Below are 115343 nucleotides of genomic sequence, written 5' to 3'. Positions count from 1 at the left end.
ATCGCCGGGACAGCCGGATCTGCACCTTCCGTTCGCCGTTCATATCGGCGACGAGAAGCCGACGACAGGCTTCGGCATCCAAGACGTTCAACTGTCCGAACGCATCATCACGCCTGACGGCGACGGCAACCGCGATACGACGGACGTATCGTTCACCTTGTCGACCGACGACGTCAATTATATCCAGATCGCCGTATACGGCATCGACGACGAGTATATCGGTCTGGTCGGTCAGATCGTCGATCAAGACGCGCAGGGCAATCTGCGGTTGATCGAACCCGGCCGTTACACGTTCGAAGGATTGGACGACTATTACCTCGACGAAAATACGGGCAAAGTCGGCAAGCTTGAACCGGGCACGTATCAGCTCGAACTTCTCGCGGCTCAACTGACGCCTAGCGGTCAGATCGCCAAAGATCCTGCGGGCAACCCGATTCGTTATCTGGCGTATACCAGCTACCGCATCGCGGATCGCCGGGCACTGCTGGTAGACGAAGCGATCGCGGCGTTCGACAAAGCGGCGGCGGTCGTCAACACGACCCGCATCGGCCCGAACGTGCTCAAGCTGACTTCGACCAACGAAGTGAAGTTCCAAGTGACCGGCAGCGACCGTCCGGATCTGATCAACAGCAAAGGCGCGCTTCGCGCTCTGCCGTCGACGCCGACCGTGGTCAATCTGGAAGTCACCGCTTATTACAAAAAGAACTCCAAAATCAGCGAATCGTTTACCGTACCGGTGACGCTGCTGCCGCCTACGAAAAAGTAAGGCCGGCGTTAGCGGATTGAACTTAGGAAGCCCGAAACCGCCTTTGCGATCTTCACGGATCGCAAAGGCGGTTTTATTTGCGGAAAAAAGAGGCAAGGCAGCGAAAGTAGGCACAAAAAAAAGGCTGTTCGCGGTATTCGACAGCCTTTCGAAGAAACGTAGGTGAGCGGCGGTGCTTGAAGCGCTTTGAACCGCCGCCGTCGTTCACACGGTCCGAATCACCACTTTGCCCCGCGTCCGGCCGGATTCGGCCAGCTCGTAAGCTTGACGCGTCTCCTCCAGCGGAAAAACGGCTTCGATCGTCGGTTTCAATCGGCCTTCTTCGCACCACTGCCGCATCAGGCTCAGATCGCGGTCGTTTGAATTCGCGCCGACGAAACGGGCTTTGCGTTTGGCTGCGGCCGTCAGCGCGACCGCGGGCATCACCGTAGGACCGGGCACGGTCGTGACGTAAACGCCGGAAGCGGTCAGCAGGCTGCGGCAGCTCCAGAAGCCGTATTTGCCGGCCGCGTCGAAGATCACGTCGAACGGCGGCTTGCCGGCTCGGCGGAAATCTTCGCGGTCGTAAGCAATCACGTCCTCGCAGCCCAGTTCGCGCGCCAGCGCTTCGCCGGAAGATCGGCAGACGCCCGTCACGTGCGCGCCGGCGATCACGGCCAACTGCACGGCGAAATGGCCGACGCCGCCCGTCGCGCCGATCACGAGCGCCCGCATGCCGGGTTTCAACCCGCCGACCTTCGTCAGCGCCTGATAAGCGGTCGACGCGGCGAGCGGGATGGAGGCGGCTTCTTCGAAACTCGACGCGGCGGGTTTGCGCGAAGCGATCGAAGCTTTGCAGCATAGGGCTTCCGCCAATCCGCCGCCTTGCATCGCTCCGTTGGTGAACCCGTAGACTTCGTCGCCGGGAGAGAAATCGGTCACGCCGGTTCCGCAGGCTTCGACGATTCCCGAGAAGTCGGAACACAGAATCTTGGGGAACCGAAATCCCGACAAGAAAAACAGATAGCCTTTGCGCGTCTTGAAGTCGATCGGGTTAATGGAGGTGGCGCGCATGCGGACTTTGATCTCGCCGGCGGCAGGCGCAGGTTCGTCGACTTCTTCGATGCGGAACACGTCGGGCCCGCCGTATTTGCGAATGACTGCGGCTTTCATGGTAAGCTTCGCCTCGTTTCTTCTATTAGAATGAACGGCATGCCGAACAAAAAAGACTTCGCCCGCAGCAGGAAAACCGTAGGCAGGATTTCCTTCGTCGAGGCGAAGTCTTTGCTTTTTTAACCGAAACTTTTACAGACCGCTCGTTACCGGCGATTCCGCCGTATCGAACAAGAAGTCTTCGTCGCGCAGCGGCTCCACGTGAACCGTGCGGACGTACCCGTTGCCTTTTTTCGAGAAGAAGTCATGCTGTTTGGTCTGCGTCTTCAGGCCGTTCAGCACGATCGGGTTGATGCTCTCGTCGTCTTCTTCGAACTGCGGTTCCAGACCGAGGTTCATCATCGCTTTGTTGGCGTTGTAACGCACGAACTTGTTCACTTCTTCGGTCAGGCCGATCTTGGTGTAGAGCTGTTCGGTATATTTCTCTTCGTTGGCTTGCAGCGTGTGCAGCAGCTCGTAGAGCTCTTGGGTCGCCGCTTCGGCTTCCGATGCCGGAAGGTCGCGCAGCACTTCTTGAGCGAGCACGCCCACGTACAGGCCGTGAATGCTCTCGTCGCGCAGGATCAAGTCGATGATCTCGCCGCTGCTCGTCATCTTGCCTTGTCCGGCCAGATACAGCGGGTAGAAGAAGCCGCTGTAGAACAGGTAGCTCTCGAGCATAACCGAAGCGCCCATCGCCAGATACAGATCTTTCGGCGTCTGGATGTTCTGATAGTATTTCGAGATGATCTCCGCTTTTTTCTGCAGCAGCGGATTTTCTTCGACCCAGCGGAACACCTTGTCGATCTCTTCGGTGGAAGCGAGCGTCGTGAAGATGCTGCTGTACGATTTGGCGTGGATCTGCTCCATCATGCCCATGAACGCGAGCACCGCTTTGCGCTGAAGGTTCTCGACATGCTCCATGATCTGCGGCATGCCGACTCCGCCTTGCACGGTATCGAGCAGCGTCAGGCCGCCAAGGACCTGCATGTAGGCTTCCTGCTCGTCTTCGTTCAAGGTGATCCAAGACATTTTGTCGTCGGACAGCGGAATCTCGTCGTCCGTCCAGAATTGCATGATATTTTGATTCCAGAACATCAGGGTGAAGTCGTCTGCGGGACGGTTCCAGTTGACGGCCTTGATCATGTTCAGTCATCCCTTTCATCGTGGAGTATATATTAAAATGGAAAATGTGGGTAATGTTGGGCGGCTCAAGCCGCAAATAACGACCGCTTCGCAAGCGGCGGCGCACAAGTTACCTATTATGGACCATAAATTTGCAAAAGTAAAGCGGGGCGTAAAGGTCAGACCGGAAAACCGGATCTTGAAGCAGTCGCCCCGCAGGTTTCATCGTTCGTGGTCAAACAAAATCGGTGGAAAAATCAGATCGCGCAGCTGATGCATTCTTCCACGCTCAAGTGGTTGGTGCGCGTGTAGTACAGAGCTTTCAGCCCTTTGCGCGCGGCATACAGGTAATAACGGGACAATTCGCGCGTCGTCACGTTGCTGTTGACGTGCAGGATCGCCGAGATGCCTTGGTCGATATGTTCTTGAATCGCCGAGATCAAGTCGATGACTTTGAACTGGTTCATCTGGTAAGCCGATTTGTAGTAGAAGAAGTTCTCCTGCGACAGATACGGCATCGGATAGTAAGTCGTCGAGTTCGCGTAAGTGCGCGTCTCGATGGCATCGACGATCGGCATGACGCTCGACGTCGAGTTCTGGATATAGGAGATGCTTTGCGTCGGCGCGATCGCCAGACGGTAAGCGTGGTACAGGCCGTTCGCTTGAACCAGCGTGCGCAGGCGAGCCCAGTCTGCCGTCGTCGGAATGTGCATGCCTTCGAACAGCGCTTTGACTTTGGCCGTGCTCGGGCTGTAGTCGGTCTGTACGTACTTGTCGAAGTATGTACCTTTCGCGTATTCGGACTGCTCGAAACCGGCGAACGTTTCGCTGCGGTCGCGGGCGATCTCCATGCTTTTTTCGATCGAGTAGTAGTTCATCATCATGAAGAACGTGCGCGCGAAGTCGATCGCTTCGTCGCTTTCGTAAGCGATTTTGTTTTTCGCGAGGTAACCGTGCAGGTTCATCGCGCCCAGACCGACGGAGTGCATCTCGCGGTTCGCTTTGGCGACGCCCGGCGCGTTCTGCACGTCGGTCATGTCGCTGACGGCGGTCAAGCCGACCATCGCTTCGTGTACCGATTCGCGAATCTTGCCGAGATCCATCACGTTGGCGATGTTCAGCGAAGCCAAGTTGCAGCTGATGTCGCGGCGAATATCGTTTTGTTGACCGTAATCGCCGATCGTCGACGTTTCTTGAAGCTGATAGATTTCCGTGCACAGGTTGGACATTTTGACCATGCCCAAGTCTTTCAGCGCGTGGTTCTTGTTGGCGTTCGACTTGTTCATGATGTACGGATAACCGGATTCCAACTGCACCATCGCGATTTTTACCAGCATGTCGCGTGCGCTCATCACGGTCTTTTTCTTGATCTTATCGTTGGCGAGCAGCTCGTCGTACATTTCGTCCAGATCGAGGTCGTCCAAGTGTTTGCCGTATTCTTTGTACACGGAGTAAGGACCGAATACCACCAGCGGTTGGTTGTCTTCCGCCAGTTTGTAGAAACGGTTCGGAACGATCAAGCCGATCGACAGCGTTTTGAGACGGGATTTCTCGTCGGCGTTGATCTTTTTGCTGTCCAGGAATTCAAGCACGTCCCAGCCGAAAATGTTGTAGTAAGCCGCGCCGGAACCTTTGCGTTGACCCATTTGGTCGGCGTAGGAGAACGCGTCTTCCATCAGCTTGAGGACCGGCATTACGCCTTTGGCCGCGCCTTCGACGCCTTTGATCGGTTCGCCGCGTCCGCGCAGCTTCGACAAGTTGACGGCTACGCCGCCGCCGATCTTCGACAGCTGCATGCAGGTCGAGAGCACGTAGTTGATCGAGTTGAGCGCGTCGTCCATCTCGAGCAGGAAGCAGGAGACCAGTTCGCCGCGGCGGCTTTTGCCCGCGTTCAGGAACGTCGGGGTCGCCGGCTGCACGCGCTGTTCCATGATCGCCGTCACGAGCGCTTTGGCCGTATCCGCGTTGCCGCCGCCCAGATGCAGGGCCACGATCGCGGCGCGGTCGGCGTAAGACTCGAGGTAGACCGATTTATCGTTGCTGCGCATCGCGTAGTCCGTGTAGAACTTCGATGCGGCCATGTAGGAAGCGAATTCGAACGGCACGTTGTGGGAAGTCTCGAACACCGATACGACTTCTTCGCGGCTGTACTTTTCGTACACGTTCTCGTAGTAGTCGTTTTCGATCATGTAGTCGACCTGAGCGCCGAAGTCGTCGAAAGTCAGGCTGCGTTTGGCCACGTCCTCCATAAACGCGCTAACCGCTTCTTTATCTTTCTCCAACCGGAAAAATCCGTCGGCGTTTCTCAGCATCAGTTGGTTGTTCAGTTCAATATGCCGCAAGGGTGTTCAGCTCCTCTTTGAAATGTAGAATGTCTTTGTTGGTTCCGGACAGTTCGAATTTGCACAATACGGGCACGCCGTAAGTCTGGGAGATCGTGTCCGCGCTTTTCGCGAAACATTGCCCCCAGTTGCGGTTGCCGCTGGCGGATACGCCGCGAAGCTGTCCGCCGTTTTGCTGCAAGAACATTTGGACTTTGTCCGGCACTTGGCCGAAGCCCGTAGTATAGGTAACGAGGATGAAAGGCTCGTCCAGCTTCATCTTCTCGTCGATTTGTACGGCGGGAAGTTCCAGTTTTTCGATGAATCTCCGCACATTCCCTGTCTTGGAATCGTAAGCGATCACCATGTTCTTTCACGCTCCTTAGTACCCGGCAATAACTAGATATAGATTTAACCGGGTCAGTGTTACTCATTCTATAACCAGATATGGGGTTTGTCAAAGCACAAATTTTAGAAAATAAAACTGCCGAAATTGGAGGAAAACGCGAAAAAGCGAGCAATCGAAGGGAAAGTTGCGGTTTTTCGCCTAGGGCAGCTCTAAACGGGGATTGACGCGAATCGGAACAGGGGGTTTTTCGGAGGAATGGCGCTGTGACGGGCAATTCGCCGCGACTCGCAAACGAAAAGCGGAAGCCGTATGTCAAGAAGTGCAAATTCGAGCCGGATTCAAAGGTGAAAAAAAGTTAGATGTGCGTAAAAAGGATGTGGAGAAGCCGGGGATAGGCTGAGGACAGCCTGAGGATAACGGCGGGAAACGCAAGACGAAATCTGTGGACGGCGGGGATAACGTCAAACGCGCCGTTGTGGGCGGCGGGGATAATGGGGACAACCGGAAAGTCAAGGACAAGCATGGGAAAAAGGCGGCCGGAAGGCCGCCTCTTGATGGATTCTTATCCTTTGTTCGAAGGTCGACTTCGGCCACTAAGCCCGCCCCGACTTGATCATCCGGTCGTACGCGTGCCCGCTCAGTTCGATCGTGCCGTCTTCGCGGTAACCCAGACGCTCGTATAACGCCCGGGCTTTGAGATTGGCCTGTTCCACGAGCAGCATGGCCTGTTCGAAGCCCAGCGCGGCCGCGCGCCGCTCGAACGCTTCGATCAAACGGGTCCCGATGCCGGCCCCGCGGTAAGCCCCGCTCACCGCGAGCGAATCCAGATAGTATTCGCCGGGACGGGCTTCCGGGACCAGCCCGTCCGTCGGCAGGCCGCGCTCGCGCAGGCGCCGCAGCAGCGGCTCGTCCAGCGACTCCGCTTCGTCGCCCGGATAGCTCAGCACGAAGCCGGCCGCCCGGCCGTTCCCGTCTTCGCAGATCAACGTGTTCTTGTAGCTCAGCCGGCCTTCGTCCAGCCGGAACAGCTCCTCCAGCGCGTCGAACGTCGCCGGGAGGTCGGTCGTGCCCGCGATCGTATGCGCGATGTCTTCGATCGCGTCGTACATGAGCGGCGACACGTCCGCCGCGTCTTCCGGCTTGGCCGCCCGGATCTTGAAAGCCGTCGTGTCTGTGGTCATCGAGCTTGCTCCTCTCTATTTATGATGCGAGGAATAGTCGGGATCGTGATCCGGATCGGCCGCCTGCCTTTTCTTCTCTTCGACATGCGTCGGATGCCCCAGATAGAAACGGCGGATCGACTTCAGATCGTCGTCCAGCTCGTAGACGAGCGGAACCCCGGTCGGAATATTCAGCTCGAGCAGCTCTTGTTCGTCCAGATCTTCGATGAACTTGATCAGCGCCCGGATCGTATTGCCGTGGGCGGCGATCAGGATGCGCTCGTTGCGTTTGATCAACGGAACGATGCGGTCGTCCCAATATTCGCCGACTCGGTCGATCGTATTTTGCAAGCTCTCGCCGGCCGGCAGCGCTTCGGGCGGAAGCTTCGCGTACCGGGCATCGCTGCCCGGCAGGCGTTTGTCGCCCGGTTCCAACAGGGGAGGGCGGACGTCGAGACCGCGCCGCCAGAGACGGACCTGTTCTTCGCCGTACTTTTCGGCCGTCTCGGGTTTGCTCAATCCTTGCAGCGCGCCGTAATGCCGTTCGTTCAGCTTCCACGATTTCTCTACCGGAATCCATAACAATCCCAACTCGTCCAGCGCGTGATACAGCGTCTTGATCGAACGTTGGAGCACCGAAGCGAAAGCCGCGTCGAACGCATACTCCGATTCCCGGAGGATGCGCCCCGCGTCTTTGGCTTCTTCGATTCCGTGTTCCGTCAGATCCACGTCCGTCCAACCGGTGAACAAATTCTGTTTGTTCCATTCGCTTTGCCCGTGCCTGATCATCACTACCCGATACATCCCGACATCTCCTTTTGGAAAAACTCCGTCTGATTCTAACAAAAATCCCTCTCGCCCGGACGAACCGGGCGGAGGGAATAACGTTGTGCGGTTACTTGGCTTCTTTGATCTCGGTAATCGTCATGACCGTCGTGGTATCGTCGATCTTGTCTTCGGTGTACTTGAAAGTAACCTTGGCGTCGTTCGGAATTTGGTTGATCTGCTGCTGCGCTTCTTCGGACAACTGGTAGGTCATCGCTTTGCCGTCGACGTCGATCTCGGCGCTGTGGCTGTCGGCCAGGCCCGAATACGAACCTTCGCCCGTTTGTTCGGCTGCCGCCGCGGCAGGGGTGGAAGCAGGCGTTTCTTCTTTGCCGGTGTTCGCGGAATCGGCCGGTTTAGTCGTCTCCGTCGTTTCGGTCTTGCCGGTGTCGGCGGAAGAAGTTTCGCCCGATCCCTGGGTTCCCGTGTCGGAAGACTCGGTGCCGCTCGTTCCGCTGTCGGCCGGCGCCGATTCGGTCGGATCCGCCGGCGCGGCGGAATCCGTTTCGCCCGAAGATTCTTCCGCCATGTCGATATCGGTCTCGTCCGTCGGATGCGCGTCGTTGTCCGCGGCTGCAGGGATATTCTCGATCGCCTCTTCGGCGTTTTCCGTCGCTGCCGGGGAAGCCGCTTTGTCGCTGCCGCATGCGGCCAGCACGCCGGCCAACATCAAAGTCACGGCCAGAGCGGATAAAGATTTCATTTTAGTCATTGAGTCAAACACCTCCAGATGGTTATACGCTTCATCGCTCCGAAAGTTACATCGGCTGCGCGGAGCGCGCGAGCGCTGCTCGAAATCGATATACTTCATACTTTGTATTGTTACCCAAAAAGCATCTCGGATGCAAACCGGGCCTCCGAGTCGAGGCGCAGCCTGTCGAATTTGCCGAATATTTCTGCATTTTTCTTCTTTTCAAAAATAAATAAGCAAAAAACCACAAATAAATGTGACTTTTATTGCTGAGTGAAAAGAATCACGAGAAGTAGGATAAGCGTGTAAGCGCTGAAGCATCTTAAACCGGAGAGGAAGAAAAAGGTGACGACACATGTTTATTATGTACCTCCCGTCAATCTGATGGGCAGAGGCTGTCTGACGGAAGCCGGCCCGCATATCCGCCAATTGGGCGGCAGCAAGGCCTTAGTCGTGACGGACGGATTCTTGCGGCAAAGCGGCATCGCCGACCGCGTGCTGGACGTCTTGAAAAAGGAAGGCCTCGACTATGCCGTCTATGACGACGTCCGTCCGAATCCGACCTGCAAGAACGTGCATGACGGCGTCGAATTGCTGCAGAAGGAAGGCTGCGACATCATCGTATCGGTCGGCGGCGGTTCGCCGCAGGACGCGGCGAAAGCGATCGGCATCATCGCGGCGAACGGCGGTCATATTACGGAATATGAAGGCGTTCACAAATCGGGATCGAAGTCCATGCCGATCGTAGCCGTCAATACCACGGCCGGCACGTCGAGCGAAGTTACGATCAATTACGTGATCACCGACGAACGGCGCAAAGTCAAGATGGTCATGGTCGACAAAAACTCGCTCGCTTCGATCTCGATCAACGATCCGGAGCTGATGACCGCCAAGCCGGCCGATCTGACCGCGGCCACGGGCATGGATGCTTTGACGCATGCCATCGAAGCGTTAGTTACGCCGGGCGCTTACCCGGTCACGGACGCGACGGCGCTGGCGACCGTCCGCCTGATCTTCGATTATCTGCCGCGCGCCGTAAAAGACGGCAGCGATATCGAAGCTCGCGAGCAGATGGTCTACGCGATCTTCCTCGGCGGTCTCGCATTCAATAATGCCGGACTGGGTTATGTGCACGCGATGGCGCATCAGCTCGGCGGCGTCTACGACCTCCCGCACGGCGTATGCAACGCCATGCTGCTGCCGTTCGTCGAAGAAGAGAACGCCAAGCACGTGCCGGAGAAATTTCGGGCGATCGCCCGCGCGATCGGCATGGACGATCAAGGCAAAGACGACGCCGAATGCGCGCGTTTCGTAATCAACAAGATTTCCGAGCTGTCGCACGAAGTCGGCATCCCGGCCAAGCTGTCCGAACTGGGCGTCGACGATCCCGATCTGAACCTGCTGGCGGATAACGCGATGAAAGACGCTTGCGCGCCGGGCAATCCGTTTCAACCGACCAAAGAAGAAGTCATCCGCTTGTTCGAACGGATCTTGTAGGTCCGGATACCCGGGGAATCGGAGACGTTTCGGAGCTCGTTCCGTTATTCGTTAACCATTATTAATAGAAGAAAAATATTGAAATTATTTATGCCCAAGCCGCCTGCCGACGGGGATATTCCGACGCAGGCGGTTTTTGTCGCCTCGCCCCCATGACCAAAGCCCCGAGAAATTCCGCTGCCCGCGCTTCGTAATCTTCGCATTCCTGCCCGCAATCCGGTACACTGGTAGGGAGTGTCTATAGATCACCGAGATCGAACGCCGCTGCAGCTCGTATGCGTTCGGCGACAGAGAGGAGCATTCCCCATGACCCAAGAACAAGACAGAGAACAGCAGGTGCGCGCTGCCGCCGACCTCGCCGCGCATTTCGACGTGACGGTGGAACAAGCGAAAGAGATGCCGTTCGCGGAAGGCCAGACGTTGATCTGGGCGGAAGCGTTCAAGTTGGACAGTTGGCTCATTCTGATGAAACCGAGCGACAATCCGCAGCAGCCGGAACCTTTTTTCGGCAACGTGGACGGTCACGGTTGGGCATTTCTGTTCACCGACCCGATGCATGCCCAAGTCTTCGCGCGCGATAACCAACTGATTACGGCCGGCGGCCAAGTGCTGATCGCCAAGATGAAGGTGGACCCGATGATCGACTGGCTGGAAGAGATCGGCAAGTCGGGATTGTACGGCGTGCGCTTCAACGAAGGCGAGAACGGTTGGTTTACCCCGGTCGACAGCCTTCGCGCCATGCAGGATTACATCGAGATTCAAGAAGAACGCCGCCGGGAAGAAGAATAGGCCCGCTGCCGCGGTATGCGGCGAACGGACCTGATCGGATTTCATGGCGAATGCTGAGGGGCACGCACGCCCGCAACCGGAACGCAGAGACGAAGGAGTCGCCTCTGCGTTTTTCGGCGTGGTTCATGCGGCCTGCCGCGAACCGCTTTTATCGGACGGGCGCAAAAGAAAGAGTCTCTCCGTCGGCCGGAATGTCGATCCGTTTGTCCAAACCCTGCGTCCGCACGGTCTGCGCCAGATCGGCTCGCAGCGTCAAACAATGATTGATCGCTTCCATATGAACCGCGACGATCCGCGTATACGGCGCATGTTCGGTCGTGCGGATCACGTCGGCGTCGTCCATGATGATCGCGTCGCCTTCCCGGAATCTTGCGCCGCCGGCATGGACGACGGTCACGTCCGGACGATGCCGGTCCAGCGCTTCGGCGACGTCGTCGCACCAGATGGTGTCTCCGGCGAGATACAGTTTCGGTTCGCCTTCGGCTTCGAACACGAACCCGGATACCCGGCCCATCGCTTGCCCGATCTCGCCCGTGCCGTGCTGACCGGAAGTCCGGGAGATCTTAACGCCTTGATAGATGCAGGAATCTTCGATTTCGCGAATATTCGCGAAGCCCGACTCGGCGATGCGCTCTTGGTCGCCCGGTTGGCAGAAGACCGGAAGCTCCGCTCCCCGCGCGGCCAGCAGGGCCGAAGCGGCGGGAGCGTCCCAATGGTCGGGATGAAGATGCGTCAGAATCAGGACGTCCGGCGTCGACAGGCTTTCCGCGGAGACCGGAAGAGGAACCAACGGATTGCGTTTGTCGTTCGGACTGTTCGAGATCGGAGGATTCGCGCCTTGTTCGGCGAACATGGGATCGATCAGCCAGATCAGGCCGCCGTATTCGATTCTCAGCGTGGCGTTGCGGATCAAAGTCAGTTTCATGGATGTTGCCTCCTCGGGAAGGTAAGGTTACAAACGAACCGTGCTATACTGCTTATTATAGAGACGCGGAAGAAGCCGAGACATAACCCGGTGAAACGATCGGGGCCGATCGGCTTTCAGCGTGAAAATTCGGATTCGCGAAAAAGGAGGGACGATCATGGAACCGAACTCGAATATCGGAAGACGGCCGGAGCGCAGTATTCGAAGAGAAGCCGCGATGCGGGAAAGCGAAGCGCTGATCGCCGCAAGCCGTCCGTCCCCGGCCGGAACGGCCGCTTTCGACGAGACGGATCTGCGGATTCTGAGCCTGCTGCTCGAAGATTCGCGGCGCACGAACAAAGAGATCGGCCAAGACGTGCACCTGACCGGTCAGGCCGTCGGCGCGCGCATCCGGCGCATGCAGGAGAGCGGCGTCATCGAAAGCTATACGCTGCGTTGGAATCCCGGCAAGATCGGTCTCGGCATCGAAGCGTTCGTGACCGTTTTTCTGGATGCGGGAACGATCCATGCCGCTTTTCAAGCCTTCGCGCAGGCCGACGACCGGGTGATCCGGATCGACCGCACGAACGGCGAAGGCTGCTACCTGCTGCTGGTGCGCACGCCGGGGCTGGAGGAACTGAACGGCTTTTTGCAGGATGTGCTCAAGTACGGGAACTACCGGGTGAATTTGTCGATGGGGCGGTTAAAAGGGTAGTCGTGGACCTTATCGATCTATCCGATCAACCTAAAAAGACGCATGCGCCGAGGCTTAAGCCTGCGGACGGCATGCGTCTTTCGTTTTGCGGAAATTATTCGGTCACGAGTCCCGGCGTTCCGGTCTGCGGAATCTCGAACGACCAATTCCCGTCGCGGTACGTATGGTCGACGATGATTCGTTTGAGCGTTAATTTCGCGGGAGTTTCGCTTAGTCCTTTCACTACGAATTCGCCGTCGATCTGCGCGTCCGGGTAGGTCCCTAAACCGCCGTTGAAGTAAACTTCGTAGCTTTTTCCTTTGTCGTCGAGTGCGATCCATTTGTCGAAAAGGTAAATGCCGTTGTTTACTCCGCTCACTTTAATGACGCCTTCTTTGGGATAAGGAGCTTTTTCCGCCTCCGCTTTCGGTACGCTGCGGTCTTTATCGATCCGGAACTGCGTAAATTTCAGATCGTCGCCCGAATCTTTAAAAGTCGCCGGCCGCTCGTCCGACAGGCTCGACGGATCGAAGGAAACGGAAGCGTCGCTCTTCTCCCGGATCGTATAGCTGTCCAATACGAAACGGAGCGGCTGTTTATTATAAGGGAAGACTTCCAGTACGTCGTACCAGTGCGCGCGTCGGGACCAACGGTCCAGATCGAAAACGAGGTTCCCCTTGTCTGTAGTCGAACTGTTCGCAATCATGTTGCCTTTCGCGTCTTCCAAGTGATAATCGATCCTATGATAGGCACCTGCTCCGCCGGCGGTCGTAGCGACTTTTTCCGGAGTCAACGAAGTTTCGTATTCCAAGGAACCCCCGCTAGGCGTACGCGTAGCTCCGAGCATATCGATGGTTAAGCCTTGAGGCGTCGTATAGGTTTCCTTGATCGGTGTCTGGATGGTCAAGGTCGCAGCCTTGCTCAGATCTGCGTTTAAGGAGAAGCCCCAGCTTCCATATATAGTACCTGTAGTTTTTCCGGAGGCGTCAGTCGTCTCCAAGCGATCGATCTTCACTTCAATAATCAAAGTGTCGGTCAGCACGGGGCGAGCGAAGTATATATTGTATTTGCCCATGCTGCCGGGAATATACTCGCCTCCCGAAGTCGGGACTAAGTTATAGTTGCCGTCGGAGATCCGGAATTCGGGATGAAGTTCGCCTAGGTAAGGACTGCCGTCTGGATTAATCGCGGAAATTCCGATGACGATCCGGTTGGAATCCGCGATTACTTCTTCCGCCGAAACTTTGTACCCTTGCATTTCGGCGCCGACTTCAGGATGTTCAAGCAGGCCTGCGTCTCTGGCGTCCTTCATGCCTTTGTCGGGATATAGCATAAGTTCCGGCGCGAACAGCGACATCACTCGTTCCGCGATCGAAGGCTGCGTATAGAGAAGCGCTCCGCCGGCCAGCAGAAGTGCCAGAGCGGTTGCGGTCCAGATTTTCGCGCGTTTGCGGCGAAGATGTTTTCGTCGGGCTCGCCGACGATGGCTCTGCGCTCCCCTTTGAGTCTCTGCCGTTTCCGGCTTGTTTGATTTTGCTTCGGATTCTGTCGCTTCCGCCGCTTCGATCTCCACGCCTTCCAATTCCGCCATCAGCCGAGCCGTAAAATCGTCCGGCAGCGTCTCGCCCGACATCAACTCCGTCCAACGGGCTTCTTCGGCGGCGTTCCGAGATCCGTTACGTTCCGGTTTTCTGCCGTCTCCGCCGCCCGCATCCCGCGGGCTATACGCGGTTCTTCCCGCTCCGATAGCCGAGTATCCATTCATGAGACGTTTCCCCCTTTGCTTCGATCTTTTTGCGCAGGCTTTGTTTGGCCCGGTGCAGGATATTGCTCACCTGCTGCGGCGTCGTTTCGGTCATCTCCGCGATCTCTTCGTAGCTGAGCTGACCGACGTAGCGCAGCGCCATCGTCAGCCGGTAATGTTCCGGCAGCGTGTCCAGCAGACGGTCCAGCTCGCCGCGCAGCTCGCGCCGCAGCAGGCTGTTTTCCGGCGTCTCGGCGTCGGGCGCGGGCCTGTCCGGCGCGTCTTCCTGCGGAATCGGGATTTTCTTCCGTCCGCGATCCCGATACAGATTGACCGCGATCGTATGCAGCCAGCCGGAGAAGCTTTGCCGAGGATTCTGCGAAGCCAGTTTGCGGTAAGCGCGGATCAGCGTTTCCTGCGTCAGATCCTGCGCGTCCGCTTCCGGCAGCCCCATTTTGCGGAACAAGCCGTACAGTTTGTTTTTGTAACGATCGACGATGCCGGCATAGGCTTGTTTGTCGCCGCCCAGTACCGCTTCGATCAAGATCCGGTCTTCCGGTATTTCCACCGACGGTTCACCTCTTTTCTTTTTCGCTTCCAAGACGCATACGCGGACGAAAACTTCTCGCTTTGCGCACGAATTTTTTTGCGGACGAATTTGGGTTATCATATAGAGGACAATTTACCGGCTGCATCGAACCCGAGTCAAAGAAGCGAGAGCCGGAGAGGAGCAAACGTATGGGAAGCGCCTTGGAAGAAATCCGCGCCTACATGGCGGGGGAGAACGAAGAGATCGGCAGCGCCGGGCTTCCGGCTTGGCTGCATATTCTCGCGTCGGCGGAAGAATATATCGTCAACTACGAGCGGATCGGTTCGATCGGCGAATTGGAACGTCTGAATCCGGTTCTGGCTTACGTCGAGCGCAGCTTGGACATTCTGAGTACGCTGCCGCTGTCGTTCTGGATGCGCGAGCTGCTCGAAGACGTGCTGGCTTGGAGCGAAACGGCCAAAGGCGGCACGCGGCTCGACCGGATCGGCTGGCAGCGGCAGGGCATCAACGTATTCGTACATAACGAAGGTTCGGCGGATCTGTATCTGGCCCGCGCGCAGGTTGCCATCGGCGATCGCGAACGTCTGACCGCGCTGCTGATCCGCACGCACGGGCTGCTCGGCCAATATCTGCGCGGCGAGGTGCCGTTCGCGGCGAATCTGCCGCTGCACGGCCCGGTCGAACAAGGCCTGCTGACCGAGACGGAGTTGGCGCGGCTGCTGATGGCATTGAACCGATGCGTGATCGGAGCGGTGTCGGAAGAGTTGTGGCAGTCGGTCGAAGCCGAACTGGAGACATGCGTGCTGCACGTCTCGCTCGGCACGACGCCGGAAGACGACGGGCTGGAGCGGCGGCTGAGACGGCTGCGGACAGGCGCAAGGACTCGCGGCGAAGATTTCGAAGGCGAGCTCGCGCGGATCGACGGCGAACTTCGAGCAGCGGGCGTCGAAGGCGGCCTGCAAGAAGCGTTCGCTAGGTTGGACGACAAGACGCTGTGGTACGTGGAAGCGGCGCTCGGCGATTTTTCGCTGGAAGAGTTCGTCAAGATGATGATGCTGGCGCTGCTCGGAGCGGAAGAAGCGCCGAGAGCGCGGCATATCAGCTTCGAACGTCTGATGCACGGCCTGTATTACGATTACAAAGGCGTCAAGAAAATCAATCTGTACAAAAAGCGCATCGTCGAAAAATATTTGCGCGAGCTGGACTGGGCGGCGATCCTCGGCGGAGGACAGCACGCGGACAGCCCGCATCTGCATCATCGCATCGCGCGGGAGAAAAGCGGCGGCGATACGTGTTTCTTCGGCTTCGCTTTTTCCCCGGCGGCGGAGAAGCTGATCGAGTTCTGCGTGGAAGCCGAAAAGTCGCCGCTCTACGAACGGGCCGTGCTCATGCTGATGGACCTGTTCGGACTGCGGCGCGACGCTTACGACCGTTTCCATAACGAAGACGAATATCTGGAGACGATGAACAGTTCCGCCGACGACAAAAAGATTCTGCTGGACTACATCGCCGGTTCGCGCGTGCTGGATATCGGGCCGGGCGGAGGCGTGCTGCTGGATCTGATCGAGCAGGAGCTGCCGGACAAACAGGCGATCGGCGTGGACATCAGCGAGAACGTCGTCGAAGCGCTGGAACGCCGCAGACGGCTGGAAGGCCGGAGCTGGCAGGTTCGCAAAGGCGACGCGTTGAATTTGACCGAAACGATCGCGCCGGGCAGCATCGATACGGTCGTCTTTTCTTCTATTTTACACGAGCTGTATTCGTATATTCCGTTCGACGGCCGCAAATTCAATCTCGATACGGTGCGGGCGGCGCTGCGAAGCGCGTTCGAACTGATCCCCGTCGGCGGCCGCATCCTGATCCGGGACGGCATCATGACGGAGCCGAAAGAGCAGCTGCGCCGTCTGACGTTCGCGGACCCGGATGCGCTTCGGCGGTTGGAGCAGTACGCGGCAGACTTCGAAGGACGGCAGATCGCTTACGCGCAGACCGGGCCGAGCGAAGTCGAGATGCCGGTCAACGACGCGATGGAGTTCCTCTATACCTATACATGGGGCGAGGAAGCGTACGTGCACGAGGTGCAGGAGCAGTTCGGATACATGACGCCTTCGGAATACGAAGCGTGCATCGGCGAGCTGTTCGGCGACCGGGCGACGATTCTGCTGCGCCGATCCTTTTTGCAGGAAGGGTATACGCTGGCGCTGCGGGACAAGGTGCGGGTCGGCGATCAGGCCGGGAACGAAGTGCCGCTTCCGGACAGCACCTGCGTGATCGTCATCGAGAAAACGCGCGAGTCGTGATCGGAGTTGGAGTGTTCCGCCGCCGCGTTTTTTCGGAGCGCAAAAGCTTGCCGGCGGAACCTTATCGCTCCCGCGGCGTACGTAACGCATGAAGCAGACCGAAAGTGTTAGTGTTAGCGTCGGCTCCGGTTAAGCAAAGCAGGGCCGACGATTCGTTCAAGGAGGTTCTTCGATGCCAAAATGGGCAAAAACGGTGCTGTACCTGCTGGTGGCGGCGGTACTGACCCGACTGATTCCTTTTTCCTCGCTGTTCCGCAATCTCGACACGATGATCCACGAGTTCGGCCATGCCGTCGTGGCGCTCGCGACGTCGGGCCGGGTCCTGCAGATCGATCTGAACGCGGACCACAGCGGCGTCACCTACACGATGACCAACTCGACGTGGAGCGCCGTTCTCGTCTCGCTGGCCGGCTATCTGTCCGCTTCGCTGTTCGCGGTATTGATGTTCTACGGCTATTACAAAAAGCAGCAGAAGCAGGGCTTGATCCTGATGACGGCCGTGGCGCTGATCATGCTGATCCTGTACGTGCATCAAGGGTACGGCGTCGTCTGGCTGATCGGATTTATCGCGGTGAACGCGCTGATGTATTTCGTCTGGGAGCCGGCGCGCAATTTCTATTATCTGCTGCTCTGCTTCCTGACGCTCGAAGAATCGGTGATCAGCCCGCTGTATCTGGCTTGGGCGTCGATCACGTCTCCGAGATTCGCGGGAGACGCGACGAATCTCGCGCGCGAGACGTACGTTCCGGCGATCGGCTGGTCCATTCTGTTCGTTGCTTTTGCTCTGTTGTGCGCGAACTGGTCGATCCGGCTGTTCGTCAAAGCCAACGAAAACCGTTCGGCGGGCCGCAGCAATTCGGGCAGCGGATCGCGGCGGTCCAAGATGCGCGCTTGACGCAGCCGAAATATCACAGCATGATGCATTCAATTAAGGGAGGTCGGAAAAAATGACGAATTCGAAAAATTGGCGGGACCGCGTAGCGGATTACGGACGCAGCAAACTCGGAATCGGCGTGAACAACAAAACGCCCGAGGAGACGTTCGACGCATCCGCCGCAGGCGAACCGTTAGACGAGAAAGAGCTGAACGCCCGCATCAAAGGCTACGGCAAAGAATATTCGGAAGAATCGTTCTGGGCGAAGATCAAGAAGTTCGGCAAAAATGCCGGGGTCAAAGTGGTCTATGCGGCGTTGCTGCTGTTCTACACGCTCAAAGACGCGGACGTGCCGCCTTGGGCGAAATCGGTCATCATCGGCGCGCTGGCGTACTTTATCGCGCCGATCGACTTGATCCCGGATTTCATTCCGGTCGCCGGATATACCGACGATTTCGGCACGTTGATCGCGGCGGTCGCCGTGGTCGCCAAGCATATCGACGACGCGTCGCGCGGCAAAGCGCGCGCGAAACTGGTCGCTTGGTTCGGCGAGAGCGCGACGCTCGATCTGGGCGAAGTGGAAGCGAAATTGGTCGAAGAAGATCCGAAGAAGAAAATCGATTAAGGCATGCCGGGGAGTCAACGCAGCCGGAGGAAGCAAGCCGACTTCGAGAAGAACTCGTTCGCGTGGGCTTATGAAAATGAAGCTGCCGCGCTAACGGATCGTAGATTCCTTAGACGCGTAAAATAACCCGTTTCGAGATTCTAACGGATCGTAGATTCCTTAGCGGCGCTGTGGGCCTCTTTTTAAGCGGAAAACGGGCGTTTTTTCACTCTAAGCGTCACCTGGTTCCGTTAGAATTTTAAAACCGTTCGAAATGCCCGCTAAGCGTCGCCTCGATCCGTTAGAAATCAAATGCTAAAGCCTTTCGGAGAAAGGCACTTCGGAAGCCTAAGCTAAAGCCTTTCGGAGAAAGGCACTTCGGAAGCCTAATACCTTGTCAACACTAAAGGTAGGAATACGCTCTCCTGAATCGCACCAGAAGCGCGTGCGTTTCAGGAAATCGTAAACCTGTGATTAAGAGTTGAAAGGGTACTAAACTAAAGCCTTTCGGAGAAAGGCACAGATTGTCGAGAACGGACTTTTTGTCCGTTCTTTTTTATTGGTTTGAATAGATGACTTTTCTTGGGAAAAGCACGTTTAATGGATAACGAAACGAACCGTCGAATCATTCGGATCGTGATTTTTCATTAAAGAGCAAGAAAGGGAGATTTGATATGAACAAGCTCTTATTCGCTTTCGCCATCGGCGCTTTGGCGTTCGCGCCGTCGTATTCGCTGGTCGCCGCGCCGACTCCGGACGCTTCTTCGGTTTCTTCGCAGCCCAAGCTACCGCCGGATGTTCGAAACAAAACGGATCTGTTGAGCGATGCGGAAGCCGATCAAATCGCGGCCGACTTGAAGAACCGTATCGTAGAAGAGTACGGCCCGAAATATAATTTTGAAAACTTTACCGTCGAATTCAACAATGAACAAGACAAAGGCGAGGTCGTCGGAATCGACGTAGACGTCAATACGGATATGATCCTGACGCAGGATCCCGCGCACAGCGCTTACGGAACGGGTATACGGCAGGACTTGGCCGAACTGACCGACCCGGCAGAGAAAGCGGAGCTGCAAAAAGAGATCGACCGGTTCTTGAACGAAGCCGGCGAGCATTATAACGCGCCTTCGAACTCTTGGTTCCTCTACCATATCGAAGTTCCCGAACAAGGATCTGTCGATGGCGCCGCCTCGTCTTCTCGGCAGCCGGAGTATACATTATTCGGAAGAGAAGATATTACAGCGGACGAAACGATCTTGACGCCTTTGAAACGGTAAGGGTTGAGCGACGCAACGAACGCGAACGGCAACTCCAGCGTTCGCTAACGGCGGCAAAGAAGCCCGATTCTCCCAAACGGAGAATCGGGCTTCTTTTTAACGATAACCGGCCGGGACGACTTATCCCTGCTTCAACGCTTCGATTCCCAGCGCCAGCGATCCGGCCAGACCGGCATTGTCGCCGAGACCCGGCGGCACGATATACGTGTCCAGATCGTCCAGTACGGACGAAGCGACATACCCGTTCAGGTTCCGCGATACTTTCTCGCGGATCAGCGGGAACAACTGCCGCTGGTGCATGACGCCGCCGCCGAGAATGACTTTCTTGGGCGACAGCAGCAGGATCGCGCCGGTCACGGCTTCGGCCAAGTAATGCGCTTCGATCTCCCACGCCGGATGATCTTCCGGCAGCGTGTCGCCGCCTTGTCCCCAGCGTTTGCCGAGCGCGGGACCCGCGGCCATGCCTTCCAAGCAGTCTCCGTGATACGGACAAGTCCCCGCGAAGTCGTCGTCCGGATGACGCCGAACCGGCACATGGCCGCCTTCGGGATGCACCAGTCCGTGCACGCGCTGTCCGCCGGCATAGACGCCGACGCCGATTCCGGTCCCGACGGTATAATACACGCAGCTGTCCAGCCCCTGCGCCGCGCCCCATCTGGATTCGCCGAAAGCGGCCGCATTGACGTCCGTATCGAAGCCGGCCGGCACGTTCAGTTCTCTGCGCAGATGACCGAGCAGATCGTAATTCGCCCAGCCCGGTTTGGGCGTCGTGGTCACATGGCCGTACGTCGGGCTGTTCGTGTCCAGATCCAGCGGGCCGAACGAACCGACGCCGAGCGCTTCGATGCCTTTGTCTTTGAAATAATCGGCGGCCCGCTGCGTGGTCCGCTGCGGTTCTTCGGTCGGAAAACTGATCCGGTCCAGAATCTCCCCGCGTTCGTTGCCGATCCCGCAGACGAATTTGGTGCCGCCCGCTTCGATTGCTCCGATGATCATAGTCTTGCTCCTCTCCGTGTCGAGTTGTTTCGATTGCAGCTTGCCATGACTCTGATTATAGCATGGATACCCGGCCGATACCGATGAAGGCGCGATTACGAATTGTATCGCCTCGCCGATTTGTGCTATTTTTATCTAAATGGCTGGAAGCGTTATCTTGAAGGGGGCAACGGAAATGGGCAGAGAAATCGTCGAACTGAACGGGAACTGGAGAATCAAAGATTTCGCGCCGGGCGCGGTCGCATCGCAGGAGAACGCGGCGCCGGGCTTGGACGATCGGTATTGGATGACGGGCCGCGTGCCCGGGGACGTACATAGCGCGCTGACGGAACGGCGGATCGTCGACTCCCCGTATTACGGACACAACGATCTGAAAAGCCGCTGGATCGAAGAACGGGAATGGTGGTACCGCCGAGGATTCGAATACGACGGAGAACGGACCGGCGAGAAAGCCGAGCGGTTCGAGCTGACGTTCGAAGGACTGGACACGTTCGCTACGGTATTCGTCAACGGGCACGAGGTCGGCACGGCGAGCAATATGCTGATGCCGCATACGTTCGACGTGACGAGAGTGATCCGCCGAGGCTGGAATATGGTCGCCGTCCGTTTCGATCCGCTGCTTCCGCATCAGCGAGACAAAGAGCGTTTCGATTGGTCTTCGTATACCAAAGAACGCCCGTGGCTGCGCAAAGCGGCGATGAATTTCGGTTGGGACTGGGGGCCTCGGCTGGTGACGGTCGGCATCTGGGGCGGCGTGCAGCTTAAGCGGCATCGGCTGGCCAAGATCGAAAGCGTATTCGTTGAGACCGTATCGATCGACGACGGGGAAGCGATGTTGGAACTGTCGGCTTCCGTTCTGAGCTACCGGGGCATGCCGGATCTGCCTTTGCTCCTGCGCGTGAAGCTGGAAGACGCCGACGGAAACACGGCTTACGATGCGCTGTTGGTGGACGAAGAGGTCAAGCGTTCGGAGAACGGCAAACGGACGGTCGGCGAATCGCCGCATAAACCAAACGAACCGCAGCGGCCGGAAGCCGGTTCGATGGACATGCAGCCCGCTCCGGGACTGGGCGATTCGCCGAGCGCGCGCAGCGCGATGCCGGAGAGCTATCGTTCGGCCCGGCGTCGTCAGGCGGCTTTCCGCGCGCCGGCGGCGATCCGTCAGCCCAAGCTCTGGTGGACGCACGATCTGGGCGAGCCGCATCTATATAGGCTGACGGCCGAACTGTATGCGGGAGACGAGCGAATCGATACGGTGACACAGGCAGTCGGCGTGCGCACGCTCGAACTGCGGACCGAAGACGAAGAGGGCCGCGCGGCGTTCCGCTTTTTCCTGAACGGTCAGCCGGTCTACGCTCGGGGCGCCAACTGGATTCCCGCGGACAACATGATCGGCGCGATCCCGGATTCCCGCTACGGCGAACTGATCGAACTCTCGACGGAAGCCGGCATGAACATGCTGCGCGTCTGGGCGGGCGGGATCTACGAGAAAGACGTGTTCTACGACGAGTGCGATCGGCGCGGCGTGCTGGTCTGGCAGGATTTCGCTTTTGCCAACGCGCTGTTCCCGGACTTCAATCAGGACTTTATGGACAATGTGCGCGCCGAGGTCGAAGCCAATGTGCGGAGACTGCGCGGACGAGCTTCGCTGGCGCTCTGGTGCGGCAACAACGAGATCGACTGGCTGTACGACATGAAAACGGCGAGCGGCGATATCCGAAGCGATTTCTACGGCGAGCTGATCTATCACGATCTGATTCCCGAAGTACTCGAACTGCTCGATCCGAATCGGCCGTACTGGCCTTCTTCGCCTTACGGCAGAGCCGGAGATCAAGACGACAACGATCCGGCGGTCGGCGACCGGCATAATTGGCAGGTCTGGCACGGGTCCGTCTATCCGCGAGCGTTCGGCGAAGCGCCGGTGCTGGATTACAGCATCGAAGGCGTGACTTTCAAAAAGTATAAGCAGGACATGGCGCTGTTCAGCAGCGAATTCGGCATGCACGCGTCCGCGAACCGGTACACGCTCGAGAAAAACATGCCGCAAGGCGAACTGGTGTGGGGCAGCGAAGAAATGGCATACCGCAACAAAGACACCAACCATCGCAAAGGCATTCTGCTGATGGAAGGATATACGGGCGTTCCGCGGGATATCGAGGAATACATGAATTTCTCGATGCTGACCCAAGCGGAAGGACTGCGTTACGGCGTCGAGCATTACCGGCGGAATCCGCGCAGCGGCGGCAGTCTGATCTGGCAGCTCAACGACAGTTGGCCGGGCACGAGCTGGTCGATGATCGACTACGAGCTGCTGCCGAAAGCCTCGTACTATTACGCGAAAAAGTTCTATGCGCCGCTGCTGCTCAGCCTCGAACACGAACCGGGCGAGCCGCTGCGGATCTGGGCGGTAAACGACGGAGCGGAAGCGGTCGAGGTCGAAGCGCTGCTGGAAGTCCGGCGGTTCGACGGCGGCAAAATCGGGGAGTACCGCTTCCACTCGGACGGCGGCGTGCTCGGTCCGGTGCTGCTCGGGGAGATCGGAGAAACGGAGGCGCTGGACGGCACGGATGCGGCAGAGGCGATAGTGAGGCTGCGGCAGATCGGCGGCGGGAGCGGCTTGGCCTCGTTCGAGCAGACGTATATGCTGCGGGATCATCGGGAGCTGAAGCTGGGGCGGTCGGAGCTGGTATGGAGCCTATGGCAAGAGGGAGTACAAGAAGCGGATGCAGCGGAACGCGAAGCCGAGTCTGTAAACTCGCGGGAGTCAAGATTGGGGCAGACCGATGCAGCGCAGGAAGCGCGCGATATTCGCGCCGCTTGGCTGATGGACGAAGCGCTTGCGGCATCGGTCGAAGCGGCGGATCGCCGGAACGCCCGGCATGGCGAAGCGCCTTCGGGCGCGGCGTCCGACCGAAACGAGGCAAAAGGCGGCGATATGCCGAACCGTTGTCTTGTAGAGATTCGCGCTTCCGTTTCGCTGGCACGGATGGTCAAGCTGGAACTGCCGCTGGGACGGGTACGGTTCAGCGATAACTATTTCGACCTGCTGCCGGGCGAGAGCCGAACGGTGGAAGTGTCGATGTTGGACGGTTCGGAATTGGCGACGGAGTTCGTGCGGGAGAATATGCAAGTGAGCGCGGTTAATGCGTCGAGTGGTCGCCGCGAAGATGCCGAGAGCGAAAATTCTTGATTTTTTCCGGAGCACGGTTTAGAGTAAGAAAGTAAGCATTATAGTCATAACGACGCGAAGCACGCGGACGTATTCCCTTTTCGAGAAGAAGGGAGACGTCCGCTTTTTTGCGTTCGGACGGAAGATTGGTAAATGTAACTAAAATATAAAAAATGGGTCTTTTCCAAATGCTGCAACCAAGCGACAATAGAGATTGGGGATATGCGTACATAAGCGTTTGATCTTAGAGGGGAGAGAGGAACTTGAAAAGAATCGGAAAGGAAAAGGCAAGTTGGGGGAAAAAGGCCGGATGGATGTTGGCGGCTGCCGTGCTGGCGACGGGAACCGTGTGGGGAGCCGCAGGCGGCGCGCCGCAGGTACACGCGGCCGCGGCCGCCGATTTCACGGACGTGAAGTCGACCCATTGGGCGAAAAGCAGCATCGAAGCCGGAGTAGCCAAAGGATACGTGGACGGGTATACCAACGGCACGTTCAAACCGGATGCCTCGGTGAGCCGCGCGGAATTCGTCAAGATGGTCGTAGCGGCGATGAAACTCGAGGTGAAAGAAACTTCGGGCAAATGGTATGTCCCGTACGTCGATGCGGCGTCCGCGAAAGGATGGTATGCCGCAGGCGACTTCGCGAATAACGAAGCCGCATGGAACAAGACGATGACCCGCGAAGAAATGGCCCGCGTCGCGGCCCGCGCGATCGGCGAAACATCGAAAGAAGACGACAAATGGATGTACCTCGCCACCAAAGCCGGCCTGATCCAAGGCGTCGGCAAAGGACAGCTCGCTCCGCAAGGACTGACCACGCGCGCGCAGTCCGTAGTCATCATCGAGCGCATTCTGACCGCCAACGCCGGCGGCAAGCTGGATTCCGATCGGTACGCGACGGGCGCGGCGGAGATTCTGTGGCACGGGACGAATATTTTTACGGTGATGCCGGAGAAGTTCGTTACGCCAGAATCGGATTGGAAAAGTAAAGGGAAGTCGTCGGTTGAGGAAATGTGGAACGAGAAAAATATGACGATCACCTCGAAAGATGGACTGTATCAAGGGAAGCTGGAAGCGCTCATTGCGATCGATCTGGATGACAAGAATGATCCGAATCGTTCGCTGCTGCCGCTCGATAAACTGAAATGGTTTAACGGCTACGAAAACATGAACAAAAACCTTCTGATCAGCAAGGAAAAAGGTAACTACCTACTGTATTTCAAAGGAAAACAAGTGTTCAACAAAGACACCAAGAAATACATCAACCGAGGCTATGTACCTTTCCGTGTGCGGGGCTTTGATAGTCCAAACGAAGACCTCATGTACAGCAAAAACAAATTGAACGGAATTGCGCCCGTCTATGTTAACGATGACATCGATACCCCGGCCGTTATCATTCCGAAAACCGGAACGGTTCAGCAAGACCGAATCGCGATTCAACTGGTCACTCCCGGCGGAGGCCAACTCAAAACTGACATCGATGTGCTGTCGCTTCGAGGTGTACAATGAAAAAAACCTACCGGCAACGCTTTACGATTGTCGGACTCACGATGCTGCTCTTAATAGGCAGTATCGTGGGTGTTTTTTTTCCAGCGCCGGGTCATATTGAAGCCGCACCTGCCAAAAAAGAAATTGAATACGAAAGTTTATCCGGAGCTAAAGCCCATCCCGATAAAGCTGCGTTAAAATTCGGACCAAAGCCCACGGCAAAAACAAAAACCATCAATGAAGATGCGGGCACAGGCAAGAAAATTCAAAAAATCGTATTCTACCGAGGAATCGAAGCTGTCAAAACCATTGAAGTAAATGCGCAAACATATACAGGCTCCGAAACATTTGGCGGTGAAGCATTCGAAGTGAAATCCGTTGAGAATGGTTCGGCCGGTTCTTGGTTTGCCTGGCAACGAGGCGAAACGACAAACCCTCAGTGGTTCGCTGGCAATGAAGGCTTGACATGGGAACGCCGAGGAAGCCCTCTTCCTGAAAGTCAAGTAGGTACCGAACCTATAAATGGGAAAAACTATCGAGAGTTTCCGGGTCAAGAAGTTCTTATGACCGTAAAGTACGGACGAACAAAACCCTTTATAAGCCGAGTCGATGGTATAGACCTTCAATTTCGTAATGACATGATCGACACTCGATCAGAAACAATTGATCGATTAAATCAGGAAATCCCAGATGGTGTAAACGTCAAAACCCTTCGGAATGAAGACGTCGAAATCGAATCGCTAGGTATTGTCGGAAAATCAGACCCAAACGCCGATGCCGAACGAATATGGGCCGGACGAGAACCCCGACAAACAAGTGGGACAACTCGAAGTTTAGATTTCGCATATATTACCTTTTCGCAAACACACAATAGTAACGGTAAAAAATACTATGTTCGAGAACATGATAATGATCCTATGGTGACCTACGGATCAAATGGACCGCGAGCCCAAGCTATGATGTTTTATTTTGCCGCTTACAACTACACATTCAAATCGCAAACCTTTCAATACCCCGACCATTATTGGGTCTACACCGAAGATAGCGGCGGGAGCGAAACGGAAGAACCGATTGAAGGCTGCACGATCCGGAACGGTCGCACTATGGAAGGTCAGAAAATGACCCCCGAATCTTCGGCTGTGATTAAAGCGGATCAACGAGGCAGCGAAATGTTCGATGTGCTGCTGGGTATTCCAACGTCAGAGAGCCTATACGGTAATGTGCTAGCTAACAGCTATCTGCACCAGTACAAATACCAAGAAAAGCTCACGACCTGTGTCTACGAGTTTACGGTGACCAAGACGTACAATCTGACTTGGTTCAAAGAAGTTCCTACAAAGCTGCCGGACGGTAAACCTGGACCGCCAGATCGAGTAGAGCAGCATGATACCAAAGTCGTGCCGTATCCTATTCATATCGAGCGCTACGGTTCGCACTGGGTCGTAGACAAACTAGGCGTGTACTCAGTTAATCAAGCCGTCTTGCAAAACTATGCGTTCAGCGGAGATCAGATCACAATCACCCCGAGCGGGTACACTCCGCCCAATGTAAGTTTAACGAGAAAAGGAAAATCAGTCGGTGCAAAAGGTCCCGGCAACTGGGAAGAGTCGGAAGACCTGACTGGGAATTTGTCTCCGCCCGCCATTCCTAACGAACTCGACCGATACGCGGCCGAAGGGGAAAGCAAAATCGGACAAGTCAAAGTCAATAACGACAAATTGACATTCAACGGCCAAGTTCTGATGGACGATGCTGTGATCGAAAAGAAAACCCAAGAACCGAAAGCCGTACCCGATCCGCAAAAAATCAGTCAAGACGTGTTGTATAGTCCAAACCATACGATTCCGATCATCAAAACGAATCGACAAAGCGCAGCAAGCATGGGTACGATCACGTATACGCCGCTCAGCGCCAATTATAATGCGGTTCCTGGCGACACCTATCCGATCGGCGGGATCAACTCCGTGACCGTACATACGCCAGTCGTCAATTATTCGTCGGCCACCGACGATCAAGCCCATAACCAGAAAACGACACCGAACGCAAGCCGAGCAGCCTTCATCTTGGATCGACCGTTTACGATTCGCATTCCGACAAGCGGCCAACATGCGAATTATCCGGGGTATGGAGATCGAGATTATCAGAAATATTTCCGCGCCAAGCAGGTTCGGTTCCCGTTCGATACGTATACAGCCGATCGTTCAACCTTCTATCCGTCACAGACGTGGATCGATATTCCAGTGAGCCGACTCGACACGACGTTCTTCCTGCCGGTGTGGGTGGACGAAGGCGACTATACCGTCGAGTTTCGCAACATCGCGGAAAATGCGCCCGACGTGCAGCCCGGTCAGCCGGATGCCAACTTGGATCTGACGTATCACGTCGCGTCGGATACCGTGGGCGTCGAAGTCATCGGAAGGCTGTACGACTTCCATCTGACGGATATCGTCGATTACAACTGGGAACTGGTTTTCCGCGAGCAGAAAGGCAGTCCGGTGCATACCGGAAATACCTACTGGACGGGACTGTCGGACTTGGACGGCGCGCCGCGCGGAAACGCCTCGCCGTTTACGCTTCCGATCCTGCCCGGCAGTAATCCGCTGCAAGGGATGAAGAACGTTTCGGTGAAGACGGGGTACCATGTGAAGTTCGATCTCAAGACCAAAGGCAACATGTTCGGTAAAACCGACGGAATACGTATCACGCCGAGTTTTACGTTCGTCAGCAAAGACGGCAAAACGAAAACCCCGGTCGATCTGTATTACCATGACGATCACCGGTCGTTTATCCAAGTCGGATCGGAAGAGGACACGGTCGAACGTTACGTGATCTTGAACGAGCGTCTGCGCAACGTACCGGAAGAAGAGCTGACCGATACGGCGCGGTACAAATACGATCACGACTACACCTTTGCCGAAGTCGGCGGCGTGAGCCGGGAGATGTTCGTGCAGGATTACATTCGACGCTTTACCAAGTTGAAAACGCCGGTCGGCGGGTATGATCTTCTTCTGCTGCCGGAGCAGGTGCGGACCTTGATCGGCCCGAAGACCGACCTGCCGGCTTCGGTCGATTACAGCCGGGCGAATGCGGCGGTGCAGAAATGGTACGGCGAATACAATCTTCCGGTCGATCCGTATGTCGTCGCGCAGGGCACGAATCTGGCGGAATACGGCCGTACGCACCGAGGCCTCACCAAACGCGATCCGATCTTCCTGCGGGACGGCTACATCATCTTGAACTTCAATATCGAGAGCATCCGAGGTGGGGATCTGAAACGTCCGCATTTGCAGTATATGAATGCGCCGCTCATGAACCAATGGACCCTGGAAGGGTACAAGCGCAGCGTGAAAGACTCGTGGGGGAATTCGTTTAACCTGCGGGACGGGGATATCGTGTTCTACAACGGCGATAAGTCGTACAAAGACGATTTTCAAGCGCAGGTTCCGCATTAAGAGAAGCAAGCGGCCGCGTTCGGAGGGAAGAGGAACAGAGTAGAAGAAAGAAGATACAGAGAAAAACAAGTCTAGGCCAACCGAAAAGGCGAGCAGCTCCGCGCGGAGCCGTTCGCCTTTTGCTCTATTTCTTTTCTTTATGGGACAATGCGAGATTCGACTTGCGCGAAGTTCGGCTTACCGCCGCCAATGATCTCCCCGTTCTTCCGGAGACTGTTCGATCGAAACGCCTTCCATATGTCGGCGCTCCATCTTGTGGCGCTTTTTGCGATTTTCTTTGGAATCGAACACGATGCTCAGATCGTAGTCTTCCGGGTACAGCGATTCGCGCGCAATATGCGGCTGCAAGCGCTTTTTGGCGATCCGGAATTTCTTGCCCTGAATCTGGATGCCGATCGTGCCCATTCCGTCTTCTTCGGCATAGACGATGCCGGTCTGGCCGAGATACGGAACCTTGACGCTGTCGCCTACGCGGAAGGCGGCAGACGTAGCTTGACCTTGATCGGCGGATTCGTCGCCGCTCAAGGTCGCCTCCGGAGCCGGCTGCGCAGGCTCCGGCTCCGCCCGGCGCAGCGCCGCGCCGGGCAGCAGCGCCGGATCGTCGGCCGGGTATTCCGGCCGACCGCTCAAGCCGGCGGCTTGCGAGGCGGCGCGTGCCTCGCCGCTCGGCGTCTGCTCCGCAGCGCCGCCCACGCCGACTTCGGTCGGCTCGGGCGGCAGCCCTCCCCCCGCGGCTGTATCCGCCGCCGGAGTCTGACCCGCGCGCGCCCCGCTCGCGCGGCTGAACGGGTTAGCTGCCGGCTCGCCCGGCTGCTCCGCAGCCCGACCCCGGCGCGTCAATTCTTCCGCTCGCCGCGTCACGGCGTCCGGAATGCCCAGCTTCTTGGCGATGGCGAACGCGTAGCTGCGACCGGCTTCGCCGATCGTCAGCCGGTAGAGCGGCTGAAGCGTCTCGGCGTCGAATTCCATTCGGGCGTTCTCGCAGCCCGGAGTCGCCGAAGCGAAATTCTTGATCTCGGTGAAATGCGTCGTGACGACGACGCAGGTCTCTCGGCGATGCAGTTCTTCCAGCACGGCGATCGACAAGCCGACGCCTTCGCCCGGATCGGTGCCGGAAGCCATCTCGTCGATCAGGACGAGCGTGCGGCGATCGGCCGTTTCCAGAATATCTTTGACCCGGCGAATATGGGCGGAGAAGGTACTGAGCGCCTGCTGGATGCTCTGCCCGTCGCCGATATCGGCTTCGATGCCGGTGAAGACCGCCAGTTCGCCGCCTTCTTCGGCCGGAACGAGCAGACCGGATTGGGCCATCAGGGTCAGCAGGCCGACGGTCTTGAGCGCCAGCGTCTTGCCGCCCGTATTCGGCCCGGTCACGATCAACATGCGGAAATCTCGGCCCAGCTCGAAGTTCAGCGGGACCATCTTGGCTCCCATCAACGGATGGCGCGCTCCCCGCAGGAAGATTCGGCCGTATTCGTTCAGTTTGACGTTGACGCCTTCGAGCGCCAGACCGTAACGCGCTTTGGCGAACAGGAAATCGTATTCGCCGACCAAGTCGGCGTTGGTCTTGAGTTCCTGTTCGAACTGTTCGGCGAGGCCGGTCAATTCGCTGAGGATTTTGTCTTCTTCGCGCGATTCTTCGGCGCGCAGCAGTTCCAATTCGTCATGGAACTGACGGATTTCGTCCGGCTCGACATAGACGGTCTGTCCGCTGGACGATTCGTCCAGTACGGTGCCTTTGACGAGCTTCCGGTATTCTTTGCGTACCGGGATCGCGGAGCGGCCGCCGCGCTGGACGGCGAGATTTTCTTGCAGGATCGAGCGATGTTTGGCCATCAGTTCGGCGAGTCGGCGGGAGCTGCGTTCTTCGACGGTCGCCATGCGGCGGCGGACTTTCGACAGCTCGCGGCTGGCCGAATCCAGTACTCGGCCGTTTCTTACGCAGCGTTCGATCTCTTCGCGCAGCCGGTCGAGCCGGTGCATGCCGGAAGCGTAAGCCGCCGCGTTGGGCGCCCAATCGGCTTTGGCGCGCATGTAATCGATCAGCTGCACGCAGCTGCGCAGAAACTGGTGCAGATGCATGAAGTCCTGCTCGCGGAATACGTAACCGGAGCCGAGCAGATCGAGAACGGATTCCATGCCGCTTAGCGAAGGAAGCGGGATGCTGGCTCCCCGGCGCAGGACGCCGGCGGCTTCGTCCGTTTCGTCGAGTTTGCGCCGCAGCGCGCGGGCGTCGATCTCCGGCGTCAAGCGGGCGATGCGCCGTTTGCCGAGATAAGAGACGGCGTAGACGGACAGTTCGGTTTTGACTCGTTCGTATTCCAGACGTTCGAGGGTTTGCGGATTGATCATTGAAGATTGAGTCACGGGAATCGCTCCTTATAGGTGAAATAGGTTGGATAGACGCTTCGCGTCCAAGATCATGAAAGACCGGAAAACGCAAAAAAGGCGGAATCGCGCTTGAGATCAGTTCGGCAGTCGGGAAAAGAGATTTCTTTTCCCGACTGCCTGAGATCAGCACAATTCCGCCTTTCGAGACTCGGTTCCGGCGCGCCCGCGCAGACGACATTACCTCGCCGTTCGCGCTTCCTTCGAATGTTTCGTTTTCGTTGCTGCGGCTTCCGGCGCGGCAGCACGCAAAAAGGGCCGCGCAGCAGGAAGCAGCGCGGCCCGAAAACTCGAAAGATAGAGGTTTAACCTAATACCTTGTCAACACTAACGGTAAAATTAAGAGTTGAAAGGTACCTGCTCCGAGTTTATGGAATATTGATTCGCTGTTCTTAACTGAAATTCCGGACAGGCTTAAACAGCGTCGACGAATAAACCGCCTGCGGCGATCTTTTCGAAAATCTGTTCATACCGTCCAATATGGAATTCGATTAGTTAAGAACATACCCCGTCATCAATATTTCCCCTTTCGACTCAAAGTTAACCTCATCATAGAACGATCTTCTTGTCCGGTCAAGCCTAATGTTACGGTCTACTCGTCTTCGTCCGTATAAACTTCGTCTTTGTACCCTTGGTCCGTTTCCGAATCGATCAGGTTTCGCTGTACCTCGTCGGGCATGGAAGCCGGGAAAGAACCTTCGCGGAACAAGCCGCCTTCCGGGTCGGTATCGCGTTCGGTGACCAGATCGCTCTGAGGTTCGGTCTCGCGATCGCCGTCGGTAATCAGCGGACGCGCCGGATCTTCCGATTCGGCGGCCAACTCCTCGCGGCCTTCTTCGCCGCCGGCTCCGTTCAGCAGATCGGTTCCGTGCGGTTCGTCCATCGCCGGCGCCGCCGGGTCGACCGGGCTGTCCGGGAACAGGTCGTCCGCGTCGGGCACGTCTTCGAGCATCGGCGAACCCAGATTGGGATCTTCTTCGGTACGGTTCGGATAGGCTTCCGGATCGGTAGGCACCTTATCGGCGTCCAAAGCGCTCTCCTGAACGGTGTCGACGTATTCCATCGTTTCCGCAGGAATGTCGCGTTCCTCGTAATCGCGGGCGTTGTCTTGAGAAAGTTCGTAGCGCTCGTAGGCGCGATCGGATTCGTTGCGCGGGTCGTATGCCATGATGTTCCTCTCCTTTTGTCGGGCTTGTTGTGAATGCGTCTTAACAAGCTTTTACCCGAAAGAGAGCAGTCGTAACCGCGTTCCGATCGCGGGACTTCTCCGCCCTTATTCGGAAGAAACGCCCCGCCTGTCGCTCGCTTTGCATCCGAAGATCGGATCTGCCGGTGCTTTTAAGGCCGACTTGGGCAGAGTGAGGCCGCGATTCGCCAGACTTCCGCGTGCGCCGGAGCCAGCCGAGCCCCACGCGTCCAGACTGCGCTTTACGTGGCCTTATCGCCCAGAGTCGAATTGGAAGTTTCGGTTCGTCGGGAGTAAAATTAATAGGTTAGAAATATTGTGGCGTTTGAAGCATGCGATTGGGCCGACGGAGGGTATCGCATGCAGGGACGCAAACGCCGAATTTAAGCAAAGCGGCGGACGGTTCGTCAAGAACCACCGCAGCGCGCGGAAGCCGGAAGCAGAACATTCGCGTTCGCGGCTCGCGCGCCGTTTCCGGCGGGAAGCCCGTCGTTTTGGCTGCGAAGGGACGTGCTGGTCAGGATGGAATTTTCATGGAAAAAGAATCTGGTTGTGCTGTGGGCCGGCGTATTCTTCTGTAGTATGGCCTACTCGATCTCGATCCCTTTTCTGCCGATCTTCATGCATAACGAACTCGGCGTAGGGGAAAGATATCTGTCGATCTGGGCGGGGGTCGCGTTCGGCATCACGTTTCTGTCGAGCGCGCTCATCTCGCCGTTCTGGGGCTCGCTGGCGGATAAATACGGACGCAAACCGATGTTGGTTCGTTCGGGTTTCAGTTTGGCGGCGCTCTACTTCATTAACTTCTTCGTGCAGAGCCCCGAACAGTTGATCGCGCTGCGGCTGTTTCAAGGCCTGCTTGCCGGTTTCATTCCGGCGGCGATCGCTCTCGTAGGCACCAATACGCCGGAAGACAAGACCGGCTACGCGTTGGGCGTGATGTCGACCGCCAGCGCATCGGGCAACATCATCGGTCCGTTGATCGGCGGTTTGGTCAGCTTTACCTTGGGCAACCGCAGCGCTTTCTTGTTCTCGAGCGCGATCGTGCTGATCTCGGCTCTCGTCGCGACCTTCCTCGTGCACGAGAAAGAGTTCGCTCGCCCCAAAGTACGTTCGCGGGTCAAAGACGATCTGAAGCAGGCGGCGAGTATTCCGATCTTCTTCGCTCTGCTGGGCTTGGTCGCGATGAGCAACTTCTCCGTCATGATTCTCGAGCCGCTCATTACGATCTATGTGCAGGGCATGGGCGTATCTTCGGATCGGACGTCGTTGGTATCGGGCATCATCTTCTCGGCCGTCGGCGTGGCGACCGTCATCATGGCGCCGCGTTGGGGACGGATCGGGGGCAAGATCGGCTACGGCAAAGTGCTGATCATCGGTCTGATCGGCGGCGCGGTCGGCAACCTGCTGCAATTTTTCGTGACGGGTTACGTCGGATTCGGGATTCTGCGTTTCGTGTACGGGCTGTTCTTCGCGGGCGTATTCCCGGCGGTCAACGCCATGATCGTGCAGGTGACCAAACCGGAATTCCGCGGCCGGGCATTCAGCCTCAATCAGTCCGCGACGCAGATCGGCACGATGGCCGGACCGCTGATCGGCGGCGTGCTGGGCGCGGTGATGCCGATCCATTGGATCTTCGTGGTCAACGGTATCGCGCTGCTGATCTGCGCGTTTATCGCCCATTATAAGAAGATCGATCAGACCGCGCCTTTCCGGCGTACCAAGGTCGCCGACGGAGAGTCCAGATAAGCGGAATTTTCGCGGGTGAGCGGACTGTTGACAAGACAGCCGCTTCGTCTTACCATTACCGAAGATTGCGGCGTTTCCCGTCGGCCGGATCAAGCATCGCGCGTGATGCAAGCTTAACGTTCCGGCTCGGAAATTCGCTCGGCGATCGTATCGAAGCAGGCCGATCAGCCGCCAAGCCGCAAGGCTTAAAATAGAAAACCAGGAGGCGTTAATGGAATGACGATACCTAAAGTTTTGACGATTGCCGGTTCCGATACGAGCGGAGGAGCCGGCATTCAGGCCGACCTCAAGACTTTTCAGGAACTGAACGTATACGGAATGACCGCGCTCACCTGCGTGGTAACGATGGACCCGCAGCGTTGGAGCCATAACGTGACGTCGATGTCGGCGGAACTGCTGGAAGAACAGCTCGATACCGTGCTGAACGGAATCGGCGTGTCTTCCGCGAAAACGGGCATGCTGAGCACCGTCGGCATCATCGACGCGGTAGCCCGCAAGATCGAAGAACGTCCGCTGAAGCATTTCGTGGTCGATCCGGTCATGGTATGCAAAGGCGAAAACGAAGTATTGAACCCGGATACGGCCGAAGCGATTCTGGAAAAGTTGGTTCCCAAAGCGACCGTGGTGACGCCGAACCTGTTCGAAGCTTCCCAGCTCGCGAAAACGGCGCCGATCCGTACGATCGAAGACATGAAAGCCGCAGCGGCCAAGATCCACGAAACGGGCGCGCAGTACGTTATCATCAAAGGCGGCGTCAAGCTGCTGCACGAAAAAGCGGTCGACTTGATCTATGACGGCAAAGAATTCGAACTGCTCGAATCCGAGCGGATCGAAACGAATTATATCCACGGCGCCGGCTGCACGTTCTCCGCGGCGATCACGGCGGAACTGGCGAAAGGTGCGGACGTGCCTACGGCGGTCAAGAACGCGAAAGCATTCGTTACGGCGGCGATTCGTCACGGATTCCCGATCAACTCTTTTGTGGGACCGACGATGCACGCCGCGCAGCGGTTGTACCGCGACTAAGCAAACCGATGAGTTAGGAACACAACAAAAAAGACGGATTTCCGATTCGGCAGCTCGATGCCGCGGGAAATCCGTCTTTTTTCGTTTAAGTCGTCGGCGTTGCGTTTATTGGAACATCGGGAAGACATAGCGAACCAGGAAATACAAGATGCCGAACGTAATGATAATGTAGGCGGCGTACTTGATGAAAGTCGAGGCGACCATGCTCGAATCGGATTTCTTCTCGATTCTGCGTTCTTCCACATCCACGTCTCTGTGCGAATTATTCATGTTGAATCCCTCCCTGACGGGTCCTGAGCCCTACGGCTTCAGGCCGAAGATCGTTGAAGATGCTTATAAATAAACGGAGCCGGGTCGCTTGAAACAAGGGCTTTTTGTCCGTTCGGCAAGAAAGAAAAAAGCAGGCGGGCAGGGAAAGGGAAGCCTTGTGGCGAATGTTAGAAAGAATCCAAAATTTTACGTCGTATCGGTTGCGGAGGTTGCTTCATGAAACGGTTACCGAAAATACTGGCTATCGTGCTGGCACTGCTCGCCGTCTTTTATTTATGCGCGGAAGCCTATCCGAAGCAGAAACAGGCAAGCGACGCGATCGGGGCAGAAAGTTGGCAGATTCTCTGGGATTCCGACGGTTCGGCATCGGTTCCGGATGCGCCGCCCGAGCGGGTTCTGCGCTCGCCGGATTGGGCGGATATGCGCGAAGATACGGATCCGCCGCCGAGACCCGCAGGAACGCAGTGGGCTTGGGTACGGATCGATATCCCTCAATTGAGTTGGACGATCCCCGCCGTGATGATGCAGAAAGTACACGGACGGGACGTCATGGTCTATACCGAATACCGCGAACTGTTCGATGCTCATCGGCAGTACCGATATTCGATGAACAATCTGCTGCTCCCGCTTCGCACGGAAGATTCCGGCGGTTCGCTGTATCTCCGGATGAAGATTACCGACCCCAGACCGGGGATCGTCGAAGAAGTTTCGTTCGGCAGTTTCTACCAATTGCTGACCGAATACCTGAATCAAGATCTGCTGGATGTCATGCTGGGCGGAGCTTTCGTATTGATCGGCGGCGTCATGCTGGTCTGCGCGTTGTTCCTGAACCGGGCCTACATCAAATCATGGCTGGCGTTATGCTTCGTCATCCTCTCGATTGGCCTGCTGGTCATTTCTTATTCTCCGTTTCTTTTTACGCTTTACCCGGCTTACGGGGGCGTTCTCCAACGATTGTTCGACGTCTCGCTGTTCACGTTGCTGCCTTCGTTTTTGTACTTTTTCCAAGCGATCTTCGGCAACGGCTACAGAAACGCGGTCCTGCATCTAAGCCGTATTCAATTGATCTATTCGTCTTTTTGCCTGCTCCTGCTCGTAGGCAACGTGCTGACCGGGGAACGGTACTTCTCGATTTATTATCTGCTGACGACGACGGTGCTCGGCGTGCTGATGATCGCGGATCTGTCGGTTCTGCTCGTCTGCACGATCTCGTACAGCCTTCAGCGCAATAAAGACGCTTGGATATTCAACGGCGGATTGGCGGTTTTCGCGGGAATCGGAGTATTCGAACTGCTGCGTTATTACGCGACGAACGAACTATACGATCTGTACTGGTGGAAATGGGGCATGGTCGTGTTCGTCATCTCGATGATCGTGGTTCTGGGTCGCCGATTCGCGGAAACGCATAACCAGGTGCTCGAATATGCCAAAGAACTGGAACGGTTCAACAACGAACTTCAGCGGTCGGAGAAAATGGAGATCATCAGCGAGCTCGCCGCCTCCGTGGCCCACGAGGTGCGCAATCCGCTGCAAGTCACGCGGGGATTCCTGCAGCTGCTCGGCGAGCGTTCCGCCGTATCGGACAAAGCGTATATCGAAATGGCGCTCGACGAGTTGGACCGGGCGTCGGGCATCATCACGGATTTTCTGACTTTTGCCAAGCCGGGCGCGGAGAACGTCAAGCCTTTGTCGATCTCGGAAGAGTTTCGCCATATCGAAGGCGTATTGACGCCTCTGGCAAGCATCCATCACGGCAAGATTATGCTCGACATCGAGCCCGATCTCTACGTCAAAGGCAATTCTTCGAAATTCAAACAGGCTTTTATCAACATGATCAAGAACAGCATCGAAGCGCTTCCGGACGAAGACGGGAAGATCGCGGTGAGGGCGACGCGGGAGAACGGCGAGGTCGTGATTCGGATTCGGGACAACGGAATCGGAATGGCGCCCGAAGTGTTGAAAAGGCTCGGCGAACCGTATTTCTCGAACAAGACGAAAGGCACGGGGCTGGGGCTGATGGTCACGTTCCGGATCGTCGAAGCGATGCAGGGAACCTTGACTTTCGACAGCAAAAAAGGAGCGGGAACCGAAGCGACGGTACGTATTCCGGAATCTTCCGAATAGGAGGATTCCGGAAACGCGCGACGCGGGGTTCCCGCTCTTTGTTATATCAGCGTTGTCAGCCTCCGTTCCCCCACATCGCCGCCGGTTCGATATCCAATCGTTCGGCTTGCGGAATAACGGCGGAAGGATGGGGCGGAATAACCAGATAGAATTCTTTCGCGTTTTCTTCGACGATGTTCAAACGAATGTCCTGAGGCAGCTCGACGCCGAACGTTTCGCGCAGGGCGGCTTTGGGATCGCTTAACAGACGAGCGCGAAAATCGGGGTCGGACCATGCCTTTTGAATCACCTGCGTTTGGAGCAGAGCTTCCGTTGTCTGGTTTGTCATCAGAGATCATCCTTTCGCATACTTGCTTAAGTGAGAAGCGAAACGAACAAATCCTTACATAACCGGGCATATAGGGCTTATGGACCCCGAACGAAGAAGCGGACGAATTGAAAACCTTTTGGTTTTGTGGGAAATTATAGCATATGTCTATTGCCCTTTCAACTCTAAATCAGAGGAGCAACGAGACTTAAGAAGGATGATCCCGACCGAGCAGCCAATAGTTCAATCCGCCCAGAGCCAATCTCTGTTTTTCGGTCTCGATGCCGGACGCGATCCGTTCGAGATCGCCTGCCAGCGCCGCATGGAAATCGATCAATCCGGGAAAGTCTGCGCGATAAGATTCCAGTTCGGTCTGCCGCCGCGAAGCGTATTCGGCATAGCGGCCGAGCATTCCGCCCGCATAGACGGCTTGGTCGATATCGCCGGACGTCAGAGGCGCTTCAAGCGGCAGAGCGCGTTCGCGCCGGTGCAGCGAGACGAGGCAGTTATAAGAACCTTCTTGCAGATCTTCGGCGTAATCGGCCCAGTCGTCGGCCATTTGCAGCGTGATCAACGCTTCTTGCACCGCATGGAGCGCTCGCGCGCGCATACGGTCGTCGTTTTCGAACAAAGCGAGCGGACAGAGGAGCAAAGGAGCGGAGCGCGCGGCGATCAGCTCGGGCCGTTCGAAGAAAGGATCGGTGCCCCGCTCGGAAGCGATCCCCGCCGCCCATTCGGCCGAGCAGCGCAGCAGGGCGGTCCGAAAATTTTTCGGGGATCGGAAGATCTCGGCGTAACGCGCGTTCATCTCGGCGTTGAAAAGTTGGGATAAAGCGATTCGCGCACGGTCCGGTTTGTCGGAACGGTCCGTCTGTTCGTCAAGAAGATGAAAGTGCAGCATGCCGAACACGTTCGCCTCGGCGATCCGACGGCAGGTCTCGAGCGAGGCCGCGGCTGCCTGCCGCAGCCAATACGGAAGCAAGCAGCAGATGTAATTCGTCGGCCCGCTGCCGCGCTGCGGATCGAACCGGTCCAGATAGCGAACGCCGGTTTGCGCGTAAGGAGCCGGATAAGCGCGGATCGCTTCCCGGCATTCTTCGAAGGCCCGCTGCATTTCCCGTTTCGTTTCCTCCGAAAATCGCATGTTTCTTCCTCCTCTGGATTCTATTTTCCGTTTTCTGTACCCTACCCGTTCCGAAACAAAAAGTCGCAAAAATCGTTTGGTGGAGACGCCGTCTTATAGTATGCTGGAAATCAGAAATCCTTATTCGAGGAAGGAAGATCGCTAATCATGAATTCCGATCGATCGACATCCGTATCCCCGCTCGTGGAGCTGTTGGGACTTGAACGGCATATCGAAGGAGGCTGGCACAAAGAGCTGTGGAAATCTTCGTTCAAGATTCCGCAAAGCGTGCTTCCGGCCGAATATACGGGCGACCGTTTCGCGGCCAGCTCGATCTATTTCCTGCTGCATCCGGGCGAATTCTCCGAATGGCATGTCGTTCGCTCCGACGAGCTGTGGTTGTGGCATACCGGCGGAGCGCTGGCGCTGACGCTGGGCGGAGACGGCGAAGAACCGGTCGAAGGCGAAGAGATCGTTCTGGGACCCGATGCGGCGAACGGACAGTCGTTCCAAGGATTGGTTCCGGGCAGCTGCTGGCAGAAAGCGCGTCCGATCGGCGAAGAGCCGGTCTTGGTCTCGTGCATCGTGGCGCCCGGCTTCCATTACGACGACTTCAAGCTGGTCGAACGGAACTGAATATGACGGGTTATACGTTCGGTCAGATGTTGGAAGCGATCGAGCTGGGGCAAGTCGCCGAAGCCGAGGACGGGATTCGGCGCATGAAGCTGACTTCGGAAGGGATGATCTGGCTGACCGGACCGTACGCGGGAAGGATCGTCGAAGTGCGCGGGTATCTGCTCAGCGACTTGTGGACGATTCGGGAAGACGACGGAAACGAGAGCTCGGCCGAAGAACGCGAACAGTGGCGGCGCAAGCGGACCGAGATGTTGGAGAACCAATGGTTCGAACGACGCGCGCGGCGGCTTTCGCCGTCTGACATCGAAGAGTAAACTGAGCGAATCGGAGGGCGTGATAAGGCATGGAGATGCCGAAGACAAGACGATTTAACATACGAACGAAAATACTGGCCGGCTACTTGTTCATCCTGGTTTGTCTCGGACTTTCGCTGTTGGCCGTCTCCGCGCAGGTTCGAAGCCTGCAGGAAGCCAATGCTTTTATCAGCGATCACGACATTGCGGTGCATGACGAAATCAGCGCCTTGGAGAAGCATCTGCTCGATATGGAGACGGGCCAGCGGGGATACTTGTTGACCGGAAACCGGGATTACTTGCAGCCTTACAATGACGGATATACGAACTGGGAAGGAAGCTACAGCAAGCTGTACGAGTTGGTTCGGGACAATCCGTCCCAACAGGCGAGCCTTCAGGTGATTCGCGATAACGTCGAGCAATGGATCGCGGACATGGGCGAAACGACGATCAAACTTCAAGATGCCGGAGAAAAAGACCGCATCTTGGGATATTTCCAAGGCAATGCGGGCAAATTGGCGATGGATCAACTGCGCAGCCAGCTCGACACGTTCCGGCAGACGGAAAAAACGCTGACCGACGAACGCGTGATCTCGCTCAAAACGAACAGCGACCGCACGATTTACGCGATGGTCGGACTGTGGCTGCTTGTCGGATTGGTATCTATTTTAGCCGCGTTGGGCGTGGCGGGCAATATCTCGAAGACCTTGTCCCGCGTCACGGACGCGATTCGCGCCATGACCGCCGGAGGAAATCTCGACAAGCGCGTCGAAGCCCGCTCGAACGACGAGATCGGCGATCTCGGCCGGGCGACGAACGAGCTGCTCGGGAAGATCGAGGAAGAGGATCTTCACAAAGAGCGGTTGATCAAATTGGCCGAGCTGCTGCAAGAACAGGCTTCTTCGTCGACGGAAAATCTGGCGAAGTCGTTTCTGTCCAGTTTGTCGCAGTCGATGGACATTCCCGCGGGCGTATTCTATCTGGCCGATCTCGATCGTCGGGTTCTGACGAAGATCGCGTCGATCGCCGAAGATCGGGATCACGAGCTGCGCAGCGCAAGAGCGGAGATTCCTTTCGGGCAAGGTTTGGTCGGACGCTGCGCGAGCGAAGCGAGAATGATCCGCTTGAGCGACGTGCCGGCGGATTACGTCAAAATTTCGTCTGCGCTCGGCGAATCGGCTTCGGCCGAAGTGCTGCTGCTGCCGATCCTGCACGGTGGGATATTGAAGGGAGTCATCGAGTGGGCGGCTTCCGACCGCTTTACCGATATGGAGATCGATTGGATGGAGCGCAAAGCCGAGCTGCTGGCGAGCACGATGCAGACGGTGGAAGCTCGTCAAGAGATCGAACGTCTGTACCGCGAATCCCAAGCGCTGAACGAAGAGATGCAGGTGCAGTCGGAAGAGCTGCAAGTGCAAGCGGAAGAACTTCAAGTGCAGTCCCAAGAACTGATGACGCAGCGCGACGAGCTGGAGGGCATCAACGAGCAGCTCGGCGAACAGAAGCACGCTGCCGAACTGGCCGTGGAAGAAGCGCAGAAATACGCGAAAGAACTTCAGATCAGCTCCCGTTACAAATCGGAATTCCTGGCGAATATGTCGCACGAGCTGCGGACGCCGCTCAACAGCATGCTGATCTTGTCTCAGATTCTGGCGGAGAACGAAGGACGCACGCTGACTCAGAAAGAGCAGGAATACGCATCCAGCATCTATGCTTCGGGCAAAGATCTGCTCAGCTTGATCAACGACGTGCTGGATCTCTCCAAAGTGGAAGCCGGCAAGATGCAGATCGATCTGGATTCCGTCGATCTGAGCAAAGTGGCGTCGGACATGAACCGTTACTTTGCCGAGACGGCCGCTCGCAAACAGCTTGATTTCCGGATCGAGATCGAAGAGAACGTGCCGATGACCGTCTTCACCGATGAACTAAGGCTTCAGCAGATTCTTCGCAACCTGCTGTCGAATGCTTTCAAGTTTACGGATCGGGGCGAAGTGGTCCTGAGAATCGGCCGGGTGCCGGGCAAACGGATGAACCCCGAAGGCGCGGCTTACGACCAACTGGCGTTCAGCGTCATCGATACCGGAATCGGCATCACCGAAGAGAATCGCCAATCGATCTTCGAAGCGTTCCAGCAGGCCGACGGAACGATCGCGCGCAAATACGGCGGAACGGGATTGGGCTTGTCCATCTCGACGCAGTTGGCCGGCCTGCTCGGCGGCGAGATTACGCTGGACAGCCGTTACGGCGAAGGCAGCACGTTCTGCTTGTATCTGCCGTGCATCAAAGAAGACGAAGAAACGTCGGATCTGTTCGTTCCGCTGAACACGCGCCGGTTCTGGACCGGAGCGGAATTCTTGAAAGGCGAGCTGCCGAGCAAAGAATCGGATGATCGCGAGAACGAACTCGGAGCGGCCTCGACGGACCTGCCTGAGGAATTCGATCTGCCGGGAACCATTCGTATCGTACCCGACTCCGAAGGCGGCGAGCGCGGCGGACCGTATGCCGCCGGAAATTTGTTCCCGGCTTCGGCCAACGAACCGGAGCAGCCGTTCAAAGGGATGCGGATGATGATCGTCGACGACGATATTCGCAACGTCTACGCGCTGACGAGCATGTTGGAGAAGCACGGCGTAGACATCGCCGTCGCGCTGACCGGACTCGACGCGCTGGATAAACTGCAAGCGGACGGACCGTTCGACATGATCTTCATGGACATCATGATGCCGGAATTGGACGGCTTGGAGACGATGCGCCGGATTCGTCAGGCTCCGGGATCTGCGCATATTCCGATTCTGGCTCTGACCGCGAAAGCGATGAAAGAAGACCGGGAGAAATGCCTGAACGCCGGCGCTTCCGATTATCTGACCAAGCCGCTCGATATGGAACTGGTCATTGAACGGATGAAGATCTTGTTGAACGTGCCTCGGCGGATCGCGGAGTGACGTTCCGAAGTTCGGCCCGTCGAAGAGTCTTCCGGATCCAGACCTGACAAGTTCCGTACTGCGATATGGGCAAGACACGAAAAAACGACCTCCGCATCCACGCGAAAGTGGATGTCGAGGTCGTTTTTTTTGATGCCGAACGCAGCGGAGATCCGATACGCGGCGCGTACGCGACAAACGGGATCAGCGAGCGAAAGAGCGTCTAACTCGGCAATCGTTCGCGTCCCGACTGCCGGGCATGGCGGTACAGTTCGGCATAATGGCCTCCGCTTGCCAGCAGTTGAGCATGCGTGCCTTGTTCCGTCAGCTCGCCGCCTTGCATGACGAGGATGCGGTCGGCGTGCATGATGGTCGACAAACGGTGAGCGATGACGATCGTGGTGCGTCCCCGCGAGACGGAAGTCAGCGCTTCTTGCACCAGTTTTTCCGTTTCGGAATCCAAATTGGCGGTCGCTTCGTCGAGAATCAGAATCTTCGGACGGAATACGACGATCCGGGCGAACGAGATCAATTGGCGTTCGCCGGCCGACAGTCCGCTTCCGCGTTCCGACAGATGCGTGTCGTACTGCTGCGGCAGTCTCATGATCATCGGATGCGCGCCGACGAAGCGGCAGGCTTCGATGACTTGTTCGCGAGTGATGTCTGTCCGGAACAGCCTTACGTTATCGATGATCGAACCCGAGAACAGATAAGGGTCCTGCTGAATCAGTCCGACGACCGCGTGCAGATCGCTTTGAGCGATCCGCCGAATATCGATGCCGTCGATCTCGATCGAACCTTCGTTCACGTCGTAGAAACGGTTGATCAAGCTGATCAGCGTGCTTTTGCCGGCGCCCGTCGTTCCGACGACCCCGATCATCTCGCCCGCGTCGATATGCAGGTTCAACTGCTTCAGTACCGGACGATCCGCACGATAACCGAAGACCACGTCGCGGAAGTCTACCTCGCCGCGCAGCGCATCGGGATCAAGCGGCACGCGTTCTTCGGCGGACGGTTCGCCGACTTCCGGTTCGGTCGCCAGCACCCGCTGGATACGTTCGACCGCCACGGTCGTCGACTGGAACGTATTCCACTGCATGGTGATCTGATTGATCGGTTGGAAGAACTGCCGAATATAGCTGACGAACGCGTAGAGGACGCCGACTTCCATGCTCTGTCCGAGCACCGCCCGGCCGCCGAGCCAGACCATCAGCACCAATGCGGCGTTGCCCAGAATATCGAAAGTCCGGTTGAACAGCACGTTGGAGCGGATCTGCCGCAGATTGGCATCCCAATAATTGCGGTTCTGCTGCGTGAAACGGTCTAGCTGTTCGTCTTCTTGACGGAACGATTGGATCAGTCCCATCCCCGACAAGTTTTCCGCCGTAAAAGCGATCAGTCGGGACAATCGGCTGCGCGCCTGCTGATACGTGCTTCGCAGGTAAGAGCGGAACATCGCGGCCACCACGAAGATCACGGGCAGGATCAGCATGGAGAAAGCGGCCAATTCGACGTCGAGGCTGAACATCAGTCCGATGATCAAGACCAACATCATGCCGTCGCGCACGAGGCTCAGCAGCACCTGCGTGAAGAATTGGCTGATCGTTTCCGTATCGTTTGAGACGTTGGTGACCAGACTGCCGCTGTGCGTGCGATCGAAGAACGACATCGACATTTTGGAGATGCGTCCGAACAAGTCTTTGCGAATACGGGCGACGATGCTCTGTCCCGCGTACTGCAGCAGATTATTCTGTAAATAGGTGAACAAAAAACTGACCAAAGCGATACCCAGATACAGCAGCCCGAGCTTGATCAGCGCGCCGCCGCCTTCGCCTTTCGCCAGATGATCGTCGATCGCGATCTGGACGAGCAGCGGCTGAAGCAGCTCGGCGGAGATCCCGAGCAGCGCGCAGAACGCGACGCCGAGGAAAGCGAGCCGATGCGGTCTGGCGTAACCGAGCAGCAGTTTCAATGTCGATGAAGTGGACGGCTTGTCTTCGGGGCTGCGCAGGCTTCCTCGGCTTCGCGCCGGATCGGGTTCCGCTTTCTTGGCGTCCGAGCCGTGCCTTTCCTGCTGTTTATTCAAGTTCGTCATGGCGAAGTCCCTCCTCTTGAAGCCGATGCAGAGCCGCGTACGGTCCTTCGCGCCGCAGAAGCTCTTCGTGCGTGCCGCGCTGAACGATCCGTCCTTCGCTTAAGACGACGATTTCGTCCGCATGTTTGACCGCGCTGATGCGGTGCGAGATCAGAATCGTCGTTTTGCTGCCGCGTTCGCGAACCAGATTGTCCAGAATGCCGGTCTCGGTCACGGCGTCCACGGCGCTCATGCTGTCGTCGAGAATCAGCACCTGCGCTTTCTTGGTCAGGCCGCGGGCCAGGCTCGTGCGCTGCCGCTGTCCGCCCGACAGCGTGACGCCGCGTTCGCCGAGCTTGGTCTCGAACCCTTCGGGGAAATGCGCGATATTGTCGTAGATCAAGGCTCGCTTGGCGCCGCTCTCGACCTTCTCCAGCGGCGCTTCGCGATCGCTGAACGCGATGTTGTCGCGAATGGTCGTGCTGAACAGGAAGCCGTCCTGCGGTACGTAAGCCAGATTCTCGCGCAGGCTCTCCAGCGAGAGGTCGCGGATATCCGTACGTCCGAAGAACAGCGAGCCGCGCGGCGGTTCGTAGATGCGCAGCAGCAGTTTGACGAGCGTCGTCTTGCCGCTGCCGGTCCGGCCGACGATCCCGATCGTGCGCCCCGGCGGAATGACCAGATCGATATCGCGCAGCGCCGGCTCGCGGCTGCCCGGATAGGCGAACGTCAGATGTTCGAAACGGATTTCTTTGGGCTGATCCAATTTCCGGGCGTTTTCTTCGTCCTGCACGTCCGGTTCTTCGTTCATCAGACGATTGACCCGTTCGAGCGAAGCGCCGGAACGCTGCATCATGTTGATCACGTTGCCGATCTGCTGAAGCGGACCGACGATAATCCGCATGTACAGCGTGAGCGAAACGAAGCTGCCGATCGTGATCGTGCCGTTCAGCGTCTGCGAGCCGCCGACGAGCAGCGCAAGCACCAGCGACAGCGCGCCGAGAAACGGGATCGACGCTTGGAACAGCGACGACAGCCGGACGAGGAACAGTTGGGCGCCGCGAATGGCGTCGACTTTTTCTCCGAACCGCTCGCCCGCGATGTCTTCCGTTCCGAACGTCTTGGTCACGCGGATGCCGCCGAACTGTTCTTCCGCCGATTCGGTCATTCCGGCCAGCGATTCCTGCACGTTCATCGAACGCTTGCGTACTTGAGGACCGATGCGGACGATGATCAGCGGAATCAAGACGAGCGGGCTGATGCAGATCAGGATCAGCGACAGCGGAATGTTTCCGATCAGCATCATGAAAATACAGGAGACCAGCAGCACCACGGCGTTGGTCGTCTGCGTGACGCCGTTCGAGATCGACTCCCGCACGGACTGGACGTCGTTCGTGACGTAGCTGAGCAGTTTCCCTGTGCCTTGTTTGGAAAAAAAGTGTTCGCTCAGGGTGGAAAATTTGCCGAATAATTTCTGCCGCACTTCGAATTCGAAACGTCGGCCGAGGCGCATGACCTGATACTGTCCGAGTCCGAACAGCAGGCCGTAAGTCACGCCGATGCCCAGCAGCAGCAGCGCGAATTCCGTCACGGAACCGTAGTTCAACGAACCGGCCCGCAGATCGTCGGTAAAATGCCCGAGCACGAGCGGCAGCGCCGACTGCACGACGTTGGCGACGATGATCAACAGAACCGCGAGCAGATAGCCGGGAATATGCGCCGTTACGTAATCTTTGAGCAATTCTTTGCCTTTCAAATCTGCTTCAACTCTCTTTCGGGCCGCCCGGCGGCCGCCGAGGCTCAAAGCGGAGCCGCGCCGAAGATCGGGCCGCGCGGGGCGGAAGGATGAAGGCGCAACGAAACACGGGGACTCTCCGGCGTCGGGCGGAATATCGCTGCGAAGATAGGCGAAACGCGATCGCGAGGCGCGAAAGAGGCAGAGCGGAAGGCCGCCTGCCTCTCGATTGCCGCGTACGCCCGCCGATCGTCCGACGGGAGCGGTCTTCTATTTCATCATATACCTATTACCCGGAGCGCGGAAAGGAAAACGGATTCGCGGAACCCGCGGTTCGGCGATCAGGCCATTAAACGTAATGCAGCCCGTACAGGTACGGCAGCGGGATCGGCGAGAACCAGCCCGGCAGATCGGCTCCCTGCGGCCGCTCGGGAGAGAAGAGCAGGGAATACCATTGTTCCCGGCTCAGTTCGCGATCGCTGGAAGCGGCGAACACGCGCCCTTCTTCGTCGACGCGCAGCGCTTCCTGCCACGGGAGCGGCCACAGTCCGCTCGCTTGGTCGAGCAGCATGCGCACGTCGGTCACGAGCACGGTGCCGGCGTTCGGTTCTTCTTCGAGCATGACGCCCGCCTGCCGAAGCTGCAATTGAAGTTCGTATTCCTGCCACGGGATACGGATATGAAGCTCCGGCAGCTCGCAGTAGCCGAGCAGGTCGGCCAAGAGCCGGGCGACGTAGGCCGCTTCGCCGCCGTATCCGATCACGGTCGGCGGCTCTCCGTCGAAAGCGGCGGCTTCGCTGCCGCCGTCCGCAGCGGCCGCGAGCTCCGGGATGCCGATCGCGGCATAAGCCAGAATCTCGCGTCCGACTTCCGCTAGGATTACGCGCGGAGAGAGGCCCAGCACGCCGCTGTACGAAGCGGCGCGCAGCTGTTCGCCGAGGCCCGCGGCGCTGTCCTCGAAGATCGTGCCGCCCGCATCGTGCAGCTCATGCAGGCGCTCCAGGTCTTCCGGTCCGGCTTCGCGCAGCCGGACCGGAAGCAGGGCTTCCCGAGCCTCGAGGACGCTCGGGAGATCGGGGTTCCCGGCCGAACCCGGGGCCGGGAACGCGGCGGTCTGCCCCGCCGCGGGCACGCCGGGGCGCAGCACGGCGTGCAGGGCGCGGCCGAAGGACGCGCTGCCCGCTCGCGTATACAGCGAGCGGCCGCCCGAGACGAAGAGCAGCGGCGCTTCGGCGGCTCTGGCATGAGCGATGCAATGCTCCAGCAGCCGGCCGGCCAGGCCGGCGCCGCGCTGCTCGGGCGCGGTGCAGACCGAGCCGAGCGAGAAGGCGCGGAGGCTTGCCGCGCCGCCGACGCGCAGCGTCGAAGGGGCGAGCCCCATGAAGGCGGCGAGGCTGCCGTCTTCGGCGAAAGCGCCGTAGGAATGGACGGTTTCCGGCGCGAAGAGGCGCGGGAACATCTCGGCCATCGAAGGCTTCTTGTCGCCGCGGAATACGGTGTCCGCCAGCCGTGCGGCTTCGGCGAGTTCTTGGCTTTGCATGATACGGAAAGTGGTCATGAATGCAGCTCCTTTGCATATGGACAAGCTTTGAACCGGATAAGCCGTTCTGCCGCGAATATAACAGAAAGCGTTTTACTTTGCAAAACGGGTCAGCCAAGTAAGCCGTACATCAAGTGCGAATTGTTCAAGCAGTCTTTAAAAGCAGGTGCAAAAACAGGCGAAAAGTTCTCGTCGAAAAGTTGGTCTTTTTGACGAAAAATAAATTGACGTTTTATTAATTTTTTATGTATAGTTACAAAGTCACAAATTAACACCTATAGAGGATAGTAGGAGGGAAAGAATTGGGATTTCCAGATTTATTTTCTGGGCCTTATGAACTTGTAACGGCATTTGTTTTTTGGTATCCGTTTGTTATGGCTCTTTTTTGGATGGCCGGTTCTCTTCTATTCCTTAGAACGAAAGAATCCAAAAGCAATGTTTTGAACATCGAGGAAATCGATTGGCCGATGATCAGCATATTGGTTCCGTGTTATAACGAAGAAGAGACGATCGAAGAAACCGTACGCAACCTGAACGGGCTTTCTTATCCCAAGAAAGAGATTATTTTGATCAATGACGGTTCGAAAGACGGAACCGGGGAAATCATCAAAAGATTGTCGGAAGAATACGAGATTGTCAGATCTATTCAACTGCATGAAAACCGCGGCAAAGCCAATGCTTTGCAAGTCGGATTATTCGCCTCCAGGTCCGAATACCTCATCTGCGTCGACTCCGACGCCCTCCTTGCCGATACGGCTCCCTATTATTTGATTCGTCATTTCTTTAAGGGCGGCGAAAGACTCGGTGCCGTAACCGGCAATCCGGCGATCCGTAACCGAAACAATCTCCTCAGCCGAATGCAGCTGGTGGAATACGCTTCGATTATCGGAGCGATCAAGCGGACGCAAAGACTTCTCGGAAAAGTCATGACGGTCTCCGGAGTCGTGGTCGCTTTCCGCAAAAAAGCGCTTGTGGATGTCGGTTTATGGGATCGCGATATGATCACTGAAGACATTGCGGTCAGTTGGAAACTCCAAAAGCGCTTTTGGGACGTTCGCTATGAACCGCAGGCCATTTGTTGGATGCTTGTGCCGGAAACCCTATCCGGCATTTGGAAACAGCGCGTCCGTTGGGCGCAGGGCGGCCAAGAAGTCATTCTTCGCCATTGGAAAATCTTGTTCAGCTGGAAACAACGCAGAATGTGGCTGATTTATCTCGAACAATGGATTAGCATCTTTTGGGCATTCAGTTGGCTTTTCGTTACGCTATTGCTGCTGGTTACGGCCGACAGCGCGGCGGATATGCTCATCTGGTTTACGCTTACTTCGTTTGCGTTGGTATTCATTAGCTTGATTCAATTGTTGATCGCGCTTTTGATCGAATCCAATAATAACCGTGTGTTGAAGTATTATTTCTGGGCAGCTTGGTACCCGGCCATTTACTGGATGGTTAATACATTCGTCGTAATGGCTGCTGTTCCCAGAGCTATCTCGTCGCGTCTGAAAGGAGGTTACGCCGTATGGAACAGTCCGGACCGCGGCATGAAGAAGAAAGCTTCCTGATCGCAGGCAACCGATCTTGGTTTCGAGCTTGCTTCGATTTCCTTTTTTCTTTGATTTTTTGGGCGTACGGATTAGCGGTGGTCTTCTTTTTCGTATCGGCTACTTTCGGGCTCCATAACGGTTTGATAACGATTTTGCATGCTTCTTTCCATACCGCGGATCAAGATGTTCGTCATTTGGTTATGTTGGCTTTCGGCATCTTCCTTCTGTTTTATGCCATCCTTTATATAAACCGCGTATACAATAAAAAAAGATTCGGCATTTTGCAAAGACGAACTTATCCTCCTGCTGTCGATAATCTGGAACTCAAGTCTTTGGGCTTGATGGATCCGGAGATCATCGAAAAGCTGCAGACTAACGATTACATCGTTTTTGAGACGAATCCGATTACTCCGCTCGACAGGAAAAAGCCGTAATCGAATGCATGTTTATCTAACGTAGAAAAGGGATCGACAGCCGTCTAACAAGCTGTCGGTCTCTTTTTCTATTTTATTCGTAATTGTTTACGGGAGCCCTTTCGGTTCGCTATGTGGATTTTTGCAAAATCTTTGACTATGATAAGAAAAGATGTTTTCATATTCGAAATTTTATTTTACATAAGGACGAAAACTTGGGGGCCAGAAAAATGGATCGTTTTGCAGAGAAATTGGAACAATACGCGGAACTCGTCGTAAAAGTAGGGGTCAATATTCAGCAGGGGCAGGTGCTCCGGCTGCAAGCTCCGATCGAAGCGGCGGAATTCGCGAGGCTGATCGTGCAAAAAGCTTATCAAGCGGGCGCGAAATACGTCGATATCGACTGGGAAGACGAAGCTTCGACGCGGCTGCGTTACGAATACGCGTCGGAAGACACGTTCGACTACTATCCGGCTTTCAAAGCGGAAGCGCTGGAGAAGTTGGCCGAGGAAGGCGGGGCGGTCATGCATATCAAAGTGCCGGATCCCGAGCTGTACCGCGGCATCGACGCTTCCTACGTGGCGCGTTCGAACAAAGCGGCCGCTTCGGCCCGCAAAGGCTATCAGCAGTACGTGCGCAGCAACAAACTGTCTTGGTGCCTGATCAAAGCGCCGACCCGCGCGTGGGCGGACAAAGTCTTCTCCGATCTGCCGGAAGATCGGCGCGTCGACGCCATGTGGGAGACCATCTTCAAGATGAACCGGGTCGGCGAAGGCGACGCGGTCGAGAACTGGCATCGCCATATCGACACGCTGAAAGACATGCAGACCAAGCTCAACGATAAAAATTACAAAAGCTTGCATTACCGCGCGCCGGGCACGGATCTTCGCGTCGAATTGGCGCCGAATCATTTGTGGCTGGGCGGCGGCGACACCAATCAATCCGGCGTCTATTTCGTCGCCAACATGCCGACCGAAGAAGTGTATACGATGCCGAATCGCACGGGCGTAAACGGCACGGTCACTTCGACCATGCCGCTCAATCTGAACGGGCTGCTGGTCGAGAAGCTGTCGCTGACGTTCGAGAACGGCCGGGTGACCGCCTTCGACGCCGAGTCCGGACGCGAGCATCTGGAGTCGCTGCTGGATACGGACGACGGCGCGAAATATCTGGGCGAGGTGGCGCTTGTCCCGCATAATTCGCCGATTTCGCAGCTCAACCGCATTTTCTACAATACCGGCATCGACGAAAATGCTTCCTGCCATTTCGCGCTCGGAAGCTGCTACCCGGTCAATATGAAAGGCGGCACGGAACTGACGCAGAACGAACTGCTGACGCGCGGCGGCAATACGAGTCTGACCCATGTGGACTTTATGGTCGGTTCGGATCGGCTCGATATCGACGGAGAGCTTCAAGACGGCAGCGTCGAACCGGTATTCCGCGCGGGACAGTGGACGATTTAAATTTTCATTTTGCAAAATCTTTTAATTAAAAATTCATCAATTGTACGCTCTGATATGGTACATTAAACGAAGGAGGGATGGGCATGGAGGAGCAGTATCGGCGTCAGCTCGAAGAGCAGAAGCGGTTGTTCAAGCAGCTCGGCATCAAGCTCGACGCGTTGCAAATTCATGAGAAAGATTTTCCCGTCAAAATGCGCGGGTATACGAAAGAGGACGTCGACGCTTTTCTGGACGACATCATCCTCGATTACGAGCGGTTCTATCAAGTGATCTCGGATCTCTTGGACAAATACAATGCGCTTCAGCGCCGCCACGGTTACGATCTGGAGAAGAAAGATGCCGAGATCGCCCGGTTGGCGGAGAAAGCCAAAGTGCAGGACTATCTGGTCGACCGCCGCATCGCGGAAGAAGCCATTCAGGACATGGAACGCACGCTGCAAGCCGCCAAACGGCGGATGCGCCCGGGTTCCGGAGACGCGTACGGAGACTCTTACTGAGTCGGGAACACGACGCTTTTTTCGATACGTATATCCGATCCGCGGCAGCGGGCCTATCCCCGAAACCGAGAGGAGAATCCGGATATGGAACGAATCGAGAGCTTGGAACAATATAATCAACAGATCGGCGGCGACGGACTGACCGTCATCAAATTCGACACGAACTGGTGCCCGGATTGCAAAAATCTGGATCGGTTCATCGGCGGCATTATCGAGAACAACCAAGATAAACAATTCTTCGCGATGGACGCGGAGAAATTCCAAGAGATCGCGGAATCGAACGAAGTGCGCGGCATCCCGAGCCTGCTCGTGTTCAAGAACGGCGAGAAGATCGCCCATCTGCACAGCAAGTTCGCCAAGACGCCGACGCAGGTATCCGAGTATCTGGAATCGATCGGCAAATAAGCCGCTTCGGAGCGGCGCCGTTACGGCTCGGACCGAAGCGGCGATCATGCAAGCGAGAAAAGGGCGGCCTTACGGCCGTCCTTTTTTTGTTGCGCAGCGTGCGGAAAGAAGCAAATCGATCTGCCGATTCGCCTTTCGCGTACATCGTATAAAAATTTTAGGCAAAAAGGGAACCTATTTTATTCGCTGCGTGTTCTTATGTTCGAGCGATCGCTAACGAGGGGCAAAGGAAGTGAAAACGATTGGGAGACAAAGAACTGTTCGAGACCTATAAAGAAGACGTGTACCATTATTGTTTGTACATGCTGCGCCGCTCCGCGGACGCGGAAGACGCCTGCCAGGAAGTATTCGTCAAAGCGCTGCTGGCGGACCGGAGCGGCATCGATTATCTCAAAGCTTGGTTGATGCGGATTGCCGCCAACGAATGCCATTCGATGATGCGGCGTCGAACGAACGGAGAGATCAAGGAGAAGCGGGCATTTTGGATGAATAAACCGATCGGAATGTCGCCTTCGGTGGAGCAGACTTACGAACGAACCGAGACGTCGGGCGAGTTCGAAGAACTGTTCAAAGAACTCAAACCTAAAATTCGGGAGGCCCTCCTGCTGTATTACATGGCCGAGCTATCGCTTGCCGAGACCGCTGAAGCGCTGGAAGCGCCGCTGGGGACCGTCAAGTCGAGGATCAGCCGAGGGTTGAAAGCATTAAAAAAGCTTGCCAAAAAGAACCCGGCGTTGTCGGAGAAAGAAGGTGATTTCCGTGCTTCGAACTACTGAGAAAGAAACAGAACGCAAGCTGCGCAACCTGAAGAAAGAAAAGCCGAATTACGACGCGATGTGGAGCCGGATTCGTTTGGAAGCGGATAAGCGGGAATCGGGTTGGCAGGAACAGGTCGTGCCTCCGAAAAAGGCATCTCCGAAAAAACGTTGGATAATGCCTGCAGCCTGTGCTTCTCTCGCGGCCGTAATCGCGCTGGGGGCGGCAGCATCGCAAGGTTATTTCGAAAGTATCCGTTCGGAGACGAAAGCCGCGCCGCTCGGACAGTCGGTCGGGGTGCAGAAGGAAGTAGAAGGCCTCATACTGAAGTTGAACAGCGCGGTACAGGGAACGGATCGCAACAACAGACCGAGCGAAGGGATCGAACGGATGATTCTCGATTTCTCGCTCAGCGGATTTGGCAGCGAGGATGTACGTATGGCCGCGTTCGATCAAGCTTCGATTACCGATTTGGATACGGGTAAGAAGTTGTCGATCAATATGGGCGATTTCAATACGAATTACAGCGGAAGCATCGAAGATTGGGCAGCAAGCAGAAAGTTGAACACTTCGGCAGAGATCACGGGAGATCTGAGCAAAACGGAAGGAAAACACCGCTATCGGTTAGAACTTTCCGATCTCTATATGATCAAAAGAAGCAATGTGCCGATTGCGGGCAAAGTCAAGCTGGGCGAAGAGTATACCGTGCTTCCGGATCGCGACTTTAAAATGAAGATTACCGACATCCGCTGGGATCAAAAGCAAGGATTGATGAAAATCAAATTCTTGCCGAATCAGAATGTTCCGAGGTTGGATACGCAGAATCCGGCTACATTGGGCATGGATCGCGGCAATTACGTTAGCCTGAAATTGGGCGACAAAGATCTGGGATATTCCGGTTGGTCAGAGCCTCTAAATCTGAAAGCCGGAGAAGACGAAGTCGAAGGCGAGTACGATGTTAGAGGGCTCACCGAAGATCAGGTCAAAGACATGACCATGACGTTTAATTACGCCGAAACGGTGAGAAAGGTTAAAGGACCGTGGACGATCGACTTTACGCTGGATTCTTCCAAAGTGCAAATCCCGACCGAAACGGTGCCGATTGCCGACGATTCGGAATTGACCGAGCAAACCGGATGGACGCTGGGCGATGCGCAGTTGGACGCGTATGGCGTCAAAATTCCTTTGAACCGAAATGCAGCGGATGCGGAACCGGGAGACCGATTCAAAGACGGTCAGGTGTTAAATTATACCCGAATCTCGCTTACGGACGGAAAAGTGACCGCCGTAGGTATTCAAGAGCCGATGCCGGGCGTCGAACCCCGCGAACAAAATCAGAAGGGGCAGGAATATTTCCAATTCGGCACTCAAGGCATGGAAGCAAATCAAAAAGGCGATTCGAAAACGTATGACGCTTGGTCAAGCTACGACTTCCGCGGCAAGCCGTTGACGGCGACGTTCGGCGAAGCTTGGATCGCGCATGTCGATCCGGAACATTGGGTGTCGTTAGGCGTACCGACAGCGGAAGAACGTACGGTAACGGACACTCTCGTCAACGGCAAAAACGTCGAATATACGGTCCATCGCAAAGGCGCGGATATCGCGGTCGAGATCGAAGTGCCGAAAGACGTGCTTGTACTTGAAGGGACTCGGCTTCGCGTAGACGGTCGGGATTACGCTTTCGATCCGACCAAGACCGACGCAAGCGCCGTTCGCAACGAGCAAGGTTATTATAACCGCGTGGACATCTATCGCAACGTGCCGGAAGGCAAGGCGTTCGAACTCAATCTGATCGCTTACAGCACCGTCGACGCCACCAAAAAAGCTACGGTCGTCGTACGTAAATAAAATATTGACTGAACGCCCGGATCGCGCGACCCGGGCGTTCTTTTTTTGTTTATGATAGATAGACCGCCTCAAACGGGAACCTCTTCGCCTCCTCGGAAGTCCTCTATACGAAGAGCGCGCTCGTTCATCATCATTCGAGCAGGGAGGCAATCGGAAGTCGAGAGGGATGTGAGAACCGAAATGAACGACTTGGAGTTGTTCGAAAATTACAAAACGACGGTATATCGGTACTGTCTGTACATGCTCAAACATAAAGGGGATGCGGAAGACGCCTGCCAAGAAGTGTTCGTCAAAGCGATGCTGGCGGACCGAAGCGGACTTCAGAGCGAAAAAGCTTGGCTGCTGCGGATCGCGGCCAACGAATGCCACAGCATGATGCGCCGCCGGATCAAAGGCAGGGACAAAGAGCAAACCGCGTATCTGAAAGCCGCTCCGCTGACGCATTCGCCGTCGGTGGAGAGCGGGTACGAACGCCGCGAGACGATAGCCGAATTCGGCCGGATGCTGCAAGAAATCAAACCCAAATTCCGCGAGGTTCTGCTGCTGTATTATATGGCGGACCTGCCGCTGGCCGAAGTAGCCGATCTGCTGAAACTGCCGGTCGGCACCGTGAAGTCCAGAATCAATCGGGGACTGAAATCGCTCAAGAAACTGACGGAAGACGAAGACGGCCGTGCGGCGGCCAAGAAAGGAAGGGATATGCATGTCTCGAATTATTGATGCCGATCTGGAGAACAAGCTGCGCGGCGTGGACGACGGCAATCCGGATTACGCGAATATGCGCAAGCGTATCGTGCTGGAGGTCGAGAAGCGAAGATCCGGATGGAGCGAAACGCGCGCGGAGGTTGCGAATCCCGGAAAACGCAGTCGGGTAATCTATACGGCGGCGGGCGCGCTCGCTTGCGCGGCGGCAGCCGGGATTCTGCTCTCGCAGCAGACGTTCGCGCCCGATCCCGCGAGCGAACCTGCGCCGAATGCCGCGCTGACCGAAACGGCGTACAAAGCTCCGGCCGGGCAGTCGGTCGAACAATCGGCTGTCGTGGACGGCGTGACCTTGAAGCTGGAGAACGCGATTCAAGGCCGTTTCGAAGGCGCGGATACGGGAGAGACCCAGAAAGACCGGCTTGCGCTGCAATTGAGCTTGAGCGGTTTGAACGTGCCGAATGCGGAATATGCCGGATTCGCGTCGACGACGCTGACCGATCTAACCAGCGGCAAATCGCAGAAACTGAGAGGGCCCGGATTCGATCTGCGTCAGGGCATGCAGAACGTGCTCGATTCCCAGATCTTCGACGGCGATTGGGCGGGAGCGGGCGAGACTCGACGTTTCCGTTTCGAAACGAGCGATCTGTATACGGTGAAACGTCTTGATATCCCGCTTCAAGGGACGATGCGGGATCATGCGGAATATCCGATTTCTTCGATCGCGGGAGCTTCCGTCATGCTGGAGAGTATGCAGTGGGACGAAGAACAAGAACTGCTCACTTTGAATTACGAACTGCGGGGCGTCGACGCCGAAGCGGCTTCGGCTTATCCCGAATCGCTGTCGGCCGAGACGCAAACGATGCTGCTGCTGAATACGGGCAAAACGACGATCGAGCCGACGTCGGGAACCCGGGAAGGCAGCCGTTTCAGCCGCAGCTACGAATTGTACGGCATGAGCAAGCAGGAACGCGAAGCGCTGACCTTGATCTACAGCTATCCGGAGACGGTAAAAAAGATCGAAGGCACTTGGAAAGTGGACTTCGCGCTGGACGGCGATCAAGCTCAAGAAAAAGCCGTTAAAGTCGCTGTGCAAAATACCGAAGAAGTCCGGCAAAAAACAGGCTGGACGCTCGGCGAGGCGGCGGTCGGCGCTTACGGCGTCTATCTGCCGATCGAGCGCGCGCCGGAAGATCGGGTGCTGCGCGAAGGGATGGTTCTGGGTTACGAGGAGTCGACGCTGACGGCCGAAAGTTTCGAGACGGATCGGGCCGAACATCCCGGCAATCCTCTTCTGGCAGGCGACGACCCTTCGGCGGCCGAGCAAGAAGCGTTGTCGTTCCGTTTGATGAGCGAGGAGGTGCGCGACCTGTCCAAAGGGCCGTTGTCGATCCGATTGCAGAACGCCGAAGTCGTGCGCCGGGCGCCGGACGACTTCTGGACCGCCCTGACGGGGGCGCGAAGCGAAGAACAAGGACAGGAGCGCCGGATCGAAGCCCGTCTTCCGGACGGCAGTCTGCTGCATTACCGCTATTCGCGCGAAGGCGACGATCTGAAAGTCGTTACCGAGACGCAGGCGCATCTGAAACTGCTGCAAGGTACCGTCTTGAAAGCGAACGGCGAGCTCCTGCAGCCGGATGCGGATGCTTCGCGCAGCTTGTACCGGACGCAAGGCGATTACCGGGTGGATGTCTATAAAGACATTTACCGGAGCGTTCCGCGGGATGCCGAATTGAGTATCGGACTCGGCCTTTACAGTCAGGTCGATCCTTCGCTGGATACGGAGATCGTATTGCGAAAATAGGCGGTTCATCGAATACGAAACACGAAGCTTATCCCGATCCGTCGGCACACGGATCGGGATTTTCACGTTTTCTCGGGAAAAACGAACCGTTTGCCAAGCTCGCGAGTCTCTATAAAAGGGACAAATTCGATGAGGGGCGAAGGGCGTGAGCAATCGTGGATGATCAGACGTTATTTCTAACGCACAAAGAAGACGTATTCCGATACTGCCTGCATATGCTGAGAAACCGGACGGATGCGGAGGACATCTGTCAGGAAGTTTTCGTCAAAGCGATGTTGGCCGATCGAAGCAAGGTCGAACATATGAAAGCTTGGTTGATGCGGATCGCGGCCAACGAATGCCATTCGTTGATGCGGCGCCGGACGAACGGAAACCAGAAAGAAAAAAAGGCTTTTACGATTCAACTGCCGCTGCGAGCTTCGCAATCGGTAGAAAACGAATATGAACGAGCCGAGACGGCCGACGAATTCGGCAACCTGTTGAACAAGCTCAAACCCAAAGTTCGCGAAGCGATGCTGCTGTATTACATGGCGGATTTATCGACGACCGAGACGGCGGAAGCGTTGAACGTGCCGGTCGGAACAGCCAAATCGAGAATCAACCGCGGCTTGAAAATGTTAAAAAAGCTGTACGATAAAACGCCGAATTCCCATGAGAAAGGAAGTGACGACCATGTCTCGAATTACTGAAGCGCAAATCAAACAGCAGTTTCGCGATCTGCCGGACGGCAATCCGAATTACGACGAGATGTGGAAGCGGATTTGCGCGGAAACCGAGCGGCGCCGCGCGGGCTGGACGGAACATGCGGCCGTATCCGAACCGAAACGGGCCGTTTCCCGCGCTCGCCGTTGGGCGATGGCGGCGGCTGCCGCCGCAGTCTTGGCCGCGGCCGGAGGTACCGCGGTTTATTTCGACGTTTTCCCGAACAAAGAAATCGTCTATACCGAGATGGGGCAGAAGATCGGAATCTCGAGCGAATCGCAAGGCGTCGAAGTGACGTTGAACAGCGTGGCGGTCGGGCCCAGAGCGTTGGAACAGAAGAACCAAATGGCGCTGCGCATCCATCTGACCGATTCGGCGAAGCGCGGGCTTACCGAAGTCCAGACCGAACAAACGATACTGACCGATCTGGACAGCGGACGGGAGCTGAACCGGCTGCAGGAATACAACGACAACGTGTTCGTCTACGACGAAGACAAAGGCGGTTGGACGCTTACGCAGTATTTCGAAAGCGATCTATCCCCGGAAGACGGAACGAAGCATTATCGGTTGACTTTTAACGGGTTGAAATACGCGACGGAACAGACGCTGGATTCTCTTCAAGGCGAGTGGGTCATCGACTTCGAAGTCGAAGCCCGTAATTTGTTCGCCGCGACTTACGATATGCCGATCCAAGATCAGAACCAGAGCGCTTTCGAGAAACGTACGGGAGTGAAGCTGGAAGCGGCGAAGGTCAGTCCTTTCGAAGTTCGGATTCCGGTGGTCCGCGATCGGAAATATGCTCCGGATCAAGCCGGATTCGTCTATTACGAAGATATCGTCTTGCAGACCGACGACAAGAAGATTCCGGGAACTTGGGCTCCGAATCCCGAACGGGAAGAGGAGTTTCAACCGGAAGGCGTCGACCCGAACGGGCCGGAATCGCTGTATTTCAATCTCACCGACTACGGACTGGACGATATCAACGAAAAATCGCTGACGCTCCGTTTGCGCGGCGCGATCGTGGTGAACGATTATCCGGAAGCATGGACGCCGGTCGCCGCTCCGACCGAAACGCCGCAAAAGGTGCAAGCAAAGATGCCCGACGGCAGCGTGATCGATTACAAAGTGACTCGAAAAGGAAAAGACGTGCAGATGCAGACGCCGAATCGAAAAGAACTGCAAGTCGTCGGCGGAACGAAACTTAAAGTCGACGGTAAATTGTACGAATCGGACCCTGCGCAGACGCTCAGCAAATTTACGCAAGATAACGGATTCCGAATCGACGTATTCAAGAACGTGCCGGAAGGAAAAGAGTTCTCGGTGAACGCGGGCACCTACCGCGTGCAGGACTCTTCGCGGGATATCAGTATCCCGATTCAGAACTAGTGAGTTGACCGTATTGAATCCAAGGTTTGTGTCCTTCGGAAACACGCACGGTTCAAGCGGGTTTTTCGTCGGAGACTTCGTACACGGGTTAGGTACGAAATCTCGGAGGGCGAAACCTAACCTCTTAAGAGGTCGAACGAGGAGAAGAAACCGGGAAAGCGCAAAAACGAGCAAAGAAGAGCCGATCGGCTTTCCTTTGCTCGTTTTTCTTTTCCGTAAGGCTGCTTGGTTTGTCAGCGTTCCGCGCCGTTCGCGTTCGCCCAAGCGTTCAATTTCGCGTCCGTAGGCAGCAGGAAGGTCAGCACGCCGAGCAGCGGCAGATAGCTGCAGAACTTCATGACCGTCGCCACGCCCGCAGCGTCCATCCAACTGCCCAATACCAGACCGCCGATTCCGCCCATGCCGAACGCAAGGCCTGTAACCAAGCCGGAGACCGCGCCTACGCGGCCCGGGATCAACATCTGCGCGTAGACGACCGAGACGGAGAAACTCGACAGCAGGATGAAGCCGATCAGCGTCAACAGAATGCCGGTCCAAGTCAAATCGGCATAAGGCAGCGCCAATGTCAGCGGAGCCGCGAGGACCATCGAACCGAACAGCACGGTCCGTTTGCCGAACCGGTCGGCCAGAGGCCCGCCGAAGAACGTGCCCGCCGCGCCTGCCGCGAGGAACAGGAATACGTAAATCTGCGCGTCGGCGATGCTGACCGCGAACGCGTCGCGCAAATAAAACGCGTAATAACTGCCGACCGAGGTGACGTACCATGACCGCACGAAGACCAACAGAAGCAGCAGAGTCATGGCTCCGGCGATCTTGCGCCGCACGGCCGGGTCCATCGCTCGGCGGACGACCGCTTTTTTCGTTCGTTCTGCCGCTCGCAGCGTGCGTCCGTACCAACGGGCGATGAAAAGCTGCACCACGATGCCGAGCGCCGCGATGCCCGTGAACCAGATCGCGCCGAACTGGCCGAGCGGGATAAAGATCAGCCGCGTCAGCAGCGGAGCCAGCGATTGCCCGGCGTTGCCGCCGACTTGGAAGATCGACTGCGCGAGTCCGCGTCTGGGGCCGGCGGCCATATGCGAGACCCGCGAGCCTTCCGGGTGGAACGCGGCGGAGCCGAGACCGACGAAGATGACCGCGACGATAACGGCCGCGTAATCCGAAGCGTAAGCGAGCAGCAGCATGCCGGTCAGCGTAGAAGCCATAGCCAGCGGCAGCAGCGCGGGCGTCGGCCGTTTGTCGGCGAACAGACCGACGACGGGCTGCATGATCGACGCCGTAAAGTTGATCGCGAACAGAATCCAGCCGAGCTGCGCGTAACTCAGTTTCATCGAGTCCTGCAGAATCGGCATGATTGCGGGGATGACCGACTGCATCGAATCGTTGAACAGATGCACCAGACCGATCGCGAACAACACCCTGTAGACCGTGCCGTTCGCTCGGCGGTCCGGCGACGGAATCCGGGCGGACTCTGCCGCGTTCGCGGACTTCCCGGCCGAATGCTCGGCTTCGGGTTTGGGTTTGACAAGCATGGGGCCAACCTCCAATTCTGCGGAATGTGTACCATTCTAGGGCAAGGCGCTGTATTCGGCAAGGATTAGCTCTAACGATTCCGCCCGGAAATCATGTCTGGATAAACAAAAAAGCCCCGGCAGATACCGCCGGAGCTTCAAGTATTATCTTCTCTTACCCCATCCAAGCGTGAAGCGAAGGGGGAAATTCAGTGAAAAACGCCTTTGAACCCGGAAGTGTTCCGCTAAAACCATAATCGAACTTTTCCGGGCGAGACAGCGTTTTGAACGAATTTACCCCGCAGCCCCTACGCTTCCCGCGCCATTTACGCTTCTTCGACCTCGAACCCCGCTTGTTTCCAAGCCGCCGTGCCGCCGTCGATGAAAGCCACGTCGGTGAAGCCCATCAGCTTCAGCGCGTAAGCGCCGAGAGCGGCTTGTCCGCCTGCGCCGCAGGTCACGAGAATCGGACGGCTGCGGTCGCTCAGACGCTCGTCGCGCAGTTCTGCGGGAACGCCCAGATCGGCGCGGATCGGCAGCATGCCGAGCGAGATGTTCGCGCTGCTCGGAATCAATCCGCAAGCGCCGGCATCCGCAGCGTCCTGCACGTCGATAATGAACGTGTCGGGATTGTTTTTGATCTTTTCGCGAGCTTCCTGCGAAGTTACGCCGGGTACGTTATTTCTTGCTTGAGTCACCATATCCGTAAATGTCAAAGCCATGATCGATCGTCCTCCTTGAGATGGTTTTTTCTACACTGTCATCTTATATTTACCCAGAGAACCTTTCAAGGCTTCTTACCGATTATCGACTTTCTCCGGATACAGATCATGGTTCGTCAAACGGTTGAACGCCATCTCTTCGTACTTCGTGCCCGGTTTGCCGTAGTTGGTGTACGGGTCGATCGAGATGCCGCCGCGCGGCGTGAATTTGCCCCAGACTTCGATATAGCGCGGGTCCATCAGCTCGATCAGGTCGTTCATGATGATGTTCATGCAGTCTTCGTGGAAATCGCCGTGGTTGCGGAAGCTGAACAGGTACAATTTGAGCGATTTGCTTTCGACCATTTTCACGTCCGGAATATAGCTGATATAGATCGTGGCGAAATCCGGTTGACCCGTGATCGGGCACAGGCTCGTGAATTCCGGGCAGTTGAATTTGACGAAATAGTCGCGGTACGCGTGCTTGTTGTCGAACGACTCCAGAATGCCCGGATCGTATTCGAACGTGTATTTGGTGCCCTGGTTGCCCAGCAGCGTCAGGTCTTCCAGACCGTCTTGGCGGGAATGGCTCATGAATGATTCTCCTTCGATATAAACAGGTTATTGGAAAAAAGTTCGGTCGAACGTAATCGTTTCCGGACTACACGCCGCGTTTATTGCCCCAGACGAGCGTATGCAGCTGCGGAAGCGCGCGGGCGTCTTTGAGATCCGGCAGGTCGGACAAGCGTCCGATCAGCCATTCGTAGCGTCTCAGCAGGGAAGAGACATGATCGTCGGATTCATGCGATACCTGCGGATTGCCGGTCTGCAAGATAAACGGAACGTTCGGATAACGGCGATGCACGTCCCGCGCGTAAGTCAGATCGTCTTCGTCGAAGATGACGATCTTGATGCACAGGTCGCGGCGGCCGGGAGCTTCGGACAGACGGGAAACGATCGAATCGAGAATCTCGAAATCCGTTTCCATCCCCGAACTTGGCGGCTTAGGCGACAGCGTCACTTCGTCGATCCGCACCAGCCAATCCTGCCAGCGCGAACCTTGCGTCTCCACCGCGACGCGGATGCCGCGTTCGTGAAGGCGCTGAACGAGCAGGGCGATCTGCGGAAGCAGCAGCGGATTGCCGCCGGAGATCGTCACATGGTCGAACGTATCTCCGCCGAGCTCCAGCAGCTTCGCGAGAATCTCTTCGGCGGACAGCATGCGGATCTCGTCTTTGGCGCTGCCGTCCCAAGTGAACTTCGAATCGCACCACGAGCAGCGGTAATCGCAGCCGGCCGTACGGACGAACATCGTTTTGCGTCCGATCGCCATGCCTTCGCCCTGAATGGTCGGTCCGAAGATCTCGAGCACGGGAATCGCGCGTTCGGTTGTTTTTTTGCTGACGGAATCGCTCATTCTTCCATCCACTCCCGTCTGGCTTCCGCGTAAGACGTCGGCGTTTCGAACAAACGGACGAATTCCGTGCGCGCGCCGAGCGCGGCATGCTCGTCCGATTTCAGCGCGTTTTCCATTTGTTCATAGATCCAGACCACCATATTTTCGGCCGTCGTATTCATGAGCGGGAGCGTCTCGTTCAAGTAGCGGTGATCCAAGTACGTCTCGATCCGCTCTTTCCAGATCCGTTTGATCTCTCCGAAATCGACGGCGATCCCGTTGGCCGACGGAACCGCCGAGATGCCGAAGACGACTTCGTACGTGTGCCCGTGCAGATTTTTGCATTTGCCTTCGTAGTCGTGCAGATGATGGGCGGCATCGAAAGTGAACGACTTGCTGACCATGACGCGTTTGCGATGGTAGCGAAGCTGTTCGCCCGAGATGTCTTCGCCGAACACCTGCAGCTTCTGCACGATATGAAAAGGTCCGGGTTGACGCTGGAATGCGGAATCGCTCATAACGCTGCCGCCTTCCGGTCTTCGAGATATTTGTCGAGTCCGGCGCGGCGCAGCTTGCAGGCCGGGCATTCGCCGCAGCCGTCGCCGATCACGCCGTTGTAGCAGGTCAGCGTGCGTTCGCGCACGAAATCGAACGCGCTTAGCTCGTCGGCCAGCGCCCAGGTCTCGGCTTTGTCGAGCCACATCAGCGGCGTGTGGATGACGAACGGATAATCCATCGCCAGATTCAGCGTCACGTCGAGCGACTTGATGAACGTGTCCCGGCAGTCCGGATAACCGCTGAAGTCCGTTTCGCACACGCCGGTCACGATATGGCGCGCGCCGGACGTTTTGGCCAGAATGGCGGCAAAGCTGAGGAACAGCAGATTGCGGCCTTCGACGAACGTGCTCGGCAGCTCGCCGTCTTCGTGCGCGATCTCGATATCGTCGCGGGTCAAAGCGTTGGGCGCGAGCTGATTGAGCAGGCTCATATCGAGCACGGTATGCTTGACGCCGAGTTCTTCGGCGATCTGTCGCGCGCAATCGATCTCGAGTTTATGGCGCTGTCCGTAATCGAACGTGACGGCCTGAACTTCCGCGAACGTTTTTTTGGCCCAGAACAAACAGGTGGTGCTGTCTTGGCCGCCGCTGAACACGACGACCGCTTTTTCGTTTTTGAGCATGCAAAAAACCTCTTTCTTCTTCTGGAATAGGAAGGAAAGAGGTTCAGGAACTTGCCGTTAAAAAACATCTGGCCCCGATTATGCCGGTAGGCGGAACAAGCCGAATAAACCTCGGCGATCGGCGGGGCGACGAATAGTTTTTTATAGAGGGAGTTCTCGAACCTCTCCCGCGCCTCGTTACACAAGGGCGGAATCTCTTCAACCGGGCCTTTGGACAGGCGAACGGTTGGCGCGCCGACGGATCCGTACCGCCGCGACGTGCTCCATTATAGCATGAACGCGGCGTCTGCGGATACTCGGAACGGCACGAATATTTGTTCGCCGAATTCGGCTGTTCGCCTTGAGCGCTCGGTAGGCGTATGATATGATTGGAGAAATCAAGCTTTGTTCGGGTTTTGCCAAAAGGTCGAATCGAGAGCCAAGCTTACGAAGGAGCGAAATTCCGTTGTAAACCCTTGATAATACTGCCGAAAACAAATCAAAAAATAAATTAACCGAAATCCCCTTAAGCTTCCCGAAGCTTGTCCGTTCCCATATGGGAACAAGCGGTTCTAACGGAAGCGGATAAGACGCAAGCACAGAAAGGACAACACGAATCATGATGGGAAAAGCTCATTTAATCATAGGGACCGGCGTATCGCTGTCTTTGCTCGCTTTGACGGGCGCGCCGGTCACGGTCGGAGCGGTCGCGATCGCGGCGGTCAGTTCGCTGCTGCCGGACATCGACCATCCGAACTCCATACTCGTCACCCGGGCGCTGCCGGATCGGCTGCTGCGGATCTTGCAATCGGCCATGCTGCTGATCGCGGCCGCGCTGCTGTTCTATGCGCCGGTCGCCCAGCCGTGGAACAGCGTGCTGGCCGCGATCGCGGTCGTCGCCATGTTCCTGCCCGAACAAGCGCTGCGCAAAGGCGCGTTCGTGCTGATCGGGCTTGCGGTTATCGTGCTCGGCGAACGTTACGCGCCGTGGAACCGGATGGGCGGCATTCTGCTGATCGTCTTCTCGCTCGCGCCGCACCGGGGCATCACCCATACGATCTATGCGCTGGCGGCATGGACGCTGCTGCTGTACGGGCTGACTTCCGCGCACGGGCCGTCGATCTGGCTGGCGGGAGGTCTCGGTTACGCCGCGCATCTGATCTGCGACTCGCTGACCAAGAACGGAATCCGGCCGCTGCCGCCGCTCAAGTGGAAGCTGCGTTTCGGTCTGATGACGACGGGCAAAAAGTCCGGTCGGCGCGTCGAGACGATCGGCATTTGGATCACGGCGATCCTGTTCGCGGCCGTTTTCGGCATCCGGCTGCTCGAGTACGGAGGCCGTCTTTATGTGAAGCTTACGTCGTGAAGTCGAAGTCCTTTGACAAATTCATATTCGAATTTTTCGACAGGAGAGACTCAGTGATGAAAAGGCAATCGTTCTACTGGTTGTGGACTTCGCAGACGATGTCCAACGCAGCCGACATTTTGTACGTGACGGCATTGACCGTTCTCGTTCTTCAAGGCACCGAATCGATCGTTTCGACCATTCTGGTGCCTTTTTTCCGTATCTTCTCGCAGATCGTCAGCGGATTTCTCGCGCCGCTCATGCTGCGCAGATTCCGGCTGCCCCGCCTGATGCTGCTCTCGCAGGGCGGACAGTTCCTGTTCTTCGCCGCGCTGGCGATTTATTTGCGCTCGGCCGGCGACGCGTATTCGCTGACCGCGATCTTCGCGCTGGTGTTCGGCATGTCGTTTCTCGACGGTTGGACGACGCCCGTGCGAAACGCGCTGGTGCCCCGACTCGTAGAAAAGAATTGGTTGATGCGCGCGAACGGCCTGATCTCGGTCAGCGATCAGACGGTGCAGTTTGCCGGGTGGGGCGTCAGCGGCGTACTGGTCGCGTTTGCCGGAGCGCCGACGACGATGATGATCGCGGGCATCCTGTACGCCGCGGCGATGCTGTTCACGTCTTGGATTCGCGAGCCGCAACGCCGCGAAGCGGGAATCGAACCGCCGGTCGATCCGGTCGGGACGCCGCTCGCGGAAGCCGCCGCAAGTTCCGGAAGTCGGCGCGAAGCGCTGCTCGAAGGCTGGAAGCTGATCTGGCACAGCCGCAGATTGCGCGCGCTGACGCTGATCGATTCGATCGACATGCTAGGCGGATCGGTCTGGGTCGGCGCGTTCACTCTGCTGTTCGTTCAAGAAGCGCTCGGGCAGGGCGAAGAATGGTGGGGCTTCATCAACGCGGCTTATTTCGCCGGAGCGGTACTGGGCGGACTTCTCGTCGTGGCGCTGGTTAAACGGCTGCAAGATCGGTTATTTCTGTCTATGTTGGTCGGTATCTCGGGTTACGCGGCGCTGACGATCCTATACGCGTATACGACTTTGCCGGCCGCGGCTTTGGTTCTGGTGCTGATCATGGGGCCGTTCGCCGAATTGTCGATGGTCGCCCGTCGGACCCTCATTCAACAGAGCGCCTCCGAAGACGATCTGCCGAAAGTGCTGTCCGCGCAAGCGACAGTGCTGAACGTCATCTTCTGCGCTTCCCTGCTCGGCATGGCGAAGCTCGCGGAATCGATCGGCATCGTCAATCTGTACGTCTATGCCGGCGGCATGTCGCTGATCGCTTTCGCGATCGGCGCGGCCGTACGCGGACATTTCTCCGCCCGGCGGACGGAAGAAGAACGTACCGCATAAGATCCTTTAAGAAAAAGCCCCGCCGTGATAGAGTGGGGGCGAAGGCAGTCCGCCCGACCGGCGGACGGAAGGGGGATGTACGATGAGTATCGATTTGCGTAAAAAAGCCGAGGAGAATCTGATCAGTCTCTCCAAAACGGCCACCATCTCGCTCAGCAAAAAAGGACTGGGCAGCCAGCGGGCGCGCGTCGCGCTGGCGCTGGATATCTCGGGTTCCATGACGGGCTTGTTCTCGAACGGAATCGTGCAGGCGGTGTGCGAACGCACGCTGGGACTGGGCATGAATTTCGACGACAACGGAGCGGCGGACGTGTTTCTGTTCGGGATACAGGATTATTCTATCGGCGAGATCGGCAAAGAAAACTTTTACGAATTCGTCGATCGGGAGATCCGGCCGAAATACAAGCTGGAGAACGGAACGAATTACGCGGGCGTGATGCAGCGCATCGCCGATTATTACTACCCCGGCGCGCTCAACGTCAAAAAAGGGTTGTTCGGTCTGGGCCGCGGCAAAGTCAGCGTCAGCTCGCCGCCTCCCGAAGAACAGCCGGTGTACGTGATCTTCGTGACGGACGGCAACTGCTTCGACGCCGATCGCGCGGCGGAGCTGGTGCGCCAGACTTCGCGTCTCGGCATCTTCTGGCAGTTCGTCGGCGTCGGCCGCGAGAACTTCCAGTTCCTCAAGCAGCTTGACGATCTGGACGGCCGGTTGATCGACAACGCGAACTTTTTCCAAGTCAACGACCTGAAAAAGATCTCGGACGAAGAGCTGTACGACCGGCTGCTCGGCGAGTTCCCGGACTGGCTCAGATCGGCAAAGGAGAAATCGCTGATCAAATGAGTTATACTGGGAACAAAAGCCGCTGATATCCGCATCATGAACTTCAACTTGGCGATGTTTTACCCAATCTCACGGACAAATGGAGGCGTATCGAAATGAGTTCGTTCCAAAGTTGGCTGAACAAGACGAAAACAGGTTTGCAGGATCAGGTAAGCCGCTTCAAAAACAAAGATTTGATGGACGCGATTGTGGCGGGCTGCGCGATCGTATCCGTAGCGGACGGCACGATTGATGCTACCGAGAAACAGAAAATGGCCGGTTATATCGGCCGCAATGAGCAGCTCAAAGTATTTAACATGAGCGAAGTCATCGACCGTTTTAACCATTTTGCCGGCAACATGGAATTCGACGTAATGGTGGGCAAGCAGGAAGCGCTGCGTGTCATTGCCAAGTTCAAATCGAAACCGGAAGTCGGTCGGGTCATCGTTGGCGTATGCTGTGCGATCGGCGCGGCAGACGGGGATTTTGATGAGCTGGAAAAAGCGGCGGTGCGCGATATCTGCAACGTGCTGAACTTGAGTCCGGGCGAATTCGGCCTGTAAACGATAACCGCTCGATCTTCGACGTGGAGGAAGAACCTCCGGCTTGCCCGTTTCGCGGCGTACGCCGGAGGTTTTTTTGTTCGGCGAGCCGAAACGTTGAAACCGTCCGGCGTCCCGTCCGTATACCTAAGCATGCGGTCAGGCAAAACGCGCCGGTCGAGTCTAAGTCGCCGCGCGCGAAGTTGTTTTGTACGAGGTCGCGCAGGTATAATTAAAGAGGCTGAACCATACCATTCCAATTGGGAGGGCAATAGACAGCAATGACAATTTCTCTGGTAAAAGGTCAGAAAGTCGATCTGACGAAAGGGAACGCCGGTTTGTCGAAGATCACGGTCGGACTGGGCTGGGACCCGGCCGAGTCGGAAAGCCGCGGCTTGTTCGGCATGAAGAAGAAAGCGGCCAACATCGACTGCGACGCGTCGGTGCTGCTGCTGAGCGAACAAGGCAAACTGACGAACGGCAAGAACGTCGTCTGTTTCCACAACCTCCAAAGCCCGAACGGTGCCGTCGTTCACGGCGGAGACAATCTGACGGGCGCGGGAGACGGAGACGACGAACAGATCCATATCGATCTGTCCGCCGTGCCGGCCGACGTGCATCGCCTGCTCGCCGTCGTCAATATCTACGACTGCGAAGCGCGCAAGCAGCATTTCGGAATGATTCGTTCCGCATTCATCCGTGTATTTGAATCGGGCAACGGCCGCGAGCTGGTTCGCTTCAACCTCACGGACGATTACTCCGGCATGACCGCGCTGCTGGTCGGCGAGATTTACCGTCACGGCGGCGAATGGAAGTTCAGCGCCGTCGGCGAAGGCGCGCAAGCTCCGCATATCGATCTGCTTGCACGCCGTTACAGCTAATCCATATATTCGAATTCCACACCCAACCTAAACAGAAAGAAGGAATTTAATCATGGCAATCAGCTTGCAAAAAGGTCAAAAAGTCGATCTGACGAAAACGAATCCGGGTCTGAAAAAAGTAATGGTCGGCCTCGGCTGGGACACGAACAAATACGACGGCGGCAAAGACTTCGACTTGGACGCTTCGGCATTCCTGCTCGGCGCGAACGGCAAAGTCACTTCCGATACGGACTTCATTTTCTATAACAATCCGAAAAGCGCCGACGGTTCGGTCGTACATACCGGCGACAACCGCACGGGCGAAGGCGAAGGCGACGACGAGCAGCTGACTGTCGAACTGGCTGCGGTACCGGCCCAAGTCGAAAAAGTTTCGTTCTGCATCACGATCCACGACGCGGCTGCCCGCGCGCAGAACTTCGGCCAAGTCTCGAACGCGTTCGTTCGTATCGTAAACGAAGAAACGAACGAAGAACTGATCCGTTACGATCTGGGCGAAGACTTCTCGGTGGAAACGGCGATCGTCGTAGCCGAACTGTACCGCAATTCCGGCGAATGGAAATTCAGCGCCGTAGGCAGCGGTTATCAGAACGGTCTGGAAGGCCTCGTACGCGACTTCGGACTGGCTGTATCCTAATCCCATAAGCAGTCCGCAATCCGTATTCCCATTTCGAAGGCCGTCTTCCACATAGACGGCCTTCGTTTGTACTTTCGTTCGCATTTTTTATTCTAAGGAGGAACTTACCATGACGATCAGCCTCTCCAAAGGACAACGCATCGACCTGACCAAAACGAATCCCGGACTCAAAAAAGTCATGATCGGTCTCGGTTGGGACACGAACAAATACAGCAGCGGCGCCGATTACGATCTGGATGCTTCGGTCTTCCTGCTGCATGAAGACGGCCGCGCCAAAGGCATCGAAGATTTCGTCTTCTACAACAATCCGAAAACGCCGAACGGCGCCGTCGTGCATACCGGCGACAACCGGACGGGCGAAGGCGAAGGCGACGACGAACAGATTCTGGTCGATTTCTCTTTGATTCCGGCGAACATCACGCGTCTGGGCATCACCGTTACGATCCATGACGCGGAAGCGAGAGCGCAGAACTTCGGCCAAGTCTCGAACGCGTTCGTGCGCGTGGTCGACGAGCAGGATAACCGCGAAGTGCTGCGTTACGATCTCGGCGAAGAATTCTCCGTCGAAACGGCGGTCGTCATCTGCGAATTGTACCGTCACGGCGAAGACTGGAAATTCCAAGCGATCGGTTCCGGATTCGCGGGCGGACTTGCCGCGCTGTGCAAAAACTACGGTCTCGACGCGCAATAAGCGCCCGATCTTGATCCGTACCCTTAACGAAAGGCGGAATCCGTTGTGACGACCACGATCATCAGGGGGCAGAAAGCCGACCTGACCAAAACCAACCCCGGTCTCGACCGGGTTGTCGTCGGAATGGGCTGGCAGGCATCGCCGGGAGTCGACCTCGACTTCTCGGCGTTTCTGCTCGGAGCCGATTCCAAAGCCAAAGCCGACGAAGATCTGATCTTCTACGGCAACCCGTCGGGAGCCGGCGGCGCGCTGCAATTGCAAACGGGCAGCCGCAGCGCGTACGCGGGCGTGACCGACAACGAGCAGGTATCGTTGTCGCTCCGAAGCCTGCCCGCTTCTTACGAGCGCATCGCGTTTACGCTGACGCTGTACGAAGGAGAGAAGCGCCGGCAGAACTTCGCCGGCGTGAACGGCGTATACCTGCGGATCGTAGACGAGCGGAGCGGTTCGGAACTTGTCCGCTTCACGCTGGACAAGACCTCCGGCGTCGAAACGGCGATCGTCGTCGGCGAATTGTACCGCTACAACGGCGAATGGAAATTCAGCGCCGTCGGCAGCGGCTACACGGGCGGTCTCGAAGCGCTGTGCCGCAGCTTCGGCATCGAAGTGCAGGCGGAGCCCGAAGCCGCGCCGCCGACCCCTGCGGCCAAGACCGCTCCCGCGGCGCCGCCGGCATCGCCGACGCCCGCCCCGCCCGCGCCGCAGCGGTTCAACCCGTCGCCGACGCCTTCGCCTTCGGGAGGCGCCAATCCGTCGCCGATCAATCTCGGCCGCCCTTCGCAGCAGGGCGGCAATCCGCCCGCGCCTTCGAGCGGCGCGGGAAGCGGCGGGGCTTCGCCCCGCGTGCTGCCGCCTCCGCCGGGCGGCGCTCCGGCTCCGTCGCCTCAGGGCGCTTCGCCTTCGTCTCCCTCGCCGAGTCCGACGCCGCAGCCCGCAGCGCCGGGCCTGCAGAAGATCGAGCTGACCAAGCGCGGCGACAAGATCAGTCTGGAGAAGAAAGCCGGCAGCGATTCGATCGGCGAGATTCTGATCAATCTCAATTGGAACCAGCGGCAGAGTACCGGATTCTTCGGCAAAACCTCCGGCGTCGATCTCGACCTCGGTTGTTTGTTCGAGCTCAAAGATGGGTATAAAGGTACCGTGCAAGCATTGGGCCGCGCGTTTGGTTCTTTGCACGACGAACCGTACGTCATGCTCGACGGAGACGATCGCACCGGCACGAAGGCCGGCGGAGAGAATCTTCGCATCAACGGCGCGCATCTTCGCGACATCAAACGCATCGTGGTCTATGCTTTCATCTATGAAGGCGCGGCGAATTGGGCGCAGGCCGACGGCGTGGTGACGGTGAAGGGCGGAGGCCCGGATATCGTCGTGCGGATGGACGAACACGGCAGCCGCAAAGGCATGTGCGCGATCGCCATGATTACCAATGTAGGCGATCAGACGTTCAGCGTCGAACGCCTCGTCGAATATTTCTCCGGACACCGCGAATTGGACCAAGCTTACAACTGGGGTCTTCGTTGGACGACCGGCAGCAAATAATCCGTTGTTTTACGCATAAACCCGGCATGTGCAGCAGCTTCGTCGTGTCGGGTTTCTTTTTTCTATCGCGTTTTACCGCGCCTCGGCGCGCGAAACGCTTCACAACACGAGCAGCATCTGCTTTATAACAGTTCGACGGTTCGTTCCGTCCTGTACCGGTCTCTGCCCGCATGGCATGCCCGCAGTCTCCTTAGCAGGCCGCCTCTGAACCGCCTTGAAGGAGAGAGAGATCATGGCGGATTTTTTTCAGAGCTTCTTCGGCAATTTCGCAAACTATTTTCAATGGGAACATGTCAGCTCGATTTTAAGCCAACCGGCGACTTGGGGCGTGATCGGCACGCTCGTGATCTTGGAAGGGCTGCTGTCCGCGGACAATGCGTTGGTGCTCGCCGTCATGGTTCGCCATCTGCCGCCTAACCAGCGCAGAAAAGCTTTGTTTTACGGGATCATCGGCGCTTACGCGTTCCGTTTCGTGGCGATCGGGGTGGGGACGTTCCTCGTCAAGATCACTTGGGTCAAAGTCATCGGCGGCGTCTATCTGCTGTGGATCGCCATGTCCAACCTGTTCAATCTCGAATTGAATTGGGGACGCGTCGGCGGAGTTCCGCTCATTCCGAAGATCAGCCGCAAAGCCGATTCCGACGAAGACGAGATCGAAGAGAAAAATTACGGCTTCTGGCGCACCGTGCTGGCCGTCGAGCTGATGGACATCGCGTTCAGCATCGACAGCGTGCTGGCGGCGTTCGGGGTCAGCCAAGAAGTCTGGGTGCTGCTGCTGGGCGGCATGATCGGCGTGCTGATGATGCGCGGCGTCGCACAGCTCTTCCTGAAACTGCTTGAGAAGTTTCCGGAACTGGAACGCGCGGCTTTCATTCTGATCACGATCATCGGATTGAAGATGCTGGCGGCGGCGTTGTTCGATTACGAACTGCCGCAGACGATTTTCTTCCCGCTGCTGATCGCGGTCTTCGTAGGCACGATTCTGCTGAGCTTGATTCGCCAGCGTCGGCAGACGCGCGAAGAGTAAAGCGGGAGCAGAAGCAATCTTCGTCCGCCGTATCCGATTTTGCGTTTGTCTGGTACGGGATCCGATCGCCGCTCGCAGCGGTCAAGCGCGGCCGGCCGTTCGGATCTCTACTCCTCCGCATGTGGAGAACGCCTTCCCGTCTCGGGAAGCGGCGCTTGCGAAGATTTGCAGAAACACGCAGGCGATCGCACGAGGCAGGGCGGCGTCTCTCGGCGGCGGAGTTTTTTTGTATTTCGTGGAACGGATTATATCGTGGGAGGAAAGATCATGCGTTATTTCGATTATTTATCGGAGGAAGAAACCGAAAAGTTGTTTTATCAAGCTCCCGCGCCGTTCTGCAATGGCTCGGACAAAGATCTGCTCGCTCATGCGGTGGGCGCGGCTCTCTATATGCCGGCGACGAAGCCCGGAATCGCCGAAGATCTGAGCAGCGGCAAGCATGTCGGATTGACATCGGTAGTCATCGATCTGGAAGACGCGGTAGGCGATCTCAGACTCGAAGAAGCCGAAGCCGCGCTGGTCGCGCAGATTCGCAAACTCGAAGACTGGTCGACAAGCGGAAGCATCGACTCCGAGAAGCTGCCTCTGATTTTCGTGCGGGTGCGAACTGCCGAACAAGCCGAACGATTATTGGAACAGCTCGGAACGGCCGTTGTGCGTTTGACCGGACTTGTTTTCCCTAAATTCGACGTGCAGGCGGGCGAGCGTTACCTGGCGCTGCTGACGCGGTATAACGAAACGAAACCTGCGGATGCTCCGATCCTGTACGGTATGCCCATTCTGGAAAGCGCGGAGATCATCTACGCGGAGACGCGTCAGGAGATGCTGCTGGGCATCAAACGATTGCTGGATCGGCATCGTTCATACATACTTAACGTGAGGATCGGAGCGACTGATTTCTCCAGTCTGTTCGGTCTTCGCCGTAAGCCCGATATGACTATTTACGATATCGGCGTCATTCGCGACTGCGTGGCGGATATCGTCAATCTGTTCGGACGCGCGGGCAGCGGCTACGTGATTTCCGGTCCGGTCTGGGAATATTTCAAAAGCGACCGGGTGCTGAAGCCGCAGCTGCGCGAGACGCCGTTCCAAGAAACCGCGGGTCAAGAAGGACTTCGGGTGCGCATGCAGTATATCAATAAATACGTCGACGGCCTGATTCGCGAAGTCGAACTCGACAAAGAAAACGGAATCGTCGGCAAAACGATCATCCATCCGACCCATATCTGTCCGGTGCAGGCCATGTATACGGTCACGCACGAAGAACATATGGACGCTCTGCATATTCTGGAGAGCAGCGGGGGCGAGATCGGGGTCGTCAAGAGCGGCTACGACAACAAAATGAACGAGATCAAGCCCCATCTCAACTGGGCGCGGCGCATCATGATTCGTTCGGAAATATACGGGGTGCTGAATGAAAACCAGAATTTCACCGCATTGCTCGTCCGCTGAAGAGGCTGCCACGCCGAACACGGACGCGCCGGTCTACATCTACGAAATGCTCGAAGGTCTGACTGTTCGAGTCCGGTTGGATTCCAATCCGTTCGGCCTGCATCCGGACGATCTGTTCCGCATGGCGGCTCGGATCAACAAGAAACGCAGTTTCTTGTTCGTCAGCCGGATTCTGGGCAAACATATCCCTGTCGATCCGCACCGGTCTTTGTTGGGCGGAGCGGCGCTCGCGCTGCTGTGGCAGCGGCGCAGAGCGGAATCTTCGAGCGGGAGCGCCGAAGAAGCGGCACGCGAAGCCGAAGCGTACAGCTTGGAAGAAGTATGCGCCGCGCTGCACGACGGAGGAGCTTCCGCCCGGCATTTGTACGAGCGGCTGCAAGCGCAGAGGCTGCATCTGGAAGAGTCTGCGCTGTTCATCGCTTTCGCCGAGACCGCGACCGCGCTCGGTCACGCGATGTACGATTGCTTCGCGGGCGATACCCGCTTCCTGCATACGACCCGCGAAGAGCTGGTCGGACGGGAACCGGTACTTCGTTTCGAAGAAGAACATTCGCACGCGACCGCGCATCGCTGCTACGCGCGCGAAACTTCGTTCTTCGCCGGCGAAGATACCGTCGTGCTGGTCGACGACGAAGTGACGACGGGCAATACCGCGCTGAATATCATTCGCGATCTTCAGAGCAAGCATCCGCGCCGCCGCTACGTGGTCGCCAGCCTGCTCGATTGGCGCGGCCCGGAAGACCGGGAACGGTTCGCCGAACTGGAACGCGAATTGGAGATCGAGATCGACACCATCGCGTTGATCGAAGGCACGATCGAAGTGGAAGGCGGTCCGGTCGAACGGCTGCCCCAGTCCGCGCCGGACCGTCGTTCTTCGGGCGGAACGCAGGTGCGCCGGCATGATTTGTCGGCGTTCTTCACCCATTTGGATGCGGTATCGGCAGATTCCGCAGGCGAGAAGTCCGCTGTTCCTTATCTGGAATGGACCGGCCGCTTCGGCATGCGCGAAGCCGATAATGCCGAGCTCGACGCACAGGTACGAGCGGCTTCGGCGTATTTGTCGGCCGAAAGACGCGGAACCCGCACGCTCTGCATGGGCACGGGAGAATTCATGTACGTGCCGATGCGAATCGCCGCCGAATTGGGCGACGGCGTATTCTACCAGTCCAGCACGCGCAGCCCGATCCATGTGGTCGACGAAGAAGGCTATGCGATTCGAAGCGGCTTCCCGCATGTTTCGCCGAACGATCCGGGCATCGCCAACTTTTTCTATAACGTTCCTGCGGGAGCTTATGACGAGATCTTTGTTTTTCTGGAAAGAATGCCGACGGAAGCCGGTCTGAGACCGCTGATCGGCGCGCTGGAGAACACCGGAGTTCCGTTCGTTCATCTGGTATTCGCAAGCGCCGCGGACCGCGGGTTATCGCAGGAGGGAGAATGAATATGCGCGAAGAAACGTTGGCATCCAAGATCCTGCCCGTCCCTGAACGGTTGGGCAGCTACAGCCCCGACGACGTGGTCTTTCTGTTGAAAGACCTGAGCGACGTCGAATTGGAACGAGGCACGGAAGATCGCGAAGAAGCGATCCAAGGCGGCGTTCATTATTCCGAGATGCTTCCCGTGGAATACCGGCCGACGCCGGAATATCTGGCGCTGTTCCACGAAACGTTGGAGACGACGGCCCGCAAAGTCGCGCTCGCGGCAGGCATCGTCTCGGAACGTCTGATCGCCCGCCACGGAACGGACCTTGTGCTTGCTTCGCTTGCACGCGCGGGTACGCCGATCGGCATCTTGATGAAACGCTATTTCCGAGCCGTCTACGGCGCGGACGTGCCGCATTACAGCATCTCGATCATCCGCGGCAAAGGCATCGACGAAAACGCGGTGCTCTACATGCTGCGGGAACATCCGGGACGCCGCATTCAGTTCGTCGACGGTTGGACGGGCAAAGGCGCGATTCGCAAAGTATTGGCGGAAGCCCGAGAAACGATGTCGGCCAAATACGGCATCGAACTGGACGACGACCTGGCCGTCTTGGCCGATCCGGGGCGCTGCTCGGAAACGTTCGGCACGCGCGAAGATTTTCTGATTCCGAGCGCCTGCCTCAATTCGACCGTTTCCGGCCTGATGAGCCGCACGGTGCTGCGCGACGACCTGATCGGGCCCGACGATTATCACGGGGCCAAATATTACAAGGAATGGCTCGAAGACGACGTCTCCAATCTGTTCGTGGACCGGGTGAGCGCTTATTTCGAAGAGATTCGCGAAGAAGCGCGCAGCCTTGCGGCAGAGCTTGAAAATACGCCCGAAGCCAACGAATCGAGCTGGCAGGGCATGAAAGACATCGCGCGCATCCAAGAGGATTACGGGATCGCCGACGTGAATCTGGTGAAGCCCGGCGTAGGCGAGACGACGCGCGTGCTGCTGCGGCGCGTGCCGTGGAAGATTCTCGTCGATCGGTTGGACAATCCGAATCTGCGCCATATTCTGCTGCTGGCCGAAGACCGCGGCGTTCCGGTGGAAGTCTATCCGGAGCTGACCTATTCCTGCTGCGGCATCATCCGTCCGCTGAACGGAGGGACCGAATGATCTTCGCAAGCGATCTGGATCGCACGCTGATTTACTCCAAAAAAGCGATGGGCACGGCTTTCGATTCGTCGAAGGTTATTCCGGTCGAGCTGTATCAAGGCGAGCATATCTCGTTCATGTCGCCCGAGACGGCGCGGCTGTTGGCCGAACTGTCGAAAACGGCGCTCTTCGTGCCGGTCACGACGCGCACGATCGAGCAGTACGAACGCATTTTCTATATCCGCGAGACGTTCCGCCCGCGATACGCGGTCACCAGCAACGGCGGCAACGTGTTGATCGACGGCGTGCCGGACACGGATTGGAAGCGGCATGTCGCGGAGGCGCTCTCCCGAAGCGAGGAAGCGGAGAAAGTCATCGAAGCGTTCGGCCGCATCTCGTCGCCGGAATGGGTCAAATCGTACCGCCATTCGGACGATTTGTTTTATTCGATCATTCTGGATCGGGAAAACATGCCGCTCGCGCAGATCGAAGACTTCCGCGAAGAGCTGGCCGGCATGCGTTGGAATCTGTCCGTGCAAGGGCGTAAAATGTATCTTGTACCGGACGGCGTAAGCAAAGGCGAAGGGCTGCTGCACGTGAAAAAGCTGGCCGGCGCTTCCCGCATCGCGGCTTCGGGAGATTCGCTGCTCGACGAAAGTCTGCTCAAAGCGGCTGATTACGCCATCGTGCCCCGTCACGGAGAGATCTACGCCGCCTATATGGAAGCGGGCCTCTATACGTTTACCGAACGGGACGGGATGGGCGCGGCCGAAGACCTGATCGCGAAGATCGCCGAATGGTTCGCGTCTCCCGATATGCAGGCGCTGCCGGTGGCCGAGAAGATCGAAGAACGATAAGCGAAACCGGAAAGCCTTTTCATCCGTACTACCTTAAACTGCACCTTGATTGTGTTGTAACCGGCGACAGCCGAAAAAGATAAAGAGGACGATGAACGATGAGAAAAATTTGGCTGAACCGCTGGTTCTCGGTCGCTTACCACTATGTCAACCTGATTCGAAACAACGAAGAAGGAGCGCGCTTCGAGTTCTACGGCACGCATCCCAATATCGACCACGTCTCCCTGAGCGCGTGCGACGTCAAAGAAACGGAACCGACGGTCGAAGGCGAGGCGTATATCGAGTTCTGTCTGGATTTCTGCGTACGGCACGGCATCGACTTGTTCATTCCGCGTCTGCATATGGAGCTGATCGCCGCCAACGTGCCGCGTTTCGAAGAGATCGGCACGCGCGTCATGGTCTGCGACGATCTTGAACTGCTCGGCAATATGATGAATAAAGAAAAGTTCTACCGTTCGCTCGAAGGACGCGGCGTCGTGGATATTCCGGATTACCGGGTCGTGCGGACGGCCGAGGAATTCGCGCAGGCTTACCGCGAGCTGACCGAAGCCGGACATCGCGTCTGCTTCAAACCGACGGAAGCCGAAGGCGGCATGGGATTCCGCATCATCAACGAAGACATCGGCGACCCGCTGAAGGCGTTGTACGGTTGGGTGACGTTGGAGACGACTTACGAAGAGACGTATCGGACGCTGTCGACGGCGGAACGCTTCGACGATCTGATGATCATGGAGATGCTCGAAGACGAAGAATACAGCATCGATTGCTTGGCCGACGCGTCGGGCGAACTGCTGACGGCGATTCCCCGCCGCAAATCGGAAGGCCGCGTCTACCATCTGGAGTATTCGGAAGAACTGCTCGCGCTGTCGCGCCGGATCGCGGAAAATTGCCGGATTCCCTATGCGTTCAACGTGCAGGTGAAGTACAATAAGGGTGTTCCCAAACTGCTCGAAATCAATCCGCGCATGTCCGGCGGTCTGTATATTACCTGTTTGTCCGGCGTAAACGTTCCGTATCTGGCGGTCAAAGCGGCGTTCGGCGAAGAAGTCCGGCCGCCGAAACCGGAGTTCGGCATCAAAGCCAGCTACGTGGAACAGGCCGTCAGATTGGACTCGATCTATAGCAGGGAGGCAATGTCGGACTTTTAAGCCGCCGAAGCGAGGAGAAAGAGCAAGCCCTGCCATCAAGCTGGAGGTGTTATGGCATGATCGATTATATCAAACGTTTCGGGCTGCCCATCACGGCCTTTATCGCCGGGTACGCGCTTGCGGTCTTCTCGCAGGGCATGGTGCCCGTATGGATCTCGGCGCTGCTTCCGGGCGGCGCGGTGCTGCTCAGCATCGGAGCTTTCAAGCGTCCGAAGCCCAAGCCGACTCCGATCGACGTCTCGCCGCAATCGCAGCCGGAAGTGCTGCCGCCCAGCGGTCGGCGTACCGGGATTCCGGCCGTCGATCAGGCGGTCGAACGTCGGCTTCGCGAAGAAGCGTCCGCGCGCCGCGAACAGGAACGGCGCCAAGCGCAAGCCGCCGCGGCTTCGGCCGCGCAGCAGCCGGCGTCACCGCCTAAACCGGCCGCGGAACCCGACGAGATGTGGGACCCGGTGCACGAATACATTTCCGTCATCGAAGAACTGATCATCTCGGAAGGGCAGAAGAACGCGCTCGACGACGAGATCGTCGAGAAGACGTTGTCGCTGCTCTCCCGTATCGCCCGTCTGATCCCGCAGCTCAAGGAGCTTAACGACAGCAAGATCAATCACAATATTCAGCGTCTGGTCTTCAAAGACCTCAACGGCGCGATCAATCCGTTCCTGAAGCTCAGCGGCGAAGCCAAACGCAAGAATCGCCGCCTGCTGCTCGACGGGATCAAAGACATCAACTCTCGCCTGTCACTCTACGTGGAGACGATCGAGCATCGCGACCTGATCGAACTTCAGAGCCGCATCGATCTGATCCAGCAGCGTTACCGGACTTCGGACTAAGGCCTTTGCGCCGCAGAACGCCGCTTCGGCCGGGCTTCCCGGCGTCATAAGCGGCGTAACAGAAGGAGGAATATTCATGTCTATGAATCTTGCGGTCGACTTGAAGAAAAGCGACTTGGATAAAGTGGAACAGGAAGCGAAGCAGGTTATTCAGAAAGTCGCCAATACGGATAATATGCAGCTCGACGAGCTGATGGACCAGATCGGCCGGATGGGCCAACGCACGATGGAGAAAGCCGGACAATCGCTCGAGATGCTTCAGCGTCCGGTGAATGATATGGTAGCGGGCAAACGTTCGGAAGTCGGCAATAATATTCTTCGCCTGCGGAGCGAGATCGATTCGCTCAGCAAGAGCAAGCAGCTCGGCTTTATCGATAAGATCATGCGCAAGACGCCGCTCAAAAACTACGTTTACAAATACCAGTCGGTCAAAACGAACGTGGACGCGATTATCGTCTCGCTGCGCAACGGCAAAGATACGCTGGAAGAAAATATGGCGTACATGCGGAATTTGAAGCGCACGTCGATCGAAGAAGTGTATAATCTTCAAATGCGGATCGAGATGGGGAACCAACTCAAGAAGCTGTTCGAAGAAGAGATCGCCAAGCCGGAGAACGCCAACCGCAAAACGACGCTCGAACGCGGGCTTCGCAAAGTGGTGACGCGCATCCAATCGTTTACCGAAATGATCATGCTGTACCAGCAGGCGATCGCGGGTACGGACATCATCAACGACAATAACGATAAGCTGATCGATTCCGTCGACGCGACGATCGACAAGACGCAGCATCTGATCACGGTATCGGCGATGATCGCGATGGCGCTGCAGGATCAAATGCAGACGATCGAAGCGGTCAATACGGCCAATCAGACGCTGCAAAACATGTTCGAGGAGAACTCGCGCATGCTCAAAGAAACGACGCAAAAAACGAACGATCTGCTCGGCAAACCGGCGATGCAGTTGGAAGCGGTCGAACGCGCGATGGGCGACTTGTTCGCGGCGATGGACATGTACGAGCAGTCCAACCGCACGATCATCCAGTCGGCGACCGAACAGACGGGCCGCATGACGGAGATCAACAAAAAGATGCACGACCGTCTCGGCCTGATGCAGGCGGGCGGCGGAGAAAGCGAGCCTGCGCGCGTAACGGCCGGACAGCAGAGCGAAGCGCAGCGGCTGCAATCCATCTCCAATTTGCTGGAATAGAGCCGAGCGGGATCGAGACAAGGAGGACGGACGCGAATGAACACCAAGATTCTCAACGCACGCATGGAGCGCCGGGAAGACAAGAGTTACATGGGCAAGGTCGAATTGGAGGTCGAAGGGCATAAAGAGCCTTACGAGCTGACCATCTACAGCAAGAGCGGAGATGCATGGGAATACAGCCTGCATTTCCTCAAAGATCCGGGACCGGAGGAGCAGATTCTCGCTTTCGAAGAATATATCGAAAACGACGACGACGCTTTCGACGTTCTGGTCGATGCGGCTTGGGATTCGATGGAGCAGGCTTCGGAGTAACGCCGGAAGCGAAGAACGGTAAGAAGCCGCCTTTCCCTAAGGGGATAGGCGGCTTTTTTGGTGCGGGATTAAGGGCTTAAAGGCTTAGAGGACAGCTTCGATTCGCGGTTGGGGCGTTCCGCGATTCGAAGCTTTGGATTGGATAAATCATTGGGTACGCTTTTCATCTAAACGGCGAGATGAAAATCTCAGATGAAAATCTACTTTATCAAAATATTCCCGAAAGGGATCGCTTCCCTCAAAATCCGCTTCACCAATCCGTCGTCTTCCATATGCTCTTTCAGCTCTTGGCTGCGCGTGCCGCCGGCTTGAAGCAGAACATGGCCGCGGCCGGTCATTTTCCAATGAAAAGGCATATGCTGGCTGGCGAGGTGGTTGCCGTAAACGGCCAGATCGAGTCTGGCGTTCTCGGGATAAGCCAGAATGCTGCCCGCATTGACGTAGAGCGGTTCTTTTTCGTGCAGTTCCGCTTGGAATACGGTTCCCTGCGTCATAATGCCGATCTGCCCTTCGCCGGAAAACTTCATCTTGATCGCGTCTTGGGTGATCAGCATGTTTTTCAATTTCAGGATTCGGCTTTTCATCTCGATTCCGTCGGTATAGAAGAACAGCTGCCGGAAATCGTACAGCATATCGCTGCCGCCTGCCAGATCGAGCGTCTGAAGACCGAATCCGGCGGGCAGTACGGCGGTAAAAGAACAGCGTCCTTTGAAATCGGCGCGGATCAGTTTGCGTTTGCGCATCATGCGGCTGATCTCGAGCAGCCGGTCGCTGCGTCCGCGGGGATCGCCGCGGTAAGCCACCACCTGCTGCGGATGCAGAATATGCGCGGTATCCGGTTCTTCCAGTTCGAACGTATAAGCTTGAGCGCCGAACGAATCGCCGGATTGTTCGTGAATGATATGCATGCGATCCTCCGTTTAACGTCTGCCGCGCAGTCCGAGGCGCAGGACGCGGATCAGCAGGAAATAACCGACGAATAAGCCGATCAGAACGAAAATAATGATTTTCATCGTACGAGCGCTGCTGTCGCGTTCTTGCTGCGCCGCATTCAGCGCCGCGACGGTAGCTTGAAGCTGTTGGTTCTGTTGGTCGAGCCGGGCGTTCTGGTCGTTCAATTGAGTAATCTGGTCTTTGTAACCTTCCATCTCGTCGCGGTAACTCTGGATATCGGCTTTGGCATCGTTCAGCTCGTTTACCGTATCTTGATAACTCTTCTGCAATTGATTCACTTCCGAAGGAAGATTGCCGAACATTTCAAGGCCGTTAAAAAAATTATCGATCGGTTCCCAAGCATGAGCTTGACGCTCGACGGGAAGCAGCAGCAGACCAAGCAGCAGAGCCGAAGGGATGCTGCGGCGGAAAATACGCAAAAATCCGGGTTTAATCATGATCGGGGTCACCTCGTCTTAAAGAGTCGGACGGGAACGGCAAAATCGCCGGGCAAGCAGTCGTTTTGCAAGGAAAGCGTTTAACAAGCGAGCATAACGGGTAAACATCATTACGCACAATCAGATACGTTAATAAGTGTAACGAAGTTACCGGCAAAACACCAATTTTTCAAAAAAAATCGCGAATTCTCGCGTTTGCGATTCTTATATTCTTATAAACTGGAGTGAAACGACATGTATGCAACCGACTCGAATTTGACCAAAATCATCGTTACGGTAAACGGAGAACAAGTAGGCAACGGCCTGCTGCTGGATAGCGTGACTTTCCGTCCGGTGAATCCGGAATCTTCCGTTTTGAAAGTCGCGGCCGATACGGCTGCGAAGTCCTGATCGGCTATTCCGGATCGGAATAATCGTATCCATCACACAAACGCCGCTTGTACGGCCTTTTCGGATCAGATCCGAATCGGACGGACAGCGGCGTTTGTGCGCGGATCAGATCTTGAACCGATCCACCAGCGTAAAGAGGTCTTCGGACAAGCGCGATAACAAGGTCGACGATGCCTGGATCTCCTGCATGGATGCGTATTGTTCCCCGGAAGATCCGGAAAGCGATCGCGCTCTTGCATAAGCGCCGTCGGCGATAGAGGAGCTGAGCCTGATCCGTTCGGAGACCGCGTTGGCGTCCGCGGAGAGACGTTTGACGTCTTCCATCGCGGTTCCGGCTTTGCTTTTGGAGACGATCCAAGCATCCTGAATGACGCTGAACGACCGAGAAGCGGAAGCGAACGTGCGAGTGCCTTGATCGGCGGCGGAGGATACGGAAATCATCGCGCCCGCGGACGTCTCGATCTGCCCCAGCGTCGATTCGACGATGCCGTGAATCTGACGCACGGCCGAGCCGGAGCGTTCCGACAGCTTGCGGATATTGTCGGAGACGACGGCGAAGCCTCGTCCGTGTTCCCCGGCCCGTGCCGCTTCTATGGCGGCGTTCAGCGCAAGCAGCTGCGTTTCTTCGGAGATCTCGGTGATCACGCCGAGAATCTGACGAATCTCCTGCGAATGGGAACGCATATCGTCGATCGCGACTCTTAGTTCGCCGAGCGCGCTGCCCGTACGATTCATCTGCCGGGAAGCCTGCTCCAGATCGCTGCCGGCCGTGCGGGAATGCTGCTCCGACTCGTCCGCGCCGCGAGCCAATTCTTCCATGCTGATCAAGAGCTGCCGGGCAAAAGAAGAAATTTGCTGAAGCAGTTCGGAACTCTCCGCGAGCGAGCTGCGCTGAAGCGAAGCTTCTTCTTCCAAATTCAAAGCGACGTCATGAATGCGTTCGCCGGCCTGACCGGTCTGAACGGCGCTGGCCGTCAACTGCTCCGAGGCGGAAGCGACCTGATGCGAGCTGTCCCGGACTTCGCTCAAGATGCTGCGGAAGCTGCCCGCCATCTCGTTGAAGTCGGAACCGAGCATGGAGGCTTCGTCGCGTCCGCGAACGGGCACGGCCTCGAGCGTCAGATCGCCTTGAGCCAGCAATCGGGTCTGTTCGGACAAACAAACGATCGGTTTGATCAGGCGGCGAATGATAAAATGAACGGCAACCAGCGCGATCGTCAGCAGAACGGCTCCGATCAACAGCGGAATTTCGAATACCGAAAGCGTGCGCTCTTGAATGATGGACGAGTCGAAGTTGATCGCCATCAGCGCGACGACTTTCTGGCTGCTTCCTTCGCCCGACAGGATCGGACCGTATCCGGTCTTGAGTCCGACGCCGTCGTAAGCATACACGTCCGAGTAGACGCCGTGGCTCATGGTGGTCGCCATCTCGCGGTCTTTGTCCGTGAAATAGAACGTATCTCCGGCTTTGTACCCGCGATCGCGCATATTGGAGTCGGCGGCCAGAATCTTCCCGTCCAGCGATAGGATAAAAGCTTCTTTGAAGATCGGTTTATGTTCGTGAATCCAATCGATTTTGTCTTGGATCTCGTTCAACTTGGTCGTATCGCCCGCGGCCAAGGCTTGAATGTCGGCAGGGGCAACCAGTCCTGTGGTAATATTGGCGCACCCGACCAACTCGATTCCGACGGCTTCGTCGACCTGCCCGTAAGCGGCCCGATAAGCGAGAACGCCCACGGCCAAACCGACGATCAGAAATAACGAGACGATGGCGGTCGTGATTTTTCCGGCTAGCTTCATAATAAGTTCATCCTCCTAATCATGCGTTGAACAACGTCGCGTATAGCCGCCGCCGTCATTCGAAACGGGAGAAATGCAGGACGAATGGCCGGATGGGTTGTCGAGTTGTTATACGTTCATATCCTGCAAGATTATCGCAATAAATGGCTATGACAAACGGCACAGCAAAAAGCCGCCTGCTCTCCCGAAGGAGATACAGGCGGCTTTTGGTTTCGGAAACGGAAAAGGTTCGTTTATTTCTTGGTCGTGACGGTCACGGAGATCGTCACGTTCTTGGTGCCGAACTTGCCTTTGATCGTCGTTTTGCCTTCGGCCAATGCGGTAATCTGGCCTGCAGGCGATACGGCGGCTACGCTCGGTTTGGAACTGGTCCAAACCGTTTGAGCGGCTACGTCCACGATCGAACCGGTATCGTAAGTCGCCAGAACTTTAATCTTGGAAACGGCTCCCGGAGCGAGCTTGAGAGTCTTCTCTTCGACGGCCACTTTGGTCAACTTCGGTACGACGGTCACTTGAACGGAAACCGGAATGTTCTGATACGAACCGCTCAATGTCGCGCTGCCTACGGATACGCCTTTTACGGTAGTGCCCGAGATCGAAGCCACGCTCGGATTCGACGATTCCCAGCCGACTTTGGAACCGAGCGAGACTTTGGAGCCGTCCGCGTAGAAGGCGGTCGCTTTGATCGACTTGCTGCTTTTCATATTGAGTTCGACCGAAGTCGGATCTACGACGATTTTCGTGATTTTCTGTTCGATCTTCACGCTGACCGTGATCGACTTGTTCAAATAAGTGCCTTTCAGCGTAGCCGATCCTTTGAGCAGGCCTTTGATCGTCGAACCCGAATCGGTTTTCTTGATCACGGCGTTCGAGCCGGCGACCGTCCACGTCATCAGCGAGGAGACGTCTTTCTCTTGGCCGTCTTCCCATACCGCGGTTACGCTAGGCAGAGGGGAAGTTTCGCCGATGACCAAGCTTACGGCTTCGTCCGGTCCGATCAGCACGAGAATCTTCTCGTTGACGGTGACTTTGAAGCTTACGGTCTTGCCGCGTACGGAAACGTCGCCGGAAGGCGTCGTTACGGAATCGGTATCCGGCAGAGAAGCGGTCAGCGTAACGGTACCCGCGGATTTCGCGATCACTTTGCCGTTCTCGATATAAGCGATCTCGTCGTCGCCGGACGTCCATTTGACGTCGCCGCTCAAATCGAGCTTGGCGTTGTCGAGTTTGATGCCGCTGACTTTCGGCAGCGCTTCGGACTCGCCTTTGTACAATTCCGTATCGTCTTTGGACGTTTCGAGAGATTTCAGCGTCGGATAGACGGTCACTTTGACGTCTTTGGCGATGCCGCCGTATTCGGCTTTGATCGTCGTGCTGCCTACGGCTTTCGCCGTAACCGTGCCGTTATCGACCGTAGCCGCGAGCAGGCTGCTCGACGTCCATTTGGCTTGGCCCGATACGTCGAGCGAAGAGTTGGCGCGGTCGCGCACTTCCGCCGTCAGTTTGAGCGTCTCGCCCATGAACAGCGTGGCCGAGTCGGACGGCGTGACCAGCAGCGCTTCGTACGGCGCGCGGACATAGATGTCGACGGATGCCGATACGCCGAGATATTTGACGGTAACGGTTGCTTTTCCGGTGCCCGTTACGGTCAGCACGCCTTTATCGACGGTCGCGACGGACGCGTTCGAAGTCGTCCAATCCGCTTTGGCCGTGATGTCCTGCTCTCCGCCGCCTCCGGCAGCCGGAGCGATGGCCTTGAGCGTGACGCTGTCGCCGACAAGCTGCTCCAGATCGGAAGCTTTGCTGCCGCCGCTGCGAATCTCGAGCGAAGAATAAGGCAGTTCGACGGTTGCTTTGTACGTCGCGGTGAGGCCTTGATACTTGACGGTTACGGTCGCGGTTCCTTCGCCGACCAGCGTCATTTGGCCGGCCGCATCGACGGTCAGAACAGAAGAGCTGGAGCTGGTCCAAGTCCCGAGCGCGGTCACGTCGGTCACTTTGTCTTTGTCGTCGCCGCCCGTGACTTTAGCCGTCAGTTTCAGGTCGCTCGCCGCATCTCCAAGCTTGTATGTACCGGTCTTCGCCGGCTCGATGGCGAGCTTCGAATAAGGATAGGAGGCGGATACTTCGACCGTGGCTACGGCTCCTCCGTAAGTGGCGGTAATGATGGCGTCCCCGCTGGATTTCGGCGTCAGCAGGCCTTTGACGACCTGTACGACGTCTTCGTCCGAAGAGGTCCAGTCCGCGGAAGCGGTAATGTCTTTCTTGGAAGTCGAACCTTCGACCGTCGCGTACACCTTCAACTGTTTGGCCGATTGGCCGATCACCAGTTCTTTTTTGGTCGCGTCGTCGAACGAGATCGAGGTGACGTCTCCCGTGGCGGCGAATGCGTGTGCCGGAAAGGCGATCGCGGCGATCATCAGCAGAAGGGCCAGAGTGCGCATCACGCTTTTTTGTCGGATCATGATCTTCTCCTTCGATTGAATGGATTAGACGGCATGTCGAAAACGATCCCGTCTTTTCTTTTATCGGAAAAAAACCCTCATTCGTTACGCTTTTTATATAAAAAAATGGAAATGGGCACTATGACCTAATCGCTTGCGGAACGTACGTTCGATCAACGGACAAAAAAATAAACGCAATCTTGGGGGATTCCGCTGCGAAGCAGAAAACGTTCGAACGATTCGCCGGGAATCGGTTCGGTCTTGCTGGTGAGCAGCAGCATCGCGAAGCGATTGGCCTGACGTTCGAGCCTTCCCGCGCTGAAGAAGGAATGCTCCTCGATAAAAAAGCGATTGACCCCTTTGTGCAGCCGGTCGTGTCCGAGCTCGTGCGCGCAGACGAAATTTCGCCATTCTTCCGGCAGATGTTCGTTGATGACGATAAACCGCCTGCGAAGCTTGCGATAATACAGGCCTTTGGTCGACTTGCCCAGATCCATGTAACGAATATGAATGCCGAGCGCTTCGGCCATCGCGAACGGATCGGTCGTGCGGGTCGTGCGAATGAGACGGGCTACGAGTTTGTCCATCGGGTCCACCGTCCGTTCCCTCCTAGTGAGTTGACCGCATTGAATCTAAGGTTTGAGTCCTTCGGAAACACGCACGGTTCAAGCGGGTTTTCCGAGGGGCGAAACCTAACATCTTAAGCGGTCGGCGTACTAGCTTCTGCGTTTGTTCATCTGCTTGGCTTCCCAGAACAAGCCGGTCAATACGTCTTTGATGCGCTGCTTGTCTTCTTTGTCCAGCGGAATCCCGTCGAACATCAGCTCGCCGTCTTCTTCGAGCATCTTCTTGAAATCCCGTTTGTCGCGGGAATTCGCCCATTCCGGAGCTGCCGAGTCCTGCCCGTCGTGCAGATAGCCGGCTTCGTTCATCATTTCTTCGTACGGAACGCCGAGCGCTTGGGCGATCTTGGCGATCGTCTGCGGTTTGGGCACGCCCCGGAGGCCATGCTCGATGCGGGAGATCTGGGAGGTGCTGACGCCCGCGGCCCCGGCCAGCCGATTAATGCTCCAGCCTTTGCGTTCGCGAACCTGTCTCAAATAACTGCCGAACCGGTTTTCCATAGGGCACCCTTCCTCGCTTCGTCAATTTGGCCTGCCGATCGGGCGGCGTTTTTCGTTCCTTCTTCCTTAAATATACCCAATATCCGCTGCCGGGTAAATGTGTTCGCCGAAAATATTGCCAAAAGGTGAATTTCGCGAAATGTTCATGCCTGATCGGCTTGTGGAAGAAAACGACAAAATGTCTCTTTACGAGTTTGGAAAAATTGTGGTAAGGTTAATCCATAAATGCGAACGATATACGAACATAACCTTAAATGCGGAATCGTTCGGCGTAAATGTTGCCAAAAGACAATAAAAGGAGAGATCAACGTGGAACACGCATTGAATCTGCCCAAGCTCGACCGCCGCAAAACGCAGGCCGCTATAGAAGGAGCGATGGAAAAATACCGGATCTACAAAACGATTACGTTCGAAGAAAGAGAAGCCCGTCTGACTTCTTCTTATCAGGAAGCGCCTGCGGGCTATACCGGCACGACCAGCGACTCGACCGCGCGGACCGCTATTTATAATGTAGACATGCCCGCGGCGCGCGCCGCTTACTGCGAACGGATCGAACGGATCGTCGAACGATTGAACGAACGCGAACGGCTGCTGGTGCGGGAACGGTACATGAAGCAGGACGACGTATTCGATTACAAAGTCTACAATCATATTTTCGATCCGCCGATCAGCAAAGACACGTACGTCAAAGTGCGGACCGGCGCTTTCTACAAAATGGCGTTGTCGCTTTCGGCGATGGGACTGCTGCCGCTCGAAGATCTACTGGCGAAAAGCGGCGAGAGCGGCAGAAAAAAAGACGAACGACGCGCTTAAAATCAAAAATTTTGAACTTTTTTATCGAAAAAGGGAACCATTCGGAGTCGACCTTGTCTAAATAGATAAGAAGAGGTGATCCGATGGACAAAATGAAGGAACGCCCGGCCGCGCAAATGGAAGCCGCCGATCCGGATACGATCGTCCGATCTTATTGGGGCGAGGTATGGAAATATCTCTTCTTTATGACGGGAAACCGTTCCGCCGCCGACGACTTGACCCAAGATACGTTCGTTCGGGCGCTGCGCGGGCTGGACGGTTTCAGGCAAGAATCATCCGTAAAAACTTGGCTGATGCGCATCGCAAGAAATACTTACGTGAATCATAAGCGTTCGGCGTTCGTAAGGCGGGTGCTGACCTTCGCGGACGTGGAGCCGCCGGAAACGGGCGCTTCGGCGGAGAACGTATATCTTGCGGAAGCGGGCGAGCGGCGCATTTGGCAGTTGGTTTTCCGGCTGCCGGACAAACTGCGCGAGACGCTGCTGCTCGAGGCGCATTACGGGATGACGGCCCGCGAAGGCGCGCAGCTGCTCGGCATTCCCGAAGGTACGTATAAGTCGAGATTGTCCCGGGCGAGAAGCCGTATGGAACGCATGATGGGCGAGGAGGACAAAGCATGAGCCGATTCGAAAAATCGGGAACAGCCGATGAATCTGCGCGGCCGAATTGGTACGAGGCGCTGGAACGAGAGCCGGGACGCATGAACAAAGAACCGACTCTGGCACAGATGCAGAAGATCAAGGAGGAGAGCATGATGGAAAACACATATGGAAAAACGACAAATAAAGGAAAAATGGCGAAAGGGAAAATGGCCGTCGGCGCGATCGTGGCGGCTGGCGCGATCTTCGGAGGCGTATGGGGCGCGAATTCGGCCGGTTGGCTGGACGGAACGCCGGATGCCGCGCAAACGCAGGCAGTCGCTTCGAATCAAACGCCGTCCGGGCAAACGAATCCGGGAAACGGGCAAAACGGCGCGAACGCGGGCGGACCGGCGGCGGGAGGCTTGAGCGACGAAGAGAAAAGCGCGCAGGCTACAGACGAGATGAAAGCTTCGATGCAGGCGCAGGACATTGCCGAAAAGTTCAAAAAAGCCGATCTCGAAGTCTCGAAATCGCAGCGCGAAGATTATGAAGCGTCGATGCAAGGAGACGAAAGCAAGTTGGAAGATTGGATCGCGGATCGTTACGGACAGTTGGCGCCGTACGCGGACGAGAAGTTTCTTGCCAGTTATATGATGAATCGTATCGGCATGCTGCCGTACGAAGCGGCGGTCAATACCGATTCGGAACTGACGATCAGCGATCTGAAGATGACGACAAACAGCGTGGATCTGGAGAAAAAGCTGGTGAGAATCGACTATACGCTGAATCTGGAGTTCTCGAGCGGACGCGATCCGCTAGCGCTTGAAGGCGCGATCTGGGTGCAAGAAGGCCAAGACGGCTGGAAAGTCATGAAGGACGTGCCGGAAAAAGCGAGTTTCCGCGAGCTGTACAATCTGGCGACGCCGAACACGCCGATGGGCGGATAAGGCTGTGGAGAACGCCAAGAATCGGAAGAACCGCCTAGATAAAATCGAAAAGAAAATCGAAAGGACCGCGAATTCCCGAATAGGGAACCGCGGTCCTTTTGGCCGTGACGGAGAAAACTTCGATTCCGAAAAAAGCGCAAAAAAAACAGGCGTCGGAAAATTCCGCTGCCTGGTCGTAGAAGTCCGCTTGCGCGAACTTGATCTTACAGGTTGTATTTCTTTTTGAAGCGTTCGACTTGGCCGCCAGCGTCGAGGATCTTCTGTTTGCCAGTGAAGAACGGGTGCGAATCGGAAGTGATTTCCACTTTGATCAGCGGGTACGTGTTGCCGTCTTCCCATTGAACCGTCTCGTTGGATTTACGAGTCGAGGCGCTCAGGAACTGGTGCCCAGTGCTCGTGTCCATGAACACAACTGGTTGGTAATCCGGGTGGATTCCTTGTTTCATCTATTTTCAACTCCTTCACAGAATAATCAATAATCACATACACTATATAGTAGCATAAGGCAAGAGTGTTGACAAGAATGAAATAGGGATAGAGATCGAGCAAATTTGCGAATCTCGACTGGAATGGGTAAAAAGCAGGTAAAGGCTGCGATCGAGCGCGGCAATCCCGAAAGTAACCGAAGGGGGACGTCAGCATGAAAAATAAGTTTGGTCTTCTAATCAGTCTGGTAGTCTGCGCCGTGTTATGTGCTTGTTCTTCAAACCAGAGGCCGACGAGCGTCTATCTGATTCCGGAAGGTTACGAAGGTTGGGTGCAGATCGCTTTCGGCCAGAAGTCGGAACCGGAGATTCCGGTCGAGGATTCGAAAGAGATCTTTACCCTTAACGAAGACGGCAAGCTGATGACCTCTACGCCGGAACCGTCCTACGGGGCGGCATCGGACGAGTTCTATTATGTAGACGGCGAAGGAAAGCGTACCGAGATCGATCCCAATCAACGGATTCATTTTCAAACGATCGGGTCGAAAAATACCGAATCCGGAGAAAGCCGAAGCGGCGGAACCGTCGTGATCGACTTTTTCGTCGGAGATAAAGATCGAGTCGACGAATATCCAAAACCGCCGATTCCTTGATCGCTTCTGCTGTTATGAGACGAGCGCGAATGCGCCGCTGCAAGCATCCGCGCAAGAGTTCGTCTTTTTGCCGCCGAAGGTTCGTCTTTTAACGTGCGTTAATCGTCCGCTTCTCCGTCTTCGTTTGGAGAAAAAGGCGGTAAGATTGTATCATCGGGAAGTTGAGCGAGAGGCCGAGCGGCCGAAAGCTCGAAGAAGCTCATCTCGCGGACGGACGGTTGCGATCCTCACGGATCTTCGCAGCCGTCTTTGTCGTGTGCCAAGCGGCAGAAGCCGGATCTTGCGAGACTTGCCCGAGGTTTGTAAGGAGGGAACGGAAATACGCGAGCGGGCGAAGCCGCCGCCGGAACATCGGCGGCGGCTTCGTGCGCGATGTGGGAAAGGGGGAGGGAAGCGATGCGGGAAACGATCAAGCAGGCGTTGGAGAACAAGATTCCGGAATTGTCCGGGCATGTGCATGATCTGCCGCCTGCCGGACAATCTTATTCGGGCTTCGGCGCGTCGGTCACGTTCGGCGAAGAAATCTACAAAAACGATTGGGCCGGTTATCGGCGGATCGTCAAAGTCTGGCCTTATGCCGATGCGGCTTCCGGCGGCTTCGGCAAAATCGAAGAACTGGCCGGGAAGATCGAAGCGGCGCTGCACGAAGCGGTACTGGGCAGGGTTTCGGGCGGAGCAGCATCCGCGACCGGAAATTCGGTCTCGGATGCTGCGCAGCCGTCGCAGCTTGGCGAAGCGGATCGGGAGCCGGCTTCGGCCGGACAAAGCCAACAAGCCGGAGATCCGAAGGACGCCGCGTTCGTCTGCGTCTATCTCGGTTCGGCAGACGGCGATCGGCTGGACGCCGCTCTTGGCGGGATGACCCGCGGGCTGCGCTTCGCGGTCTACCGGCAGCCGGCCGGCTTCGCGGCCGGTCCGGACGATGCCGGCGCGGAACTGACCGCGCTGGCTGCGCTGACGTCCGCGCTGCTGGGCGCGGACTGGCAGATCGCGGCCGACCGTTGGCCGGCCGCGCACGCACGGCCGTGCGTGCTCTGGCGGCTGGCCGGGAGCCGCAAAGTGACGGCGAAGCCGTCCGCCTACGATGTGCGGCGGACTTACGCCGCGCATGTGCTCGGCCGCACGGCGGCCGAAGAGCGCGAGGCGCTCTCGGCGCTGGCCGAGCGGCTCAGCTCGGCGCAGCGGCTGGGACCGCCCGCGCCGGGCCGTCGCGCGGCGGCGATCGCGGACGTCGTCGCGGATCTGGAAGCCGACGGCTTCCTTAAGGGTCAGCTCCGGCTCGACGTGCTGGAGCGGGTAACCTTGCCCGGCGGCGAGCAGCCGGGCGGCAGCGAAGAGCCGCCCGTATTGATCGGGCGGGTCGGGTTGAAGCAGGCGGATTAGGAGCGCCTGCACCGGTTTGCGGCCAAGACGGATTGCCGCGAACAATCGGATCGGATTCGATTGACGCGGCGGAGCGGAACAAGCAGGAGGCGAAGCAGCGATGACCAGCCGGAAGAGTTCGGCGGAAGCAAACGAGAAGCAGCCCGCCGCTTATACGGCGGCGGAACTGATGGCGCACGCGGAGCGATTGTTCGGCGTGCGGGAAGAAGTGGTGCGCGGCGCGCTCGGCCCGGAGACGGCCGAACGTTATACCGTGGAAGAGGCGGCAAATCGCATTACACAATTTATGAAAGCGAAGGTGAAGTAATATGGCAGGCGGAACATGGAGCAAGGCGGAGAAACCGGTCCTTCCCGGACTGTATATGAATTTTCAGGCGGCAGCGGCTTCGGCGATCCAGCCGGGCAGCCGCGGCACGGTCGCGGTACTGGTCAAAAGCAACTGGGGACCGGAACGGCAGTTCGTCGAGATCGGCAGCGAAGCCGCGATCGGGCGCATCTTCTCCAATGAAAGAGCAGGCGAAGGAGCAAACGGCGCGACCGCTTACGATTCGCTGTACTTGGCGCTGCTCGGCGGCCCGAAAAAGCTGCTTGCTTACCGCGTCGCGGACGATACGTCGGCAGCGGCCGTGCTGGCGCTGAAATCCGGCGAGAGCGAGGCGCTTCGTCTGACCGCTCTGTATACCGGCAGCCGGGGCAACGGATTCCGCGTATCGGTGCAGCCGAGCGTATCGAACGAAAACGCGCGCGAGCTGCGTTTCTACGAAGGCAGCAAACTGCTTCGCGTCTTCGCGGCCGAAGACGGCAGCGCCGGCGCTCTGGCGGCGGCGATCAACGAAGATGCGGACAATATCTGGATCAAAGCGGAAGCGACCGTTCCGGCAGCCGTGCCGTCGCAAGTGTCGGGAGCGGCATTCGCCGGCGGCGCCAGCGGAAGCGGCGGTCTGGCCAATGCCGATTACATCGCGGCGCAAGCCGCGCTGGAAGGCGCGGATTTCGACGTGCTGGCGCTGGATTTCGCGGCGGATTCGGCGCTGCTTCAGAGCTTCGCGGCATTCGTCAAACGCCTGCGCGGCGAAGGTCGCGGCGTCACGCTGGTCGTCGGGGGCTCGTCGGCGGAAGATACCGCGATCGCCGCTCCTTCGACGGCATCGGCCCGTTCGGCTTCGCTGAACCATGAAGGCATCGTCAACGTCGGAACCGGGGTGAAGCTGGGCGGCGTCTCGTACAGCTCGGCTCAGACCGGCGCTTATGTGGCGGGCCTTATCGCCGGACAGCGTTTGAACGAATCGACGACGTACCACGCGGCTCCGTTCGACGACGTGACCCGCCGCTGGAACCGATCCGAGCAGGAAACGGCGATGAAGAACGGCGTGTTCCTTCTGTTTCACGACGGACGTCAGGTCAAGACGCTGCGCGGCATCAACAGCCTGACGACGCCGGGCGCGGGTCAGAATAACGCCTGGAAGAAGATCCGTTCCGTACGCGTCATGGACGCGATCCGCAGCGACCTTCAGCGTACGGCGGAAGACGCTTATATCGGCAAAGTCAACAATACCGAAGAAGGCCGTCTGGCGCTGATCGGCGCGATGAAAGAATATCTGGCGCTGCTCGCGCAGAGCGGCGTGATCGAAGCGGACGGTTTCGACGTCATCTTGGACCCGGCTTACTACGGCGACGCGCCGGTCGTGAAGCCGGAAGCGGATCAGGTCTTCCTGCAATGGAACGTCAAACTGTCCGACGTGATGGAGCAGCTGTTCGGTACTTTTTACGTGCAATAAGCAATCGGATGCGGCGCGACCGGCTGACCGGTTAACGAAACCGTGAGCATCGGGCGCGTCTTTTCAGGACCTTTTTTACAGTGGTAGCTCTAACTAACAGCAGGTCATTAACCCTATTACGGATTCCAAGGAGGAACAAATCTATGTTGGATGCTTCGAAAGTCATTCTCGGCACCTACGGACAACTGCACATCGACGGAGTGTGGCAAACGCATATCAATAAGCTTGAAGCCAGCGTGGAGATCGAGAAACGCGAGCTGAACCTGACCGGCACGGACTGGAAAGTGCATAAGAACGGCGCCAAAAAAGGCACGGGCACGATGAGCGGCTACAAAGTCACGTCGGACATGATCCGCCGCGGCTTCCAGAAATTCGATATCATCTCCAAGCTCGACGACCCGGATTCTTACGGTCACGAACGCGTGCGACTGATCCGCTGCATGCCCGACAAGATTCAGCTCGCGAACTGGTCGGCCGGCGAAGAAGTCGCGGAAGAAACCACGTTCACGTTCGAAGGTTACGAGCTGCTGGACCCGATCAAAGCCAACTGATCTCCAGCCGCACCCGCGTCTTTTTAACGAAAACGGCAAACCGTAAGGCTGCGGCGCGCAAGCGCGTTTCGCGGCCTTTTTCGCGTACGACCCATCTTACTCATTCTTAGGAGGAATACTCGCATGAGCATCAACGAAAACCTGTCCGAAGAACAAATCTTGGACGTCCTGTTCGAAGCGGCCGACAAACTGCCCGAAGAAACGGTGGCGATCCGCCGCCTCGATCTGCGAATGACGCTGCGCGGTCTGACATCCAGCAAAGTGGACAGCATCCGCGAACGCTGCATGGTGCGCAAGACGGTCAAAGGCCGTACCGAAGAGAAAGTCGACAGCGAGACGTTCAACGCGCTGCTGATCTCCGAAGCAACGGCGAAGCTCGAAGTCAAAGGGCTGGAATTGAACGGTTGGGGCGACCCGCGCATCACGAGCCGTCTGAAGCTCTCGGGCGGCGAGCAGGCGGTGCGCCGGATGCTGCTCGCGGGCGAACTCGACGCGGTCGGCGACAAGGTACTCGAACTGTCCGGCTTCGGCGTGGAGCTGGCTGACGTAAAAAACTGATCCGCTCCGGCGGGGTGACGACGATGATGTACCACATGTGGGTACGCCATCATCTCCGTCCCGGAGAGTTCTGGAAGCTGCCGCGCGGGGAGCGATTGATGCTGCTGGCGTTTGTTGAACAGGAAATGGAATTGTTAATGAAGAGTCAGCAGTCATAAATGAAAGAGAGGAATGATATGAGTACAACCAAAGCTTTTCTCTCAGATCCATATTCTAAGCGTCTAAGTGACTACTTGAATAAATCTACGGATAAAAGTTCGATAGTTAAAGGGAAATCGGCATCAATAAAAAGTTCAAAGTATGCTCAAGTCGAAAAAGGCGCATCTAATTCTTTTGAATCCAAATTTGACCAAGCCATACAACATTCTAAAGATTGGTTTTCAAATCTTTACGAGTCTTCCTCGGATAAAGTCGAACAAGCTTCGAATGGAATCCAAACCTATTTCGGCGGAGTGGTAGATAGCAGCCAAAAAAAATGGAAAGAGTTAGAAAACGGATTTAAAGAGAAGTATGATGACCTTTCCGGACAGCTTGATCAAAGCATTCAGAGTGGAGGCGTAGCCATCCATGATGCTTACGAGAGCGCTAAAGATGCAATAGAGCAAAGCATTACAAATGTTAAAACGTGGTCGTCCGATTTTTATGACAAGACTGAAAAAAATCTAGTCAAAGCTAAAGATCAAGCATCTGTATGGGTAAGCGGTGTGTACGAGGATGGCAAGCGTTTAGCTAAAAGCACTTTTTCTTCGATCAAAACCGGTCTGAGTAAGGGTTACAACTGGACGATGACAACAGGGATGGATAAGGTCGATGGTGTTTTTAAGAAAAGCAGCGAGATCACTGAGAGTATTAAATCAGTGACAGAACCTATTTTTGACTTTAGAGATCATGCAGACAAAATAAGCGAATTTGCTGAGAAATTTATGCAATCTTATTCTCATGCGGGGGCCAGTCCTAATTATTTTAAAAGCACGATGGATTTTCTTGGTGGAAAAATTAAGCATGGTTTTGCGTTGGCCAAGGGTAAGCTGAATTCCACTCCCTGGGGAAACAAAGCCATGGGATTTATGGATCTTGTAGTTAGCGATGCTAAGACCTTCGCCAGCACGATCAATTGGACAACTGTAAAGAAGTGGTTTGGTCGCACGGTCAAATGGCTGGACTATGCTTCGAAATTCGAAGAACTTGCGAGTTCTAAAGATTCAAGGGAATTTGCGGAGAATACGGTTGCAATGGTAATGGACGAGGTGGCTTCTAAAGGAACAATGGCAGCTGTAACCGCAGGTACTGCAGCTATACCGGGAGGAGCTGTAGTCGCTCCTGTAGCAGGCTTCGGCGCATCGATGGGCGTCGACTCTTTCATGGAAAAACATGATATATCCAAAAGATTTACAGGTTGGTTATTTAACAAAATATTAGGGCCGAAGCCTCCTGATCCCAAAGAAAAAGAAGAAAAAAACAAGTTAAGATCATTTATCACACAGCAAGCCACTAGCGCTTTAAGCCCGATGCCTCCCTATAAAAATGCTCCAATGCAAGTCAATTTCGCAGCGGGATCTATTCAGGTTTCAGATTCAAAACGAGAGCTCAGCGAAGAAAGCGCTAAAAAGATAACCAAGCAAATCACTAGCCAATTCAAACGCGCAGCCGGAGGAAGCGGAAAACCGGCTCGTGCCGAAGCTTATTGATCGAGAGGAGGGATACCATGAGTCAAAACGTTGTTCTTATTCATAGTGGCGGACAAAAGTTTCAATTTCCAGTTAATCCGGAATCATTCAATATCGCAAGAGAAAAAGGGTATGAAACGTTGACCATATTAAACAATGGAGAGTTTGATCTTCCGCAAGGTCCTAGAATTAAGCAATTTTCATTTTCGTCTTTTTTTCCTGCTAGGTTTGATCCTTCTTACTGCACATGTACCGAGAGCGAATTGCTCAAGCCGGAAAAGGCGACGAATTTGATAAACGAACTTATGCTGCTAAAAAAGCCTGTCCGTTTAATCGTTACGGGAACAGGAATCAATCAACTGGTCTCCGTTTCTTCGCATCACACAACCTATAAAGGAGGAGAGCCTGAAGACCTCTTTTTTGAGGTTGCTTTTCGTGAATGGAGAGCCTTAAAAACTTTGCAGAATACAAACTCCAAAACGGTTGGGGCAAAATCGCGAGAAGATGCAAAAGATAAGCAGAAAGTTTATGTTGTAAAACCTGGAGACTCATTGTTTAAAATTTCAAAGACGGAACTTGGCGACAGTTCGAAATGGACGGAGATCTTTGCGTTGAATAAAAAGCTAATAGGCGTGGATCCCAATAAAATTAAACTGGGTCAAAAGCTGGTGATGCCGTGAATTACAAAGTCATTGTGGAAAACGAACACGATGTTACGGGATTGGTCGAAAAAATCGCTTTAAACGATTCTTTGAGTCAAATTGCTTACCATGCCAATATTACCTTGATTCGTGAGTCGGATTCAAAATTGCCCAGTTTTTCTCCAGGCATGGAAGTTAGGATCAGCGGAATCCCCTATCAAAAAAGCAAATTGGCTCCTCTGCTGCATCCAGGTGTCATTTGGGAGGTTGATAGTCAAGGAAGCGGAAACAGAAATATCTCTTTGACCGTGTACGATAGAACGATTTATTTGAGCAAATCCGAAGATGAATATTTATTTCCTAAAGGACAGTCGGCCACTCAACGCTTAAGAAAATATGCGAAGGATTGGAATATCGTACTTGATCCCGATCTCTCCGATACCGGCGAAAAGTTAGGTAAGTCTGTTTATCGAGCAAGAACCTTATATTCGATGATCGCATCGGATTTGTATGAAACAGTAAAAGCAGGCGGCGATATGTATCATCCTAGAATGACGAATAACGGCTTGCAGCTTTACAAGATCGGTAGCAATGAAACCGTACACGAATTGAGCGATTTTATTAATTTAAATCAAAACCGCACTTTAGAAGGGGCCGTAACTAGAGTGAAGGTCTTGTCGCCCTCAGAACCAGTTGGCGATGAGGCATCACATGTGCTTGCCGTGTTATCGAAGTATACGGAAGAACTTGGGACCCTTCAAAAATTAGTTCAGGACGAAAAAACCAAAACGAGCTCAGCTGCGAAAAAACTCGCTGCCAGCTACTTAAACGGAATTCAGCAATCATTTACTGTAACGCTTCCGGACATTAATACAATACGTGCCGGCGATGCTGTTCATTTGCTGGGCATGAAATTGATTGTCGTATCGCTGAGTAGACAATTGGGAGAACCCGGCGTCTTAAATCTCGAGTTGGCATCTAGCGATTTTGTCAAAAGGAGGTTTTATATTGGCTACTGATCCTTACGCCGAGTTGGTGGATGTCGTGCATGCATTTATGAATAACAAGACCCAACAAGCGGTTGGCGGAGTAGGAGGCGTTTTAGGCACGATCACTTCGTCGGGACTGAAATTAGACGACTTTAAGTACGAACTTAAAGATTATTTGGTAGCTGAACTTCCCGGCAGGCTTACACTTCCTGCTAGAAAAGAGAAAGCGAAAGTCTTAAGTTCTTCATCAGAAGATTCGGAACCGCAAGGATTTGAATTCGAAAATACAGAGATCGAAGAAGCAAATTGGCAGTTGGCGAACGCTTTAAAAGCAGGAGATCGTGTTCTTGCTATTCGGATTCTCGGCGGTAATGAAGTCGTGGTTATTTGTAAGGTGGTGACCATTGATGGATAGTTTATTTCCGGTAGGCAGAGCAGTTAGGAATTTGCCGAATGCGGAAGATTTTTTTGAAGCTAAGCAGAACGAAGTCTTTTTCGGACAGAGTTGGCTATACGACTTCGATTCCGGAGAGTTCGTTATATCTTCAACTGGAAAAGCTGCAGTATGCAGCGAGACTCAGGCATGGATGCAGTGGTGTCAAAAGGCGATCAAAACGCCTCGTTATCATCACATCATTTATTCTAGAAACTACGGTCATGAACTGGATGAATTGGTTGGTTCTTCTTATGCCAAGAGCCTGATTGAGAGCGAAGTTTCAAGAATGGTCAAAGAAGCGCTTATGGTAGATCTTAGAACAGCCGACGTAGATCAATTCGCTTTTGTTTGGAACGGAGACAAATGTACATTTACGTGCAGGATTATCAATGTATATCACGAGCATCAAATTCTGCAAAGCGAGGTGAGGATATGAGCAGTTTGCCAGACTATTTGCAAGATCAAACCGAACAGGCAATTATGCAGCGCATGTTAGATCGATTGCCTGAGCATTTGGATAAGTCAGAAGGATCTCTGGCTTGGGATATGCAGGCCCCTACAGCGTTTATGTTGGCCGAAACAGTTTTATGGGCCAAAGATCTATTGCGACGCGGGTTTGCAAGCACGGCGGCTAGCGACGATCCGAATTTTCGGTCAGAAGAGTTGGATTTACGCGCCAGCGAACACGGAATCGTTCGTCGTCAAGCAACCTACGCAACAGGTTCAATTAGTCTCGAGGGCGTTGCAGGTAAGACGGTCCCGGCAGGGACAGTAGTATCGACTCAAACGGACGAGATGATCACAGAAGCTGCTCTTGAATACGTAACGAGCACTGCGCTAACGCTGGATTCGAATGGAAAAGGGAGCGTTCCCATTCAAGCATTAGAAGCAGGGAAAGCCTCCAACGTTCCTGCTGGAGCAATTAATGTTCTTTCTACTCCTCTAAATGGGATCAAGTCTTTGACCAACGCCCAAGAGTTGGAAGGCGGCACGGACATCGAGAGCGACATGTCGCTGCTGGAACGCTTCTATGCCAAAGTCCGCAATCAAGGCACCAGCGGCAACAAAGCGCAGTACATGCAGTGGGCGGGCGAAGTGCCGGGCGTCGGCGCGAGCCGCGTCATTCCACTCTGGAAAGGCCCCGGCACGGTAGGCATCTACCTGCTCGACAACGACAAACGCGCCGCAAGCGCTTCGATCGTCTCGGCGGTGCAGCAGGTCATCGACCCGACGCGGGACGGACAGGGCGAAGGCGCGGCTCCGGCCGGCCCGATCGTGACCGTGATGCCCGCCGAGGAAGTCGCGATCAACATTGAAGTGACGCCGACGCTTGCCAGCGGTGCGACTACGGCGGACGTGAAAAGGCAGATCGAGGAAGGCGTAACGTCTTATCTCAAGCAGTTGGCTTTTCGCGACCCGCTCGTTCGTTATACGCGCATCGCGGCGATCCTGCTCGATATTCCGCCTCTGATCGACTATGTCGACCTGAAAGTAAACGGGTCCAGCGATCGGAACATCGAGATGAAGGCGCATCAGGTGGCGGTGCTGGGGACGGTGACGGTTCATGCCTAACGGATTGGAAGGGCAGAAAAAGGCCGACGTCGCTTCGACGTTGGCTGCCGTGTACGACGAAGAGCTTCCTCGTTCTCCCAAAGGACAGGAGCTTTTTTCGTATCTGCCGGGTTATTACGAGACGTCGCGGATCATGCGCTCGGATGCCGAAACCAAAGGGCAGGAAATGGACCTGCTTTACACGGCGCTGAATGAGACGTTGGATCAGTTTTTCGTGCGTACGGCGACTTGGGGGCTGGAGATCTGGGAGCGTGAGCTGGATATCGCCGTCGATTCGTCCAAACCGATCGAGCAGCGGCGTTCCGTCGTAGAATCGAAGCTGCGCGGCGGCGGCGTCTTTTCCGGCAAAATGGTTCGGAACGTGGCGGCGGCGTATGAGCAGGGCGAGATCGACGTGGAGTTCCGGCCGCAAGAGTGGGCGTTCACGATCACGTTCGTCGGAACGCGCGGCCTGCCGCCGAATCTGGACGATCTGAAAGCGGCGATCGAGAACATCAAGCCGGCGCATCTGGCGGTCGAATACGCGTTTACGTATCTGCGTTGGGACGAACTCGACAGCAAGAAGCTGACATGGGATCAATTCGACGCGCTTCATCATACTTGGAACGAACTGGAGGTCTGGAAATAATGCCGGAAAAAACGACGAATTTGAACCTGCCGATCCCGCTCGGAAACGAGAACGTGAATCGGCAGTATTTTGTGGACCTGATTCAGGCGATCGACAGCGGGGCGGTGTCGGAGGAGCAGTTGGCCGAGCAGGTGAAACGGCTGACGGAAGGGAAGCAGGATATGCTGCGGTTGGCGGATAACTATCTGGCGGCTTCGGTGCTGGTGAACGCCGCGCCGGACGCGCAGGGGCGGGCTTATCCGGACGGGGTGAGCATGTTTAAAGTGAGCAATGCAGCGGCAGGCTGGCCGGCTGCGAATGGGTATGTGCTGACGATGCGTGCGGGATCGGGCGGGTATCAGATTTTTTACGAGCTGTACACGGGTGCTGTGCAGACGGATAAGACGGCTCGGCAGTGGACGCGATCGAAGCGGGATAGTAATGCGTTTTGGCAGGACTGGGCGCGAGTAGCGACTGAAGTTGACTTGGCTCTCAAAATGGACGCAAACCGGCCCTCGAATCTTCTTCCAAACGGCGGAGCGACAATGGGTTTTTCTGGGTGGCGACAAGTCAATACTTCGGGCGTCGCTGCTTGGGTGTACGGCGCGGATACCGGGCCTTTCTCAGGCGTCTTCCGTTTTTCTGGGACAGCAGCCGGGGCGTTCCGCTACTTGGAATCCGACCTAATTCCCGTAGCGGGAACCGCTCAATACACCGCGTCCGTGTACTTCAATAATCCCGGAACCGGGACCGGGTATTCGTATATTGAGCTAGTAGACCAGTTGGGTAATGTCCTCGGCAGCGTAGCATCCACCGCAGATGCGGGTTTGCACAGAAAATATGTCACGGTCATACTCGGAAGCGGCGTCACAGGGCTGCGAGTTCGGTTAGGGGTGTCTTCTAGTACAACATCCGGCGACAAGTTCTTTTCGCAGGCTGCGCTCCACTACGGGGCTAATTTGCAGTCGTGGAACAATGACGTGGACAGTCGTTTGCTTTTTCAATTATCCAATGATACTAAGACAAAAGTTCGCAGCGCGATCATTGGACAAGGTGGGACAGTTGCGGACGCGGACGGCGACGGGATTCCAACCGGCGATGAATTAGCAGCCGGAGTGAACAGAATTATCCGTAGCCGTGCCGGTAGGGTGCGGGTAGAACAATCCACGTATTTGGGTACGGTCGCCGGGACAGAACTTGTAATTGCGACCTTCCCGGGCGGGTTACAATCCCATATCGTATCATTTGCGTACCGGCATATTAACGGCGAAGGCAGCTTTTCCCTTTCTTATGATCCTACGCAAACGGATTTACGGATTTCGGATAATACGACCACAATAACAATCGCCCATCCCTACTCCACATCCCAGAACGGGAGCCTTATAAGCGTTGCGTTGAACTTTGCTACCGGACTCGCTACGGCCGTCTATGACCAAAACGGGAAGGCGGATACCGTAATAAGCTCGCTGAACAAAAACAATACACTGAAACTTTCGTTCGTGCGTAAACAGGCGGGTAACGGAAATTCGACCTATTGTTACGCTTCTGCTGATATATTCTACGGATAAGGGAGAGGGGAATTTTGAGTATTTATTTGACTTATGGAGAGCCGATTAACGGTCGGGCTAAAATTTTCAACCAATACATGAATCCGTTTGAAGGGCTGGAAGAATCGGAACCGAACGGGTTCATGATTGAGGAAATCCCTGAACCAGAAACGCGGGACGGGTTTTCTTCGATGCTGATGGTCAAGCTTCCGAGCGAGAGCAGCGAAGACAAACCGGAATTATATTATGATTACGTGGCGAGCCCAGAAACAGAGGAAACACAACTTTCAAAGATTCAACGCCAAATCGACACACTGACGGCGCAGGCTGCTGCGCTCGAAACGGGACAAGAAATGCAAGAAGACGTAATCACGGAGATCGTGATGCACGTTTATGAATAATTACCCGCGCTCTACTCTGGCTGATTATGCAGATTACGAGAGGAGGTGAACGAGATATGTTGGCTGTGATGCTCGCGAATCGTATTATCATAGGCAAGCTGGAATACAAGGCTGTGCCAGAGTCGTTGAAGCCGCAGGTTAAGGAACAATTGGAAGAAGCAGGCGTAGGATTCTTCGCCGAAAAGTAAGCCGCCCCCAGATCGGGGCGGCTATTTTTATGCCACGCCCTCGGAACCATCCGAGGGCTCATTTTATTTGACGGGAGATATAGAGGATGGGGGAGCAAATAATCAAGGGGGCGGCTGCGGCGATCGGGGCCGCGCTGGGCCTCTTATTTGGAGGGTGGAATATGCTGCTTAATTTGCTTTTGGCGCTGGTCGTGGTGGACTGGTTGACAGGCTTGGCGGCGGCATGGTATCGGGGCGAACTTCGCAGCCGAGTAGGATTCGTCGGCATCGTTCGGAAGGTCGCCATCTTTGCGGTCGTCGGCATCGCGCATTTGGTCGACAAAGGGTTGGGAAATCTGCATATGTTCAGGGATGCGGTCGTCTTTTTTTATCTGGCTAACGAGTTGCTGTCCGTCATCGAGAACATGGGTAAGATGGGCGTGCCGATGCCGGACATTTTACGGAACGCGGTGCATATTTTCGAATCGAAGTCCGGCCCGACAGAAAACCCGCAGTTGATATCCGAAGAGCAGCCCGAGTCGGTAAAAGCGGAAAAAGCCGAAGAAGTCGCGGCCAAAGTTCCGGAGACCGAAGACAACAAAACGGCTTAAACGGCCGGAGGAGGCAGAACATTGAATCTAAGCAAATACCCCATCGAGCGCTGCTACATCGCCAAGCGCTCCAACACCAGGCCCGGCCTCCGGTTAACCACCGGAGCGCCGGTTTTTTTTGTCGCGCACGATACGGGGAATCCGGGCGCGGACGCAGAGAATCATTATCGCTATTTCAATACGCTCACTGGACGGTCTGCGTCGGCGCATACGTTTATTGACGACCGAAGGATCTTGGAGATCATCCCGACCGGAACCGGGCCGGACGCGGCGGAGAAAGCTTGGCATGTGCTCTACAACGTGACGACCGACAACGAACGTTTCGGTTATAACGCCAACGATGCGGCATTGGGCGTGGAACTGTGTTACGGGGGCGGCATCGATTTCGAAGCGGCTTATCAAAAGTTTGTCTGGTATCTCGCCTACTGCTGCGCCAAGTGGAACAAATCGCCGCATCTCTTTATCCCGAGCCATAAACAGCTGGACCCCGCGCGCAAGATCGACTGCGACAACGCGCTCAAGGCCGGCGGGCGAACGCTTAAGGATCTGATCGCGGACGTCTCGGCCGAACTCGGCAGGTCTTCGTCGTCGTCGCCCGGTCAGCCGTCTTCCCCGGTCAAGCCACCTCAAGCTGCGCCGCCGGGAGGCTCGCCTGTTTCGCCCGGCACCGCAACCGGCTCAGCAAGCTCCGCAACCACGCCGCCCTCGTCGTCGGGGCAACCGTCACAACCAGCGCAGCCCGACTTCGTCCCGCTGCCGGCCGATCTTGCGCTGGCGCTGGTTGCCGAGTACGTGCGCCCCGCTTGGGCGGCGGCCAAAGCGGCGGGTCAGCAGCCGGAAGCGGACCATTTTCACCGCCTTGCCGTCAATTTGCGTTCCGCGGCAGGTGTCGACGATGCGGGGCGCAAGCTGCCTGCGGCTATCAAGCTGCACAAGTTGAACGCGCAGGAGCTGATCTTCCGCTGGCTGTCGCCCGCTTGGTATCGCGCCAAAGCAGTCGGCGATACGAAAGCGGCGGACGCCGCGCATGAGCGGGCGAACCGTCTGCGGTCTGCCTCTGGACTGATTTCTGCGTCGCCGCCGGTTTCGTCCGAATCAGTATGACCATCCGTGCATCGTCGTTTGCGAACGCTTCGAATCCCCGCCTCGCCGAATTTCCGACTCCGGAAGTTCGGCGAGGCTTTTTTGTGTTTTATAGATCCGGCTGTGACTCATGTCCGTGCGTCTCGATGCCCGTTTCCGTTACGGTAAGCCCATACCGTATGCTTTTAACGCAAACAAATCTTGAAGGAGGAACCGGATATGCGAAATACGAATCCCTCTCAAGCGGTAAGCCGAATGCCGCAATCTCAAACCGTCCGCCGCCGCATCTCGCCTGCCGTTTTCGTCTTGATCGTGCTCCATATGATCCTCGGCCTCGGCGCGATCGGAGGCGGCGTCATGCTGATCGCCGATCCGAGCGGGGAGAAGATGGGCATGCCGCTTTCGATTCTCGAACGGACCTTTTTCCCGAGTTATCTGATCCCCGGCATTCTGCTCCTGTTGGTCTTCGGCGTCTTGCCGCTGCTGGTCGCTTACGCGCTCCGGCGTCAACCGAATTGGCCGATCGCGGAAGCCGTCAATCCGTATCGCGGCGAACTTCATCCGGTCTGGGCGCTATCGCTCTATGTCGGCTTCGGACAGATCATCTGGATCATGGTGCAGACGTACATGATGAACGCCGTCGCCGCCGTACATCTGGGTTATACGGCGCTCGGGTTGCTGATCTTGATCGTCACGCTGCTGCCTGCGGTGCGGACCTATTGCTTGAACGGATAAGCGAACCATAACCCCGCAACATTCCCCCAAAAAACTCGAACCGCGGAATCCGCGCAAACCCGCAGCCGTCCTGATCGGCAGAGACGGATTCGGCTGCGCGGGCGTTCGGCGGTTCGAGTTCTTTTTCTGCGCAGCCGTACAACCGTTCCCCGGTTACCGCCCCGTTCTCTGGTATAATGGAAAGCGGACGCCCGAAGTCTTTGACACGACAGGGAAAACGGGTATAATCGACTCCAACTGATTCATCTGACAGAGAGGACGGACTGGGACCGATATGAGTTTGACGAATAAAAGAGAACACCGGCAGTATGCCGAAGACAAGCACGAAGCTTCGCGGTCCGCGTTCGAGCGCGACTATTCGAGGTTGATCCACTCCCCGACCTTCCGCCGCCTGCAGGGCAAATCGCAGGTATTCGGCGCGGGAACGGGCGATTATTACCGCACGCGGCTGACGCACTCGCTGGAAGTGGCGCAGATCGCGCGGCAGGCGGCCAAGAATCTCGTGTTCCAATATCCCGAGATCACGCTGGAACGCGCCGACCATCCGGGGCTGGTGCTGAATCCGGAAGTCGTGGAATGCGCGTCGATCGCGCACGACTTCGGCCATCCGCCGTTCGGGCACAAAGGCGAGGAAGTGCTGGCCGACATTCTGGAGAAGCTGATCGAAGAACGCACCCGCAAAGCGCTTCGCGGCAAAAAAGAATCGGCCGAGCAAAAACGCGAGAAACGCAGCGAAATGCGCTACCGGTACGAACATTTCGAGGGCAACGCCCATAATTTTCGGTTAATGATGTTTCTGGAGAAGCGGGAGAATCTCGACGGGCTGAATCTGTCGGACGCGGTTCTTCTGGGGATTAACAAATATCCGTTCTCCGGGCTTGAAAATAAAAAAGGCATGTACAGGAACGAATGGAACTACATCTCGGAGATCCGCAAAGAATGGCGCATTCCGGAACGCAAAACGACGCTGGAAGCGCAGTTGATGGATCTGTGCGACGACATCGCGTATTCCGCGCACGATCTCGAAGACGGGATCAAAGCGGGCAAGATCGAAGTCCACGAGCATTTTATGCACGACGAAGGCACGCACCGGCTGATTCTGGAGAAAATTCAAACGCTGGAAGACCGGGTGTGGCAGGGCGTGGACCGCGAATCGATCAGCATGAAGGTCAGCGAAGTGTTGGACGATTACCTGAGAGTCTGGAACATGAAATGGCCGGTGTGCGACCGCGATTTCTCCCGGACGCGCCGCGAAGTGAAAGCGTATTGGGTCAATCATTTCGTAAGCAGCTTGGGCGTGATCGACGACGGCAATTGGAAAAAAGTAACGTTCGTCAAAGACGGCGCGGAAAACGACGATATGCTGCGGACGGTGAGCGTGCTGAAAAGCTTCGCGTGGGTCACCATGATTCGCGACCTGCGCGTGCAGCGTCTGCAAAAACGCAGCGAATGGATCATCCGGCGGCTGTGGGACGCGTTCGTCGATCCCAAAACGGCCGTTTCGATCATTCCCGGCGACTGGATTCACCGCTTTGAACGCGATCAGCGGCAGGAGACGCCGGTATGGACTTGGGAACGCATGGTGATCGACTACATCGCGGGCATGACCGACATGTATGCGGAGAAAATCTATAACGAGCTGTACGGCCTGAAGGTCGGCTCCATCTACGACATCGACTAAGGCGCGTGCGCGAATTGCGAACGAAGCGGATGCAGACGAATTTCGTTCTCGACGACGAAGGTTCCCGGAGGCATGCGGGGCACGTCAAGAGGCACTGACGCAGCAGAGTAGAGGGCGAAAAGGCGGCTAAAGATGCAAGTCGTTAAGGTCGCGTGCACGGCCTAGGAGCGCCGGGCCGGCTTCGAACGACTTCGCGGCCGAATCGGCCGAGGATGGCGGATCGGGCGGCGGACCGAAGAAATTCGGACGTCAAGGAAGGGGTAAGGCAACATGGACAAATTGACGTTGGGCATTCTGGATATGTCGCCGAGGCTCGGCGGCGCTTCGGACGAAGAAGCGTTGAGCCAGTCGGCAAGGCTGGCGACGCTTGCGGAAGAATGGGGATACGAACGGTATTGGCTGTCGGAGCACCACGGCATGGACAGTCTGGCCTGCACCGCGCCGGAAGTGATGCTGGCGCATATAGGGGCGCGTACGAGCCGGATTCGCATCGGCGCGGGCGCGGTGCTGCTGCCGCACTATAGTCCGCTTAAGGTCGCGGAGTGCTTCAACATGTTGGCGGCCTTGTATCCGGGCCGGATCGATCTCGGGATCGGCCGCGCGCCGGGCGGCGACGCGCATACGACGATGGCGCTGAGCGGGAATTTCCTCGCGCATGTGGGCGAGATGCCGGAGAAAGTGGAGCAGCTCTGCCAGCTGATGAGCGGCGCTTACCGCTACGACGGCGAGCCGGTGCGCGCCCGGCCGAACCCTGTGCAGCCGCCCGAGCTGTGGATGCTCGGGACCAATACCAAGAGCGCGGGGTTGGCCGCTTCCTGCGGGGCCTATTACGCGTTCGGGCAGTTCATGAGCACGAGCGACGGACCGGAGATCGTGCAGTCTTACCGCGAAGCCTATCAGCCTTCCGAGACGCGCGAACAGGCGAAAGTCATGGTCGCGGTGCACGTGATCTGCGCGGCCAGCGACAGCGCGGCTCTCACGTTGGCCGAAAGATTCCGGGCGCAGTTCCCGGAATCGCCGGTCGGCCGTTCGGAGCTGAAAGGCGACGACGACCGGCTGTCGCTGATCGTCGGCGACGTGCAGCGCGTGCGCGAGCGGCTGTTGGAGCTTCGCGCTCTGTATCAAGCCGACGAGATCATGCTCGTTTGTCCGGCGATCGGGTACGAGGAGCGGTTGGAGTCGTATCGCCTGACGGCGCTTGCGGCGGGGCTGATCGATTCCTGATCACACGGTTCCGCGGAATCAGCGGCACCGGGACGAGCACGATCCCGTAAGCGATCTCGCGAGTCGGTTTTATCGTGCGGACGAATAAGATCGCATGCGCGACTGCGCAAAGCGCAAGTTGTTGGCACGACTCGAAGCTTGAAGCGAACGAAGATTTTTCGTTGGCTTCAGGCTTTTTGTTTTGTTATCGGAAAAGAACTCGGAAAAATGCGCCGCCGATCGAGAAGACGTTGACAGAGCGGGTCTGTTCCATGCGATCTATGAACAAGCCGGTGTCTGCCTTGAGATTCTAACGGAACGAGGCGACGCTTAGAAGAGGTTTTGGGAAGCGCTGGATTTCTAACGGAACGAGCTGAGGCTTAAACGGGAAAACAGCGATTTTTTTACGGTTTTCGGCCTTTTTCGCGCCGCTAACGAATCGAGGTTCCGTTAGCGGTCGGAGAACGGTTGAAACGGCGTTCTAACGAATCCGTGTTCCGTTAAATTACTGCGTTTCTGCGAAGAGCGATCGGACGTTTGATTGTAACGTCTCGGCAAGATCGAACAGATTTTTCTATCGCTATTCCGCCTTCTTCGACTCCGCCTCTTCCTCCGTCTCCGTCTCGGGCCGCTTGCCGACTCGGTCCGAAGAACGAGACGAATTCCGGTCCGGCGGTCAATTCGAACGATCCTCGTTTTCCTTATACTGGATACAGAAGGTCGAACAGAGGAAGCGAGGAGAGAAGGATGGAACAACAAACGGGAAGCGCTGCGGACAAAGCGCCCAAAGGCACGTTCAAACGTCTGGCTGCCTATATTCGCCGTTACAAAGCGCTGTATGCGGGACTGAGCGTCGTATCGCTGGTGAAAATCGGGCTGAGCCTGAGCATCGCTTGGTTTCTGGCATTGGTCACGAACGCGGCGGTGTACGGTTCGGAGCAGTCGTGGGGAACGCTGCTGGCGATCGGCGGAGGAATCCTGATCGGCGAAGTGGTCGTGTATTATATCGATCAGGTGCTGCGCACCAAAGCGTCCGCTTCGATCCGCAAAGATCTGCGCGAAGATACGCTGCATCATATTCTGAGACTGCCGACGAAGTATACGGACCGGCATCATTCGGGCGAATTCCTGTCCCGGATGACCAGCGACAATCAGGCGGTCGGCGAAGCGATGGGCACGACGCTGTTCGGACTGCTCAGCAATCCGCTGCTGGCGATCGCCGCTTTCGTCTATCTGCTGACGATCAGTTGGCCGATGGCGCTGCTGTGCTTCGCGATGGGCCCCGTCATGATCTTGATCGGCGGGCTGACGGGCAAAGCGATGCGCCGCAGCGCGGCCGGCCAGCAGGAAGCGGTCGGCGAAGCGACGGTATATCTGCAGGACGCGTTCGGCGCGCCGACCGTGGTCAAAGCGTACGGCATGGAGCGGCGCACGTTCGACGCGTTCGTGAAACGCAGCCGCGAGATCTTGAGATGGGAAATGCGCAGCGCGCGGATCCAAGGCGGAAGCGCGGCGGCCAGCGCTTTTGCCGGCAATCTGATGTTCGTCGGCGCGATCGTGGCGGGCGCTTATCTGGTGAAGACCGGCAGCATCGCCGTCGGGTCCATGCTGGCTTTTATCCAGCTCATGAACTATCTGGTCATGCCGTTCAGCGTGCTGCCGGGCATGTGGGCGAGCATGCAGCAGGGATTGGGAGCCGCCGACCGGATCTTCAAAGTCATCGACGCGCCGGCGGAAACCGGCGAGCTGCGCGAGTCGGCCGGCAAGCCTGCCGCGCTGCGCGAATTGAAGATCGAAAACATGAGCTTCGCCTATGAGACGTCTTCGGATAACGGAAGCGCGGACAGCGCGCAAACGGAAAGCAAAGGCCTGCACGGGCTGAACCTGACCGCCCGCTCCGGCGAGACGATCGCGCTGGTCGGCGAGAGCGGCGGAGGAAAGACTACGCTGTTCAAGCTGCTGCTGGGTTTGTACCCGCCCCAAGAAGGACGTCTGCTGCTGAACGGCGAAGATTCCGAAGCGATGAATCCGCAGCATCGCCGGAATTATTTCGCTTGGGTGCCGCAGGAAGCGCATCTGTTCTCCGGCACGATCCGCGACAATATCGCGGACGGATCGCCGGAAGCGGGCGAACAGCAGATCGAATGGGCGGCGCGCATGGCGGAAGCTTACGATTTCATCCGGGAATTCCCGGACGGGTTCGACACGAAGATCGGGGAACGCGGCGCGCGGCTCTCCGGCGGCCAGCGCCAGCGGATCGCCATCGCCCGCGCGCTGCTGCGCGACGCGCCGGTGCTGCTGCTCGACGAAGCCACGTCGGCGCTCGACAACGAATCGGAACGCAAAGTGCAGAAAGCGCTGGATCAGCTCAAAAAAGGCCGGACGACGTTCGTGATCGTGCACCGACTCTCGACCGTGCAGGGCGCGGACCGGATCGTCGTCATGGAACAAGGCCGAGCGATCGAAAGCGGCACGCACGAAGAATTGATGGCGCTCGAAGGCCGGTACTGCGCGCTGTACCGGGCGCAGATGCGCGAACGGCAGGAAGAAGCGGCCGTGACCGCTTCGTAATCGTCGAGTCTCTGCTTCGCAAAAAGCGGAGACTCGATTTGTTTCGATCGTTCTTGGTGAGTCTTGCTCGATCCTTATCGACTCGATGTCGAACCCCGAGATCTCCTCGAAAAGAAACCCGCCTTCTAAAGCGCTGATGCGCTTCCGAAGACGGGTTGTTTTGCTGCAAGAAAATACAGTTCGTGCTTCGTTTCGGAGCAGGAGTGCGCCGAAGGCGTGCCGGGGCAAGTCAAGCAGCATGAATACGGCGCTGCCGATTCGATCACGCATCTGAGGCGAATTCGAGAGGCGAAAAGACGCCTCAATATACATGCCGTTAAATTTGCCTACATCGCCTAAAACGCCGATCTTCCGGGCGGCTTCGTCTGCCGCTCCGCGTAAGCGCGCAGCCGCGCCGTGCCTTCGGCGATCTGCCGCTCGTTGAGCAGCGAATAGCTCAGGCGGATATGCCGATCCGCCTGCCCGTCCGGATCGAAGAACGAACCGGGCACGAAGGCGACGGTATCGGTGTGCCGTCCGCCCAGCGAATCGGCCAACAGCCGCTCCGGATGAAGGCCTTCGGGCAGCTCGATCCACAGATTCAAGCCGCCCGAAGGCGAGTGCCAACGCCAGCCGGAACCGGCCAGCGCCGTTTCCATCGCTTCTTTGCGGAGCTGCAAAGCGATCCGCAGTTTGTGCAGATGGCTGCGCGAGCGTTCGGACTGGAAATGATGCGCGAACACTTTCTGGTTCAGCAGCGGCGTGCCGCCGCCGCTGCGCGCTTTGGCCGCCAGCAGCCTGCGCATCAGCGGCGGAGGCGCGGCCAGGCAGCCGATCCGCAGGCCGGGAAAGACGTATTTGCTGAAGCTGCGGACATAGATCGTATGGCCCGACGTATCGTAGCCGTACACCGGCGCGGGCGGCGGCGAGCCGAAATAAATGTCCCGGAACGCGTCGTCTTCGACCAGAATGCAGCCGTACGTCTCGGCCAGATCGGCGAGCTGCTTGCGCTGTTCGGGCGGCACGCACCAGCCGGTCGGATTATGGAAAGTCGGGTTCATATAGAACAGCACCGGTCGATAGCGGCGCATCAGGGCCTCTACTTCGTCCATCCGGTAGCCGTCCGGCCGAATGCCGACCGGCAGCAGCCGGGCGTTGCGATGCCGGAACATCTCGATCGCCACGCTGTAGCTCGGCTGCTCGATCAGCACGGCGTCGCCGGGACGGACCAACGCTTCGCAGGCCAGATGAATCGCTTCCTGCGCGCCGCCGGTGACCAATACTTCCGATTCGGCGATATCGACGCCGCAGGCTTCCGACAGATACCGCCGCAGCGCTTCGAGCAGTTCCTCGTCGCCGCGAAGCGGCGCGTAGGTTCCGAGCACGCGCGGATACCGGTCGAAGACCTGCTTGGCCTGCTCCGCCAGATACGTATTGGGCAGCAGCAGCGGATCGATCAGCGCTTGCGAGAATTGATACGCGCAGTCCACGCTGTGCAGCTCCCCGAGCAGAGCGGGAAGAGGAGACAGCGCTTCGTCCTCTACGGCCGCCAAGTTTGCGGGAGCGTCTGGATCGGGATCATGCCGATGCGCGTCGATCGTTTCCCGGCGGCTCGCGATCCGTTCTTCGTTCGGCCGAGGCATGATGACGTAATATCCGGATTTCTCCCGCGACTCGACCCATCCGTCTTCTTTGAGCATGCCGTAAGCTTTGAACACGGTCAGCCGATGCAGTCCGGTCTTTTCCGACATGCGCCGCACCGAAGGCAGCTTCTCGCCTTGAATCCAATCCCCGCGCGCGATGCTCGCCCGCAGTTCGGCGGCCAACCCGACCGACGTTTTGGCCTGCCGAAGTTCGTCGCCGTGAAGTTCCGTTCGAATGTTTGCTTCCATGCCGATCACTCCTTTGTTTCGATTGTACCGTATATTCGGCATGTCGACGTCCCGCCATCTGTTCTATCTAAGGTCATCTGTTCTATGCGCTCTCCTATACAATAAAGCAAACGAAGGGGGAGAAACAGATGATTTTGCTCGGCTATCTTACGATGTGCCTGATTTTCGGGACGACTTTTCTGGCGATCAAAATGGGCGTGGAAGCCGGCCTGCCGCCGTTCTTCGGCGCGGGAGTGCGTTTCTTCGCGGCCGGGCTGCTGGTCATGCTCTATATGGCGGCTCGGCGCAAAGTCAGTTTCTCGCTGCTGCTGCGCAAAGAAACGCTGTTTACAGGCTTCGGCTTGACGTTCTGCACGTTCGCGGCGCTGTATTGGGCGGAGCAGTATATTTCGTCGGGACTCGCGTCCGTGCTGTCGGCGACCGGACCGGCTTTTATCCTGCTGCTGCAAGCCGGCGTCTCGCGGATCCGGATTCCGAAGATCGCTTTGACCGGTACGCTGATCGGCACGGCCGGCGTCGCGCTGCTGCTTCTGCCCGGAGCGGAAAGCGCGCACGGGAAGATGTGGCTGATCGCGGGGCTGGTCGTGGTCGCGGGAGAGATCGGCTACGCGAGCGGCGCGCTGCTGGCCAAACACGCCAGCGCCAAACTGCCGGAAGCATCCCCGATCTCGCTCAACGCGGCCCAGATGATGCACGGCGGCTGGATGCTGCTTCTGCTCTCGCTGCTCGCGGAGCGCGGACATGCCGGCATCGCGGATTATTCGCAGGCGCTGCTGTCGCTGCTCTATCTGACTTTGATCGGCTCGATGGCAGGGCATACGCTGTTCTATTGGCTGGTCTCGCGGACGCATCCGGTCTTTCCGACGACTTGGCTCTACGTCTCGCCGTTTATCGCGCTTGCATTGGGCGCGCGTCTCTACGGCGAGCCGCTGCATTGGAACGCGGCGGTCGGCTCGCTGGTCGTCTTGGCCGGCGTGCTGCTGACCAATTGGCCTTCGATCCGCTCGCTGCTGCGAGCCCGGCGATCGGCCGCCGAGGCACGCGGCGGGGCCTGAATCCGCACGCAGGAAGACGGCGAAGCCGCGTCCGCACGCGCAAAAAAAGCACGGAGAACGGACTTCGGTCCGCTTCCCGTGCTTTTTTTCTAC

The 115343-nt window shown here is 56.6% G+C and carries 105 protein-coding genes (1 of these 105 only partly in view); 72 read left to right on the top strand and 33 right to left on the bottom strand.

Features of this window, described 5'->3' with window-relative positions:
• Nucleotides 1-766: the 3' end of a S8 family serine peptidase gene (locus CDO73_RS01005; RefSeq protein ID WP_088486616.1), read on the top strand. It extends 2777 nt beyond the left edge of the window; only the last 766 of its 3543 coding nucleotides appear in the window; its start codon lies off the left edge, out of view; the stop codon is at nucleotides 764-766.
• Nucleotides 767-970: 204 nt separating this feature from the next.
• On the opposite strand, the gene CDO73_RS01000 is transcribed toward CDO73_RS01005, so the two are convergent.
• The 7 genes from CDO73_RS01000 to CDO73_RS00970 all read right to left on the bottom strand — a co-directional run bounded on the left by CDO73_RS01000 (nucleotide 971) and on the right by CDO73_RS00970 (nucleotide 8389).
• Nucleotides 971-1918 (bottom strand): NAD(P)-dependent alcohol dehydrogenase, encoded by a 948-nt coding sequence (locus CDO73_RS01000; protein WP_088486615.1) that lies wholly within the window; start codon nucleotides 1916-1918, stop codon nucleotides 971-973.
• A 132-nt stretch (nucleotides 1919-2050) separates the two neighbouring features.
• Nucleotides 2051-3043 carry a class 1b ribonucleoside-diphosphate reductase subunit beta gene (gene nrdF / locus CDO73_RS00995; protein ID WP_306437497.1) on the bottom strand — a complete coding sequence of 331 codons (993 nt, stop codon included), beginning with the start codon at nucleotides 3041-3043 and terminating at the stop codon, nucleotides 2051-2053.
• Between the two features lie 236 nt (nucleotides 3044-3279).
• Complete coding sequence (gene nrdE, locus CDO73_RS00990; protein ID WP_088486614.1) at nucleotides 3280-5364, bottom strand: class 1b ribonucleoside-diphosphate reductase subunit alpha; 2085 nt, start codon at nucleotides 5362-5364, stop codon at nucleotides 3280-3282.
• On the bottom strand, nucleotides 5351-5710 hold the full coding sequence (gene nrdI / locus CDO73_RS00985) for a class Ib ribonucleoside-diphosphate reductase assembly flavoprotein NrdI (protein ID WP_088486613.1): 360 nt from the start codon (nucleotides 5708-5710) through the stop codon (nucleotides 5351-5353). The genes nrdE and nrdI overlap by 14 nt, the downstream gene beginning before the upstream one ends.
• A gap of 575 nt (nucleotides 5711-6285) precedes the next feature.
• Nucleotides 6286-6873, bottom strand: coding sequence for a GNAT family N-acetyltransferase (locus CDO73_RS00980; protein ID WP_088486612.1), 588 nt, complete (start codon nucleotides 6871-6873; stop codon nucleotides 6286-6288).
• A 15-nt stretch (nucleotides 6874-6888) separates the two neighbouring features.
• Nucleotides 6889-7656: a 2,3-diphosphoglycerate-dependent phosphoglycerate mutase gene (gene gpmA, locus CDO73_RS00975; protein ID WP_088486611.1), complete on the bottom strand. Its 768-nt coding sequence runs from the start codon at nucleotides 7654-7656 to the stop codon at nucleotides 6889-6891.
• Nucleotides 7657-7747: 91 nt separating this feature from the next.
• Nucleotides 7748-8389, bottom strand: coding sequence for a hypothetical protein (locus CDO73_RS00970; RefSeq protein WP_088486610.1), 642 nt, complete (start codon nucleotides 8387-8389; stop codon nucleotides 7748-7750).
• Between the two features lie 363 nt (nucleotides 8390-8752).
• On the opposite strand from CDO73_RS00970, the gene CDO73_RS00965 reads away from it, so the two are divergent.
• Both CDO73_RS00965 and CDO73_RS00960 read left to right on the top strand, forming a co-directional pair.
• Nucleotides 8753-9865 carry an iron-containing alcohol dehydrogenase gene (locus CDO73_RS00965; protein WP_373446956.1) on the top strand — a complete coding sequence of 371 codons (1113 nt, stop codon included), beginning with the start codon at nucleotides 8753-8755 and terminating at the stop codon, nucleotides 9863-9865.
• Between the two features lie 306 nt (nucleotides 9866-10171).
• Nucleotides 10172-10654: a hypothetical protein gene (locus CDO73_RS00960; RefSeq protein WP_088486608.1), complete on the top strand. Its 483-nt coding sequence runs from the start codon at nucleotides 10172-10174 to the stop codon at nucleotides 10652-10654.
• A gap of 148 nt (nucleotides 10655-10802) precedes the next feature.
• On the opposite strand, the gene CDO73_RS00955 is transcribed toward CDO73_RS00960, so the two are convergent.
• On the bottom strand, nucleotides 10803-11579 hold the full coding sequence (locus CDO73_RS00955) for an MBL fold metallo-hydrolase (protein ID WP_088486607.1): 777 nt from the start codon (nucleotides 11577-11579) through the stop codon (nucleotides 10803-10805).
• 157 nt (nucleotides 11580-11736) lie between these two features.
• Here CDO73_RS00955 and CDO73_RS00950 point away from each other — a divergent pair, with 157 nt between their 5' ends.
• Nucleotides 11737-12273: an Lrp/AsnC family transcriptional regulator gene (locus CDO73_RS00950; protein WP_306437496.1), complete on the top strand. Its 537-nt coding sequence runs from the start codon at nucleotides 11737-11739 to the stop codon at nucleotides 12271-12273.
• Nucleotides 12274-12367: 94 nt separating this feature from the next.
• Here CDO73_RS00950 and CDO73_RS00945 read toward each other — a convergent pair whose 3' ends face one another.
• Nucleotides 12368-14017 carry a hypothetical protein gene (locus CDO73_RS00945; protein WP_088486606.1) on the bottom strand — a complete coding sequence of 550 codons (1650 nt, stop codon included), beginning with the start codon at nucleotides 14015-14017 and terminating at the stop codon, nucleotides 12368-12370.
• Nucleotides 13974-14564 carry an RNA polymerase sigma factor gene (locus CDO73_RS00940; RefSeq protein WP_256972501.1) on the bottom strand — a complete coding sequence of 197 codons (591 nt, stop codon included), beginning with the start codon at nucleotides 14562-14564 and terminating at the stop codon, nucleotides 13974-13976. The genes CDO73_RS00945 and CDO73_RS00940 overlap by 44 nt, the downstream gene beginning before the upstream one ends.
• A gap of 170 nt (nucleotides 14565-14734) precedes the next feature.
• Here CDO73_RS00940 and CDO73_RS00935 point away from each other — a divergent pair, with 170 nt between their 5' ends.
• From CDO73_RS00935 to CDO73_RS00920, 4 genes are all read left to right on the top strand, one after another.
• Nucleotides 14735-16846 (top strand): class I SAM-dependent methyltransferase, encoded by a 2112-nt coding sequence (locus tag CDO73_RS00935; protein ID WP_088486604.1) that lies wholly within the window; start codon nucleotides 14735-14737, stop codon nucleotides 16844-16846.
• Between the two features lie 172 nt (nucleotides 16847-17018).
• Nucleotides 17019-17741, top strand: coding sequence for a M50 family metallopeptidase (locus tag CDO73_RS00930; RefSeq protein WP_088486603.1), 723 nt, complete (start codon nucleotides 17019-17021; stop codon nucleotides 17739-17741).
• A gap of 52 nt (nucleotides 17742-17793) precedes the next feature.
• Entirely contained in the window at nucleotides 17794-18345 is a 552-nt protein-coding gene (locus CDO73_RS00925) for a YkvA family protein (protein WP_088486602.1), read from the top strand.
• Between the two features lie 653 nt (nucleotides 18346-18998).
• Nucleotides 18999-19601: a hypothetical protein gene (locus CDO73_RS00920; RefSeq protein ID WP_088486601.1), complete on the top strand. Its 603-nt coding sequence runs from the start codon at nucleotides 18999-19001 to the stop codon at nucleotides 19599-19601.
• 120 nt (nucleotides 19602-19721) lie between these two features.
• Here the strand turns inward: CDO73_RS00920 and CDO73_RS00915 are convergent, their stop codons facing one another.
• Nucleotides 19722-20597 (bottom strand): ROK family protein, encoded by an 876-nt coding sequence (locus tag CDO73_RS00915; protein ID WP_088486600.1) that lies wholly within the window; start codon nucleotides 20595-20597, stop codon nucleotides 19722-19724.
• Between the two features lie 175 nt (nucleotides 20598-20772).
• Here CDO73_RS00915 and CDO73_RS00910 point away from each other — a divergent pair, with 175 nt between their 5' ends.
• The 3 genes from CDO73_RS00910 (at nucleotide 20773) to CDO73_RS00900 (ending at nucleotide 28705) form a co-directional block, all read left to right on the top strand.
• Nucleotides 20773-23787, top strand: a complete 3015-nt coding sequence (locus CDO73_RS00910) for a glycosyl hydrolase 2 galactose-binding domain-containing protein (RefSeq protein WP_088486599.1) — start codon at nucleotides 20773-20775, stop codon at nucleotides 23785-23787.
• 242 nt (nucleotides 23788-24029) lie between these two features.
• A complete protein-coding gene (locus tag CDO73_RS00905) occupies nucleotides 24030-25274 on the top strand; it encodes an S-layer homology domain-containing protein (protein ID WP_256972500.1) in 1245 nt (414 codons plus the stop codon).
• On the top strand, nucleotides 25271-28705 hold the full coding sequence (locus tag CDO73_RS00900; protein ID WP_088486597.1) for a DUF5704 domain-containing protein: 3435 nt from the start codon (nucleotides 25271-25273) through the stop codon (nucleotides 28703-28705). The genes CDO73_RS00905 and CDO73_RS00900 overlap by 4 nt, the downstream gene beginning before the upstream one ends.
• Before the next feature lie 177 nt (nucleotides 28706-28882).
• On the opposite strand, the gene CDO73_RS00895 is transcribed toward CDO73_RS00900, so the two are convergent.
• Together CDO73_RS00895 and CDO73_RS00890 are read right to left on the bottom strand one after the other, a co-directional pair.
• Nucleotides 28883-31054, bottom strand: a complete 2172-nt coding sequence (locus CDO73_RS00895) for an endonuclease MutS2 (RefSeq protein ID WP_483880245.1) — start codon at nucleotides 31052-31054, stop codon at nucleotides 28883-28885.
• Between the two features lie 631 nt (nucleotides 31055-31685).
• On the bottom strand, nucleotides 31686-32261 hold the full coding sequence (locus CDO73_RS00890; protein WP_088486595.1) for a hypothetical protein: 576 nt from the start codon (nucleotides 32259-32261) through the stop codon (nucleotides 31686-31688).
• A 540-nt stretch (nucleotides 32262-32801) separates the two neighbouring features.
• Between CDO73_RS00890 and CDO73_RS00885 the strand changes: the two genes are divergently transcribed.
• Together CDO73_RS00885 and pdxK are read left to right on the top strand one after the other, a co-directional pair.
• Nucleotides 32802-34028 (top strand): MFS transporter, encoded by a 1227-nt coding sequence (locus CDO73_RS00885; protein WP_179218428.1) that lies wholly within the window; start codon nucleotides 32802-32804, stop codon nucleotides 34026-34028.
• Nucleotides 34029-34244: 216 nt separating this feature from the next.
• Complete coding sequence (gene pdxK, locus CDO73_RS00880) at nucleotides 34245-35054, top strand: pyridoxine/pyridoxal/pyridoxamine kinase (protein ID WP_088486594.1); 810 nt, start codon at nucleotides 34245-34247, stop codon at nucleotides 35052-35054.
• A 105-nt stretch (nucleotides 35055-35159) separates the two neighbouring features.
• Here pdxK and CDO73_RS26615 read toward each other — a convergent pair whose 3' ends face one another.
• Nucleotides 35160-35324, bottom strand: coding sequence for a hypothetical protein (locus CDO73_RS26615; protein WP_166273239.1), 165 nt, complete (start codon nucleotides 35322-35324; stop codon nucleotides 35160-35162).
• Between the two features lie 216 nt (nucleotides 35325-35540).
• Here CDO73_RS26615 and CDO73_RS00875 point away from each other — a divergent pair, with 216 nt between their 5' ends.
• The gene (locus CDO73_RS00875) at nucleotides 35541-37448 is read left to right on the top strand and encodes a sensor histidine kinase (RefSeq protein WP_088486593.1); all 1908 of its coding nucleotides are present in this window, start codon (nucleotides 35541-35543) and stop codon (nucleotides 37446-37448) included.
• A 55-nt stretch (nucleotides 37449-37503) separates the two neighbouring features.
• Here CDO73_RS00875 and CDO73_RS00870 read toward each other — a convergent pair whose 3' ends face one another.
• Entirely contained in the window at nucleotides 37504-37776 is a 273-nt protein-coding gene (locus CDO73_RS00870; protein WP_088486592.1) for an NHLP leader peptide family RiPP precursor, read from the bottom strand.
• A 187-nt stretch (nucleotides 37777-37963) separates the two neighbouring features.
• Nucleotides 37964-38899 carry a hypothetical protein gene (locus CDO73_RS00865; protein ID WP_088486591.1) on the bottom strand — a complete coding sequence of 312 codons (936 nt, stop codon included), beginning with the start codon at nucleotides 38897-38899 and terminating at the stop codon, nucleotides 37964-37966.
• Between the two features lie 147 nt (nucleotides 38900-39046).
• Between CDO73_RS00865 and CDO73_RS00860 the strand changes: the two genes are divergently transcribed.
• From CDO73_RS00860 to CDO73_RS00850, 3 genes are read left to right on the top strand one after another with little or no spacing between them, the layout of a single operon-like run.
• Nucleotides 39047-39514 (top strand): cupin domain-containing protein, encoded by a 468-nt coding sequence (locus tag CDO73_RS00860; RefSeq protein ID WP_088486590.1) that lies wholly within the window; start codon nucleotides 39047-39049, stop codon nucleotides 39512-39514.
• Between the two features lie 2 nt (nucleotides 39515-39516).
• A complete protein-coding gene (locus CDO73_RS00855) occupies nucleotides 39517-39828 on the top strand; it encodes a hypothetical protein (RefSeq protein WP_088486589.1) in 312 nt (103 codons plus the stop codon).
• Nucleotides 39829-39857: 29 nt separating this feature from the next.
• Nucleotides 39858-42749, top strand: coding sequence for a CHASE3 domain-containing protein (locus CDO73_RS00850; RefSeq protein WP_088486588.1), 2892 nt, complete (start codon nucleotides 39858-39860; stop codon nucleotides 42747-42749).
• A gap of 202 nt (nucleotides 42750-42951) precedes the next feature.
• Here the strand turns inward: CDO73_RS00850 and CDO73_RS00845 are convergent, their stop codons facing one another.
• The 3 genes from CDO73_RS00845 to CDO73_RS00835 form a co-directional block, all read right to left on the bottom strand.
• Nucleotides 42952-44823 carry an ABC transporter ATP-binding protein gene (locus tag CDO73_RS00845; protein ID WP_088486587.1) on the bottom strand — a complete coding sequence of 624 codons (1872 nt, stop codon included), beginning with the start codon at nucleotides 44821-44823 and terminating at the stop codon, nucleotides 42952-42954.
• Nucleotides 44807-46558 (bottom strand): ABC transporter ATP-binding protein, encoded by a 1752-nt coding sequence (locus tag CDO73_RS00840; RefSeq protein ID WP_088486586.1) that lies wholly within the window; start codon nucleotides 46556-46558, stop codon nucleotides 44807-44809. The genes CDO73_RS00845 and CDO73_RS00840 overlap by 17 nt, the downstream gene beginning before the upstream one ends.
• Nucleotides 46559-46886: 328 nt before the next feature.
• The gene (locus CDO73_RS00835) at nucleotides 46887-48095 is read right to left on the bottom strand and encodes a GNAT family N-acetyltransferase (RefSeq protein ID WP_088486585.1); all 1209 of its coding nucleotides are present in this window, start codon (nucleotides 48093-48095) and stop codon (nucleotides 46887-46889) included.
• A gap of 284 nt (nucleotides 48096-48379) precedes the next feature.
• On the opposite strand from CDO73_RS00835, the gene pgaC reads away from it, so the two are divergent.
• From pgaC to CDO73_RS00780, 11 genes are all read left to right on the top strand, one after another.
• Nucleotides 48380-49639, top strand: a complete 1260-nt coding sequence (gene pgaC, locus CDO73_RS00830; RefSeq protein WP_256972499.1) for a poly-beta-1,6-N-acetyl-D-glucosamine synthase — start codon at nucleotides 48380-48382, stop codon at nucleotides 49637-49639.
• On the top strand, nucleotides 49597-50055 hold the full coding sequence (locus tag CDO73_RS00825) for a hypothetical protein (RefSeq protein ID WP_088486583.1): 459 nt from the start codon (nucleotides 49597-49599) through the stop codon (nucleotides 50053-50055). The genes pgaC and CDO73_RS00825 overlap by 43 nt, the downstream gene beginning before the upstream one ends.
• Nucleotides 50056-50264: 209 nt before the next feature.
• A complete protein-coding gene (locus CDO73_RS00820; protein WP_088486582.1) occupies nucleotides 50265-51497 on the top strand; it encodes an aminopeptidase in 1233 nt (410 codons plus the stop codon).
• Between the two features lie 83 nt (nucleotides 51498-51580).
• Complete coding sequence (locus CDO73_RS00815) at nucleotides 51581-51994, top strand: DivIVA domain-containing protein (protein WP_088486581.1); 414 nt, start codon at nucleotides 51581-51583, stop codon at nucleotides 51992-51994.
• A gap of 84 nt (nucleotides 51995-52078) precedes the next feature.
• Nucleotides 52079-52399: a thioredoxin family protein gene (locus tag CDO73_RS00810; RefSeq protein ID WP_088486580.1), complete on the top strand. Its 321-nt coding sequence runs from the start codon at nucleotides 52079-52081 to the stop codon at nucleotides 52397-52399.
• Between the two features lie 242 nt (nucleotides 52400-52641).
• Nucleotides 52642-53175: an RNA polymerase sigma factor gene (locus tag CDO73_RS00805; protein ID WP_088486579.1), complete on the top strand. Its 534-nt coding sequence runs from the start codon at nucleotides 52642-52644 to the stop codon at nucleotides 53173-53175.
• Nucleotides 53159-55003 carry a hypothetical protein gene (locus CDO73_RS00800; protein ID WP_088486578.1) on the top strand — a complete coding sequence of 615 codons (1845 nt, stop codon included), beginning with the start codon at nucleotides 53159-53161 and terminating at the stop codon, nucleotides 55001-55003. The genes CDO73_RS00805 and CDO73_RS00800 overlap by 17 nt, the downstream gene beginning before the upstream one ends.
• A gap of 180 nt (nucleotides 55004-55183) precedes the next feature.
• On the top strand, nucleotides 55184-55723 hold the full coding sequence (locus CDO73_RS00795; RefSeq protein ID WP_088486577.1) for an RNA polymerase sigma factor: 540 nt from the start codon (nucleotides 55184-55186) through the stop codon (nucleotides 55721-55723).
• Entirely contained in the window at nucleotides 55707-57509 is a 1803-nt protein-coding gene (locus CDO73_RS26610; protein WP_088486576.1) for a hypothetical protein, read from the top strand. The genes CDO73_RS00795 and CDO73_RS26610 overlap by 17 nt, the downstream gene beginning before the upstream one ends.
• A 155-nt stretch (nucleotides 57510-57664) precedes the next feature.
• Nucleotides 57665-58198, top strand: a complete 534-nt coding sequence (locus CDO73_RS00785; protein WP_088486575.1) for an RNA polymerase sigma factor — start codon at nucleotides 57665-57667, stop codon at nucleotides 58196-58198.
• Nucleotides 58182-59597, top strand: a complete 1416-nt coding sequence (locus CDO73_RS00780) for a DUF4179 domain-containing protein (RefSeq protein ID WP_088486574.1) — start codon at nucleotides 58182-58184, stop codon at nucleotides 59595-59597. Before CDO73_RS00785 ends, CDO73_RS00780 begins: the two co-directional genes overlap by 17 nt.
• Nucleotides 59598-59830: 233 nt before the next feature.
• Here the strand turns inward: CDO73_RS00780 and CDO73_RS00775 are convergent, their stop codons facing one another.
• The 6 genes from CDO73_RS00775 to queC form a co-directional block, all read right to left on the bottom strand.
• On the bottom strand, nucleotides 59831-61129 hold the full coding sequence (locus tag CDO73_RS00775) for an MFS transporter (RefSeq protein WP_088486573.1): 1299 nt from the start codon (nucleotides 61127-61129) through the stop codon (nucleotides 59831-59833).
• A gap of 305 nt (nucleotides 61130-61434) precedes the next feature.
• Nucleotides 61435-61830 carry a rhodanese-like domain-containing protein gene (locus CDO73_RS00770; protein ID WP_088486572.1) on the bottom strand — a complete coding sequence of 132 codons (396 nt, stop codon included), beginning with the start codon at nucleotides 61828-61830 and terminating at the stop codon, nucleotides 61435-61437.
• 75 nt (nucleotides 61831-61905) lie between these two features.
• The gene (gene queF, locus CDO73_RS00765) at nucleotides 61906-62403 is read right to left on the bottom strand and encodes a preQ(1) synthase (protein ID WP_037283726.1); all 498 of its coding nucleotides are present in this window, start codon (nucleotides 62401-62403) and stop codon (nucleotides 61906-61908) included.
• A gap of 67 nt (nucleotides 62404-62470) precedes the next feature.
• On the bottom strand, nucleotides 62471-63226 hold the full coding sequence (gene queE, locus CDO73_RS00760) for a 7-carboxy-7-deazaguanine synthase QueE (protein WP_088486571.1): 756 nt from the start codon (nucleotides 63224-63226) through the stop codon (nucleotides 62471-62473).
• On the bottom strand, nucleotides 63223-63723 hold the full coding sequence (gene queD, locus CDO73_RS00755; protein ID WP_088486570.1) for a 6-carboxytetrahydropterin synthase QueD: 501 nt from the start codon (nucleotides 63721-63723) through the stop codon (nucleotides 63223-63225). The genes queE and queD overlap by 4 nt, the downstream gene beginning before the upstream one ends.
• The gene (gene queC / locus CDO73_RS00750; protein ID WP_088486569.1) at nucleotides 63720-64385 is read right to left on the bottom strand and encodes a 7-cyano-7-deazaguanine synthase QueC; all 666 of its coding nucleotides are present in this window, start codon (nucleotides 64383-64385) and stop codon (nucleotides 63720-63722) included. Before queC ends, queD begins: the two co-directional genes overlap by 4 nt.
• A 598-nt stretch (nucleotides 64386-64983) precedes the next feature.
• On the opposite strand from queC, the gene CDO73_RS00745 reads away from it, so the two are divergent.
• The 17 genes from CDO73_RS00745 to CDO73_RS00665 all read left to right on the top strand — a co-directional run bounded on the left by CDO73_RS00745 (nucleotide 64984) and on the right by CDO73_RS00665 (nucleotide 81575).
• On the top strand, nucleotides 64984-65730 hold the full coding sequence (locus CDO73_RS00745) for a metal-dependent hydrolase (RefSeq protein WP_088486568.1): 747 nt from the start codon (nucleotides 64984-64986) through the stop codon (nucleotides 65728-65730).
• Between the two features lie 56 nt (nucleotides 65731-65786).
• Nucleotides 65787-67061, top strand: a complete 1275-nt coding sequence (locus CDO73_RS00740; RefSeq protein WP_088486567.1) for an MFS transporter — start codon at nucleotides 65787-65789, stop codon at nucleotides 67059-67061.
• 82 nt (nucleotides 67062-67143) lie between these two features.
• Nucleotides 67144-67902: a VWA domain-containing protein gene (locus CDO73_RS00735; RefSeq protein ID WP_088486566.1), complete on the top strand. Its 759-nt coding sequence runs from the start codon at nucleotides 67144-67146 to the stop codon at nucleotides 67900-67902.
• 95 nt (nucleotides 67903-67997) lie between these two features.
• Nucleotides 67998-68444, top strand: a complete 447-nt coding sequence (locus tag CDO73_RS00730) for a tellurite resistance TerB family protein (protein ID WP_088486565.1) — start codon at nucleotides 67998-68000, stop codon at nucleotides 68442-68444.
• 260 nt (nucleotides 68445-68704) lie between these two features.
• Nucleotides 68705-69304, top strand: a complete 600-nt coding sequence (locus CDO73_RS00725; RefSeq protein WP_088486564.1) for a TerD family protein — start codon at nucleotides 68705-68707, stop codon at nucleotides 69302-69304.
• Between the two features lie 52 nt (nucleotides 69305-69356).
• A complete protein-coding gene (locus tag CDO73_RS00720; RefSeq protein ID WP_088486563.1) occupies nucleotides 69357-69938 on the top strand; it encodes a TerD family protein in 582 nt (193 codons plus the stop codon).
• 109 nt (nucleotides 69939-70047) lie between these two features.
• On the top strand, nucleotides 70048-70629 hold the full coding sequence (locus CDO73_RS00715; protein WP_088486562.1) for a TerD family protein: 582 nt from the start codon (nucleotides 70048-70050) through the stop codon (nucleotides 70627-70629).
• A gap of 45 nt (nucleotides 70630-70674) precedes the next feature.
• Entirely contained in the window at nucleotides 70675-72171 is a 1497-nt protein-coding gene (locus CDO73_RS00710) for a TerD family protein (RefSeq protein WP_088486561.1), read from the top strand.
• A gap of 229 nt (nucleotides 72172-72400) precedes the next feature.
• Nucleotides 72401-73198, top strand: coding sequence for a TerC family protein (locus tag CDO73_RS00705; RefSeq protein WP_179218452.1), 798 nt, complete (start codon nucleotides 72401-72403; stop codon nucleotides 73196-73198).
• A 267-nt stretch (nucleotides 73199-73465) separates the two neighbouring features.
• Complete coding sequence (locus CDO73_RS00700) at nucleotides 73466-74650, top strand: HpcH/HpaI aldolase/citrate lyase family protein (protein WP_088486559.1); 1185 nt, start codon at nucleotides 73466-73468, stop codon at nucleotides 74648-74650.
• The gene (locus CDO73_RS00695) at nucleotides 74613-76091 is read left to right on the top strand and encodes a phosphoribosyltransferase family protein (RefSeq protein ID WP_088486558.1); all 1479 of its coding nucleotides are present in this window, start codon (nucleotides 74613-74615) and stop codon (nucleotides 76089-76091) included. The genes CDO73_RS00700 and CDO73_RS00695 overlap by 38 nt, the downstream gene beginning before the upstream one ends.
• Nucleotides 76092-76093: 2 nt before the next feature.
• Nucleotides 76094-77239, top strand: a complete 1146-nt coding sequence (locus CDO73_RS00690; RefSeq protein ID WP_088486557.1) for a cysteine protease StiP family protein — start codon at nucleotides 76094-76096, stop codon at nucleotides 77237-77239.
• Nucleotides 77236-78075 (top strand): HAD family hydrolase, encoded by an 840-nt coding sequence (locus CDO73_RS00685; RefSeq protein WP_088486556.1) that lies wholly within the window; start codon nucleotides 77236-77238, stop codon nucleotides 78073-78075. The genes CDO73_RS00690 and CDO73_RS00685 overlap by 4 nt, the downstream gene beginning before the upstream one ends.
• Before the next feature lie 98 nt (nucleotides 78076-78173).
• A complete protein-coding gene (locus tag CDO73_RS00680; RefSeq protein WP_088486555.1) occupies nucleotides 78174-79223 on the top strand; it encodes an ATP-grasp domain-containing protein in 1050 nt (349 codons plus the stop codon).
• A gap of 56 nt (nucleotides 79224-79279) precedes the next feature.
• Nucleotides 79280-80056: a hypothetical protein gene (locus tag CDO73_RS00675; RefSeq protein ID WP_088486554.1), complete on the top strand. Its 777-nt coding sequence runs from the start codon at nucleotides 79280-79282 to the stop codon at nucleotides 80054-80056.
• A gap of 76 nt (nucleotides 80057-80132) precedes the next feature.
• The gene (locus tag CDO73_RS00670; protein WP_088486553.1) at nucleotides 80133-81263 is read left to right on the top strand and encodes a toxic anion resistance protein; all 1131 of its coding nucleotides are present in this window, start codon (nucleotides 80133-80135) and stop codon (nucleotides 81261-81263) included.
• 36 nt (nucleotides 81264-81299) lie between these two features.
• Nucleotides 81300-81575: a hypothetical protein gene (locus tag CDO73_RS00665; RefSeq protein ID WP_088486552.1), complete on the top strand. Its 276-nt coding sequence runs from the start codon at nucleotides 81300-81302 to the stop codon at nucleotides 81573-81575.
• Nucleotides 81576-81775: 200 nt separating this feature from the next.
• On the opposite strand, the gene CDO73_RS00660 is transcribed toward CDO73_RS00665, so the two are convergent.
• Together CDO73_RS00660 and CDO73_RS00655 are read right to left on the bottom strand one after the other, a co-directional pair.
• Nucleotides 81776-82483, bottom strand: coding sequence for an AIM24 family protein (locus CDO73_RS00660; RefSeq protein WP_088486551.1), 708 nt, complete (start codon nucleotides 82481-82483; stop codon nucleotides 81776-81778).
• 12 nt (nucleotides 82484-82495) lie between these two features.
• The gene (locus CDO73_RS00655; RefSeq protein WP_088486550.1) at nucleotides 82496-82966 is read right to left on the bottom strand and encodes a hypothetical protein; all 471 of its coding nucleotides are present in this window, start codon (nucleotides 82964-82966) and stop codon (nucleotides 82496-82498) included.
• Nucleotides 82967-83200: 234 nt separating this feature from the next.
• Between CDO73_RS00655 and CDO73_RS26605 the strand changes: the two genes are divergently transcribed.
• Nucleotides 83201-83356, top strand: a complete 156-nt coding sequence (locus tag CDO73_RS26605) for a hypothetical protein (protein ID WP_179218426.1) — start codon at nucleotides 83201-83203, stop codon at nucleotides 83354-83356.
• 105 nt (nucleotides 83357-83461) lie between these two features.
• Here the strand turns inward: CDO73_RS26605 and CDO73_RS00650 are convergent, their stop codons facing one another.
• The 4 genes from CDO73_RS00650 to CDO73_RS00635 all read right to left on the bottom strand — a co-directional run bounded on the left by CDO73_RS00650 (nucleotide 83462) and on the right by CDO73_RS00635 (nucleotide 88724).
• Nucleotides 83462-85156, bottom strand: a complete 1695-nt coding sequence (locus tag CDO73_RS00650) for a methyl-accepting chemotaxis protein (RefSeq protein ID WP_088486549.1) — start codon at nucleotides 85154-85156, stop codon at nucleotides 83462-83464.
• Nucleotides 85157-85389: 233 nt separating this feature from the next.
• Entirely contained in the window at nucleotides 85390-87621 is a 2232-nt protein-coding gene (locus CDO73_RS00645; protein WP_088486548.1) for an Ig-like domain-containing protein, read from the bottom strand.
• Nucleotides 87622-87773: 152 nt separating this feature from the next.
• Nucleotides 87774-88187, bottom strand: a complete 414-nt coding sequence (locus tag CDO73_RS00640) for an ImmA/IrrE family metallo-endopeptidase (protein ID WP_088486706.1) — start codon at nucleotides 88185-88187, stop codon at nucleotides 87774-87776.
• A 129-nt stretch (nucleotides 88188-88316) separates the two neighbouring features.
• Nucleotides 88317-88724: a transcriptional regulator gene (locus tag CDO73_RS00635; protein ID WP_088486547.1), complete on the bottom strand. Its 408-nt coding sequence runs from the start codon at nucleotides 88722-88724 to the stop codon at nucleotides 88317-88319.
• A 375-nt stretch (nucleotides 88725-89099) separates the two neighbouring features.
• Between CDO73_RS00635 and CDO73_RS00630 the strand changes: the two genes are divergently transcribed.
• The 3 genes from CDO73_RS00630 (at nucleotide 89100) to CDO73_RS00620 (ending at nucleotide 91065) form a co-directional block, all read left to right on the top strand.
• Nucleotides 89100-89537, top strand: a complete 438-nt coding sequence (locus CDO73_RS00630; RefSeq protein WP_373446953.1) for an ArpU family phage packaging/lysis transcriptional regulator — start codon at nucleotides 89100-89102, stop codon at nucleotides 89535-89537.
• A gap of 83 nt (nucleotides 89538-89620) precedes the next feature.
• Entirely contained in the window at nucleotides 89621-90157 is a 537-nt protein-coding gene (locus tag CDO73_RS00625) for an RNA polymerase sigma factor (RefSeq protein WP_088486546.1), read from the top strand.
• Complete coding sequence (locus CDO73_RS00620; protein ID WP_088486545.1) at nucleotides 90154-91065, top strand: hypothetical protein; 912 nt, start codon at nucleotides 90154-90156, stop codon at nucleotides 91063-91065. Before CDO73_RS00625 ends, CDO73_RS00620 begins: the two co-directional genes overlap by 4 nt.
• A gap of 203 nt (nucleotides 91066-91268) precedes the next feature.
• On the opposite strand, the gene CDO73_RS00615 is transcribed toward CDO73_RS00620, so the two are convergent.
• Nucleotides 91269-91511: a type B 50S ribosomal protein L31 gene (locus tag CDO73_RS00615; protein WP_087800488.1), complete on the bottom strand. Its 243-nt coding sequence runs from the start codon at nucleotides 91509-91511 to the stop codon at nucleotides 91269-91271.
• Nucleotides 91512-91705: 194 nt separating this feature from the next.
• On the opposite strand from CDO73_RS00615, the gene CDO73_RS00610 reads away from it, so the two are divergent.
• From CDO73_RS00610 to CDO73_RS00510, 22 genes are all read left to right on the top strand, one after another.
• On the top strand, nucleotides 91706-92143 hold the full coding sequence (locus CDO73_RS00610) for a DUF6843 domain-containing protein (protein WP_088486544.1): 438 nt from the start codon (nucleotides 91706-91708) through the stop codon (nucleotides 92141-92143).
• Nucleotides 92144-92539: 396 nt separating this feature from the next.
• Nucleotides 92540-93526 (top strand): hypothetical protein, encoded by a 987-nt coding sequence (locus CDO73_RS00605; RefSeq protein ID WP_088486543.1) that lies wholly within the window; start codon nucleotides 92540-92542, stop codon nucleotides 93524-93526.
• A gap of 100 nt (nucleotides 93527-93626) precedes the next feature.
• Complete coding sequence (locus tag CDO73_RS00600) at nucleotides 93627-93833, top strand: YqzN/YkzM domain-containing protein (protein ID WP_088486542.1); 207 nt, start codon at nucleotides 93627-93629, stop codon at nucleotides 93831-93833.
• 1 nt (nucleotide 93834) lies between these two features.
• Complete coding sequence (locus tag CDO73_RS00595) at nucleotides 93835-95304, top strand: phage tail sheath family protein (RefSeq protein WP_088486541.1); 1470 nt, start codon at nucleotides 93835-93837, stop codon at nucleotides 95302-95304.
• Between the two features lie 143 nt (nucleotides 95305-95447).
• Nucleotides 95448-95855, top strand: a complete 408-nt coding sequence (locus CDO73_RS00590) for a phage tail tube protein (protein ID WP_088486540.1) — start codon at nucleotides 95448-95450, stop codon at nucleotides 95853-95855.
• Between the two features lie 123 nt (nucleotides 95856-95978).
• Nucleotides 95979-96413: a phage tail assembly chaperone gene (locus CDO73_RS00585; RefSeq protein WP_088486539.1), complete on the top strand. Its 435-nt coding sequence runs from the start codon at nucleotides 95979-95981 to the stop codon at nucleotides 96411-96413.
• 176 nt (nucleotides 96414-96589) lie between these two features.
• Complete coding sequence (locus CDO73_RS00580; RefSeq protein ID WP_143536039.1) at nucleotides 96590-98101, top strand: hypothetical protein; 1512 nt, start codon at nucleotides 96590-96592, stop codon at nucleotides 98099-98101.
• A 17-nt stretch (nucleotides 98102-98118) separates the two neighbouring features.
• Entirely contained in the window at nucleotides 98119-98760 is a 642-nt protein-coding gene (locus tag CDO73_RS00575) for a LysM peptidoglycan-binding domain-containing protein (RefSeq protein WP_088486537.1), read from the top strand.
• A complete protein-coding gene (locus CDO73_RS00570) occupies nucleotides 98757-99740 on the top strand; it encodes an XkdQ/YqbQ family protein (RefSeq protein ID WP_088486536.1) in 984 nt (327 codons plus the stop codon). Before CDO73_RS00575 ends, CDO73_RS00570 begins: the two co-directional genes overlap by 4 nt.
• On the top strand, nucleotides 99730-100125 hold the full coding sequence (locus CDO73_RS00565) for a hypothetical protein (protein WP_373446891.1): 396 nt from the start codon (nucleotides 99730-99732) through the stop codon (nucleotides 100123-100125). The genes CDO73_RS00570 and CDO73_RS00565 overlap by 11 nt, the downstream gene beginning before the upstream one ends.
• A complete protein-coding gene (locus tag CDO73_RS00560; RefSeq protein ID WP_088486535.1) occupies nucleotides 100118-100582 on the top strand; it encodes a DUF2634 domain-containing protein in 465 nt (154 codons plus the stop codon). Before CDO73_RS00565 ends, CDO73_RS00560 begins: the two co-directional genes overlap by 8 nt.
• Nucleotides 100579-101718: a baseplate J/gp47 family protein gene (locus CDO73_RS00555; protein ID WP_088486534.1), complete on the top strand. Its 1140-nt coding sequence runs from the start codon at nucleotides 100579-100581 to the stop codon at nucleotides 101716-101718. Before CDO73_RS00560 ends, CDO73_RS00555 begins: the two co-directional genes overlap by 4 nt.
• Nucleotides 101711-102346: a putative phage tail protein gene (locus tag CDO73_RS00550; protein WP_088486533.1), complete on the top strand. Its 636-nt coding sequence runs from the start codon at nucleotides 101711-101713 to the stop codon at nucleotides 102344-102346. The genes CDO73_RS00555 and CDO73_RS00550 overlap by 8 nt, the downstream gene beginning before the upstream one ends.
• Nucleotides 102346-103893: a hypothetical protein gene (locus tag CDO73_RS00545; RefSeq protein ID WP_088486532.1), complete on the top strand. Its 1548-nt coding sequence runs from the start codon at nucleotides 102346-102348 to the stop codon at nucleotides 103891-103893. The genes CDO73_RS00550 and CDO73_RS00545 overlap by 1 nt, the downstream gene beginning before the upstream one ends.
• A gap of 14 nt (nucleotides 103894-103907) precedes the next feature.
• Nucleotides 103908-104273 (top strand): hypothetical protein, encoded by a 366-nt coding sequence (locus tag CDO73_RS00540; RefSeq protein WP_088486531.1) that lies wholly within the window; start codon nucleotides 103908-103910, stop codon nucleotides 104271-104273.
• Nucleotides 104274-104329: 56 nt separating this feature from the next.
• Nucleotides 104330-104461: a CD1375 family protein gene (locus tag CDO73_RS27040; RefSeq protein WP_256972497.1), complete on the top strand. Its 132-nt coding sequence runs from the start codon at nucleotides 104330-104332 to the stop codon at nucleotides 104459-104461.
• A gap of 86 nt (nucleotides 104462-104547) precedes the next feature.
• The gene (locus CDO73_RS00535; protein WP_088486530.1) at nucleotides 104548-105051 is read left to right on the top strand and encodes a phage holin family protein; all 504 of its coding nucleotides are present in this window, start codon (nucleotides 104548-104550) and stop codon (nucleotides 105049-105051) included.
• 21 nt (nucleotides 105052-105072) lie between these two features.
• A complete protein-coding gene (locus CDO73_RS00530) occupies nucleotides 105073-106155 on the top strand; it encodes a peptidoglycan recognition protein family protein (protein ID WP_088486529.1) in 1083 nt (360 codons plus the stop codon).
• Nucleotides 106156-106389: 234 nt separating this feature from the next.
• Complete coding sequence (locus tag CDO73_RS00525; protein ID WP_088486703.1) at nucleotides 106390-106869, top strand: hypothetical protein; 480 nt, start codon at nucleotides 106390-106392, stop codon at nucleotides 106867-106869.
• Between the two features lie 274 nt (nucleotides 106870-107143).
• Nucleotides 107144-108550: a deoxyguanosinetriphosphate triphosphohydrolase family protein gene (locus CDO73_RS00520; RefSeq protein ID WP_088486528.1), complete on the top strand. Its 1407-nt coding sequence runs from the start codon at nucleotides 107144-107146 to the stop codon at nucleotides 108548-108550.
• A 270-nt stretch (nucleotides 108551-108820) separates the two neighbouring features.
• Complete coding sequence (locus CDO73_RS00515; RefSeq protein ID WP_088486527.1) at nucleotides 108821-109774, top strand: MsnO8 family LLM class oxidoreductase; 954 nt, start codon at nucleotides 108821-108823, stop codon at nucleotides 109772-109774.
• A gap of 726 nt (nucleotides 109775-110500) precedes the next feature.
• Nucleotides 110501-112324: an ABC transporter ATP-binding protein gene (locus CDO73_RS00510; RefSeq protein WP_088486526.1), complete on the top strand. Its 1824-nt coding sequence runs from the start codon at nucleotides 110501-110503 to the stop codon at nucleotides 112322-112324.
• 335 nt (nucleotides 112325-112659) lie between these two features.
• Here the strand turns inward: CDO73_RS00510 and CDO73_RS00505 are convergent, their stop codons facing one another.
• Nucleotides 112660-114195, bottom strand: coding sequence for an aminotransferase-like domain-containing protein (locus CDO73_RS00505; protein WP_088486525.1), 1536 nt, complete (start codon nucleotides 114193-114195; stop codon nucleotides 112660-112662).
• A 128-nt stretch (nucleotides 114196-114323) separates the two neighbouring features.
• Between CDO73_RS00505 and CDO73_RS00500 the strand changes: the two genes are divergently transcribed.
• The gene (locus tag CDO73_RS00500) at nucleotides 114324-115250 is read left to right on the top strand and encodes a DMT family transporter (protein WP_088486524.1); all 927 of its coding nucleotides are present in this window, start codon (nucleotides 114324-114326) and stop codon (nucleotides 115248-115250) included.
• Nucleotides 115251-115343 lie beyond the last annotated feature (93 nt).

Source organism: Saccharibacillus sp. O23, from assembly GCF_002205895.1.
In the GTDB taxonomy this organism is placed as follows: domain Bacteria; phylum Bacillota; class Bacilli; order Paenibacillales; family Paenibacillaceae; genus Saccharibacillus.
This window is presented reverse-complemented; position numbering and strand designations above follow the sequence as displayed.

What these genes read in the sequence shown, in the direction of transcription:
- CDO73_RS00725 (WP_088486564.1), top strand. Translation starts at nt 68,705, where the DNA reads ATGACAATTTCTCTGGTAAAAGGTCAGAAAGTCGATCTGACGAAAGGG.
- CDO73_RS00980 (WP_088486612.1), bottom strand. Translation starts at nt 6,873, where the DNA reads ATGACCACAGACACGACGGCTTTCAAGATCCGGGCGGCCAAGCCGGAA.
- CDO73_RS00780 (WP_088486574.1), top strand. Translation starts at nt 58,182, where the DNA reads ATGTCTCGAATTACTGAAGCGCAAATCAAACAGCAGTTTCGCGATCTG.
- CDO73_RS00735 (WP_088486566.1), top strand. Translation starts at nt 67,144, where the DNA reads ATGAGTATCGATTTGCGTAAAAAAGCCGAGGAGAATCTGATCAGTCTC.
- CDO73_RS00865 (WP_088486591.1), bottom strand. Translation starts at nt 38,899, where the DNA reads ATGCGATTTTCGGAGGAAACGAAACGGGAAATGCAGCGGGCCTTCGAA.
- CDO73_RS00535 (WP_088486530.1), top strand. Translation starts at nt 104,548, where the DNA reads ATGGGGGAGCAAATAATCAAGGGGGCGGCTGCGGCGATCGGGGCCGCG.
- CDO73_RS00920 (WP_088486601.1), top strand. Translation starts at nt 18,999, where the DNA reads ATGAACAAGCTCTTATTCGCTTTCGCCATCGGCGCTTTGGCGTTCGCG.
- CDO73_RS00965 (WP_373446956.1), top strand. Translation starts at nt 8,753, where the DNA reads ATGGGCAGAGGCTGTCTGACGGAAGCCGGCCCGCATATCCGCCAATTG.
- CDO73_RS00815 (WP_088486581.1), top strand. Translation starts at nt 51,581, where the DNA reads ATGGAGGAGCAGTATCGGCGTCAGCTCGAAGAGCAGAAGCGGTTGTTC.
- CDO73_RS01000 (WP_088486615.1), bottom strand. Translation starts at nt 1,918, where the DNA reads ATGAAAGCCGCAGTCATTCGCAAATACGGCGGGCCCGACGTGTTCCGC.
- CDO73_RS00685 (WP_088486556.1), top strand. Translation starts at nt 77,236, where the DNA reads ATGATCTTCGCAAGCGATCTGGATCGCACGCTGATTTACTCCAAAAAA.
- CDO73_RS00635 (WP_088486547.1), bottom strand. Translation starts at nt 88,724, where the DNA reads ATGGAAAACCGGTTCGGCAGTTATTTGAGACAGGTTCGCGAACGCAAA.
- CDO73_RS00950 (WP_306437496.1), top strand. Translation starts at nt 11,737, where the DNA reads ATGGAACCGAACTCGAATATCGGAAGACGGCCGGAGCGCAGTATTCGA.
- CDO73_RS00595 (WP_088486541.1), top strand. Translation starts at nt 93,835, where the DNA reads ATGGCAGGCGGAACATGGAGCAAGGCGGAGAAACCGGTCCTTCCCGGA.
- CDO73_RS00875 (WP_088486593.1), top strand. Translation starts at nt 35,541, where the DNA reads ATGAAACGGTTACCGAAAATACTGGCTATCGTGCTGGCACTGCTCGCC.
- CDO73_RS00680 (WP_088486555.1), top strand. Translation starts at nt 78,174, where the DNA reads ATGAGAAAAATTTGGCTGAACCGCTGGTTCTCGGTCGCTTACCACTAT.
- CDO73_RS00545 (WP_088486532.1), top strand. Translation starts at nt 102,346, where the DNA reads ATGCCGGAAAAAACGACGAATTTGAACCTGCCGATCCCGCTCGGAAAC.
- CDO73_RS00695 (WP_088486558.1), top strand. Translation starts at nt 74,613, where the DNA reads ATGAAAACCAGAATTTCACCGCATTGCTCGTCCGCTGAAGAGGCTGCC.
- CDO73_RS00700 (WP_088486559.1), top strand. Translation starts at nt 73,466, where the DNA reads ATGCGTTATTTCGATTATTTATCGGAGGAAGAAACCGAAAAGTTGTTT.
- CDO73_RS00655 (WP_088486550.1), bottom strand. Translation starts at nt 82,966, where the DNA reads ATGATTAAACCCGGATTTTTGCGTATTTTCCGCCGCAGCATCCCTTCG.
- CDO73_RS00585 (WP_088486539.1), top strand. Translation starts at nt 95,979, where the DNA reads ATGAGCATCAACGAAAACCTGTCCGAAGAACAAATCTTGGACGTCCTG.
- CDO73_RS00630 (WP_373446953.1), top strand. Translation starts at nt 89,100, where the DNA reads ATGGAAAAATACCGGATCTACAAAACGATTACGTTCGAAGAAAGAGAA.
- nrdI (WP_088486613.1), bottom strand. Translation starts at nt 5,710, where the DNA reads ATGGTGATCGCTTACGATTCCAAGACAGGGAATGTGCGGAGATTCATC.
- CDO73_RS00645 (WP_088486548.1), bottom strand. Translation starts at nt 87,621, where the DNA reads ATGATCCGACAAAAAAGCGTGATGCGCACTCTGGCCCTTCTGCTGATG.
- CDO73_RS26605 (WP_179218426.1), top strand. Translation starts at nt 83,201, where the DNA reads ATGTATGCAACCGACTCGAATTTGACCAAAATCATCGTTACGGTAAAC.
- CDO73_RS00795 (WP_088486577.1), top strand. Translation starts at nt 55,184, where the DNA reads ATGAACGACTTGGAGTTGTTCGAAAATTACAAAACGACGGTATATCGG.
- CDO73_RS00615 (WP_087800488.1), bottom strand. Translation starts at nt 91,511, where the DNA reads ATGAAACAAGGAATCCACCCGGATTACCAACCAGTTGTGTTCATGGAC.
- CDO73_RS00810 (WP_088486580.1), top strand. Translation starts at nt 52,079, where the DNA reads ATGGAACGAATCGAGAGCTTGGAACAATATAATCAACAGATCGGCGGC.
- CDO73_RS00610 (WP_088486544.1), top strand. Translation starts at nt 91,706, where the DNA reads ATGAAAAATAAGTTTGGTCTTCTAATCAGTCTGGTAGTCTGCGCCGTG.
- CDO73_RS00525 (WP_088486703.1), top strand. Translation starts at nt 106,390, where the DNA reads ATGCCGCAATCTCAAACCGTCCGCCGCCGCATCTCGCCTGCCGTTTTC.
- CDO73_RS00835 (WP_088486585.1), bottom strand. Translation starts at nt 48,095, where the DNA reads ATGACCACTTTCCGTATCATGCAAAGCCAAGAACTCGCCGAAGCCGCA.
- CDO73_RS00820 (WP_088486582.1), top strand. Translation starts at nt 50,265, where the DNA reads ATGGATCGTTTTGCAGAGAAATTGGAACAATACGCGGAACTCGTCGTA.
- CDO73_RS00955 (WP_088486607.1), bottom strand. Translation starts at nt 11,579, where the DNA reads ATGAAACTGACTTTGATCCGCAACGCCACGCTGAGAATCGAATACGGC.
- CDO73_RS00510 (WP_088486526.1), top strand. Translation starts at nt 110,501, where the DNA reads ATGGAACAACAAACGGGAAGCGCTGCGGACAAAGCGCCCAAAGGCACG.
- CDO73_RS00660 (WP_088486551.1), bottom strand. Translation starts at nt 82,483, where the DNA reads ATGCATATCATTCACGAACAATCCGGCGATTCGTTCGGCGCTCAAGCT.
- CDO73_RS00560 (WP_088486535.1), top strand. Translation starts at nt 100,118, where the DNA reads ATGGATAGTTTATTTCCGGTAGGCAGAGCAGTTAGGAATTTGCCGAAT.
- CDO73_RS00675 (WP_088486554.1), top strand. Translation starts at nt 79,280, where the DNA reads ATGATCGATTATATCAAACGTTTCGGGCTGCCCATCACGGCCTTTATC.
- CDO73_RS00915 (WP_088486600.1), bottom strand. Translation starts at nt 20,597, where the DNA reads ATGATCATCGGAGCAATCGAAGCGGGCGGCACCAAATTCGTCTGCGGG.
- CDO73_RS00665 (WP_088486552.1), top strand. Translation starts at nt 81,300, where the DNA reads ATGAACACCAAGATTCTCAACGCACGCATGGAGCGCCGGGAAGACAAG.
- CDO73_RS00720 (WP_088486563.1), top strand. Translation starts at nt 69,357, where the DNA reads ATGGCAATCAGCTTGCAAAAAGGTCAAAAAGTCGATCTGACGAAAACG.
- CDO73_RS00605 (WP_088486543.1), top strand. Translation starts at nt 92,540, where the DNA reads ATGCGGGAAACGATCAAGCAGGCGTTGGAGAACAAGATTCCGGAATTG.
- CDO73_RS00890 (WP_088486595.1), bottom strand. Translation starts at nt 32,261, where the DNA reads ATGGCATACGACCCGCGCAACGAATCCGATCGCGCCTACGAGCGCTAC.
- CDO73_RS00870 (WP_088486592.1), bottom strand. Translation starts at nt 37,776, where the DNA reads ATGACAAACCAGACAACGGAAGCTCTGCTCCAAACGCAGGTGATTCAA.
- CDO73_RS00960 (WP_088486608.1), top strand. Translation starts at nt 10,172, where the DNA reads ATGACCCAAGAACAAGACAGAGAACAGCAGGTGCGCGCTGCCGCCGAC.
- CDO73_RS00625 (WP_088486546.1), top strand. Translation starts at nt 89,621, where the DNA reads ATGGACAAAATGAAGGAACGCCCGGCCGCGCAAATGGAAGCCGCCGAT.
- CDO73_RS00730 (WP_088486565.1), top strand. Translation starts at nt 67,998, where the DNA reads ATGAGTTCGTTCCAAAGTTGGCTGAACAAGACGAAAACAGGTTTGCAG.
- CDO73_RS00850 (WP_088486588.1), top strand. Translation starts at nt 39,858, where the DNA reads ATGGAGATGCCGAAGACAAGACGATTTAACATACGAACGAAAATACTG.
- CDO73_RS00650 (WP_088486549.1), bottom strand. Translation starts at nt 85,156, where the DNA reads ATGAAGCTAGCCGGAAAAATCACGACCGCCATCGTCTCGTTATTTCTG.
- CDO73_RS00885 (WP_179218428.1), top strand. Translation starts at nt 32,802, where the DNA reads ATGGAATTTTCATGGAAAAAGAATCTGGTTGTGCTGTGGGCCGGCGTA.
- CDO73_RS00515 (WP_088486527.1), top strand. Translation starts at nt 108,821, where the DNA reads ATGGACAAATTGACGTTGGGCATTCTGGATATGTCGCCGAGGCTCGGC.
- CDO73_RS00855 (WP_088486589.1), top strand. Translation starts at nt 39,517, where the DNA reads ATGACGGGTTATACGTTCGGTCAGATGTTGGAAGCGATCGAGCTGGGG.
- CDO73_RS00740 (WP_088486567.1), top strand. Translation starts at nt 65,787, where the DNA reads ATGAAAAGGCAATCGTTCTACTGGTTGTGGACTTCGCAGACGATGTCC.
- queE (WP_088486571.1), bottom strand. Translation starts at nt 63,226, where the DNA reads ATGAGCGATTCCGTCAGCAAAAAAACAACCGAACGCGCGATTCCCGTG.
- CDO73_RS00970 (WP_088486610.1), bottom strand. Translation starts at nt 8,389, where the DNA reads ATGACTAAAATGAAATCTTTATCCGCTCTGGCCGTGACTTTGATGTTG.
- CDO73_RS00555 (WP_088486534.1), top strand. Translation starts at nt 100,579, where the DNA reads ATGAGCAGTTTGCCAGACTATTTGCAAGATCAAACCGAACAGGCAATT.
- CDO73_RS00935 (WP_088486604.1), top strand. Translation starts at nt 14,735, where the DNA reads ATGGGAAGCGCCTTGGAAGAAATCCGCGCCTACATGGCGGGGGAGAAC.
- queF (WP_037283726.1), bottom strand. Translation starts at nt 62,403, where the DNA reads ATGAGCCATTCCCGCCAAGACGGTCTGGAAGACCTGACGCTGCTGGGC.
- CDO73_RS26610 (WP_088486576.1), top strand. Translation starts at nt 55,707, where the DNA reads ATGTCTCGAATTATTGATGCCGATCTGGAGAACAAGCTGCGCGGCGTG.
- CDO73_RS00690 (WP_088486557.1), top strand. Translation starts at nt 76,094, where the DNA reads ATGCGCGAAGAAACGTTGGCATCCAAGATCCTGCCCGTCCCTGAACGG.
- CDO73_RS00580 (WP_143536039.1), top strand. Translation starts at nt 96,590, where the DNA reads ATGAGTACAACCAAAGCTTTTCTCTCAGATCCATATTCTAAGCGTCTA.
- CDO73_RS00930 (WP_088486603.1), top strand. Translation starts at nt 17,019, where the DNA reads ATGCCAAAATGGGCAAAAACGGTGCTGTACCTGCTGGTGGCGGCGGTA.
- CDO73_RS00945 (WP_088486606.1), bottom strand. Translation starts at nt 14,017, where the DNA reads ATGAATGGATACTCGGCTATCGGAGCGGGAAGAACCGCGTATAGCCCG.
- CDO73_RS00500 (WP_088486524.1), top strand. Translation starts at nt 114,324, where the DNA reads ATGATTTTGCTCGGCTATCTTACGATGTGCCTGATTTTCGGGACGACT.
- queC (WP_088486569.1), bottom strand. Translation starts at nt 64,385, where the DNA reads ATGCTCAAAAACGAAAAAGCGGTCGTCGTGTTCAGCGGCGGCCAAGAC.
- CDO73_RS00910 (WP_088486599.1), top strand. Translation starts at nt 20,773, where the DNA reads ATGGGCAGAGAAATCGTCGAACTGAACGGGAACTGGAGAATCAAAGAT.
- CDO73_RS00860 (WP_088486590.1), top strand. Translation starts at nt 39,047, where the DNA reads ATGAATTCCGATCGATCGACATCCGTATCCCCGCTCGTGGAGCTGTTG.
- CDO73_RS00845 (WP_088486587.1), bottom strand. Translation starts at nt 44,823, where the DNA reads ATGACGAACTTGAATAAACAGCAGGAAAGGCACGGCTCGGACGCCAAG.
- CDO73_RS00505 (WP_088486525.1), bottom strand. Translation starts at nt 114,195, where the DNA reads ATGGAAGCAAACATTCGAACGGAACTTCACGGCGACGAACTTCGGCAG.
- CDO73_RS00770 (WP_088486572.1), bottom strand. Translation starts at nt 61,830, where the DNA reads ATGGCTTTGACATTTACGGATATGGTGACTCAAGCAAGAAATAACGTA.
- CDO73_RS00670 (WP_088486553.1), top strand. Translation starts at nt 80,133, where the DNA reads ATGTCTATGAATCTTGCGGTCGACTTGAAGAAAAGCGACTTGGATAAA.
- CDO73_RS00520 (WP_088486528.1), top strand. Translation starts at nt 107,144, where the DNA reads ATGAGTTTGACGAATAAAAGAGAACACCGGCAGTATGCCGAAGACAAG.
- CDO73_RS00590 (WP_088486540.1), top strand. Translation starts at nt 95,448, where the DNA reads ATGTTGGATGCTTCGAAAGTCATTCTCGGCACCTACGGACAACTGCAC.
- CDO73_RS00600 (WP_088486542.1), top strand. Translation starts at nt 93,627, where the DNA reads ATGACCAGCCGGAAGAGTTCGGCGGAAGCAAACGAGAAGCAGCCCGCC.
- CDO73_RS00925 (WP_088486602.1), top strand. Translation starts at nt 17,794, where the DNA reads ATGACGAATTCGAAAAATTGGCGGGACCGCGTAGCGGATTACGGACGC.
- CDO73_RS00825 (WP_088486583.1), top strand. Translation starts at nt 49,597, where the DNA reads ATGGAACAGTCCGGACCGCGGCATGAAGAAGAAAGCTTCCTGATCGCA.
- gpmA (WP_088486611.1), bottom strand. Translation starts at nt 7,656, where the DNA reads ATGTATCGGGTAGTGATGATCAGGCACGGGCAAAGCGAATGGAACAAA.
- CDO73_RS00620 (WP_088486545.1), top strand. Translation starts at nt 90,154, where the DNA reads ATGAGCCGATTCGAAAAATCGGGAACAGCCGATGAATCTGCGCGGCCG.
- pdxK (WP_088486594.1), top strand. Translation starts at nt 34,245, where the DNA reads ATGACGATACCTAAAGTTTTGACGATTGCCGGTTCCGATACGAGCGGA.
- CDO73_RS00745 (WP_088486568.1), top strand. Translation starts at nt 64,984, where the DNA reads ATGATGGGAAAAGCTCATTTAATCATAGGGACCGGCGTATCGCTGTCT.
- CDO73_RS00775 (WP_088486573.1), bottom strand. Translation starts at nt 61,129, where the DNA reads ATGCTTGTCAAACCCAAACCCGAAGCCGAGCATTCGGCCGGGAAGTCC.
- CDO73_RS00640 (WP_088486706.1), bottom strand. Translation starts at nt 88,187, where the DNA reads ATGGACAAACTCGTAGCCCGTCTCATTCGCACGACCCGCACGACCGAT.
- CDO73_RS27040 (WP_256972497.1), top strand. Translation starts at nt 104,330, where the DNA reads ATGTTGGCTGTGATGCTCGCGAATCGTATTATCATAGGCAAGCTGGAA.
- CDO73_RS26615 (WP_166273239.1), bottom strand. Translation starts at nt 35,324, where the DNA reads ATGAATAATTCGCACAGAGACGTGGATGTGGAAGAACGCAGAATCGAG.
- queD (WP_088486570.1), bottom strand. Translation starts at nt 63,723, where the DNA reads ATGAGCGATTCCGCATTCCAGCGTCAACCCGGACCTTTTCATATCGTG.
- CDO73_RS00550 (WP_088486533.1), top strand. Translation starts at nt 101,711, where the DNA reads ATGCCTAACGGATTGGAAGGGCAGAAAAAGGCCGACGTCGCTTCGACG.
- CDO73_RS00900 (WP_088486597.1), top strand. Translation starts at nt 25,271, where the DNA reads ATGAAAAAAACCTACCGGCAACGCTTTACGATTGTCGGACTCACGATG.
- CDO73_RS00715 (WP_088486562.1), top strand. Translation starts at nt 70,048, where the DNA reads ATGACGATCAGCCTCTCCAAAGGACAACGCATCGACCTGACCAAAACG.
- nrdF (WP_306437497.1), bottom strand. Translation starts at nt 3,043, where the DNA reads ATGATCAAGGCCGTCAACTGGAACCGTCCCGCAGACGACTTCACCCTG.
- CDO73_RS00575 (WP_088486537.1), top strand. Translation starts at nt 98,119, where the DNA reads ATGAGTCAAAACGTTGTTCTTATTCATAGTGGCGGACAAAAGTTTCAA.